The organism is Streptomyces sp. NPDC051738 (assembly GCF_044453205.1).
Lineage (GTDB): Bacteria > Actinomycetota > Actinomycetes > Streptomycetales > Streptomycetaceae > Streptomyces.
The window spans coordinates 1-111,492 of the sequence record NZ_JBITCM010000005.1 but is presented as its reverse complement, the minus strand read 5'-3'; the positions used below and the strand labels follow the sequence as shown (position 1 = coordinate 111,492).

Annotated in this window: 105 protein-coding genes, 3 pseudogenes and 1 riboswitch (1 of these 109 only partly in view); of the genes and pseudogenes, 59 read left to right on the top strand and 49 right to left on the bottom strand. The window is 71.4% G+C overall.

The genetic code is table 11. The features are described from left to right. The 3 genes and pseudogenes from ACIA8X_RS13730 to ACIA8X_RS13720 all read left to right on the top strand — a co-directional run. Positions 1-119, top strand: a pseudogene (locus ACIA8X_RS13730) (serine/threonine-protein kinase) (its annotated part extends 838 nt beyond the left edge of the window); the annotation flags it as partial. Positions 120-869: 750 nt separating this feature from the next. Further along, a complete protein-coding gene (locus tag ACIA8X_RS13725) occupies positions 870-1,610 on the top strand; it encodes a septum formation family protein (protein WP_399458453.1) in 741 nt (246 codons plus the stop codon). Positions 1,611-1,622: 12 nt separating this feature from the next. Continuing rightward, positions 1,623-1,793, top strand: coding sequence for a hypothetical protein (locus tag ACIA8X_RS13720; protein WP_393446207.1), 171 nt, complete (start codon positions 1,623-1,625; stop codon positions 1,791-1,793). Between the two features lie 3 nt (positions 1,794-1,796). Here the strand turns inward: ACIA8X_RS13720 and ACIA8X_RS13715 are convergent, their stop codons facing one another. Genes ACIA8X_RS13715 through ACIA8X_RS13700 form a run of 4 tightly spaced genes read right to left on the bottom strand, consistent with a single transcriptional unit; the run spans position 1,797 to position 5,858 of the window. Then, positions 1,797-3,014: a sensor histidine kinase gene (locus tag ACIA8X_RS13715; protein WP_393446209.1), complete on the bottom strand. Its 1,218-nt coding sequence runs from the start codon at positions 3,012-3,014 to the stop codon at positions 1,797-1,799. Then, a complete protein-coding gene (locus ACIA8X_RS13710; RefSeq protein WP_393446211.1) occupies positions 3,011-4,723 on the bottom strand; it encodes a cation acetate symporter in 1,713 nt (570 codons plus the stop codon). Before ACIA8X_RS13710 ends, ACIA8X_RS13715 begins: the two co-directional genes overlap by 4 nt. 20 nt (positions 4,724-4,743) lie before the next feature. Continuing rightward, on the bottom strand, positions 4,744-5,103 hold the full coding sequence (locus tag ACIA8X_RS13705; protein WP_393446213.1) for a hypothetical protein: 360 nt from the start codon (positions 5,101-5,103) through the stop codon (positions 4,744-4,746). 2 nt (positions 5,104-5,105) lie between these two features. After that, positions 5,106-5,858, bottom strand: a complete 753-nt coding sequence (locus ACIA8X_RS13700) for a LytR/AlgR family response regulator transcription factor (protein WP_393446215.1) — start codon at positions 5,856-5,858, stop codon at positions 5,106-5,108. Positions 5,859-5,936: 78 nt separating this feature from the next. Between ACIA8X_RS13700 and ACIA8X_RS13695 the strand changes: the two genes are divergently transcribed. The 6 genes from ACIA8X_RS13695 to ACIA8X_RS13670 all read left to right on the top strand — a co-directional run bounded on the left by ACIA8X_RS13695 (position 5,937) and on the right by ACIA8X_RS13670 (position 13,695). Next, entirely contained in the window at positions 5,937-6,422 is a 486-nt protein-coding gene (locus ACIA8X_RS13695; RefSeq protein ID WP_393446217.1) for an Lrp/AsnC family transcriptional regulator, read from the top strand. Between the two features lie 155 nt (positions 6,423-6,577). Further along, positions 6,578-7,387 (top strand): dimethylargininase, encoded by an 810-nt coding sequence (ddaH, locus tag ACIA8X_RS13690; protein ID WP_393446219.1) that lies wholly within the window; start codon positions 6,578-6,580, stop codon positions 7,385-7,387. Beyond that, positions 7,387-8,604 carry an ornithine--oxo-acid transaminase gene (gene rocD, locus ACIA8X_RS13685; RefSeq protein ID WP_393446221.1) on the top strand — a complete coding sequence of 406 codons (1,218 nt, stop codon included), beginning with the start codon at positions 7,387-7,389 and terminating at the stop codon, positions 8,602-8,604. The genes ddaH and rocD overlap by 1 nt, the downstream gene beginning before the upstream one ends. Before the next feature lie 220 nt (positions 8,605-8,824). Next, positions 8,825-11,296 (top strand): SpoIIE family protein phosphatase, encoded by a 2,472-nt coding sequence (locus ACIA8X_RS13680; RefSeq protein WP_393446223.1) that lies wholly within the window; start codon positions 8,825-8,827, stop codon positions 11,294-11,296. Positions 11,297-11,384: 88 nt separating this feature from the next. After that, positions 11,385-12,617, top strand: coding sequence for a PP2C family protein-serine/threonine phosphatase (locus ACIA8X_RS13675; RefSeq protein ID WP_393446225.1), 1,233 nt, complete (start codon positions 11,385-11,387; stop codon positions 12,615-12,617). Between the two features lie 337 nt (positions 12,618-12,954). Beyond that, positions 12,955-13,695 carry a lysophospholipid acyltransferase family protein gene (locus ACIA8X_RS13670; protein ID WP_393446227.1) on the top strand — a complete coding sequence of 247 codons (741 nt, stop codon included), beginning with the start codon at positions 12,955-12,957 and terminating at the stop codon, positions 13,693-13,695. Between the two features lie 19 nt (positions 13,696-13,714). On the opposite strand, the gene ACIA8X_RS13665 is transcribed toward ACIA8X_RS13670, so the two are convergent. The 7 genes from ACIA8X_RS13665 to ACIA8X_RS13635 all read right to left on the bottom strand — a co-directional run bounded on the left by ACIA8X_RS13665 (position 13,715) and on the right by ACIA8X_RS13635 (position 19,167). Then, a complete protein-coding gene (locus ACIA8X_RS13665; protein WP_393446229.1) occupies positions 13,715-14,479 on the bottom strand; it encodes an urease accessory protein UreD in 765 nt (254 codons plus the stop codon). Next, positions 14,476-15,153: an urease accessory protein UreG gene (gene ureG / locus ACIA8X_RS13660; protein ID WP_393446231.1), complete on the bottom strand. Its 678-nt coding sequence runs from the start codon at positions 15,151-15,153 to the stop codon at positions 14,476-14,478. The genes ACIA8X_RS13665 and ureG overlap by 4 nt, the downstream gene beginning before the upstream one ends. 202 nt (positions 15,154-15,355) lie before the next feature. Further along, entirely contained in the window at positions 15,356-16,030 is a 675-nt protein-coding gene (locus ACIA8X_RS13655) for an urease accessory protein UreF (RefSeq protein WP_393446233.1), read from the bottom strand. Between the two features lie 33 nt (positions 16,031-16,063). Further along, positions 16,064-17,785: an urease subunit alpha gene (locus tag ACIA8X_RS13650; protein ID WP_393446235.1), complete on the bottom strand. Its 1,722-nt coding sequence runs from the start codon at positions 17,783-17,785 to the stop codon at positions 16,064-16,066. Next, on the bottom strand, positions 17,778-18,089 hold the full coding sequence (locus tag ACIA8X_RS13645) for an urease subunit beta (protein WP_393446237.1): 312 nt from the start codon (positions 18,087-18,089) through the stop codon (positions 17,778-17,780). Before ACIA8X_RS13645 ends, ACIA8X_RS13650 begins: the two co-directional genes overlap by 8 nt. Positions 18,090-18,100: 11 nt before the next feature. Then, positions 18,101-18,403, bottom strand: coding sequence for an urease subunit gamma (locus tag ACIA8X_RS13640; protein ID WP_010988499.1), 303 nt, complete (start codon positions 18,401-18,403; stop codon positions 18,101-18,103). 134 nt (positions 18,404-18,537) lie between these two features. Next, complete coding sequence (locus ACIA8X_RS13635; RefSeq protein WP_399458341.1) at positions 18,538-19,167, bottom strand: TetR/AcrR family transcriptional regulator; 630 nt, start codon at positions 19,165-19,167, stop codon at positions 18,538-18,540. A gap of 125 nt (positions 19,168-19,292) precedes the next feature. On the opposite strand from ACIA8X_RS13635, the gene ACIA8X_RS13630 reads away from it, so the two are divergent. After that, positions 19,293-20,309: an ABC transporter permease gene (locus ACIA8X_RS13630; RefSeq protein ID WP_399458340.1), complete on the top strand. Its 1,017-nt coding sequence runs from the start codon at positions 19,293-19,295 to the stop codon at positions 20,307-20,309. A 103-nt stretch (positions 20,310-20,412) separates the two neighbouring features. Here the strand turns inward: ACIA8X_RS13630 and ACIA8X_RS13625 are convergent, their stop codons facing one another. Beyond that, on the bottom strand, positions 20,413-20,691 hold the full coding sequence (locus ACIA8X_RS13625; RefSeq protein WP_393446243.1) for a type II toxin-antitoxin system Phd/YefM family antitoxin: 279 nt from the start codon (positions 20,689-20,691) through the stop codon (positions 20,413-20,415). 68 nt (positions 20,692-20,759) lie between these two features. On the opposite strand from ACIA8X_RS13625, the gene ACIA8X_RS13620 reads away from it, so the two are divergent. The 3 genes from ACIA8X_RS13620 to ACIA8X_RS13610 all read left to right on the top strand — a co-directional run bounded on the left by ACIA8X_RS13620 (position 20,760) and on the right by ACIA8X_RS13610 (position 22,740). Next, positions 20,760-21,395: an ATP-dependent Clp protease proteolytic subunit gene (locus ACIA8X_RS13620; protein ID WP_393446245.1), complete on the top strand. Its 636-nt coding sequence runs from the start codon at positions 20,760-20,762 to the stop codon at positions 21,393-21,395. A 7-nt stretch (positions 21,396-21,402) separates the two neighbouring features. Further along, positions 21,403-21,711, top strand: a complete 309-nt coding sequence (locus ACIA8X_RS13615; RefSeq protein ID WP_093904016.1) for a hypothetical protein — start codon at positions 21,403-21,405, stop codon at positions 21,709-21,711. A 342-nt stretch (positions 21,712-22,053) separates the two neighbouring features. Beyond that, a riboswitch (cyclic di-AMP (ydaO/yuaA leader) is annotated at positions 22,054-22,263 on the top strand. 3 nt (positions 22,264-22,266) lie between these two features. Further along, positions 22,267-22,740, top strand: a complete 474-nt coding sequence (locus tag ACIA8X_RS13610; RefSeq protein WP_393446247.1) for a C40 family peptidase — start codon at positions 22,267-22,269, stop codon at positions 22,738-22,740. A gap of 62 nt (positions 22,741-22,802) precedes the next feature. Here the strand turns inward: ACIA8X_RS13610 and ACIA8X_RS13605 are convergent, their stop codons facing one another. Further along, positions 22,803-23,417: a LysE family translocator gene (locus ACIA8X_RS13605; RefSeq protein ID WP_399458339.1), complete on the bottom strand. Its 615-nt coding sequence runs from the start codon at positions 23,415-23,417 to the stop codon at positions 22,803-22,805. A gap of 130 nt (positions 23,418-23,547) precedes the next feature. Between ACIA8X_RS13605 and ACIA8X_RS13600 the strand changes: the two genes are divergently transcribed. Next, the gene (locus tag ACIA8X_RS13600; protein WP_399458338.1) at positions 23,548-24,462 is read left to right on the top strand and encodes a LysR family transcriptional regulator; all 915 of its coding nucleotides are present in this window, start codon (positions 23,548-23,550) and stop codon (positions 24,460-24,462) included. A gap of 19 nt (positions 24,463-24,481) precedes the next feature. Here the strand turns inward: ACIA8X_RS13600 and ACIA8X_RS13595 are convergent, their stop codons facing one another. Then, a complete protein-coding gene (locus ACIA8X_RS13595; protein WP_393446253.1) occupies positions 24,482-24,934 on the bottom strand; it encodes an ATP-binding protein in 453 nt (150 codons plus the stop codon). Positions 24,935-25,146: 212 nt separating this feature from the next. On the opposite strand from ACIA8X_RS13595, the gene ACIA8X_RS13590 reads away from it, so the two are divergent. Further along, positions 25,147-26,025 carry a helix-turn-helix domain-containing protein gene (locus ACIA8X_RS13590; RefSeq protein ID WP_399458337.1) on the top strand — a complete coding sequence of 293 codons (879 nt, stop codon included), beginning with the start codon at positions 25,147-25,149 and terminating at the stop codon, positions 26,023-26,025. Positions 26,026-26,034: 9 nt separating this feature from the next. Then, positions 26,035-26,262 carry a DUF397 domain-containing protein gene (locus ACIA8X_RS13585; RefSeq protein ID WP_393446257.1) on the top strand — a complete coding sequence of 76 codons (228 nt, stop codon included), beginning with the start codon at positions 26,035-26,037 and terminating at the stop codon, positions 26,260-26,262. Positions 26,263-26,404: 142 nt separating this feature from the next. Here the strand turns inward: ACIA8X_RS13585 and ACIA8X_RS13580 are convergent, their stop codons facing one another. After that, positions 26,405-27,532: an 8-amino-7-oxononanoate synthase gene (locus ACIA8X_RS13580; RefSeq protein ID WP_393446259.1), complete on the bottom strand. Its 1,128-nt coding sequence runs from the start codon at positions 27,530-27,532 to the stop codon at positions 26,405-26,407. A gap of 146 nt (positions 27,533-27,678) precedes the next feature. Between ACIA8X_RS13580 and bioB the strand changes: the two genes are divergently transcribed. From bioB to bioD, 3 genes are read left to right on the top strand one after another with little or no spacing between them, the layout of a single operon-like run. Beyond that, positions 27,679-28,899 carry a biotin synthase BioB gene (bioB, locus tag ACIA8X_RS13575; RefSeq protein WP_393446261.1) on the top strand — a complete coding sequence of 407 codons (1,221 nt, stop codon included), beginning with the start codon at positions 27,679-27,681 and terminating at the stop codon, positions 28,897-28,899. Then, positions 28,892-30,190 carry an adenosylmethionine--8-amino-7-oxononanoate transaminase gene (locus ACIA8X_RS13570; protein ID WP_393446263.1) on the top strand — a complete coding sequence of 433 codons (1,299 nt, stop codon included), beginning with the start codon at positions 28,892-28,894 and terminating at the stop codon, positions 30,188-30,190. The genes bioB and ACIA8X_RS13570 overlap by 8 nt, the downstream gene beginning before the upstream one ends. 1 nt (position 30,191) lies before the next feature. After that, positions 30,192-30,908 carry a dethiobiotin synthase gene (gene bioD / locus ACIA8X_RS13565; protein ID WP_393446265.1) on the top strand — a complete coding sequence of 239 codons (717 nt, stop codon included), beginning with the start codon at positions 30,192-30,194 and terminating at the stop codon, positions 30,906-30,908. A 142-nt stretch (positions 30,909-31,050) separates the two neighbouring features. Here bioD and ACIA8X_RS13560 read toward each other — a convergent pair whose 3' ends face one another. Continuing rightward, positions 31,051-33,510 (bottom strand): LuxR C-terminal-related transcriptional regulator, encoded by a 2,460-nt coding sequence (locus ACIA8X_RS13560; protein WP_393446431.1) that lies wholly within the window; start codon positions 33,508-33,510, stop codon positions 31,051-31,053. Positions 33,511-33,628: 118 nt separating this feature from the next. Between ACIA8X_RS13560 and ACIA8X_RS13555 the strand changes: the two genes are divergently transcribed. Together ACIA8X_RS13555 and ACIA8X_RS13550 are read left to right on the top strand one after the other, a co-directional pair. Further along, positions 33,629-34,315: an esterase/lipase family protein gene (locus ACIA8X_RS13555; protein WP_393446267.1), complete on the top strand. Its 687-nt coding sequence runs from the start codon at positions 33,629-33,631 to the stop codon at positions 34,313-34,315. Between the two features lie 93 nt (positions 34,316-34,408). Then, positions 34,409-35,110, top strand: coding sequence for a class I SAM-dependent methyltransferase (locus ACIA8X_RS13550; RefSeq protein ID WP_393446269.1), 702 nt, complete (start codon positions 34,409-34,411; stop codon positions 35,108-35,110). On the opposite strand, the gene ACIA8X_RS13545 is transcribed toward ACIA8X_RS13550, so the two are convergent. Both ACIA8X_RS13545 and ACIA8X_RS13540 read right to left on the bottom strand, forming a co-directional pair. Further along, positions 35,111-35,485 (bottom strand): fic family toxin-antitoxin system, toxin component, encoded by a 375-nt coding sequence (locus ACIA8X_RS13545; protein WP_393446271.1) that lies wholly within the window; start codon positions 35,483-35,485, stop codon positions 35,111-35,113. It abuts the gene before it with no gap. A gap of 4 nt (positions 35,486-35,489) precedes the next feature. Then, positions 35,490-35,717, bottom strand: coding sequence for an antitoxin (locus tag ACIA8X_RS13540; protein WP_393446273.1), 228 nt, complete (start codon positions 35,715-35,717; stop codon positions 35,490-35,492). A 194-nt stretch (positions 35,718-35,911) separates the two neighbouring features. On the opposite strand from ACIA8X_RS13540, the gene ACIA8X_RS13535 reads away from it, so the two are divergent. The 7 genes from ACIA8X_RS13535 to ACIA8X_RS13505 all read left to right on the top strand — a co-directional run bounded on the left by ACIA8X_RS13535 (position 35,912) and on the right by ACIA8X_RS13505 (position 44,093). Next, positions 35,912-36,736: an ABC transporter ATP-binding protein gene (locus ACIA8X_RS13535; protein WP_393446275.1), complete on the top strand. Its 825-nt coding sequence runs from the start codon at positions 35,912-35,914 to the stop codon at positions 36,734-36,736. Positions 36,737-36,740: 4 nt separating this feature from the next. Further along, positions 36,741-39,308 carry an ABC transporter permease gene (locus ACIA8X_RS13530; RefSeq protein ID WP_393446277.1) on the top strand — a complete coding sequence of 856 codons (2,568 nt, stop codon included), beginning with the start codon at positions 36,741-36,743 and terminating at the stop codon, positions 39,306-39,308. Positions 39,309-39,354: 46 nt separating this feature from the next. Then, on the top strand, positions 39,355-40,260 hold the full coding sequence (locus ACIA8X_RS13525; protein WP_393446279.1) for an LLM class F420-dependent oxidoreductase: 906 nt from the start codon (positions 39,355-39,357) through the stop codon (positions 40,258-40,260). A 56-nt stretch (positions 40,261-40,316) separates the two neighbouring features. After that, entirely contained in the window at positions 40,317-40,742 is a 426-nt protein-coding gene (locus tag ACIA8X_RS13520) for a GNAT family N-acetyltransferase (protein WP_393446281.1), read from the top strand. Between the two features lie 144 nt (positions 40,743-40,886). Then, positions 40,887-42,230: a hemolysin family protein gene (locus ACIA8X_RS13515; protein WP_393446283.1), complete on the top strand. Its 1,344-nt coding sequence runs from the start codon at positions 40,887-40,889 to the stop codon at positions 42,228-42,230. After that, on the top strand, positions 42,227-43,240 hold the full coding sequence (locus ACIA8X_RS13510) for a hemolysin family protein (protein ID WP_393446285.1): 1,014 nt from the start codon (positions 42,227-42,229) through the stop codon (positions 43,238-43,240). The genes ACIA8X_RS13515 and ACIA8X_RS13510 overlap by 4 nt, the downstream gene beginning before the upstream one ends. Positions 43,241-43,310: 70 nt before the next feature. Continuing rightward, positions 43,311-44,093 (top strand): SGNH/GDSL hydrolase family protein, encoded by a 783-nt coding sequence (locus tag ACIA8X_RS13505; protein ID WP_393446287.1) that lies wholly within the window; start codon positions 43,311-43,313, stop codon positions 44,091-44,093. 75 nt (positions 44,094-44,168) lie between these two features. Here the strand turns inward: ACIA8X_RS13505 and ACIA8X_RS13500 are convergent, their stop codons facing one another. Continuing rightward, positions 44,169-44,849, bottom strand: a complete 681-nt coding sequence (locus tag ACIA8X_RS13500) for an LPXTG cell wall anchor domain-containing protein (RefSeq protein ID WP_393446289.1) — start codon at positions 44,847-44,849, stop codon at positions 44,169-44,171. Positions 44,850-45,349: 500 nt separating this feature from the next. Here ACIA8X_RS13500 and purB point away from each other — a divergent pair, with 500 nt between their 5' ends. Then, positions 45,350-46,792, top strand: coding sequence for an adenylosuccinate lyase (gene purB / locus ACIA8X_RS13495; protein ID WP_393446291.1), 1,443 nt, complete (start codon positions 45,350-45,352; stop codon positions 46,790-46,792). A 13-nt stretch (positions 46,793-46,805) separates the two neighbouring features. Further along, positions 46,806-47,375, top strand: a complete 570-nt coding sequence (gene mug, locus ACIA8X_RS13490) for a G/U mismatch-specific DNA glycosylase (RefSeq protein WP_393446293.1) — start codon at positions 46,806-46,808, stop codon at positions 47,373-47,375. Positions 47,376-47,449: 74 nt separating this feature from the next. On the opposite strand, the gene ACIA8X_RS13485 is transcribed toward mug, so the two are convergent. Further along, entirely contained in the window at positions 47,450-48,175 is a 726-nt protein-coding gene (locus tag ACIA8X_RS13485) for an ABC transporter permease (RefSeq protein ID WP_393446295.1), read from the bottom strand. An 11-nt stretch (positions 48,176-48,186) separates the two neighbouring features. Beyond that, the gene (locus tag ACIA8X_RS13480; protein WP_393446297.1) at positions 48,187-49,116 is read right to left on the bottom strand and encodes an ABC transporter ATP-binding protein; all 930 of its coding nucleotides are present in this window, start codon (positions 49,114-49,116) and stop codon (positions 48,187-48,189) included. A gap of 108 nt (positions 49,117-49,224) precedes the next feature. Here ACIA8X_RS13480 and ACIA8X_RS13475 point away from each other — a divergent pair, with 108 nt between their 5' ends. From ACIA8X_RS13475 to ACIA8X_RS13465, 3 genes are all read left to right on the top strand, one after another. Beyond that, positions 49,225-50,394: a sensor histidine kinase gene (locus ACIA8X_RS13475; RefSeq protein ID WP_393446299.1), complete on the top strand. Its 1,170-nt coding sequence runs from the start codon at positions 49,225-49,227 to the stop codon at positions 50,392-50,394. A gap of 14 nt (positions 50,395-50,408) precedes the next feature. Continuing rightward, positions 50,409-51,071: a response regulator gene (locus ACIA8X_RS13470; RefSeq protein WP_393446301.1), complete on the top strand. Its 663-nt coding sequence runs from the start codon at positions 50,409-50,411 to the stop codon at positions 51,069-51,071. Between the two features lie 121 nt (positions 51,072-51,192). Beyond that, positions 51,193-52,350: an ROK family transcriptional regulator gene (locus tag ACIA8X_RS13465; RefSeq protein ID WP_393446303.1), complete on the top strand. Its 1,158-nt coding sequence runs from the start codon at positions 51,193-51,195 to the stop codon at positions 52,348-52,350. Positions 52,351-52,453: 103 nt separating this feature from the next. Here the strand turns inward: ACIA8X_RS13465 and ACIA8X_RS13460 are convergent, their stop codons facing one another. Both ACIA8X_RS13460 and sigJ read right to left on the bottom strand, forming a co-directional pair. Then, the gene (locus ACIA8X_RS13460) at positions 52,454-53,215 is read right to left on the bottom strand and encodes a GntR family transcriptional regulator (protein WP_393446305.1); all 762 of its coding nucleotides are present in this window, start codon (positions 53,213-53,215) and stop codon (positions 52,454-52,456) included. A gap of 261 nt (positions 53,216-53,476) precedes the next feature. Then, on the bottom strand, positions 53,477-54,364 hold the full coding sequence (sigJ, locus tag ACIA8X_RS13455; RefSeq protein ID WP_393446306.1) for an RNA polymerase sigma factor SigJ: 888 nt from the start codon (positions 54,362-54,364) through the stop codon (positions 53,477-53,479). Between the two features lie 203 nt (positions 54,365-54,567). Between sigJ and ACIA8X_RS13450 the strand changes: the two genes are divergently transcribed. Then, positions 54,568-55,398, top strand: a complete 831-nt coding sequence (locus ACIA8X_RS13450; RefSeq protein WP_393446308.1) for an alpha/beta fold hydrolase — start codon at positions 54,568-54,570, stop codon at positions 55,396-55,398. 63 nt (positions 55,399-55,461) lie between these two features. Here ACIA8X_RS13450 and ACIA8X_RS13445 read toward each other — a convergent pair. Continuing rightward, a pseudogene (locus ACIA8X_RS13445) lies at positions 55,462-56,298 on the bottom strand (DMT family transporter); the annotation flags it as partial. A gap of 47 nt (positions 56,299-56,345) precedes the next feature. Here ACIA8X_RS13445 and ACIA8X_RS13440 point away from each other — a divergent pair. The 5 genes from ACIA8X_RS13440 (at position 56,346) to ACIA8X_RS13420 (ending at position 65,428) form a co-directional block, all read left to right on the top strand. Next, positions 56,346-57,842 (top strand): PLP-dependent aminotransferase family protein, encoded by a 1,497-nt coding sequence (locus tag ACIA8X_RS13440; protein ID WP_399458336.1) that lies wholly within the window; start codon positions 56,346-56,348, stop codon positions 57,840-57,842. 199 nt (positions 57,843-58,041) lie between these two features. Further along, positions 58,042-59,616: an alkaline phosphatase D family protein gene (locus ACIA8X_RS13435; RefSeq protein WP_399458335.1), complete on the top strand. Its 1,575-nt coding sequence runs from the start codon at positions 58,042-58,044 to the stop codon at positions 59,614-59,616. A gap of 157 nt (positions 59,617-59,773) precedes the next feature. Then, positions 59,774-61,195 carry an SWIM zinc finger family protein gene (locus tag ACIA8X_RS13430; RefSeq protein ID WP_399458334.1) on the top strand — a complete coding sequence of 474 codons (1,422 nt, stop codon included), beginning with the start codon at positions 59,774-59,776 and terminating at the stop codon, positions 61,193-61,195. After that, a complete protein-coding gene (locus ACIA8X_RS13425; protein ID WP_399458333.1) occupies positions 61,192-63,840 on the top strand; it encodes a DUF6493 family protein in 2,649 nt (882 codons plus the stop codon). Before ACIA8X_RS13430 ends, ACIA8X_RS13425 begins: the two co-directional genes overlap by 4 nt. 154 nt (positions 63,841-63,994) lie before the next feature. After that, entirely contained in the window at positions 63,995-65,428 is a 1,434-nt protein-coding gene (locus ACIA8X_RS13420) for a GNAT family N-acetyltransferase (RefSeq protein ID WP_393446318.1), read from the top strand. A gap of 12 nt (positions 65,429-65,440) precedes the next feature. Here the strand turns inward: ACIA8X_RS13420 and ACIA8X_RS13415 are convergent, their stop codons facing one another. Then, entirely contained in the window at positions 65,441-66,649 is a 1,209-nt protein-coding gene (locus tag ACIA8X_RS13415) for a trans-sulfuration enzyme family protein (RefSeq protein WP_393446433.1), read from the bottom strand. Positions 66,650-66,742: 93 nt separating this feature from the next. Between ACIA8X_RS13415 and ACIA8X_RS13410 the strand changes: the two genes are divergently transcribed. Next, positions 66,743-67,249 carry an Lrp/AsnC family transcriptional regulator gene (locus ACIA8X_RS13410; RefSeq protein ID WP_393446320.1) on the top strand — a complete coding sequence of 169 codons (507 nt, stop codon included), beginning with the start codon at positions 66,743-66,745 and terminating at the stop codon, positions 67,247-67,249. Between the two features lie 63 nt (positions 67,250-67,312). Further along, positions 67,313-69,001 carry a DUF885 domain-containing protein gene (locus ACIA8X_RS13405; protein ID WP_393446322.1) on the top strand — a complete coding sequence of 563 codons (1,689 nt, stop codon included), beginning with the start codon at positions 67,313-67,315 and terminating at the stop codon, positions 68,999-69,001. Positions 69,002-69,040: 39 nt separating this feature from the next. On the opposite strand, the gene ACIA8X_RS13400 is transcribed toward ACIA8X_RS13405, so the two are convergent. The 3 genes from ACIA8X_RS13400 to ACIA8X_RS13390 all read right to left on the bottom strand — a co-directional run bounded on the left by ACIA8X_RS13400 (position 69,041) and on the right by ACIA8X_RS13390 (position 71,006). Then, on the bottom strand, positions 69,041-69,874 hold the full coding sequence (locus ACIA8X_RS13400; RefSeq protein WP_393446324.1) for an SDR family oxidoreductase: 834 nt from the start codon (positions 69,872-69,874) through the stop codon (positions 69,041-69,043). Positions 69,875-69,947: 73 nt separating this feature from the next. Further along, the gene (locus ACIA8X_RS13395) at positions 69,948-70,463 is read right to left on the bottom strand and encodes an immunity 21 family protein (RefSeq protein WP_393446326.1); all 516 of its coding nucleotides are present in this window, start codon (positions 70,461-70,463) and stop codon (positions 69,948-69,950) included. Positions 70,464-70,520: 57 nt separating this feature from the next. Continuing rightward, positions 70,521-71,006: a rhodanese-like domain-containing protein gene (locus ACIA8X_RS13390; RefSeq protein ID WP_399458332.1), complete on the bottom strand. Its 486-nt coding sequence runs from the start codon at positions 71,004-71,006 to the stop codon at positions 70,521-70,523. 94 nt (positions 71,007-71,100) lie between these two features. On the opposite strand from ACIA8X_RS13390, the gene ACIA8X_RS13385 reads away from it, so the two are divergent. After that, complete coding sequence (locus tag ACIA8X_RS13385; protein ID WP_093904056.1) at positions 71,101-71,547, top strand: Lrp/AsnC family transcriptional regulator; 447 nt, start codon at positions 71,101-71,103, stop codon at positions 71,545-71,547. Between the two features lie 7 nt (positions 71,548-71,554). Here the strand turns inward: ACIA8X_RS13385 and ACIA8X_RS13380 are convergent, their stop codons facing one another. The 5 genes from ACIA8X_RS13380 to ACIA8X_RS13360 form a co-directional block, all read right to left on the bottom strand. After that, the gene (locus ACIA8X_RS13380) at positions 71,555-74,704 is read right to left on the bottom strand and encodes an AAA family ATPase (RefSeq protein WP_399458331.1); all 3,150 of its coding nucleotides are present in this window, start codon (positions 74,702-74,704) and stop codon (positions 71,555-71,557) included. Then, complete coding sequence (locus ACIA8X_RS13375; protein ID WP_399458330.1) at positions 74,701-75,864, bottom strand: exonuclease SbcCD subunit D; 1,164 nt, start codon at positions 75,862-75,864, stop codon at positions 74,701-74,703. The genes ACIA8X_RS13380 and ACIA8X_RS13375 overlap by 4 nt, the downstream gene beginning before the upstream one ends. Positions 75,865-75,999: 135 nt before the next feature. Beyond that, positions 76,000-76,626: a YigZ family protein gene (locus tag ACIA8X_RS13370; RefSeq protein ID WP_393446334.1), complete on the bottom strand. Its 627-nt coding sequence runs from the start codon at positions 76,624-76,626 to the stop codon at positions 76,000-76,002. Between the two features lie 47 nt (positions 76,627-76,673). Then, positions 76,674-77,216, bottom strand: coding sequence for a SixA phosphatase family protein (locus ACIA8X_RS13365; RefSeq protein WP_393446336.1), 543 nt, complete (start codon positions 77,214-77,216; stop codon positions 76,674-76,676). Beyond that, entirely contained in the window at positions 77,213-77,971 is a 759-nt protein-coding gene (locus ACIA8X_RS13360; protein ID WP_393446338.1) for a hypothetical protein, read from the bottom strand. Before ACIA8X_RS13360 ends, ACIA8X_RS13365 begins: the two co-directional genes overlap by 4 nt. Positions 77,972-78,185: 214 nt before the next feature. Between ACIA8X_RS13360 and ACIA8X_RS13355 the strand changes: the two genes are divergently transcribed. From ACIA8X_RS13355 to ACIA8X_RS13345, 3 genes are all read left to right on the top strand, one after another. Then, on the top strand, positions 78,186-78,593 hold the full coding sequence (locus ACIA8X_RS13355) for a CoA-binding protein (RefSeq protein ID WP_393446340.1): 408 nt from the start codon (positions 78,186-78,188) through the stop codon (positions 78,591-78,593). 49 nt (positions 78,594-78,642) lie between these two features. Continuing rightward, positions 78,643-79,866: a 4-hydroxybenzoate 3-monooxygenase gene (locus ACIA8X_RS13350; RefSeq protein ID WP_399458329.1), complete on the top strand. Its 1,224-nt coding sequence runs from the start codon at positions 78,643-78,645 to the stop codon at positions 79,864-79,866. A gap of 113 nt (positions 79,867-79,979) precedes the next feature. Beyond that, positions 79,980-81,080 carry a cation diffusion facilitator family transporter gene (locus ACIA8X_RS13345; RefSeq protein ID WP_399458328.1) on the top strand — a complete coding sequence of 367 codons (1,101 nt, stop codon included), beginning with the start codon at positions 79,980-79,982 and terminating at the stop codon, positions 81,078-81,080. Between the two features lie 10 nt (positions 81,081-81,090). Here ACIA8X_RS13345 and ACIA8X_RS13340 read toward each other — a convergent pair whose 3' ends face one another. Continuing rightward, positions 81,091-81,648 carry a YbaK/EbsC family protein gene (locus tag ACIA8X_RS13340; protein WP_393446346.1) on the bottom strand — a complete coding sequence of 186 codons (558 nt, stop codon included), beginning with the start codon at positions 81,646-81,648 and terminating at the stop codon, positions 81,091-81,093. A gap of 43 nt (positions 81,649-81,691) precedes the next feature. Continuing rightward, positions 81,692-82,264, bottom strand: a complete 573-nt coding sequence (locus ACIA8X_RS13335) for a helix-turn-helix domain-containing protein (protein WP_393446348.1) — start codon at positions 82,262-82,264, stop codon at positions 81,692-81,694. Positions 82,265-82,410: 146 nt separating this feature from the next. On the opposite strand from ACIA8X_RS13335, the gene ACIA8X_RS13330 reads away from it, so the two are divergent. Then, a complete protein-coding gene (locus tag ACIA8X_RS13330) occupies positions 82,411-83,268 on the top strand; it encodes an EamA family transporter (RefSeq protein WP_393446350.1) in 858 nt (285 codons plus the stop codon). Positions 83,269-83,431: 163 nt separating this feature from the next. On the opposite strand, the gene ACIA8X_RS13325 is transcribed toward ACIA8X_RS13330, so the two are convergent. Then, on the bottom strand, positions 83,432-84,229 hold the full coding sequence (locus tag ACIA8X_RS13325) for an acyltransferase (protein ID WP_393446352.1): 798 nt from the start codon (positions 84,227-84,229) through the stop codon (positions 83,432-83,434). A 109-nt stretch (positions 84,230-84,338) separates the two neighbouring features. Here ACIA8X_RS13325 and ACIA8X_RS13320 point away from each other — a divergent pair, with 109 nt between their 5' ends. After that, positions 84,339-84,869, top strand: coding sequence for a gamma carbonic anhydrase family protein (locus ACIA8X_RS13320; RefSeq protein WP_393446354.1), 531 nt, complete (start codon positions 84,339-84,341; stop codon positions 84,867-84,869). Positions 84,870-84,961: 92 nt separating this feature from the next. On the opposite strand, the gene ACIA8X_RS13315 is transcribed toward ACIA8X_RS13320, so the two are convergent. From ACIA8X_RS13315 to ACIA8X_RS13305, 3 genes are all read right to left on the bottom strand, one after another. Next, positions 84,962-85,606 carry a DedA family protein gene (locus tag ACIA8X_RS13315; RefSeq protein WP_393446355.1) on the bottom strand — a complete coding sequence of 215 codons (645 nt, stop codon included), beginning with the start codon at positions 85,604-85,606 and terminating at the stop codon, positions 84,962-84,964. Positions 85,607-85,679: 73 nt separating this feature from the next. Next, a complete protein-coding gene (locus ACIA8X_RS13310; protein WP_393446357.1) occupies positions 85,680-87,254 on the bottom strand; it encodes a carboxylesterase/lipase family protein in 1,575 nt (524 codons plus the stop codon). Between the two features lie 140 nt (positions 87,255-87,394). Further along, positions 87,395-89,089: a ricin-type beta-trefoil lectin domain protein gene (locus tag ACIA8X_RS13305; protein WP_393446435.1), complete on the bottom strand. Its 1,695-nt coding sequence runs from the start codon at positions 89,087-89,089 to the stop codon at positions 87,395-87,397. Positions 89,090-89,592: 503 nt separating this feature from the next. Between ACIA8X_RS13305 and galU the strand changes: the two genes are divergently transcribed. After that, positions 89,593-90,606 (top strand): UTP--glucose-1-phosphate uridylyltransferase GalU, encoded by a 1,014-nt coding sequence (galU, locus tag ACIA8X_RS13300; protein WP_393446359.1) that lies wholly within the window; start codon positions 89,593-89,595, stop codon positions 90,604-90,606. Positions 90,607-90,694: 88 nt separating this feature from the next. On the opposite strand, the gene ACIA8X_RS13295 is transcribed toward galU, so the two are convergent. After that, complete coding sequence (locus ACIA8X_RS13295; RefSeq protein WP_393446361.1) at positions 90,695-91,147, bottom strand: DUF4442 domain-containing protein; 453 nt, start codon at positions 91,145-91,147, stop codon at positions 90,695-90,697. Between the two features lie 173 nt (positions 91,148-91,320). On the opposite strand from ACIA8X_RS13295, the gene ACIA8X_RS13290 reads away from it, so the two are divergent. After that, positions 91,321-92,634, top strand: a complete 1,314-nt coding sequence (locus tag ACIA8X_RS13290) for an MFS transporter (protein ID WP_393446363.1) — start codon at positions 91,321-91,323, stop codon at positions 92,632-92,634. Here the strand turns inward: ACIA8X_RS13290 and ACIA8X_RS13285 are convergent. The 3 genes from ACIA8X_RS13285 to ACIA8X_RS13275 form a co-directional block, all read right to left on the bottom strand. Further along, complete coding sequence (locus tag ACIA8X_RS13285) at positions 92,596-93,441, bottom strand: spermidine synthase (protein WP_393446365.1); 846 nt, start codon at positions 93,439-93,441, stop codon at positions 92,596-92,598. The two genes, ACIA8X_RS13290 and ACIA8X_RS13285, sit on opposite strands and share 39 nt — an antisense overlap. A 120-nt stretch (positions 93,442-93,561) precedes the next feature. After that, complete coding sequence (gene tuf, locus ACIA8X_RS13280; RefSeq protein WP_393446367.1) at positions 93,562-94,731, bottom strand: elongation factor Tu; 1,170 nt, start codon at positions 94,729-94,731, stop codon at positions 93,562-93,564. A 283-nt stretch (positions 94,732-95,014) separates the two neighbouring features. Then, complete coding sequence (locus ACIA8X_RS13275) at positions 95,015-95,737, bottom strand: DNA alkylation repair protein (protein WP_399458327.1); 723 nt, start codon at positions 95,735-95,737, stop codon at positions 95,015-95,017. Between the two features lie 49 nt (positions 95,738-95,786). Between ACIA8X_RS13275 and ACIA8X_RS13270 the strand changes: the two genes are divergently transcribed. Continuing rightward, a complete protein-coding gene (locus ACIA8X_RS13270; RefSeq protein WP_393446371.1) occupies positions 95,787-96,548 on the top strand; it encodes a TVP38/TMEM64 family protein in 762 nt (253 codons plus the stop codon). A gap of 67 nt (positions 96,549-96,615) precedes the next feature. Here the strand turns inward: ACIA8X_RS13270 and ACIA8X_RS13265 are convergent, their stop codons facing one another. Continuing rightward, a complete protein-coding gene (locus ACIA8X_RS13265) occupies positions 96,616-97,785 on the bottom strand; it encodes a thiolase family protein (protein WP_393446373.1) in 1,170 nt (389 codons plus the stop codon). Between the two features lie 93 nt (positions 97,786-97,878). Here ACIA8X_RS13265 and ACIA8X_RS13260 point away from each other — a divergent pair, with 93 nt between their 5' ends. Continuing rightward, a complete protein-coding gene (locus ACIA8X_RS13260) occupies positions 97,879-98,349 on the top strand; it encodes a winged helix-turn-helix transcriptional regulator (protein ID WP_393446375.1) in 471 nt (156 codons plus the stop codon). A 69-nt stretch (positions 98,350-98,418) separates the two neighbouring features. On the opposite strand, the gene ACIA8X_RS13255 is transcribed toward ACIA8X_RS13260, so the two are convergent. Then, entirely contained in the window at positions 98,419-99,345 is a 927-nt protein-coding gene (locus ACIA8X_RS13255) for a PmoA family protein (protein ID WP_393446376.1), read from the bottom strand. Next, the gene (locus tag ACIA8X_RS13250) at positions 99,342-100,514 is read right to left on the bottom strand and encodes a Gfo/Idh/MocA family protein (RefSeq protein ID WP_393446378.1); all 1,173 of its coding nucleotides are present in this window, start codon (positions 100,512-100,514) and stop codon (positions 99,342-99,344) included. Before ACIA8X_RS13250 ends, ACIA8X_RS13255 begins: the two co-directional genes overlap by 4 nt. A 263-nt stretch (positions 100,515-100,777) precedes the next feature. Between ACIA8X_RS13250 and ACIA8X_RS13245 the strand changes: the two genes are divergently transcribed. Both ACIA8X_RS13245 and ACIA8X_RS13240 read left to right on the top strand, forming a co-directional pair. Beyond that, on the top strand, positions 100,778-101,653 hold the full coding sequence (locus ACIA8X_RS13245) for an undecaprenyl-diphosphate phosphatase (RefSeq protein WP_393446380.1): 876 nt from the start codon (positions 100,778-100,780) through the stop codon (positions 101,651-101,653). A 459-nt stretch (positions 101,654-102,112) separates the two neighbouring features. Beyond that, the gene (locus ACIA8X_RS13240; protein ID WP_393446381.1) at positions 102,113-102,409 is read left to right on the top strand and encodes a hypothetical protein; all 297 of its coding nucleotides are present in this window, start codon (positions 102,113-102,115) and stop codon (positions 102,407-102,409) included. A 193-nt stretch (positions 102,410-102,602) separates the two neighbouring features. Here ACIA8X_RS13240 and ACIA8X_RS13235 read toward each other — a convergent pair whose 3' ends face one another. Further along, complete coding sequence (locus tag ACIA8X_RS13235; protein WP_393446383.1) at positions 102,603-103,700, bottom strand: integrase core domain-containing protein; 1,098 nt, start codon at positions 103,698-103,700, stop codon at positions 102,603-102,605. A gap of 423 nt (positions 103,701-104,123) precedes the next feature. Further along, a complete protein-coding gene (locus ACIA8X_RS13230) occupies positions 104,124-105,335 on the bottom strand; it encodes a hypothetical protein (RefSeq protein WP_393446385.1) in 1,212 nt (403 codons plus the stop codon). 559 nt (positions 105,336-105,894) lie between these two features. On the opposite strand from ACIA8X_RS13230, the gene ACIA8X_RS13225 reads away from it, so the two are divergent. The 5 genes and pseudogenes from ACIA8X_RS13225 (at position 105,895) to ACIA8X_RS13205 (ending at position 109,153) form a co-directional block, all read left to right on the top strand. Further along, entirely contained in the window at positions 105,895-106,380 is a 486-nt protein-coding gene (locus tag ACIA8X_RS13225) for a bacterial transcriptional activator domain-containing protein (RefSeq protein ID WP_393446387.1), read from the top strand. 186 nt (positions 106,381-106,566) lie between these two features. Beyond that, positions 106,567-106,866, top strand: a pseudogene (locus tag ACIA8X_RS13220) (HAD family hydrolase); the annotation flags it as partial. A gap of 57 nt (positions 106,867-106,923) precedes the next feature. Further along, positions 106,924-107,448, top strand: a complete 525-nt coding sequence (locus ACIA8X_RS13215) for a hypothetical protein (RefSeq protein ID WP_301994554.1) — start codon at positions 106,924-106,926, stop codon at positions 107,446-107,448. Beyond that, positions 107,448-107,906, top strand: a complete 459-nt coding sequence (locus ACIA8X_RS13210) for a hypothetical protein (protein WP_217206513.1) — start codon at positions 107,448-107,450, stop codon at positions 107,904-107,906. The genes ACIA8X_RS13215 and ACIA8X_RS13210 overlap by 1 nt, the downstream gene beginning before the upstream one ends. A 455-nt stretch (positions 107,907-108,361) precedes the next feature. Then, positions 108,362-109,153 carry an IS5 family transposase gene (locus ACIA8X_RS13205; protein WP_393446389.1) on the top strand — a complete coding sequence of 264 codons (792 nt, stop codon included), beginning with the start codon at positions 108,362-108,364 and terminating at the stop codon, positions 109,151-109,153. Here the strand turns inward: ACIA8X_RS13205 and ACIA8X_RS13200 are convergent. Next, positions 109,110-109,661 carry a hypothetical protein gene (locus ACIA8X_RS13200; RefSeq protein ID WP_393446391.1) on the bottom strand — a complete coding sequence of 184 codons (552 nt, stop codon included), beginning with the start codon at positions 109,659-109,661 and terminating at the stop codon, positions 109,110-109,112. The genes ACIA8X_RS13205 and ACIA8X_RS13200 overlap by 44 nt on opposite strands. Positions 109,662-109,814: 153 nt before the next feature. Between ACIA8X_RS13200 and ACIA8X_RS13195 the strand changes: the two genes are divergently transcribed. Further along, a complete protein-coding gene (locus ACIA8X_RS13195) occupies positions 109,815-111,173 on the top strand; it encodes a hypothetical protein (protein ID WP_393446393.1) in 1,359 nt (452 codons plus the stop codon). Positions 111,174-111,492: the final 319 nt, after the last annotated feature.

Here is a 111,492-nt window from a genome sequence, read left to right as displayed (position 1 = left end):
CGGCGCTGTCGCGGATCATCACGCCGGACGTCGACGCGTACGCCCGCACTCAGACCGACCTCGGTTCCCAGCCGCACTGGGGTGGCGCACCGCCACCGGGACCCACGCCCGAGGCGGCGGGGTTCGGCACGCCGCCGAGGGAGGACCGGGGCGATGCCGCAGGGTTCGGCTCCCCATCGAGGGACGACCGGCACGACGCCGCGGGGTTCGGCTCCCCGCCGAGGGACGACCGGCACGACGCCGCGGGGCTCGGCTCCCCGCCGAGGGACGACCGGCACGACGCCGCGGGGCTCGGCTCCCCGCCGAGGGACGACCGGCACGACGCCGCAGGGCTCGGCTCCCCGCCGAGGGACGACCGGCACGACGCCGCAGGGCTCGGCTCCCCGCCGAGGGACGACCGGCGCGACGCCGCGGGCTTCGGCCCCGATCCCACAACCGATCGGCCCGAGGCCGCGGGCTACGGCCCCCACCCAGCGCCCCACCATCCCGATGCCGCAGGTCACGGCCTCCATTCAGCACCCCACCATTCCGACGCCGCAAGCTACGCCCCCCATCCCGGGGCCGACCGGCGCGGCGCCGCACAGGGCTTCAGCCCTCCGTCCGGGCCGCCCGGCCCAGGCCCAGGCCCAGGCTCGGGCTCAGGCTCAAGCCCCGTGGCAGGGCACCCCGGCCTCTCGCCGGGCTTCAGCCCCCCACCCGACCAGCCCGGCCCATCTCACGGCCCAGACTCCCCACCCGACCAACGCGACGGACCGCAGATCTTCGCCCCCGGCCCCGGCGGGCGGCGCCGTACCCGCCCCCGCGTCCTCCACGCGGTCCTCGCCGGGCTTCTCGGGCTGGCGCTCGCGGGGGCCGGCGTCTGGTACGCCATGGCACAGGAGCCGGACACCAAGGGGACGCAGCGGCCGTACGGCGACACCGTGGGACTCGGCGATCCGCTGAAGGGCGGGGACTGCGTGCTCGCCGACTGGCCCGGCGCGAAGGTCTTCCAGGGCACGCCCCGGCTGAGTCTGGATCCCAGTTGCGCGGAGCAGGCGCCCGACGGTCAGGTGATGGCCTTCGTCACGGCCGCGTCCGCCGCCGAGGCCCGTGAGGAGGGGCCGGCGGCGTGCGAGGAGCGGACCGAGGGGATCCGCGAAAGGCTCGCGGACGTCCGCAGCTTCGCCGTCGTACCGACCGAGGCCGGGTTCGAGGCGGCCGGGCGGCGCACCGCCTGTCTGGTGCTGGGCGCGCACGGGCCGGTGTTCGGGCCGTTGGGCGAGCACCGCAAGACCGGGGCGGCCTTCGCCGACACCGCGACCATGCAGCGGCGGGACTGTCTGGACGTCCGCTCCCAGCGGGACGCCCGCCTGGCGTCCTGCGACGAGCCGCACGACGAGCAGGTGCTCGGGTTCACCCGGTTGGGCGCCGACGTCACGCTGACCGAGGCGCGCACCGAGTCGGACACGGCGTGCGCCCGGGAGGTGCCGCCACGCGACTATGGCTTCGATCCCTCCGTCTACACGGCGGGCTCCTGGACGAGCGACGGGTCCTGGAAGAACGGCACCCATTTCGTCGTCTGCACTGTTCGGAAGCAGAACGGGGGCACCATGGAGGGGGACGAATCCTAGGAGGGTGTTGCGATGCCCGGTTCTGCGGACGGTTCTACGAAGGCGATGGGGGTGATCACCGTCGGTGGGCTCGTCGTGGTGACGGCCTACACGGTGGCGCTCGGGAGCAATGGCTGGCTGTGGTTCGGGTGGGTGGTGCTGGGGCTGATCACGCTGGGGATGGTCGTCAGCCGCGGCAGCTGAGCCTCACCCCCGGGTGAGCCGCCCGGCGGAGTGCACGCCCGGCTGGTACTTCGGCAGCCGGGCGGTGATCTTCATGCCCGCTCCCACGGCGGTCTCGATGACGAGGCCGTAGTCGTCGCCGTACACCTGACGGAGCCGGTCGTCGACGTTGGACAGCCCGATGCCGCCCGAGGGGCTGACCTCACCGGCGAGGATGCGGCGCAGCACGGCGGGGTCCATTCCGGCGCCGTCGTCCTCGATGACGACGAGGGCCTCGGCGCCGGCGTCCTGTGCGGTGATGCTGATGTGGCTCTTGCCCGTGGCGGACCCCGCCTTGCCCTCCAGGCCGTGCTTGACGGCGTTCTCGACGAGCGGCTGGAGGCAGAGGAAGGGCAGGGCGACGGGCAGGACTTCGGGGGCGATCTGCAGGGTTACGGAGAGGCGGTCGCCGAAGCGTGCCCGTACCAGGGCCAAGTAGTGGTCGATGGCGTGGAGTTCGTCGGCGAGGGTGGTGAAGTCGCCGTGTCTGCGGAAGGAGTAGCGGGTGAAGTCGGCGAATTCCAGGAGGAGTTCGCGGGCTCGCTCGGGGTCGGTGCGCACGAACGACGCGATCACGGCCAACGAGTTGAAGATGAAGTGCGGGGAGATCTGGGCGCGCAGTGCCTTGATCTCGGCCTCGATGAGGCGGGTGCGGGACTGGTCGAGGTCGGCCAGTTCCAGCTGCACGGAGACCCAGCGGGCCACCTCGCCCGCGGCCCGGACGAGTACCGCCGACTCTCGGGGCGCGCAGGCGACGAGCGCCCCGTGGACCCGGTCGTCGACGGTGAGCGGGGCGACCACCGCCCAGCGCACGGGGCAGTCGGGGGTGTCGCAGGTGAGCGGGAAGGCCTCACCGCGGCCCGACTCCAGGGGGCCGGCGAGGAGTTCCATGATCTCCGTACGGTGATGGCCGCCCACCCCGTCCCAGACCAGGACGTCCTTCTCGTCGGTCAGGCACAGCGCGTCCGTGCCGAGCAGTGAGCGGAGCCTGCGGGCCGACTTGCGGGCGGTCTCCTCGGTGAGTCCGGCCCGCAGCGGGGGTGCGGCGAGGGAGGCGGTGTGCAGGGTCTCGAAGGTGGCGTGCTCGACCGGTGTGCCGAGGCCGCCGAGGTTCTGGGAGCGGACCGTGCGCCGGCCGAGCCAGAAGCCGGCGGCGAGCAGCGGGAGGATCGCCACGCACAGGCCCGCGATGAAGCCGCTCATGCCTTCGCCTCCGCCCGCAGCTCCTCCGGCAGATGGAACCGAGCCAGGATCGCCGCCGTCCCGGCCGGTACCCGGCCCGGGGTGGCCAGCGACACCAGGATCATGGTGAGGAAGCCCAGCGGCACCGACCAGAGCGCGGGCCAGGCGAGCAGCGCGTGCAGGGCGCCGGAGCCCGGGAAGCCCGCCATCGTCGCGGCGACGGCGAGCAGTGCCGAGCCGCCGCCCACCAGCATCCCGGCCGCCGCGCCGGGCGGGGTCAGCCGCCGCCACCAGATGCCGAGGACGAGCAGCGGGCAGAAGGAGGACGCCGACACGGCGAAGGCGAGGCCCACCGCGTCGGCCACCGGGAGCCCGCCGACCAGGACGCTCGCGGCGAGCGGGACGGCCATGGCGAGGACCGTGCCGAGCCGGAAGTGCCGTACGCCGCGTGACGGGAGCACGTCCTGGGTGAGGACGCCAGCGACGGCCATGGTCAGCCCCGACGCCGTGGACAGGAACGCGGCGAAGGCGCCCCCGGCGATCAGCGCGCCGAGCAGGTCGCCGCCGAGACCGCCGATCATGCGGTCGGGCAGGAGGAGCGCGGCCGCGTCCGCGTCGCCGGTGAGGGTGAGTTCGGGGGCGTAGAGGCGGCCGAGGGCGCCGTAGACCGGGGGCAACAGGTAGAAGGCGCCGATCAGGCCGAGCACGGCGACGGTGGTGCGGCGGGCGGCGACGCCGTGCGGGCTGGTGTAGAAGCGGACGACGACGTGCGGCAGGCCCATGGTGCCGAGGAAGGTGGCGAGGATCAGTCCGTACGTGGCGTACAGCGGGCGTTCGCCGCGGCTCTCGGCCTGCGAGGGCGACAGGCCGCCGCCCGCTCGGTGGTCGGGTTCGGGGACCTCGGCGCCCTGGGGGAAGGTCAGGCGGGTGCCGCCCTCGATGCGGTGCGTGCCGGTGGGGAGCCGGAGCTGCTTGTCGTCGTGGGCGCGGCCGTCGACGGTGCCGCTGACCGTGACCGTCAGGGGGCGGTCCAGCTTCAGGTCGATGGTGTCGTCGACGCGGACGACGCTCTGTTCGCGGAAGGTGGCCGGTTCGTCGAAGGCGCGGCGGGGGGCGCCGTCGCCCTGCCAGGCGAGGATGAGGAAGAGGGCGGGGACGAGCAGGGCGGTGAGTTTGAGCCAGTACTGGAAGGCCTGCACGAAGGTGATGCTGCGCATGCCGCCCGCGGCGACGATGGCGACCACGACGACGGCGACGATCAGCCCGCCGAGCGAGTCGGGCGCCCCGGTCAGCACCGTCAACGTCAGCCCGGCGCCCTGGAGTTGGGGCAGCAGGTACAGCCAGCCGGTGCCGACGACGAAGGCGCCCGCGAGCCGCCGTACCGCCTGTGAGGAGAGGCGTGCCTCGGCGAAGTCGGGGAGGGTGTAGGCGCCGGAGCGGCGCAGCGGGGCGGCGACGAAGAGCAGCAGGACGAGGTATCCGGCGGTGTAGCCGACCGGGTACCAGAGCATGTCCGGGCCCTGGACGAGGACCAGGCCGGCGATGCCCAGGAAGGAGGCGGCGGAGAGGTACTCGCCGCTGATCGCGGCCGCGTTGAGGCGGGGGCCGACGGTGCGGGAGGCGACGTAGAAGTCGGAGGTGGTGCGGGAGATGCGCAGGCCGAAGGCGCCGACGAGGATGGTCGCCAGGACGACGAGGGCGACGGCGGGGACGGCGTAGCTGGAGTTCACGGCGGCGTCGTTCCTCGGGCTCAGCGGTCTTCGACGAGGCGCACGAAGTCCCGCTCGTTGCGTTCGGCGCGCCGGACGTACCAGCGGGCCAGCAGGACCATCGGGGCGTAGAGGCCGAAGCCGAGGACCAGCCATTCCAGGCCAGGGGCGTCCGGCATGGCCGCGAACAGCAGGGGCAGGGGGCCGATGAGCAGGCCGAGGACCGCGAACACGGCGAGTCCGGCGCGGAGTTGGCTGCGCATCAGGGAGCGGACGTAGGTGTGGCCGAGGGTGGTCTGCTCGTCGATCTCGGTGCGGGGGCGGTAGTAGCCGGAGACGCGGCGGGTTCGCCGGGGCGGGCCGGTGACGACGACACGGCGGTCGGCGGGGCTCTGGGGCATCGTCACGGCCTCCTCATGAGCAGGTCCCGCAGCTCGCGTGCGTGCCGGCGGCTGACCTGGAGTTCCTCGGCGCCGACCACGACGCTCACGGTGCCCGCGTCCAGGCGGAGTTCGCCGACGTGGCGCAGGGCGACGAGATGGCGACGGTGGATGCGGACGAAGCCGCGGGAGCGCCAGCGCTCCTCCAGGGTCGACAGGGGGATGCGGATGAGGTGGCTGCCCTTGTCGGTGTGCAGGCGGGCGTAGTCGCCCTGGGCCTCGACGTGGGTGATGTCGTCCACGGAGACGAAGCGGGTCACGCCGCCGAGCTCGACGGGTATGTGGTCCGGGTCGGGTTCGCTCACGGGTATGCGAGGGGCGGCGGTGTCCCTGAGTTCGGCGGCCCGGCGGACGGCTTCCGCCAGGCGCTCCTTGCGCACGGGCTTGAGGACGTAGTCGACGGCCTTGAGGTCGAAGGCCTGGACGGCGAAGTCCTCGTGGGCGGTGACGAACACGACGAGCGGCGGGTTGGCGAAGCCGGTGAGCAGCCGGGCCAGGTCCAGGCCGTCCAGGCCGGGCATGTGGATGTCGAGGAAGACGACGTCGATCGCCTCGGGCCCGCCCGGCCCCGACTCCAGGGCGCGGTTGATCCGGCGCAGCGCCTCGGTCGCGTCGCCGGCGCCCTCCGCGGTGCCGATGCGGGGATCGGCGTTCAGGAGGTAGAGGAGCTCCTCCAGCGAGGGGCGTTCGTCGTCGACAGCCAGGGCGCGCAGCATGAATCCGGAGTGTAGGAGCAATTCGTACGCCTGCACACGTGCCGACGTCTGTGCGTTCCCGCTGGATACAGTGCCGCCATGGAGAGCAGGACCCCGCCGTTCGACGAGCTCGACCGGAAGATCATCACCGCGTTGATGGCGAACGCCAGGACGAGCTTCGCCGAGATCGGTACGGCTGTCGGGCTGTCCTCGACGGCGGTCAAGCGGCGCGTGGACCGGCTGCGGGACACGGGCGTGATCACCGGGTTCACGGCCACGGTCAAGCCGTCGGCGCTGGGCTGGCGTACGGAGGCGTATGTCGAGGTGTACTGCGAGGGCGCGGCGCCGCCGCGGCGGCTGGCGGAGGTGGTCCGCAACCATCCGGAGATCACCGCGGCGATGACGGTGACCGGGGGCGCGGACGCGCTGCTGCATGTGCGGGCGCGGGACGTGAATCACTTCGAGGAGGTGCTGGAGCGGATCCGCGTCGAGCCGTTCATCCGCAAGACGATCAGTGTGATGGTACTGTCCCATCTGCTCCCGGAGAGCCCCGAGGCGGGCGCGAGCCAGCCCGCACCGGAGTAAACCTCGGGGCGCGCAGCAAAGCTGCGTCCACCCGGGAAAATTCGCAGCATTCCTGCGTCGACGCGCAATATTATTTCCTTGTCGGCCGTATTCGCCGCTTCCTACCTTTGTGTCAACCCTCAGTCGACACTCGCAGGAAGCGGAGGAACCCCTCTGTGTCCGACACCCGTGTGCCGCGCCGGCGGCGGTATCTCGTCTGTGAACCCAGACACTTCGCCGTGCAGTACGCGATCAACCCCTGGATGCGTCCCGACGCACCCGTCGACGTCGACCTGGCCCAGACGCAGTGGCAGGCGCTGATCAGCGCCTACCGGGCCCACGGTCACACCGTCGACATCGTGCCGCCCGCCCCCGGGCTGCCCGACATGGTCTTCGCCGCGAACTCGGCCGTCGTCGTGGACGGCCGTGTCTTCGGCTCCCTCTTCCACGCGCCGGAGCGGCGCCCCGAGTCCACGCACTACGACACCTGGTTCAAGACGGCGGGCTACGACGTGTACCGCCCCGAGTCCGTGTGCGAGGGCGAGGGCGATCTGGTCTGGACGGGCCGCTACGTCCTGGCCGGCACCGGGTTCCGTACGACCCGCGAGGCGCATCGCGAGGTGCAGGAGTTCTTCGGCCACCCGGTGATCAGCCTGACGCTGGTCGACCCGCGCTTCTACCACCTGGACACGGCGCTGTTCGTCCTCGACGACGACAACATCTCGTACTACCCGGAGGCGTTCTCGCCGGGCAGCCGTGAGGTGCTCGCCCGGCTGTACCCGGACGCGGTGCTCGCGACCCGCGAGGACGCGCTGGCGTTCGGGCTCAACTCCGTGTCCGACGGAAGCAACGTCTTCATCGCGCCCCAGGCCGAGGCCCTGACCTCCGCCCTCGCCGACCGCGGCTATGTCCCCGTCCCCGTCGACCTGTCGGAATTCCGCAAGGCCGGCGGCGGCATCAAGTGCTGCACCCAGGAGATCCGCTGATGACCGCTCCCGTCACCACCCGCTCGTCCGCCGACCTGATCCGCGCCGAGGAACCGGTCGTCGCGCACAACTACCACCCGCTGCCCGTGGTCGTCGCCCGCGCCGAGGGCACGTGGGTGGAGGACGTGGAGGGCCGCCGCTACCTGGACCTGTTGGCCGGGTACTCGGCCCTGAACTTCGGCCACCGCCACCCGGCGCTGATCGAGGCGGCGCACCGCCAGCTGGACCGCCTCACCCTGACCTCCCGCGCGTTCCACAACGACCGCCTCGCGGAGTTCGCCGAGCGGCTGGCGGCGTTGACGGGCCTCGACATGGTGCTGCCGATGAACACGGGCGCCGAGGCCGTGGAGAGCGGCATCAAGGTGGCCCGCAAGTGGGCGTACGAGGTGAAGGGCGTCCCGGCGGACCGGGCGACGATCGTGGTCGCCGCGGAGAACTTCCACGGCCGTACGACGACGATCGTCAGCTTCTCGACGGACGAGACCGCTCGGCAGGGCTTCGGTCCCTTCACGCCTGGGTTCCGGATCGTGCCGTACAACGACCTGGCTGCCCTGGAGGCGGCGGTCGACGAGACGACGGCCGCGGTGCTGCTGGAGCCGATCCAGGGCGAGGCCGGGGTCGTCATCCCCGACGACGGCTACCTGGCCGGGGTCCGCGAACTGACCCGCCGCAAGGGCTGCCTTTTCATCGCGGACGAGATCCAGTCGGGGCTCGGCCGCACGGGCCGTACGCTCGCCGTCGAGCACGAGGGGGTCGTCCCGGACGTCCTGCTCCTCGGCAAGGCGCTGGGCGGCGGCATCGTCCCGGTGTCGGCGGTGGTGGCCCGCCGCGACGTCCTCGGCGTCCTGCGGCCGGGCGAGCACGGATCGACCTTCGGCGGAAACCCGCTGTCCGCCGCGGTCGGCACGGCGGTGGTCGAGCTTCTGGAGACCGGCGAGTTCCAGCGCCGCGCCGCCGAGCTGGGCGTGGCCTTGCGGGGCGGCCTGTCGGCCCTGCTCGGCAAGGGCGTCGTCGGCTTCCGCGCGCGGGGCCTGTGGGCGGGCGTCGACATCGACCCGCAGGTCGGCACGGGCCGGGAGATCAGCCAACGCCTGCTGGGCGAGGGAGTCCTCGTCAAGGACACCCACGGCTCCACGATCCGGCTGGCCCCACCGCTGACGATCACGTCGGAGGAGCTGGAGGGGGCGCTCGGGGCACTGGCGAGGGTCCTGACGTAAGGGCTCCGGGTCGAGCGACCCGGAGGCGCAGACCCCGAACCCCCGAGCAACCCGACAGCCCGGCTCCCGCGCCATCGGAGCCGGGCTGCCGGCGTTTCCCCGCCCCCGCGCCGCCGCTACGCCGCCCCCACCCGGCCCCCGCGAAGAGGCGGCGTTGACCGGAAGGGTGAAGATGGGGACAAGAGGTGGTAGACCGCTCTCAGCGACAGAGAGGTCGGCCGTGGGCACACACGAGGAGCAGGGCGTTGCCAGGCAGGGGTTCGACGTGGCGGACGCCGCGCCTCTGCTGCTCGACGCGCAGGGTCTGGTGACGGGGTGGACCAGGGACGCGCAGCGGCTGCTGGCGTACGCGGCCTCCGAGGCGGTGGGAAAGCACGTCGGCGAGCTGTTCGACGCCGAGGACGCCGAGCGGATCCCGGAGGTGATCGATCGGTGCCGCGACGAGGGCGGCTGGGCGGGGCTGCTCACCGCGGTGCACAGGGACGGGGCGCCCGTCAGGCTGATGGTGCGGATCACGTCGGCCCTCGATGCCCAGGGCCCCTCGCGCTGGCTCGTGCTCCTGTCCGCGCTCGGGGACGCGCACGGCTGGGACATGAGCCGGGACACCCTGGTGCAGATGGTCGCCCGCTCCCCCGTCGGCATAGCGATCGTCGACACGGAACTGCGCTATGTCTGGTCGAACGCGGCCCTCGCCCAGTTCGGCGGCGGCCCGCCACCCCACCGGCTCGGTATGCGGCTCGCGGACATCCAGCCCGGCCTGGACTCCCAGTCCATCGAGGCACAGATGCGCCAGGTCCTGACGACCGGCGACCCGATCGTCGGCTACGAGCACGTCGGCCACGCCCGCTCCGCGCCGCTGCGCGAGACCGCGCACATGATGTCGTTCACCCGGCTCGACGACGGCCACGGCCACCCCACCGGCGTGTACTACACGGTGGAGGACATCTCCGAGCGGCACCGTACCCGGCAGCGTCTTGCCCTGCTCGACCGGGCCGGCGAGCGGATCGGCCGCACCCTCGACATCACGCGCACCGCCCAGGAACTGGCGGACGTGGCCGTACCGGGACTCGCCGACATCGTCACCGTGGACCTGCTGGAGTCGGTGCTGCGGGGCGGCGAGCCCGCGCCCGGGCCGCTGAGCGACACGGAACCGGTGCCGCTGCGCCGGGCGGGGCACCAGGCGGTCAACGGGAGCGTGCCGGTGACCGTCGTCGGCATCGGGGAGGTGGCCGCCTATCCCGCGGATTCGCCGCCGATCCGCTCTCTGCGGACGGGCAAGTCCTGGCGCCAGGAGAAACTCGATCCGCTCGGCGAGGCATGGGCCCAGCACGCGCGCGGCGGCCCGGCCGCCATCTTCCTCGAACTGGGCCTGCACAGCGTGATGATCGTGCCGATCCGCGCACGCGGCGTCACCCTGGGCGTGACCACCTTCTTCCGGCGCCACCGCCAGGAGTCCTTCGAGGAGGACGACCTGAACCTGGCGGAGGACCTCGTCTCCCGCGCCGCCGTCTGTGTCGACAACGCCCGCCGCTACACCCGCGAGCGGGACGCCGCCCTGGTCCTGCAGCGCAGTCTGCTGCCGCACCGGCTGCCCGAGCAGGACGCGGTGGAGGTGGCCGCCTGCTACCGGCCGGCCGACGAGCTGACCGGCCTCGGCGGGGACTGGTACGACGTCATCCCGCTGTCCGGCGCCCGCGTCGCCCTGGTGGTGGGCGAGGTGCCCGGGCACGGCATCGACGCCGCCGCGGCGATGGGGCGGCTGCGGACCGCCGTACGGACGCTCGCCGCGCTGGAGCTGCCGCCCGACGAGGTGCTGGCGCATCTCGACGACCTGGTCGCGCGGTCGGCCCGCGAGGAGGGCGTCGAGCCGGGCCGGGAGCCGCGCGGGGAGGAAGCCGACAGCACACAGTCCGTGGGGGCCGGGTGCGTGTACGTCGTCTACGACCCGGTCGACGGGACGTCCACCATGGCGGCCGCGGGCCATCCGGCGCCCGCCGTGGTCATGCCCGACGGCACCGTCTCCTTCGTGGACCTGCCGCAGGGTCCGCCGCTCGGCGTCGGCGGTCCCCCCTTCGAGTCGGTGGAGCTGGCCCTGGCGGCGGGCAGCACGCTCGCCCTGCACACCGACGGGCTGCTGGCCGGCGGGGACACCTGGGCCGTGGACGCCGACCGGACCCGGCTGCGGGGGGCGCTGGAGCGGGGCGCGGCCTCGCTCGACGAGCAGTGCCGCACCGTGGTCGACGCGCTGGTCCCGGACCGGCCGTACGACGACGTGGCCCTGCTGATGGCTCGCACCCGGCTCCTGGGCACCGAACAGGTCGCCGACTGGGACCTGCCCGCGGACCCGGCCGCCGTCGCCGACGCCCGCAAGACGGCCGCCCGGCAGCTGGCGGAGTGGGGTCTTGAGGAGCTGGTGTTCACGACGGAACTGGTCGTCAGCGAGCTGGTCACCAACGCCATCCGGTATGCCGCAGGACCCATCCGGCTGCGGCTGATCAGGGAGCGCGCGCTGTTCTGCGAGGTGTACGACGGCGGTGCCACCGCTCCCCATCTGCGCCATCCGCGCACCACGGACGAGGGTGGACGCGGACTGCTGCTGGTCTCCCAGTTCACCCAGCAGTGGGGTACGCGCTTCGTCCCCGAGGGGAAGATCATCTGGGCCGAGCAGTCCCTGACGGATCCGCCGCCCTGACCTGCTGAATCCCCCCAGACGTAGCACATCGGCATATACGCTGCACGGCGTGGGAAACTGGTCAGATCCCGGTGGTGAGGCGGGAGCCATGGATGAGACGGCGATCGACTACGAGATGGTGTTCCAGTCCCTGCCCGGAATGGTGGCGCTGCTGACCCCGGAGCTGGTCTACGCCGACGCCAACGAGGACTTCCAGCGTCTGTCCGGGCGCACCCGGGAGCAGTTGGTGGGCCGGTACATCTTCGATGTCTTCCCCGAGAACCCCAACGACCCGGCCGCGACCGGCATGCGCGATGTCCGGGCGTCGATGCTGCGTGTGGTGGCCACCGGCGAGCGCGACACGATGGCGTTGCAGCGCTACGACGTCGAGGACCCCCTGCACCCCGGCCACTGGGAGGAGCGCTACTGGAGCCCGATCAACGCGCCCGTCCTCGGCCCCGACGGCAAGGTGCTTTTCGTCCTGCACCGGGTGGAGGAGGTCACCGAACTCATCCACTTGCGCGGCGGCGCGGGCGGTGACACCCGGGCGCGGGTGCTGGAGGCGGAGCTGTACACGCGCGCCCGCGAGCTGCAGGAGCTCAACGACCGGCTGCGGCAGGCCCACGCCCGCGAACGCGAGGTGGCGCTGGCCCTGCAGGAGGCGATGCTGCCCGCTCGGCGGCAGGTGCACAACCACCGGGCAGCGGTGCGCTACCGGCCCGCGGTCGGCGCGCTGAACGTGTGCGGCGACTGGTACGACCTGATCGACCTGGTGGGCGGCAACCGTATCGGCGTGTCCGTGGGTGACGTGGTCGGCCACGGCCTCGCGGCGGCCGGCGTCATGGGCCAGCTGCGGAGCGCGCTCAGCGCCTCCTCCCGCGTGGCCGACGGCCCGGCCCACGCGCTCGACGTCCTGGGGCGGTACGCCCATGTGGTCGACGGCGCGGAATCGGCCACCGCGGTCACGACGTTCATCGACTTCGACGCCCGCACCGTCACCTACAGCAGCGCGGGCCATCCGCCGCCGGTGCTCGTCCACGCCGACGGCCGGGTGGAGTTCCTCGACAAGGCCACCGACACGCCCCTGGACGCCCGCCCCGAGCCGATCTCAAGACCCCAGGCCACCACGACGTACGACGACGGAGCCACCCTCGTGCTGTACACGGACGGCCTGATCGAGCGCCGCCGCGAGGACATCGACACCGGGCTGACCCGGCTCTCGGACGCCCTCGTCCGCCATCGCACGGCAGACCCCGAGAGACTCGCCGACGCCGTCCTGCTGGAGCTGCTGCCGCCCGGCGGCGCCACCGACGACACGGCGCTGATCATCGTGCGGCTGTGATGCGTGCGGCCGTGGTGGACGAGCAGGCACGACGCCCCCCCGCAAGGACCTGCCGCCTGCCACCCGGTGGCCGTGATCACGCCAAACCGGGCCCATCCGGTTGCCGCGCGCCGACCCGTGCCACCAGGCTGGTCCGGCGGTCCTCCCCATCCGCAAGCGCCGCCACCCGGCCACTTCCTGACATCCGGTCAGGATTCGCCATTGGTCGGCATCCGTCCGACCCGACACTGTTCCGGCCCGTCAACCCTGCGCCTACACTGGCAGCCCCACGGCACGCTGGTTGACCTGCCAGAACGCGGCGGCCCGAGCTGATCCCCCCGAGTGAGGAGCGCCCCCTTTGTTCTACTACGTACTGAAATACGTGCTGCTGGGACCCCTCCTGAGACTGTTCTTCCGGCCTCGCATAGAGGGTCTTGAGCACGTACCGGCCACGGGCGCGGCCATCGTCGCCGGCAACCACCTGTCGTTCTCCGACCACTTCCTGATGCCGGCGATGCTCAAGCGGCGCATCACCTTCCTCGCGAAGAAGGAGTACTTCACGGGCCCCGGCGTCAAGGGACGCCTGACCGCGGCCTTCTTCCGCAGCGCCGGCCAGATCCCGGTCGACCGCACCGGCAAGGAGGCGGGCCAGGCCGCGATCCGCGAGGGCCTCGGCGTCCTGAGCAAGGACGAGCTCCTCGGCATCTACCCGGAGGGCACCCGCTCGCACGACGGCCGCCTCTACAAGGGCAAGGTCGGCGTCGCGGTGATGGCCCTCAAGGCCCGGGTCCCGGTCATCCCGTGCGCGATGATCGGCACGTTCGAGGCACAGCCGCCCGGCAAGGTCATCCCCAACATCCACCCGGTGACGATCCGCTTCGGCAAGCCCCTCGACTTCTCCCGCTACGACGGGATGGAGAACGAGAAGGCGATCCTGCGCGCGGTGACCGACGAGATCATGTACGCGATCCTGTCCCTGTCCGAGCAGGAGTACGTCGACCAGTACGCGGCCGTGGCCAAGGCCGAACAGGAAGCCGCCGCCAAGGCAAAGGCCAAGGCGGACAAGGAGCGCAAGTTCCCGAGGCTGCCCATAAGCTGACCCGCCCTGGTGGAGGACCTCAGCCGAGCGCGTCGAGCGCCTCGTCGAGCAGCCCGCGCAGCCGCCGCGCGTCCGCCGCCACGGCACTCACCAGGGCGGCGGGCCCGGCGAGGGGCATGACGGCGGCGTTGTCCCCGAGCAGCCGGGCCGCCACCGGAGCATCCGCGAACTCGGGCCGTACGACGACGAGTTGCCCCACGGCGCGATACCCGCCGAGCCCGGCGGGGCCGTCCCAGCCACCCGGCGCACCGGGCCCACAGGCAAGCTCCTGATCCAGAACCACCCGCCCCGCGACACCCACCCGGATCCGACTGCTCAGCCGCCCGGACTCCTCCCCCACCCGCCCGAGCACCTGCTCCTCACGCAGCACGAGCCGCCCGGTCGCACCGACGTCGACGCGGGTGGTGACGTGCAGATCGCTGCCCCGGGCGGAGATCAACTGCTCGGGCAGCCAGCGCAGTTCACCCCCGTCGGCGACCGAGAGCCGTACGTCGTAACGGGCCCCGCCCTTGCTCTGCCCCGGCAGCGCGATGGTGGCGGCAGCCGAACCGACATGCAGCCGGGCACCCGCCTCCACGTCGGCCTCGACGGTGAAGTGGTCGCCACCGAGGGGCCCGCTCATCGCGCCGACGAGCACGACCCGCGCCTGCGCACCGCTCCCCCGGGTCCGCCTGAGCGCCAGCGGCCCCTCGCCGTCGAGCACGGGCAGGGAGGTGCCACCCCGCCCGTCGTCCCGGGCGACGATCCGCGCGACGGCCCGTACCCCACCGGCCACCGTCGTCATGCCGCCCACGCGGCGAGCTGCGCCCGCACCCAGTCGGCGACGTCCTGCACACCGGGCTCGCTCCTGAGCGACTGGAACACCACCGGCAGCTCGGCCCGCTGCGCCTTGGCGTCCGCCGCCATCCCCGCCAGGTCGGAGCCGACGTACGGCGCGAGGTCGGTCTTGTTGACGACGAGCAGATCGGCGGTCGTCACACCCGGACCACCCTTGCGCGGAATGTCGTCCCCACCGGCGACATCGATCACGAAGATCTGCGCATCGACGAGCCCCTTGGAGAAGGTGGCGGTCAGATTGTCCCCGCCGGACTCGACAAGAATGAGATCGAGGGGCCCGACCTCGTCCTCCAGATCCTCGACGGCTTCGAGGTTCGCGGAGATGTCGTCCCGAATCGCGGTGTGCGGACAGGCCCCCGTCTCCACGGCCGTGATCCGCTCGGGCGGCAGCACGGCCTCCCGCAACAGGAACTCGGCGTCCTCGCGCGTGTAGATGTCGTTCGTGACGACGGCAAGGGACAGCTCCTCCCGCAACGCACGGCAGAGCGCGGCAACGGTGGCGGTCTTACCGGACCCGACGGGCCCACCGAGCCCGATACGCAGGGCGCGGCGCGAGCCGTCGGGACGGCGGGCATCGGCACTGACGGCGGCGGGACCGTCGTGGGAGTGGTCGAGGTGCATGGGCGGCTCCTTCTCATAGGTGCACCGGCGATGTGAGGGCCTGGCTTGGTGACGCCGGCCCGCTCATTTCAGCCCGTCCGGCGTTTGAGGACGAGGCCCTTTCGGGGCCGAAGCGGGGGTCTGGGGGCGGCAGCCCCCAGCGGGGTCGAAGGGGCAGAGCCCCTGGGGATGGGACGGGTAGGGGCGGCGGGGGCGAAAACACTCAGGACGCGAACAGCCGCACAGCCCAAGCCGCATGCACCTCCGCCCCGATCTCCAGCAACGGCGCAGACGCCGCAGGCAACGCGTCGACCCCGTCGTCGACAACCCGCCGAGCCGCCTCCACCGCCCGATCCGCAACCCGGTCCATCTCCGGCGCCAACCGCGCCAGCACAGCCGTAGCGTCAAAGGGATCGAGACTCAGCAACCGCACCGTCGCACTCGCCGCCCCACTCACACTCTCGTACGCCGCACAGTAGGCGGCATCAACCGCCCCCAGCCCCGCCGCCCGAGCCGCCAGCCCGAGCACGACCGGCTGGTGCGCCCCCTTGGGAAACTCCCGCGCCACGGCGTCGAGCTCCCCGCAGGGCCAGGTCGCCCGAGCCGCCCTCATCAGCTGACGCCCGAGCTTGCGCGCGGCCACACGCAACGCGGGCGACGGCGTACGGGCATCGGCGGCCCCGTCCAGGGCCACCACATCGACCCCGAGCGCGGCCGCCCCGGCGAGGGAGGCCGCGACCAGCCCCGCCGTGTGCAACCGCCCCCGGCAGAAGTCCTCCAGGCTCGCGGCCCCGGTGATCCGCCCGGCCTTGACGGCCGCCTCCGCACCCCCGGAGTGCGCATGGCCCCCGGCGGGGAAGCGGCCGTCGGCGAGGACGAGAAGTGCAGCCCGCGACATCAGACACCAGCCATCAGAATCAGAGCCCCGCCATCAGAACAGGAAGTACCGCTGGGCCATGGGCAGTTCGGCCGCGGGCGTGGCCTCCACCAGCTCCCCGTCGATGTGCACGGCGAAGCTGTCGGGGTCGATCCGCACGTCGGGCCGTACGTCGTTCTCCCGCATGTCGGCCTTGGTGACCGCGCGCGTCGACTCGATGGCCACGAACCGCTTCCCGAGCTGGAGCCGCTCCGGCAGCCCGTCCTCGATGGCGAGCGGTGCCACGAAGTTGACGGAGTTCGAGGCCGGCGCCCGCCCGATCGCACCGAACATCGGCCGGGGCAGGATCGGCTGCGGGGTCGGGATGGACGCGTTGGCGTCGCCCATCTGCGCGTACGCGATCTGCCCGCCCTTGATGACGAGGTGCGGCTTGACGCCGAAGAACGCCGGCTCCCACAGCACCAGGTCGGCGAGCTTGCCGCTCTCCACGGAGCCGATCTCGCGGCCGAGGCCCTGCGCGAGGGCGGGGTTGATCGTGTACTTGGACACGTACCGCCGCACCCGCAGGTTGTCGGCCCGCCCGTCCCCGGGCAGCGCACCGCGCCGCCCCTTCATCACATGGGCGGTCTGCCAGGTCCGCATGATGACCTCGCCGACCCGGCCCATGGCCTGCGCGTCGGACGAGATGATCGAGATCGCGCCCAGGTCGTGCAGTATGTCCTCGGCTCCGATGGTCGACGGCCGGATCCGTGACTCGGCGAAGGCCAGGTCCTCGGGCACGGCCGCGTTGAGGTGGTGGCACACCATCAGCATGTCGAGGTGTTCCTCGGCGGTGTTGACGGTGAACGGCCGGGTCGGGTTGGTCGAGCTGGGCAGCACGTGCGGCTCGGAGACGACGCTCATGATGTCCGGCGCGTGCCCGCCGCCCGCGCCCTCGGTGTGGTACGCGTGGATGCCCCGGCCGGCGATGGCGGCCAGCGTGTCACCGACGAAACCGGCCTCGTTCAGCGTGTCCGTGTGGATGGCGATCTGGATGCCGGTCTGGTCGGCGACGGTCAGCGAGGCGTCGATGACGGCCGGGGTGGAGCCCCAGTCCTCGTGCAGCTTGAGGCCGAGCGCTCCGCCGCGGATCTGGGACAGCATCGCCTCGTGGGAGACGGTGTTGCCCTTGCCCAGCAGACCGAAGTTGATGGGGTACTCCTCCATCGCCTCCAGCATCCGGGCCAGGTGCCAGGGGCCGGGCGTGACGGTGGTCGCCTTCGAGCCCTCGGCGGGTCCGGTGCCGCCGCCGATGAGGGTGGTGACGCCCGAGGCGAGCGCCTCGTCGGCGATCTGCGGGCAGATGAAGTGGACGTGCGCGTCGATGGCGCCGGCCGTGAGGATCCGCCCGTTGCCGGCGATGATCTCGGTCTCGGGGCCGATGACGAGGTCCGGGTGGACCCCGTCCATCGTGTCGGGGTTGCCCGCCTTGCCGATGCCGGTGATCCGGCCGTCGCGGATGCCGACGTCGGCCTTGACGATGCCCCAGTGGTCGATGATCACCACGCCGGTGATCACCGTGTCGGGGGTGCCTTCCGCACGCGTGGCGCGCGACTGGCCCATGGACTCGCGGATGACCTTGCCGCCGCCGAACACGGCCTCGTCGCCGGCGAGCCCGGGTCCGCCGGAACGATCCTCCTCGATCTCGACCAGCAGATCGGTGTCGGCGAGCCGGATGCGGTCACCGGTGGTCGGGCCGAACAGGTCGGCGTACGCGGCGCGGGAGATCTCAGGCATCGAGGGCACCTCCGGTCTCGCCGCGCAGGCCGGGCACCACACGGGCGCCGGTGAGCGGGACGAGTTCGACGTCGACGGGGATCCCGGGCTCGAAGCGCACGGCGGTGCCGGCGGCGATGTTGAGCCGCTTGCCGCGCGCGGCGGCGCGGTCGAAGTCCAGACCGGGGTTGGCCTCGGCGAAGTGGTAGTGGGAGCCGACCTGGACGGGCCGGTCGGCGGCGTTGAGGACGGTCAGCCGGGTGACCTCACGGCCCTCGTTGTAGACGATCGGGCCTGAAGCGAACAGGATCTCTCCGGGAATCACGGCAGCCCCCGTCAGACGATCGGGTCGTGGACGGTGACGAGCTTGGTGCCGTCCGGGAAGGTCGCCTCGACCTGGACGTCGTGGATCATCTCGGGGATGCCCTCCATGACGTCGTCCCGGGTGAGCAGCTTGCGCCCGGAGGACATGAGCTCGGCGACCGTACGGCCGTCCCGGGCGCCCTCAAGGATGTGCGACGTGATGAGGGCGACAGCCTCGGGGTGGTTGAGCTTCAGCCCGCGGGCCCGGCGCTTCTCGGCGACGTCGGCCGCCACATGGATGAGCAACCGCTCTTGCTCGTGCGGGGTCAGTTGCACGTCCCACCTCACATCCTCGCTCCGGACCGTGCGGGGTCCGGTTGCCGCAGTCGCCACCGGGCAAAGTGCCAGGTGGCGTGGATCGGCAGGCTAGTTGGACGGAGTTTCGGGCACGTTAACCGAGCTGTGATCCTCTAGGCGTCCGGCTGCGGGGCCCGCATGCCTGTCAAGGCCCGCAGACCGTCCTGCAGCACCTCGACCGGCGCCCCTCCGAACAGGGCCTGCTGGGCGATGAACCCCTGGACCGTGGCGATCATGGTGCGCGCCACATGGTCCGCCGGGATGTCCGACGGCATCATCCCTGCGTCCTGGTACGCCTCGACGGCCCGCCCCCAGGCCTCCCGCAACGTCGTGTACACCTCCGTCAGAACGGCCGCCAGCTCCTTGTTGCGCACGGTCTCCGCCCAGACCTGCATGATCAGCAACGGGAAGACCGACTCCCCTTCGTCACTGAGGGACGAGTAGACGCGCAGGGTCCGGCTCAGGACCGCTCCCACCAAGAGGTCCGGCGGCGGGGGCGGGCTCTGCCGGACGACATCCTCGAACGAGGCGCGGATCTCGCCGAGCACATCTTTGACGATCGCGGCGATCAGCTCGTCCTTGCCGCTGAAGTAGCGGTACACCGCCCCGGCCGAGAGGTCGACCTCCTTCAGCACGTCCTGCATCGACGTGGCGTGGAAGCCGTTGCGTGCGAAGAGGCGCGCGGCGCCGTCGAGGATCTGCCGGCGGCGGGCGTCGAGGTGTTCCTGGGATACGCGGGCCATGGTTCACAAAGTAAAACGAACATTCCTTCTTGACAAGGACCGACATCGGCAGGACGGTGGGAGCAGAAGTAAAACGAACGATCCTTCTTTTTACGCTAACCCCGAGACCCCCAGAGGGAGACCCCATGTCCACGCCCTCCGCTACACCGCCCAGGAGCGCCGCACCCCGGCGCCTCATCGCGGTCGTCGTCCTCGTCCCCGTGCTCGCCGCGCTCGCCCTGTGGGCCTTCGCCTGGCCGGCCGCCCGCACCGCTCCGCGCGATCTGCCGCTCGGCGTGGCCGGGCCGACCGCCGCCACGGCCCAGGTGGAGCGGCAGCTCGCCCGGCAGGACGGCGCGTTCGAGATCCACCGCTACGCCGACGAGGCCGCCGCCCGGGAGGCCATCGAGGACCGGACCGTATACGGCGCCGTCGTCGTCACACCCCAGGGGCCCGAACTGCTGACCGCCTCGGCCGCGAGCCCGACGGTCGCCCAGCTGCTCCAGCAGGCGGTGGCCCGCCAGGCCGCCGCCGAGGGCACCGAGGTCAGGTCGGTCGATGTGGTGCCCGCACCCGAGACGGACCCGCGCGGCGCGGCCTTCAGCGCGAGCGTCCTGCCACTCGCCCTCGCCGGCATGGCGGCCGGCGCGGCGGTGACCCTGCTCGGCCTGCGCGGCATCCGCGCCGTGAGCGCCCTGGTCGGCGCCGCCGCCCTGATCGGCGTGACCGCGGCCGCCCTCGCGCACAGCTGGCTGGAGGTCCTCACCGGCGACTGGTGGGCGGAGGCGGGGGTGCTCGCCCTGTCGACGCTGGCCGTCAGCGCAGCCGTCGCGGGACTCGCCGCACTGATCGGCGCCGCGGGCATCGGCATCGTGTCGTTCGTGGTGATGTTCCTCGGCAACCCGTTCTCCGGGGCGTCCTCGGCCCCGCAGATGCTGCCCGAGCCGGTCGGCACGATCGGTCAGTGGCTGCCGCCGGGCGCGGGCGCGAGCCTGCTGCGCTCGGTGTCGTTCTTCGACGGCGCCGCGGCGACCGGCCCCGCCCTGACGCTGACCTGGTGGGCGGCGCTGGGCCTGGGCGCCGTGCTGCTGGGGAGCGCCATGAAGTCCCGGATGTCGGGCACCGAGCCCGCGATCGAGAGGGAACTCACCCCCGTCGGTTGACCGGCGCCCGGCCGCACCGAACCGACCGTGCACCCCCGCTGTAGCGGACGGGGGTGCACGGTCCTGTCGTTTCGGCCTGTTCCTACGGACCCGGGAGCCGGGTCTACGACGGGGTCGACCCCCGATGCTCGGCCGCGATGCCGAACCGCTGCCGTTCGCGGGGAGCGGAAGCGACCCCGCGGACGCTGGAGACCGCGCTGATCACCTGTTCCTCGGCGGGTGCGTCGAGGGCGTCGAGTCGCTCCAGGTCAGCTGCGGAGACAAGGGCGACAAGGGGCTTTCCGTGGCGCGTCACGACGACGCGCTCACCGCCGTACACCACTCGGTTGATGAGGTCGGCGAGCTCAGCCCTGGCTTGCGTCACCGGAATCTCGTAGGCCATGCTCCCCACATTACTGGACGTACGTCCTGTACATTTTTTACAGGCGCCCCGGCCAAGGGAGGCGAGCCATGACCCGACCAACCGCCCGCTATGTGCTGCCCGAGTTCACCGAGCGCACGAGTTACGGCACCAAGACGCAGGACCCGTACTCGAAGCTGCTGGAGGAGCGGATCGTCTTTCTCGGCACGCCGATCGACGACACCTCCGCGAACGACGTGATGGCCCAGTTCATGTACCTGGAGCACAGGGACCCCGACCGGGACATCTCGCTGTACGTCAATTCGCCCGGCGGCTCGTTCAGCGCCATGTCGGCGGTCTACGACACGATGCAGTACGTCACCTGTGACGTGGAGACGATCTGCCTGGGCCAGGCCGGCTCGGCCGCCGCGGTGCTGCTCGCGTCGGGCACCCCGGGCAAGCGGTTCGCGCTGCCGGGGGCCCGGGTGGTGATCCATCAGCCGTCGCTGCCCGAGCCGGTCGAGGGCCAGGCGAGTGATCTGGCCATCCAGGCCGACGAACTGACGCGTATTCGGACCCGTCTGGAGGAGCTGCTCGCCCGGCACACCGGGCGCAGCCGTGAGCAGGTGAGCCGGGACATCGAGCGGGACAAGATCCTGGGCGCCCAGGAGGCGCTGGAGTACGGGCTGGTGGACCGGATCATCCCCAGCCGCAAGGCCACCCTCGCCCCGCCCACGGGGAGGTGATCGGCCGGTGCTCCCACCCGAGTTGCCGCCGCTGCCCGCGCTGACCCGCGCGGAGGGTGAGTTGATCGACCGTTATCTCGACGTGGTCGACCTGCTCGGCCGGATCAACCCGGCCCAGTACGGCGACACCTACCGCGGACTGCGCGCCGCCCAGGCGCTGGTCAGCAAGGCGGCCGAGCTCCGGGACGCGCTGGCGCTGATGCATCAGCGGGGCGAGACGGAGCTGCACGCTCCCACGCTGGCGCGTGCGCTGCGCGTGCTGGACGGAGAGCGCCGCACGGCTCGTGTCACGGTGCCACCGCGCTCCGACAGTTGACGACCCGGTGCAGACCGATTCCGGACGCCTCGACGCTTCGACGAGGCGTCCGGATCGGCGGTGAAACGGACCAAACGGCGTACCCCCGTTCGGCGTAGCCGCGTCTCCTTTTGCGCACCCGTCGAGGTTGCGCAAGAGGCATCGACGCAAGGCGGAATTGGGTGTTACGCCGCTGGTCCGGGGCTCCTTGGGTATCTGGACACCTGCCCGGACACGAGGGCGTCCACCCGAACGGGTGAGTGGTGAGTAACCCCACAAATCCCCGATTCCGTTGGGTATTTCGCTCATCCGTGCGTCAAGATCCCTGACTGACGACAAGCCCCCGCCGCAGCGGTGGGGCGGTCCGGGCGGACGCCGAGTCCTGCCGCCGCCCGGATGACCGGTCGACAGGAGTGGATCGGCAGGAGTGGAGGACCCGAGCAAGACGGGTCGCCGGAGCGGACGTTCGTTCGAGCCGAGCAACCCTTGGGGTGAAGCCGTGCAACGCGGCCGGGCAACTTCGCCAGCCCGAATCCGACAGGTCATCCTTCACAGGCGGCTGACGAAGGGTTGCGCATGACTGCGCTCAATCGTGTCCCGTCGCTCATGGTCCGGGCCGGTACGGCCTCGGCCCTCACCCTTGCCGCAGTGGGCGGCACGGTCGTAGCCCCCGGCTTCGCCTCCGAGGCAGAAGCCGCGACGCCGGCGACGAAGGCACTTCAGATCGCGGCCTCGAAGAAGGGCTCCCCGTACAAGTGGGGCGCCGCCGGGCCGCACCGGTTCGACTGCTCCGGGCTCACGCTGTACTCGTTCAAGAAGGCGGGCAAGAAGCTGCCTCGTACGGCGGCCCAGCAGTACAACAAGACCCGCCACATCTCCGCCACGAACCGCAAGGCCGGAGACCTGGTGTTCTTCCACTCGGGGTCGAACGTCTACCACGTCGGCATCTACGCCGGGAAGGGAAAGATCTGGCACTCCCCCAAAAGCGGGGACGTCGTGCGGCTGCAGAAGATCTGGACCAGGAGCGTCTGGTACGGCCGGGTCAAGTGACCCTCCCGGGGGCGGCGACGGCGTCCTGACACGTCGTCACCGCCCCCGGGGCCACAGCCCCCTCAGAGGGCCGACAGCGGCCCGGCGAGGAGCGCCACACCGAAGGCCGTCAGCGCGGCGCCGGTGACGAGCGTGACCGCCCGGGCGGCCCGCGGCCTGCGCAGCCACCTGCCGAGCCGGTCCACCAGCAGGGCGACGACCTGGAACCACACCATCGCGATCGCCAGGACGATCAGGGCGAGCAGCAGCGTCCGGGGCAGCGCCGGAGCGCCCGCGGGAACGAACTGCGGCAGCACGCTGAGGAAGGTGAGGGACGCCTTCGGGTTGAGGGCGTTGGTCACGAAGCCCTGCCGCAGCGGTCGCGCGGTGGAGTCCTCGGGTGGGTCGGCCACGTCGGTGTGCCGCTGCCGCAGCGTCTGGACGCCCAGGTACAGCACATAGACGCCGCCCACCACCTGGAGCGCCCGGAACAGCGCCGGCACCGCGGCCAGCACCGCGGCGACGCCCACCACCGCCAGCGTCACATGGACCAGCAGCCCGGCGCCGATGCCGAGCGCGCAGGCGATGCCCGCCCGGCGGGAGACGAGGGCGTTGCGTACGACGACGGTGAAATCCGCCCCGGGCATGGCGACCAGGCCGGCCGAGACCCCGGTGAAGGCGATGAGCTGAGCGTCCATGCCGCCAGCGTGCCCTGCGGAAGCCTTCAGCAGGTATTTCGAATATGCTGGAGAACCCTAAAGCATTGCTTAAGCCAGTACTGGTCAAGGCAGTACAGGTCAGGGCAGGCAAGGGCAGACAGGAGCCGGCATGTACGACCCGACCCGCCTCGCCGCCCTGGTGGCGGTAGCGGAGGCGGGTTCGATCACCCGGGCCGCCGAGCGACTCGGCTACACCACGCCCGCGCTCTCCCAGCAGCTCGCCAAGCTGGAGCGCGAGGCGGGCACCGCGCTGCTGGTACGGCACCACCGAGGGGCCCGGCTGACAGGTGCGGGCGAGCTGCTGGTGGCCCGGGCGCGGCGGGTGCTCGACGAGCTGGAGCAGGCCCGGCACGAACTGGCCCGGCTCACCGGCCTGTCGGGCGGGACCCTCCGGCTTGGCACCTTCCAGACCGCCGGCATCCATCTGCTGCCGCCGGCCCTCAGCGCCTTCCGCCGGGCGCATCCGGAGGTGGAACTGACCGTCGCCGACTACGAACCGTCGGCCGGTGTCACCGCCGTAGCGGCCGGCGAGGTCGACCTGGCGCTGACCCACGCCTATGAGCCCGGCGCCCCGATCCCGATCCCGTCCTCGGTCACCATCGAGCCGATCCTCGTCGAGGAGCTGGTCCTGGTGTCCGCTCCGGGCCACGCCCTCACCAGCGGGACCGCACGACTGCCGCTGGCCGAGCTCGCCGGTCAGCCCCTGATCAGCATGGCGCCGGACTCTCCGGCCCGGCGAGACGTCGAGGCACTGCTGACCCGGGCCGGGGCCACGCCCTCGGTACGCGTCCCGACGCCCGGGTACCTCCTGGTGTGCGCGCTGGCGAGCGCGGGACTCGGGGTCGCGGTCGTACCGGAAATGGTGGCCCGCACGTCGGTCACCCCGGTCGGGGTCCGCGCACTGGAGGGCGGAGCCCTGCACCGCACCATCTCGGTCGCCTACCGCACCGAGGAGACGACTCCCGCGGCGGACGCCTTCCGAGCACTGTTGCGCGGCACCTTCGGCCGGGCAAGCCAGCCTTGAGCGGCCTTGGCGAAGAGCGCTACGACTGGCCCGCAGCCGTCACCGACTCCGCCGGAACCGTCCACGGCAGCTCGATGGAGACGGTCTTGCCACCCTCCCGCGTGGGCCGCACTCTCAGCTTGCCGCCGCACTCCGCGGTCAGCCAGCGGATGATGACCAGACCGCGTCCGTTGTCCTGCTGGACGGCGGCCGGCAGTCGCTTGGGGAACCTCGGATGGCTGTCGGTCACCCCGATGCGCAGGTGTTCGTCACGGTCGAGCTCGATGTCCACCCGGAAGGTGGGTGACTGGCCCAGGGTGTGCTGTACGGCGTTGGTGGTGAGTTCGGAGACGATCAGCCGGATGGTCTCGGCCGCTTCGGTCTCCGGTGGCAGTCCCCACTCCGCGAGGGTGGAGACCACGTAGCCCCGGGCCGCGGAGACCGAGGCGGGATCGCTCGGCAGAGTGACGGATGCTTCCAGGTGATCTGCCATGGCGACGTCGTCCCTTTCCCAACGGGACCGCAGTCCGCACGGAGCGGATGGTTCGAGTACGGTCCCGGATTGGTGCTTCGCCGCCAGACTGCCATTACCAGGGCCGTCAGGGTGCCGATCCACCAAGATATGCATATATCTGTCGCTCGAAGCGGTGAACTCTGCGACGGCAGAGCGTATTTGGGCGGCTCGGTTGGAGTAAGGAGTTGCCCATGCAGCACGGTCCCGCGGTGCGCCGCCGGAAACTGGGCGCGGAACTGCGTGCGTTGCGCACCGGGGCCGGGCTCACCAGTGGTGAGGCGGCCCGGCTCGTGGGCTGGCACCAGTCCAAGGTGAGCCGGATCGAAACCGGCGCCAGCGGGGTGAAACCGGCCGATGTGCGGATACTGCTCGACGTCTACGGCGTCCGGGACACCCAACTACGTGAGTTGTTGCTGGCGTTGGCGGGCTCCGACGAGACAGGCGGCCGGCATCACTGGTGGCACGCGTACCGCGGAGTGCTGCCGCCGACGTACCGGGACTTCATCAGCCTGGAGTCCCAGGCGAGCGCGATGCGCACACTGGAGACCTCCGTGGTGCCCGGGCTGCTGCAGACGCCCGAGTACGCCCGCGCGGTGACCCGGGCCGCGGTGAGCGGGCTCGCCGACGAACCCGGCGCCGCCGACGAACGGCTCGACGCGCTGGTCGCGGTCCGTCTGGCCAGGCAGGACGTGCTGCATGGCGATCCGCCGCTGCAGCTGAGCGCGGTGCTCGACGAGGCGGTGCTGCGCCGGGAGATCGGCGGGCCCGAGGTGATGTCGGGGCAGCTGAGGCGGCTGATGGAGGCGGGGCGACTGCCCCAAGTCAGGTTGCAGGTCCTGCCGTTCAACGCCGGTGAACATATCGGCATCACCGGGCCTTTCGTTATCTTCTCATTTTCGAACACTTCTGATCTGGATGTGGTTGTTCTCGACCACTTGACGAGTAGCCTCTACCTCGAACGGAAAGAAGACCTCCAGGCCTACACGGAGGCCTTCAACACCCTTCGGATCCACGCCCTTTCGCCCGAGGAATCGCTGGATTACATCGCCGCGCTAGCCGGCGGCGCGTAAGGAGGCACCATGACCGCAATGCCTCGGAACGTACTCTCAAGTGCCGATCTGCTCGGTGTGCGATGGCTGCGCAGCAGCTACAGCACGGGAGCGAACAACTGCGTCGAGACGGCACGGACGCACTCCGGTCCATGGATCGGACTGCTCGCCGTGCGCGACTCCAAGGACCCGGCCGGACCCGCGCTGCTCTTCTCCCCCGAGAGCTGGGCGGACTTCACGGCCACGTTCCAGTCCTGACAGCTCTGACAGTCCGGATAGCCCGGATGGTCCGGACACTCGTGGACTGTCCTGACAGCACCGACAGGCCCGAGTTCTGATCAGTCCCGACCGGATCTGATCGGCTTCGCCTGATGCGACGGCACGGCCGTGCCACGCCGACTCATGGTCGTGCCTCGCGGATCACCCGTACAGCGCGTTCGATCTGCCCTTCGGTGAGGTCCGCGCGGGCGGTCAGCCTCAGCCGTGAGATGCCGTCGGGGACGGAAGGAGGACGGAAGCAGCCCACGGCGAGGCCCGCCGCCCGGCAGTCGGCCGCCCAGCGCACGGCCCCCTCCGGGGACGGCGCGCGCACGGAGACGACCGCGGCGTCCGGACGTACCGCTTCCAGGCCCGCGGCCGTCAGGCGTGCGTGGAGTTCGCGTGCCACCGCGCGCGCCCGCGCCGCCCGCTCCGGCTCACGGCGCAGCAGTGTCAGTGCCGCGAGCGCCGCGCCCGTCGCCGCGGGGGCCAGGCCCGTGTCGAAGATGAACGTGCGGGCCGCGTTGACCAGATGCTCGATCACCCGGGCGGGGCCGAGGACGGCGCCGCCCTGGCTGCCCAGCGACTTGGACAGCGTGACCGTCACGACGACGTCGTCGGCGCCCGCGAGGCCCGCCGCGTGCGGGGCGCCGCGACCGCCGTCGCCCAGCACGCCGAGTCCATGCGCGTCGTCGACGACCAGCCCGGCCCCGTGTTCCCGGCACGCCTGTGCCAACCCGGCCAGCGGGGCGGCGTCGCCGTCGACCGAGAAGACGGTGTCGGACACGACGACGGCGGGACCATCGTGCGTCTGGAGCGCCTTGCGGACGGCGTCCGGTTCGGCGTGCGCGACGACCTGGGTCGTGCCACGGGCCAGTCGGCAGCCGTCGATCAGCGAGGCGTGGTTGCCCGCGTCCGACACGATCAGCGAGCCGTGCGGTGCCAGCGCGGTGACCGCAGCGAGGTTGGCCGCGTAGCCGGAGGAGAAGACCAGCGCCGCCTCGAAGCCGCAGAAGTCGGCCAGCTCGCGCTCCAGCTCGGCGTGCAGCTCAGTGGTGCCGGTGACGAGCCGCGAGCCGGTCGCGCCGCCGCCCCAGGTCCCCGCCGCCCGCGCCGCGCCCCCGGTGACCTCGGGATGGCGGGCAAGGCCCAGGTAGTCGTTGCTCGCGAGGTCGAGGAGCGGCGAGTCGGCGGGGCGGGGGCGCAGGGTCCGTACGAGTCCGGCGCTGCGGCGCAGCTCCGCCTGCTCGTCGATCCAGCCGAACGCCATGGCTCCTCCGGGCTTTTGTAGGCAGTGCACAGACACTAGTCGTACGTTCCGCCACCCACGGTGTGGCAATACCCACACATCGAAGTGACAGGGTTGTGCGAACTCTCCTTGGCTCGGAGCCGCCTCGTACGTCAGGATCAGCTCCCATGGACCTGCTGAACACGCTGGTGGACAAGGGGCTTCGGCGCGAGCTGCCGACCCGCGAGGAAGCCTTGGCCGTCCTCGCCACTTCCGACGACGACCTGCTCGATGTGGTGGCCGCGGCCGGCAAGGTGCGCCGTCACTGGTTCGGCCGACGGGTGAAACTCAACTATCTGGTCAACCTGAAGTCGGGCCTGTGCCCTGAGGACTGCTCCTACTGCTCGCAGCGGCTCGGCTCCAAGACCGGCATCCTGAAGTACACCTGGCTCAAGCCCGACGAGGCCTCCCAGGCCGCGGCCGCCGGTTTGGCGGGTGGCGCCAAGCGGGTCTGTCTGGTGGCGTCCGGGCGTGGCCCGACCGACCGTGACGTGGACCGGGTCTCCGACACCATCAAGGCGATCAAGGACCAGAACGAGGGCGTCGAGGTGTGCGCCTGTCTCGGTCTGCTCTCCGACGGTCAGGCGGAGCGGCTGCGCGAGGCCGGCGCGGACGCGTACAACCACAACCTCAACACGTCCGAGGGGACGTACGGGGACATCACGACCACGCACACCTACGCCGACCGCGTCGACACCGTACAGAAGGCGCACGGGGCCGGGCTGTCCGCGTGCTCCGGCCTCATCGCGGGCATGGGCGAGAGCGACGAGGACCTGGTCGACGTCGTCTACTCGCTGCGCGAGCTGGACCCGGACTCGGTGCCGGTCAACTTCCTGATCCCGGTCGAGGGCACCCCCCTGGCCAAGGAGTGGAACCTCACCCCGCAGCGGTGCCTCAGGATCCTGGCGATGGTGCGGTTCGTCTGTCCGGACGTGGAGGTGCGGATCGCCGGTGGCCGGGAGGTCCATCTGCGCACCATGCAGCCTCTCGCCCTGAACCTGGCCAACTCGATCTTCCTCGGCGACTACCTCACGACCGAGGGCCAGGCGGGCAAGGCCGACCTGGAGATGATCGCGGACGCCGGGTTCGAGGTGGAGGGCACGGGCCAGGTGACGCTGCCGGAGCACCGGGCGACGGCCGGGGGCGGCTGCGGCTCGCACGAGAGCGCGGGCTGCGGCTCGCACGAGGGCGGCGGTTGCGGTTCGCACGAGGAGAGCGCCGGCTGCGGGTCGCACGCGGGTGGCGGTGTGTGCGGTACGGCCGCCGCCGCGCCGGCCAACGAGGCGCGCACCGACCTGGTCGCCGTACGCCGTCGAGGCGCCGGAACGGACCTCGCGCCCAATGCCTGACGTGCCCGGTCCGACCGATCTGACCGTGCCGGAGTTGCTGGAGCTCGACCGGCGGCACGTCTGGCATCCGTACGGCCCCATGCCCGGACGTGTCGAACCGCTCGTCGTGGAGTCGGCGAGCGGGGTGCGGCTGAAGATGGCGGACGGCTCGGGCGAACTGGTCGACGGGATGTCGTCCTGGTGGTCGGCGATCCACGGCTACAACCACCCGGTGCTCAACGAGGCCGCGCACGAGCAGCTGTCGCGCATGAGCCATGTGATGTTCGGCGGGCTCACCCACGAGCCCGCCGTACGCCTGACGAAGCTCCTTGTCGACATGTCGCCCGACGGTCTTGAGCATGTCTTCCTCGCCGACTCCGGGTCGGTGTCGGTCGAGGTCGCGGTCAAGATGTGCCTGCAGTACTGGCGTTCGCTGGGCCGCCCCGGCAAGCAGCGGCTGCTGACCTGGCGCGGCGGCTACCACGGTGACACCTGGCAGCCGATGTCGGTGTGCGACCCCGAGGGCGGGATGCACGAGCTGTGGACCGGGGTGCTCCAGCGCCAGGTGTTCGCGGACCCGCCACCCGCCGAGTACGAGGAGTCGTACGCCGACCGGCTGCGGTCGCTGATCGAGCGGCACGCACACGAACTCGCGGCGGTGATCGTCGAGCCGGTCGTGCAGGGCGCGGGCGGGATGCGGTTCCACTCCCCCGCGTATCTGCGGGTGCTGCGGGAGGCGTGCGACGCGCACGACGTGCTGCTGGTGTTCGACGAGATCGCGACCGGGTTCGGGCGCACGGGCGCGCTGTTCGCGGCCGATCACGCGGCGGTGACGCCGGACGTGATGTGCGTGGGCAAGGCGCTGACCGGCGGCTATATGACGATGGCGGCGACGCTGTGCACGTCCCGCGTGGCCGACGGGATCTCGCGGGGCGAGGTGCCGGTGCTCGCTCACGGCCCGACCTTCATGGGCAATCCGCTGGCGGCCGCGGTCGCCTGCGCCTCGATCGAGCTGCTGCTCGGCCAGGACTGGCAGGCCGAGGTCAAGCGGATCGAGGCGGGGTTGTGGGAGGGGCTGGGGCCTGCGATGGACATTCCAGGTGTGCAGGACGTACGCGTCCTGGGCGCCATCGGGGTCGTCCAACTCGACCACGCCGTGGACATGCGGGCGGCGACGGAGGCCGCCGTGCGCGAGGGCGTGTGGCTGCGGCCGTTCCGCGACCTCGTCTACACGATGCCGCCGTACGTCACGGGTGACGCGGACGTGGCACGGATCGCCCGCGCGGTGTGCGCGGCTGCGAGGGAGGGCTGACATGCCGGTACTGGTGATCACGGGCACGGGCACGGAGGTCGGCAAGACGGTCACGACCGCCGCGGTCGCCGCGGCGGCGGTGGGCGCCGGCCGCTCGGTGGCGGTGCTGAAGGCCGCGCAGACGGGCGTACGGCCGGACGAGCGCGGGGACGCGGACGAGGTGGCGCGGCTCGCGGGCGCGGTGACCACGGCCGAACTCGCCCGCTATCCCGACCCGTTGGCCCCGGCGACGGCCGCGCGCCGGGCCGGACGCACTCCGGTCCGGACGCACGAGATCGCCGAGGCCGCCGCCAAGCTGGCCACCGACCACGACCTGGTGCTGGTGGAGGGAGCGGGCGGGCTGCTCGTCCGCTTCGACGAGTCGGGCGGCACGCTGGCGGACGCGGCGGAACTGATGGCGGCGCCGGTGCTGGTGGTGGCGTCGGCGGGTCTGGGCACGCTGAACACCACGGAGCTGACGGCGCGTGAACTGCGCGCTCGGCGGCTGGACTTGCTGGGCGTGGTGATCGGCAGCTGGCCCGAGGCCCCGGATCTGGCGTCGCGCTGCAATGTCGCCGATCTACCGGACGTGGCGGGGGCGCCGCTGCTGGGTGCGGTGCCGGCGGGGACCGGGGCGCTGGCACCCGCCGACTTCCGTGCCGCGGCGCCGGGTTGGCTGGCGCCGCGGCTGTTCGGGACGTGGGACGCGGAGGGGTTCCGGGGGCGGGAGGCGCCCTGACGGGGCCTGGATGTCTGACCCTCATGTCAGTCTCTGATCATTCGGAAAACTGGGACGAGACGGACAGCTGGTTCGCGGGTCGGATGACGCGGGAGATCTGGGCCTGCCCGCGGAAGCTTGCAGGGTTCGCGCGCGACTTCTCCTAGGGCCGGACGGCTTCGTTCCCGTCGCTTTCGGCGATGAGCCGCACCAGTTCGATGCGGGAGCGGATGCCCAGGCGGGTGAAGACGCCTCGCAGGTGATGGTCGATGGTGCGCGGGCTGAGGGCGAGTCGGGCGGCGATCTCGCGGTTCGTGGCTCCGTCGGCCGCCATCCGGGCGACCAGGAGCTGCTGGGCCGTGAGGCGGGTGGTGAGGGTGTCGGGGCCGGGCTGTGCGGGGACGGCCGGGGTGCCCAGTGCGCGGAGTTCGGTGCGGGCCTGGTCCGCGCAGTGCGGGGCGCCGAAGGAGTCGAAGGCCTCCAGGGCGCTGTGCAGACGGTCGCGTGCCTCCGTGCGGTGGCGCAGTCGGCGCAGGGCACTGCCGAACAGCAGCTCCGTGCGGGCGCGTTCGAAATCGCGGGTGCCGTGGGAGTGCAGGTCGAGTGCCGTGCGGTAGTGCTCGACGGCTTCCTCCCCGGGGGCGAGCAGGGCGCGGCAGCGGGCGCTGAGGGCCAGGTCGTCGGGGCTGCGGACCGTGCTCGCCCAGCGGTGGTAGTCGGCGTGCGCGACTCGGGCGACCCGCGTGTCCCCCGTGCGGACGGCGGCCTCCACGTAGTGCGGGGTGGCCAGGTGACGGATGGCCCGATGGCCGTGGCCGGGGCCGAAACCGGCGAGAGCGCGCAGTCGCGCTGCCGCGGCGGCGAATCGGCCGCTGCTCAGGTCGAGGTAGGCGAGCGCCCACTGGGCGAGGGCGGCGGGCAGGCCAAGGCCGTGGGTGAGGGCGTACGACCGTGCGGTCGCGGCGCGTTCGCGGCAGACGTCGGCGTCTGCGGTGAGCGCCGCGAACATGGCGAGGGCGGCCTGCAGATGACAGGCGCCGTTGTCCTGCCCGGTGGCGTGGGCCTGCCACAGCGCGTCGGCCGCGGCGGCCTCGCCGGCCCGGGGGCGCCCGGTCCAGAAATCGGCGTACGCGCGGAACTCCATGGCCTGTGGCACGGTCACCGGCGTGCCGAGCGCCCTGGCGGAGGCAGCCGCGCGGACGGTCGCGGTGGCCGCGCGCGTGTGGTCGCCGAGGAGCAGCGCGGCGATTCCGGCGTGGATCAGGACGGTGGGGTCACCACCGGGCCCACATCGCCCGGCCGCCGCCTTCAGCAGGTCGCGCGCATCCTCGTACCGCCCGTCGAAGGCGGCCACGAGCCCGGTCAACGTGCCGGGCGCCACCAGCCCGAGCCGATCGGCGACCCGGACGGCCTCGCGCAGACGGCGCACGTCTCCGGTGTATATGGCGGCTTCGGTGGCCCGGGCGAGGAGGTGGACGGCCGGGGTGGGGCCGGTGCCCACGACGGTGGCTGCCGCGGCGGAAGCGGGGGAGGCCCCGCCGGCAGAACCCACCGACCACCCACCACCCTCGCCACCGACAACCGCCGAGCCGACGACATCGGCAGCATCGGAGATCGGAGCGGCTGCCCCCGAGGGCGCCACCAAGCCGCCCGCCTGCGCCGCGGCCTCCGCCGCACCCGCCCGCGCCACGAGCCCCGCCCCACCCACCGGCGCCACGGCCTCCACCCCACCCCTCGGCGCCAAGGCGTCGGCCCCCGCCCGCGCCACCCCCATCAGCAACGCGTCGAACGCCTCCGTCGCGTTCCCCGCCCGGAGGGCCAGCACCCCGGTCAACGCGTCGTCGGAGGTGGCCGCCGCCAGTCTGCGTGCCCGGTCGCCGTCGCCCGACCGCCAGGCGTACGCGGCGGCCCGGGTCAGCAGGCGGGACTGCTCGGACGGGTCGGGGCACAGCGCGGCGGCACGCTCGGCCAGCGCCCGTGCCACCGATACTCGCCCCGCCTTCCCCGCCCGGCCCGCGGCGGCGCCCAGTTCCGCTGCCAGGCGTGCGCTGGGGCCGAGCGCTCCCGCGCCCCGGTGCCAGGAACGCCACGGTGTCTCGCCCGCGCCGCCCAGCACGCGGGCCAGCAGGCGGTGGACGTCACGGCGGTCGGCCGGGGAGCCGGTCTCGTACACGGCGATCCGGGTCCACGCGTCGCGGAACACCACCCCGCCCGCTCCCGCATGCGCGATCCCGGCCGCCTCGGCGGCGTCCAGGAGCCGGGTGTCGAGGCGGGCGGCCATGACGGCGCGCAGGAAGGCGTCGGTGGGGACGGGGTACTGGTCGGCCGCGGCGAGGAGCAGGAGGAGCCGGGTGTCGTCCGGCAACGCCCTGATCTCCGCCCGGTGTTCACGCAGCAGGGACGGGGCCAGCTCGGCCGGTGCCGTGGGGAGTGGGTCGATGCCCGTCGCCTGGCGGTCGGTCAGGCGCGGGACCAGTTCGGCGGCGGCGCGCGGATCGCCGTACACGGCACGCAGCACGCGTACGCGGACGCCCTCGGGCAGTGCCGAGGCCGGCTGTCGCCACGCGTCCGCGTGCGGCGGTGGCGAAGTGCGGTCGAGAGGTGGGGGGTTCACCGGAGTCACCACACAAGTGACGTTACTGGCGAGTTAATTGAATCGTAAAGACCGGCGATTTCGCCGATGCGGCGCGCGTAGACCCGGCTCGACACTCCTGACAACCCCACACGTTTCAGGAGGCATCATGCAGCGCACCACGCGTCGCATCGCCACGGCAGTCTCGGCCCTGGCGACCTCGCTCCTTCTGTCACTGTCCCTCTCCCCCACACCCGCGCACGCCGCGACCCACGACCCCGTGGTGTTCGTGCACGGCCTCAGCAGCTCGGCGAGCAGCTGGGACGACTGGGTCGGCTACTTCGAGGCCGACGGCTACAGCGCCTCCGAGCTGGACGCCTTCTCGTACGACTGGGCCCAGTCGAACGCCACCACCGCCCAGCAGCTCGCGACCGAGATCAGAAACGTGCTCGCCAGGACCGGCGCCTCGAAGGTCGACGTCGTCGTCCACTCCATGGGCGCGCTCAGCTCCCGCTACTACCTCAAGAACCTCGGCGGGACGTCGTACGTCGACGACTTCGTCTCCACGGCCGGCGTGAACCACGGCACGTCCACCGCCTCGTGGTGCGCGTGGCTGTACGCCTCCTGCGCGGAGATGAACACCGGCAGCTCGTTCCTGAGCTCCCTGAACTCCGGCGACGAGACCCCGGGCAGCGTGTCGTACGCCAGCTACTGGTCGAACTGCGACGACGCGCTCACGCCCGACACCACGGCGATCCTCAGCGGCGCGACGAACGTCGAGGTCGGCTGCGTCTCGCACACCGACATGAACAACGACCAGGGCGTGTACGAGCAGGTGCGGGACTTCATCGGCTGAGGCCGTCACAGCGACAGCGGGGGTGCGCCGGTCCCGTACGGGGGACAATCGGGAGTGAGTCCCGTCCCGTTCCGTTACGTCCGGGAGGTTCCCATGGCCCTACGGTCCCCACGGCCCGCCGGCTCCGGCAAGGTGGCGCGGGATGCCGTGCACCACCCGCTGTTCGCCCGTTTCTACGCCCGGATGAGCGTCAACGCCGAGACCCGGATGGGCATGGGCGGCGTACGCGACCGACTGCTGTCCGGGCTGTCCGGCCGGGTGATCGAGATCGGCGCTGGCAACGGTCTGAACTTCGCCCACTATCCGAGCGCGGTCTCGGAGGTCGTCGCCATCGAACCGGAGCGCCTGCTGCGGAAGTTGGCGGTGGAGTCCGCGCTGCGCGCCGGGGTGCCGGTGGACGTGGTGCCGGGCGCGGCGGAGGCGCTGCCGGTCAAGAGCGAGGCCTTCGACGCGGTCGTGCTCTCGCTGGTGCTGTGCAGCGTGCGGGACGTGCCGCGGGCGCTCGGTGAGGTACGGCGGGTCCTGCGGCCCGGCGGTGTCGTGCGGTTCTTCGAGCACGGCCGCGGTGGCGGGCCCGCGATGCATGTCACGCAGCGCGCGCTGGACCGGACCGTGTGGCCGCTGGTGAGCGGCGGCTGCCATCTCTCCCGCGAGCCGGTCGCCGCGCTTCGGGCGGCCGGGTTCGAACTCGGCCCCTACCGGCGGGTGATGATGCCGGAGCAGGGGCCGGTGCTCCCGTCGTCGTACTGCGTTCTGGGGACGGCGTGGCGGCCGGCCGAGGAGCGGTCTGTCTGATCACAGGCTCCACTGGCGCAGTTCGCGCGCGATGTCCTCGACCGAGGCCTCACCGCTCTTGACCAGGCGGGCCAGGTCGCGCACCTGCTCGGGTGAGGTGACGACCTTGAGGCCGCTGGCGACCAGGTAGGCGTAGGCCACGGCGGAGGCGAACAGCGCGTTGGAGCGCTCCAACGCCGGGACGTGGATGAGGAGTTGGAGCAGGGCCGCGGCGCGGGCCTGCGGACTGTCGTAGACGGGGATGTCGAATATCTGGGCCTCGTGGCGGGCGACGGCGGCGACGAGAGCGCCCCAGTCGGTGACCTGGGGATCCCCCGGCGTCCGCTTCTCGGCCAGCATCAGCAGCCAGGCAAGGTCGATGGTCAGATTGCTCAACGGATCAGCGGCGACCTTCGCGCTCCGCGCCGAATTCCTCGGCGAAGACGGACTCGTACTGCTTCATGAAGTCGGCGGCGGCGTCCACGAAGGTGTGGCCGACCTCCCCGGTGTCCTTTCTGACCAGCTCCTCGATGTAGCGGTTGACGCTCATGCCACAGGCCAGGGCGCGCTCGCGAGCGGCGCGGGCCGTGCCCTCGTCGACTCTCACGTTCAGCTGGGTCTTCGCCATACCTAGAAGCTAGCGCTCGGGTGCTAGCAACGGCAAGAGGTCGCCCCAGGGGCGGAGGGTGCCCCTTACACCGATATCAGGGGCCCGACCTGGGGTGGAGACAGACCGGGACCTCGGGGGGATACCGACTGTGGGGTGGATCACATTACGCTCGGCGGGGACGAGGAGTCCGTTACGTCCGTGAGGAGGCGGTCTTGTCCACAGCAGCTGCGGAGCACGCCCCGAACCCCGCGTCGGCCGACGGGATCGCGGCCCGCGCCCGCGCTCTGACCAAGGCGTACGGCTCGGGCGAGACCACGGTGCTCGCCCTCGACTCGGTCGACGTCGACATCGCGCGCGGCCGTTTCACGGCGGTCATGGGACCGTCGGGTTCCGGCAAGTCCACGCTGATGCACTGTCTCGCGGGCCTCGACAACGTCTCCGCGGGGCAGGTGTGGCTCGGCGACACCGAGATCACCGGGCTGCGGGACCGCGAGCTGACCCGGCTGCGGCGCGACCGGATCGGGTTCATGTTCCAGTCGTTCAACCTCATCCCGACCCTGAACGCGGCCGAGAACATCACCCTGCCCATGGACATCGCGGGCAAGAGTCCCGACGAGAAGTGGCTGGACCAGGTCATCGACACGCTGGGGCTGCGGGACCGGCTCAAGCACCGGCCGTCCCAGCTCTCCGGCGGCCAGCAGCAACGCGTCGCCTGTGCCCGTGCGCTCGCCTCCCGGCCGGAGCTGATCTTCGCCGACGAGCCGACCGGCAACCTCGACTCGCGGGCCGGCCTCGAGGTGCTCGGCTTCCTGCGGGAGGCCGTCGACCAGCTGGGGCAGACCGTCGTCATGGTCACCCACGACCCGGGCGCCGCCGCCCACTCCGACCTGGTGCTCTTCCTCGGGGACGGGCGGATCGTCGACGAGATGGAGCGGCCCACGGCAGAGGCCGTACTGGAACGGATGCGTCTCTTCGCCGGCGGGAATCCCGGGGCGAGCCCCGAGACCGCGCCCTCCGAGCCCCCAGAGAAGGGCTGACCCCGTGCTCAGGGCGACGCTCAGGAGCTTCCTCGCCCACAAGGGCCGGCTGCTCCTGTCCGCCCTGGCGGTGATCCTGTCCGTGGCGTTCGTCGCGGGCAGCCTGATCTTCTCGGACACCGTCAGCCGCACCTTCGACCGGCTCTTCGCCTCGACCGCCGCCGACGTCACCGTCACCCCGAGGGAGACCCTCGACGAGACGGTGCCCTCCGGGCAGACCCTGACCCTGCCGGCGTCGCTCGCCGACCGCCTCGCCCGGGTCGACGGCGTCGCGGCGGCCCGCGCGGACGTGGACGTGCAAGGCCTCACTGTCGCCGACGAGAACCGTAAGTCGGTGGGCCCGACCACCGGCGCCCCCACCATCGGCACCGCTTGGAACCCGACCGAGCGCAGCCCCGTGGAACTCACCTCCGGCCATGCCCCACAGGGCGACACGCAGGCAATGATCGACGCGGACACCGCCGACAGCAAGGACGTACGGATCGGCGACCGCCTGACGGTCATCGGGCAGCAGGGCTCCTTCCCGGTCGAGGTCGTCGGCATCGTCACCTTCACGACCACCAACCCGGGTGCCGCACTGGTCTTCTTCGACACCAGGACCGCACAGACGAAGCTGCTGGGCGACCCGCAGGGCGCCACCGGCATCTCGGTGGACGCGGCCGAGGGGGTCGGCGACGCGGAGCTGAAGCAGCGGGTGGCGGCCGCGCTGGACACGGACGCCTACGAGCTGCGCACCGCCGAGGAGCAGGCCCAGTCGGACGTCGAACAGCTGGGCGGCTTCCTCGACATCATCAAGTACGTCATGCTCGGCTTCGCCGGGGTCGCGGTCCTCGTGGGCGTGTTCCTGATCGTCAACACCTTCTCGATGCTGATCGCCCAGCGCACCCGTGAGCTGGGCCTGCTGCGGGCGCTCGGCGCCGACCGACGCCAGGTGCGGCGCTCGGTCCTCACCGAGGCACTGCTGCTCGGGCTGGTCGGCTCGACTCTGGGCCTCGCGGCCGGCATCGGGCTGGCGGTCGGACTCATCCAGCTGATGGGTCTGATGGGCATGAACATCAGGGCCGACGAGATGGCCGTCGGATGGGTGACCCCGGTCACCGCGTACGTCGTCGGCCTCGGCGTCACCTTCGTCGCGGCGTACCTCCCGGCCCGGCGCGCGGCCGGCGTCTCGCCGATGGCGGCCCTCGCGGACGCCGAGATCGCCGATATCGGGCGACCGCTGCGGATGCGCGCGGTGGTGGGCTCGGTGGTCGGGGCGGCCGGTGCGGCGGCGCTCGTGGGCTGTGCCGTGTCGTCGACGACGTCGACGGCGGCGTCCCTGCTCGGTCTCGGGGTCCTGCTGACCCTCATCGCGACCGTGATCGCGGGACCGTTGCTCGTCCGGCCCGTGATCCGGGTGCTCGGCGGGGCCTTCCCCGCGCTGTTCGGCTCGATCGGCCGGATGAGCCAGCGCAACGCCCTGCGCAATCCGCGCCGCACCGGGGCCACGGCGGCCGCCCTGATGGTGGGCCTCGCGCTGGTCGGCGGGATGTCGGTGGCGAGCGCCTCGATGACCAAGTCGTTCGACGAGCAGATCGACAAGACGCTGGGCGCCGACTTCGTGGTGCAGAACAGCAACTTCGTCCCGTTCCCGCGGGAGATCACCAAGAAGATCGACGAGACCGAGGGCGCGGGGCTCGTCGTCCGCTCGCAGTTCGCGACGATCGCGGTGCGCCTGCCCGACGGCGAGCGGGTGAAGACGACCGCCGCGGCGTACGAACCCGAGCTCGACGAGGTCGCCAACATCACCTACGCGCAGGGCGACACCGCGGCCGCGCTCGCGGACGGCCACCTCGCCATGGACAAGGACTTCGCCGAGGACCACGGCGTCAGCGTCGGCGACCCGCTCCCCGTCGAGTTCCAGGGCGGTCGGCGCGCCGAGCTCACGGTGGGCGCCCTGACCGACCAGGAGTCCGCCGACGGGTTCGGCAGCCAGGGCGGGATCTACTTCGGGCTGGCCACGCTCGCCAAGTACGCGCCGGGCGGGCAGGACGCGGCCGTGTACGTCAACGCCGCCTCCGGCACGAGCACGGGCGATCTGCGGGCCGGCCTGGAGAAGACGCTCGACCCGTATCCGCAGGTGCAGGTCCGCGACATCGCCGACTACAAGGAGCTGGTGCACGACCAGATCGCCGTACTGCTCTATCTCGTGTACGCGCTGCTCGGGCTCGCGATCATCATCGCGGTGCTCGGCGTGGTCAACACGCTGGCCCTGTCGGTCGTGGAGCGCACCCGGGAGATCGGGCTGCTGAGGGCCATCGGGCTGGCCCGGCGGCAGCTGCGCCGGATGATCCGGCTGGAGTCGGTGGTGATCGCCGTGTTCGGCGCGGTCCTGGGTCTCGCGCTGGGTCTGGTGTGGGGCGTGTGCACCCAGCAGGTGCTGGCGTTGCAGGGGATGACGGCGCTGGCGATCCCCTGGGGCACGATCGTCGCGGTGGTGATCGGCTCGGCGGTCGTGGGCGTCGTGGCGGCGCTGCTGCCCGCGTTGCGTGCATCGCGCATGAATGTGCTGGCGGCCATCGCGCACGAGTGATGGAATCGCGGCAGGCGCTCAAGTCCCTTGAAAGCGAGGAGAGTTCATGTCGCAACCGGATGGCCTGCGTCCGTTCCGTTTCGGTGTCAACCTGTTGACGCCCGCTCCGGCCGAGGAGTGGCGGACCAAGTGCCGCCGGGCCGAGGAGCTCGGCTACGACGTGATCCTGGTCCCCGACCATCTGGGCATGCCCGCGCCGTTCCCGGCCCTGGTCGCGGCGGCCGAGGCGACCGAGCGGCCACGGCTGGGCACGTTCGTGCTCAACGCGGGCTTCTGGAACCCGGCCCTGCTCGCCCGCGAGGTGGCGACGACCGACGCCCTGACGGGCGGGCGACTCGAACTCGGACTCGGCGCGGGCTATGTACAGGCGGAGCACGACACGGCGGGTCTGCCGTTCGGCACTCCTCGCGAGCGCGTGGACCATCTGCGGCGCACGGTCGAGGAACTTCGGCGACTGCTCGGGTCCGAGTCGCACCAGCCGCAGCCGACGCAGAAGCCGCGCGTGCCGCTGCTGGTCGGCGGCAACGGCGACCGTGTGCTGCGGCTGACCGCAGAGCACGCCGACATCGCGGCGTTCGGGGGCGCGTACCCGGACCCGAAGAGCTCGACCGGGCGTCTGCTCCCCGTGACGGCCGAGCAGCTCGACGAACGGGTGGCCCGCTACCGGAAGTTCGCGGCGGACCGGCCGGAACCGGCCGAGCTGAACCTGCTCCTCCAGATGGTGACCGTCACCGAGGACCGCGAGGCCGTGATCCAGCCCCTCCTCGACCGGGTACCGGAGCTGACCCTGGAGCAGGCCCTGGAGCTGCCCATCGTCCTGACCGGCACACTGGAGCAGATCACCGCGCAGGTGCTGGCCCAGCGCGAGCGGTACGGATTCTCGTACCTGACCGTCCTGGAGCCGTACATGGAGGCGTTCGCGCCGGTGATCGAGCGGCTGCGCGGCAAGTAGCCGTCCGGATGCTGGAATTCCGCGCCCTGTCCCACCACCCGTGATGGGATCACGGCATGACTGATCTGCGGATACGGGCCGCCACGGCCGACGACCTCGACAGCGTGCTGGCCTTCTGGAAGACGGCCGCCGAGGGCACGAGCATCAGCGACGACCGGGACGGCGTGGAGCGGCTGGTCGCCCGGGACCCAGAGGCGCTGATCGTGGCGGAGCTGGACGGCGAGCTGGTCGGCACGGTGATCGCGGGCTTCGACGGCTGGCGCTGTCATCTGTACCGGCTGGCGGTGCACCCGGAGCGCCGCCGCCGGGGCATCGGGTCGGCGCTGCTGGCCGCCGCGGAGGAGAGGTTCGTACGGCTCGGCGGGCGCCGGGGCGACGCGATGGTGCTGCAGCGCAACGAAACCGCGCAGCATGCCTGGGGCGCGGCCGGGTACGCGCCCGAGGAGCAGTGGCGGCGGTGGGTGAAGCACCTCACAGCCTGACTCACTTTGCCCGTACTTTACTATTGGGGGACCACTTCGGTCTTCCAATGAAAGGTGTGAGCGTCCGCCCATGGGCGAGCCTCCCAGTAGACGACATCGCGCGATCCTCCCCACCCTGTCCGACGATGGGACGGAGGTGACCCGATGACCGAAGTGCTCCTCCTTCTGGTCGCGATCCTGCTGTCGCTCGCCTGTGGCGCCTTCGTCGCGGCCGAGTTCTCGTTGACCACGGTCGAGCGCAGCGAGCTGGAGCGGGCCGCGGAGCGCGGCGAGCGGGGCGCTTCCGGCGCCCTGAAGGCCGTACGGAATCTGACGTTCCAGCTCTCCGGCGCGCAGCTCGGCATCACCGTCACCAACCTGGTCGTCGGCATGCTCGCCGAGCCGTCGATCGCCGCGCTCATCGCGGGCCCGCTGGAGTCGCTCGGCATCTCCCGCTCCACGGCGAGCACCATCGCGCTGGTGATCGGCACCGCCCTGTCGACCGTCGTCCTCATGGTCGTCGGCGAGCTGGTGCCCAAGAACTGGGCCATCTCCTCGCCCCTGGCCGTGGCCAAGACGGTCGGGAACGCACAGCGCTGGTTCAGCGCCGTCTTCCGCCCCTTCATCACCCACCTCAACAACACGGCGAACCGCATCGTGCGCCTCTTCGGCGTGGAACCCACCGAGGAGCTGGCCGCCGCGCGCGGCCCCCAGGAGCTGGCCGCCCTCGCCCGGCACTCCGCCCGGGAGGGCGCCCTGGAGGCGGACACCGCCGAGCTCTTCGTGCGGACCCTGAACCTGGCCGACCTGACCGCGGAGAACGTGATGACCCCGCGCGTCCAGGTCGTCGCCCTCGACGCCCAGGCGACCTGCGAGGACGTGGCGAACGCGACCCGGGCGACCGGACTGTCCCGGTTCCCCGTCTACCGCGGCAACCTCGACTCGGTCGTGGGCACCGCACACATCAAGGACATCCTGGCGGTGCCCGCCGAGAGCCGTCCGCGCGTCTCCGTCGCCGAGCTGATGCGCGAGCCGCTCCTCGTCCCCGAGACGCTCACCGTCGACCGGCTCCTCGACCGGCTGTCCGGCAAACGCACCATGGCCGTGGTCATCGACGAGTACGGCGGCACGGCGGGCGTGGCCACGCTGGAGGACATCGTCGAGGAGGTCGTCGGCGAGGTGCGGGACGAGCACGACCCGCACGAGACGCCCGACCTGGCCGCCGCGGGCCGCGACGACGAGGGCCGGGCGCTGTTCTCGGCCGACGGTTCGGCGCGGGTCGACCACCTCGCGCGCGTGGGGCTGCGGGCGCCCGAGGGGCCGTACGAGACGCTGGCCGGTCTGGTCGCCACCGAGCTCGGCCGTATCCCCGCCGTCGGTGACCGCGTCGAGGTCGCCGGCTGGCGGCTCGACGTGGTGGACGCCACGGGCCGCAGGGCCGCGCGGGTGCTGCTGCACGCGCCGCTGGACGACGTGGCCGAGCAGGACGAGAAGGAGGGTGGGCGATGACCGCCGTACAGCTGCTCATCGGTTTCGCGACGCTGGTCGTCAACGCCTTCTTCGTGGGCGCCGAGTTCGCGCTGATCTCGGTGCGCCGCTCACAGATCGAGCCGTACGCCGAACAGGGCGACCGGCGCGCCAAGAGCGTGCTGTGGGGTCTGCAGCACGTGTCCGCGCTGATGGCTGCGGCCCAGCTCGGCATCACGCTGTGCACCCTGGTGCTCGGCGTGGTCGCGGAACCCGCCATCGAGCATCTGCTGGAGCCGGTGTTCCACGCGGTGGGCGTGCCGGAGAGCGCCGGGCACGTGGTGTCCTTCGTGATCGCCCTGGCGCTGGCCACCTATCTGCACATGCTGCTCGGCGAGATGGTGCCGAAGAACATCGCGCTGGCCGAGCCGGTGCGCAGCGCCCTGGTGCTCGGTCCGCCGCTGGTCACGCTCTCCCGGGCGCTGCGGCCGGTGATCTTCACGATCAACGCCTTCGCCAACGCACTGCTGAAGCTGCTGCGCGTCGAGACCAAGGACGAGGTCACGGCGACCTTCTCGGACGCCGAGCTGGCCCGGCTGGTGCGCGATTCCGGCGAGGCCGGCCTCATCGACGAGCGGGCGCGGGAGCGGCTGCACGACGCCCTGGAGCTGGGCCGTCGCCCGGTGCGTGACGTGGTGCTTCCGCTGGAACGCGTCGTCTACGCGCGCGTGGGCGTCACGCCGGAGGAGCTGGAGCGGCTCTCGGCCGAGACCGGCTTCTCCCGTTTCCCGGTCGTCGACGAGGGCCGCCGCATCGTCGGCTACCTGCATGTGAAGGACGCGCTGGACGCCTCCGGGCGGGAGGTGCCGTTCCAGGTGCGGGACATGCGGCCCATCGCGCGCGTGCGGGAGAGCACGCCGCTGGACGACGTGCTCACGGCGATGCGGGGCAGCCGTACGCATCTGGCCGCCGTGCTCGGCAGCGACGGCCGGATGGCGGGGCTGGTGACGATGGAGGACGTGCTGCGGGAGCTGTTCGGACAGCGGGCCTGAGGGCCGGTAGCAGCGGGAACCCGGGCCGACCGACCGGCGGGTATGTGCCCGGGATACCATCTCTGTCGCTATGCAGACGAACCCCACTCACACCAGCCTGGTCGCCGTCGGCGACTCCTTCACCGAGGGCATGTCGGACCTGCTCCCGAACGGCTCCTACCGGGGCTGGGCCGACCTCCTCGCCGGACGGATGGCCGCCCGCGCACCCGGCTTCCGGTACGCCAATCTGGCGGTGCGCGGGAAGCTGATCGGGCAGATCGTCGAGGAGCAGGTCGATGTGGCGGCCGCGATGGGCGCCGATGTGATCACGCTCGTCGGCGGGCTCAACGACACGCTGCGTCCCAAATGCGACATGGGGCGGGTGCGCGGGCTCCTGGAAGAGGCCGTGGAGACGCTCGCGCCGTCCTGCAAGCAGCTCGTCCTGATGCGCAGCCCCGGCCGCCAGGGCCCGGTCCTGGAACGGTTCCGGCCGCGCATGGAGGAGTTGTTCGTCTGCATCGACGAACTGGCCGAACGGCACGGCGCGCTCGTCGTCGACCTGTACGGCGCCCCGTCGCTCTCCGACCCCCGCATGTGGGACGTGGACCGGCTGCATCTGACGGCCGAGGGGCATCGTCGGGTCGCCGAGGCGGTGTGGCAGGCGCTCGGTCACGATCCCGAGGACACCGAGTGGCGCACGCCGATGCCGGCCACGCTGCCGCCGGGGTGGGTCACGCGACGGGTCACGGACGTGCGGTTCGCGCGCCGGCATCTGCTGCCCTGGATCGGACGGCGGCTGACGGGCCGGTCGTCCGGCGACGGAATGCCGCCGAAGCGGCCGGAACTGCTGCCGTACGAGGGGCCGACGGCGTAGGCCCGGACGGCCCTGGCTGCACCGGGCCGGGGCGGTCAGGGCCGAAAGCCCCTGACCGCCCCGGCGCCTGGTGCGCTACTGGCGGGACGTGGCCCGGCTTCGCCGGTACAGGAGGGTTCCGGCGATCAGCAGCGCTCCACTGCCGGCCACGCCTGCGATGACGCTCTCAGTGCCGGTCTCGGGCATCTGGGGGTGATCCGGCTTCGCGGGCGGCGCCTCGGCCGGGGGCTCCGGGGGCTCGTGGTGAGGCGGCGTCTGGCTGGGCGTCGGTTCGGGTGTGTGCGGTTCCTCGTCGCCGTAGCCGTAGCCGTAGCCGTGGTCAGTCGGCTTCTCGGAGCCGTAGCCCTCGTCGCTGGGCTCCTCGCCGTAGCCGTAGCCCTTGTCGCTCGGCTCCTCGCCGTAGCCGTAGCCCTTGTCGCTCGGCTTCTCGGAGCCGTAGCCATGGTCCTTCGGCTTCTCGGAGCCATATCCGTCGTCGCTCGGCTTGTCCGAGCCGTAGCCGTGGTCCTTCGGCTTCTCCGAGCCGTAGCCATGCTCCTTCGGCTTCTCGGACCCGTAGCCGCCGTCACTCGGCTTCTCGGACGCGTAGCCGCCGTCACTCGGCTTGTCGGACCCGTAGCCGCCGTTGCTCGGCTTCTCCGCGCCGTAGCCATTGCTGCTCGGCTTCTCGGACCCGTAACCGGAGTTCCCATTGCCGAAGGTGTCGTTTTCGGAAGTGCGCTCCAGCGGATGCAGGTCGCTGAGTTTGTCATGCATCTCATAGAATTTATCGCGCATCTCGCCGAATTGTTCTTCCAGCGCCTCCGTATCCCATGGGTCCGTACGACCCGGCAGTGCGGCGGCGGAATTCACCACGGCACCCTGCACGCGGGGGGCAGCGAACGCGCAAGTGCCGTACAGAGACAGGGCGCTTGTCGCGGCGGCGGCCACGATCAATCCCTTGGTCAGGGTCTGTCGCATTCTCGTTGTCTTTCTCTCAGGCGGAAGGGGGAAGCCGACGCCGGTCGTTGACTCGAACCTGTCGATTGCCGGGATTCACAAGGTCATCGAGGGAATCGTGATGCCGCACGTTCAGTCTCGCCACTACCAGCAGACTATGAACGAAATATGGAGGCCCCGGGAAACCAAGACGCGTTGATCGCCAGGGAATTCACCCGATCGCCCGTGGGCATCCAGGTCGGCACCCCCTGACCTGGAGTGCTCTGGACTGTATGGACGATCGAGGGCCCTCTGGACGCCGGGTAAACTCCGTACACGTGACTTCTGCGCCCGCCAAGCCCCGCATCCCGAACGTCCTCGCCGGACGCTACGCCTCCACCGAGCTCGCCACGCTCTGGTCCCCCGAGCAGAAGGTGAAGCTCGAGCGGCAGCTCTGGCTCGCCGTGCTGCGGGCCCAGAAGGACCTCGGCATCGAGGTGCCGGACGACGCGATCGCCGACTACGAGCGTGTCCTCGACACCGTCGACCTGGCCTCCATCGCCGAGCGCGAGAAGGTCACGCGACACGACGTGAAGGCGCGGATCGAGGAGTTCAACGACCTCGCCGGGCATGAGCAGGTACACAAGGGCATGACGTCCCGTGACCTCACGGAGAACGTCGAGCAGCTCCAGATCCGGCTCTCCCTGGAGCTGGTGCGCGACCGCACGGTGGCCGTGCTGGCCCGCCTGGGCAAGCTGGCCGGTGAGTACGGCGAGCTGGTCATGGCCGGCCGCTCGCACAACGTCGCCGCCCAGGCCACGACGCTGGGCAAGCGCTTCGCGACCGCCGCCGACGAGCTGCTCGTGGCGTACGGCCGGGTCGAGGAGCTGCTGGGCCGCTACCCGCTGCGCGGCATCAAGGGCCCGGTCGGCACGGCGCAGGACATGCTGGACCTGCTCGGCGGGGACGCGACGAAGCTGGCGGAGCTGGAAGACCGGATCGCCGGGCACCTGGGCTTCTCGCAGGCCTTCACCTCGGTCGGCCAGGTCTACCCGCGCTCGCTGGACTACGAGGTGGTGACCGCGCTGGTGCAGCTGGCGGCGGCGCCGTCCTCGCTGGCCAAGACGATCCGGCTGATGGCCGGACACGAGCTGGTGACCGAGGGCTTCAAGCCGGGCCAGGTCGGCTCCTCCGCGATGCCGCACAAGATGAACACGCGGTCGTGCGAGCGCGTCAACGGCCTGATGGTCATCCTGCGCGGCTACGCCTCGATGACCGGCGAGCTGGCGGGCGACCAGTGGAACGAGGGCGACGTGTCCTGCTCGGTGGTGCGCCGAGTCGCGCTGCCGGACGCGTTCTTCGCGCTGGACGGTCTGCTGGAGACGTTCCTGACGGTCCTCGACGAGTTCGGCGCCTTCCCGGCTGTCGTGGCCCGTGAGCTGGACCGTTACCTGCCGTTCCTCGCCACCACCAAGGTGCTGATGGGCGCGGTGCGCGCGGGCGTCGGCCGTGAGATCGCGCACGAGGCGATCAAGGAGAACGCCGTCGCCTCCGCGCTGGCGATGCGTGAGCAGGGAGCCGAGCGCAACGAGCTGCTCGACAAGCTGGCCGCCGACGAGCGCATCCCGCTCGACCGCGCGGGGCTGGACGCGCTGATGGCCGACAAGCTGTCCTTCACGGGGGCGGCGGCCGACCAGGTGGGCGTCGTCGTGGGCCGTATCGAGGAGATCGTGAAGCAGCGCCCGGAGGCCGCGGGATACACGCCCGGCGCCATCCTCTGACGGACCGCACACCATGGCGCGCTTCACCGCCGAGCAGTTGGAGGCCGCCCGCGACCGTCTGGTACCGGACGTCGTCGCGGACGGCCTCCATGTGCTGTTCTGCGGCATCAACCCCGGTCTGATGACGGCCGCGACCGGCCATCACTTCGCCCGCCCCGGCAACCGTTTCTGGCCGGTCCTGCACCTGTCCGGCTTCACACCGAGGCTCATGAAGCCGTCGGAACAGGGTGAGTTGCCGGCCCACGGCCTCGGCATCACGAACGTCGTCGCGCGGGCGACCGCACGGGCCGACGAGTTGAGTGCCGAGGAGTACCGCGAGGGCGGGCGGCTGCTGGCCACGAAGGTGGCGCGGCTGCGGCCGCGTTGGCTGGCCGTCGTCGGGGTCACCGCGTATCGGGCGGCGTTCGACGAGCGCAAGGCCCAGGTGGGTCCGCAGGAGCGGATGATCGACGGCACGCGCGTGTGGGTGCTGCCGAATCCGAGCGGGCTCAACGCGCACTGGACGGCGGCGACGATGGCGGAGGAGTTCGCCCGGTTGCGGGTGGCAGCGGAGGCCGGGGCTCAGGAGAGCACGGAGGGTTGACCTGCCTCGACTCGCGGGGTCGGTCGGTCTTCCCTTCGGCTCGCGGGGTCAGGCGTCCCCTCGACTCGCCGGGGTCACGCATCCCGTCGCCGTACGCTCCAAGCCCCCGCGAGCAACGCGGCCGCCGTCCACAGGGCGGTCACCGCGAGTCCCGACCATGGCCCGAGAGTGCCGTCGTACGTCTGGTGAAGGACGATCTGGCCGGCCTTGTCGGGCAGGAAGTCCGCGATGGTGCCCGCGGCGTCACCGATGACGAACGACACCACGAGGATGAACGGGATCAGGATGGAGAGCGTGGCCACTCCGCTGCGCAGCACTGCGGTGAGTCCCGCCGCGAACAGGGCGATCAGCATGAGATAGATCGCGCAGCCCAGGACTCCGCGCAGTTGCTCGGCCACGGTGAGGGCATCCGCCGCGGAGCCGAGTCCCGCGCGTGCCACGGCGAGCGCGGCGACAGCGGTGACCAGGCCGACCAGCAGGGCCGGTACGGCGATGGCCGCCACCTTGGCCGCGAACCAGCGTCCGCGGTGCGGGACCGCGGCGAGCGTCAGCCGGAGCGCACCCCCGTGGTACTCCGACGAGACGGCCATCGCGCCGAACGAGATGGCCGCGATCTGGCCGGGCAGGATCCCGGACAGGGCCGAGAACAGCGGGTCGAACTCCGGGTCGGAGCTCCCGTCGAGGCCGGCCACCGCCGAGAACGCCGTGGTCACGGCGAACAGCGCCAGCAGCGCTCCCGGCAGCGAGCGCAGGGTGCGGATCTTGAGCCACTCCGCGTGGAGCACGGGTGCGATTGTCATGGTCAGGCCTCCTAAGGCTGGGTCTGGGGCTGGGGCTGGGTGGTGAACTCGGCCTCGGTCGCGGTGAGATCGAAGTAGGCCTGCTCCAACGTGCCCTCTTCGGCCGCGAGTTCGAGGAGCGGAACGCTCGCTTCCGAGGCGATGCGGCCGATGTCGTCCACGCGCGCGTGGTGCACGGTCCAGTACCCGTCGTCGTGGGGGACGGCGTCATGGCCGTGCCGGGCGAGTGCGGTCCTGAGCGCGGTGGCGTCCGTCGTGCGGATCCGCACCCTCGGCCGCACGCGCGCGTGGATGAACTCCCGCATCGGGGTGTCGGCCAGCAATCGTCCTCGGCCGAGGACCACGAGGTGGTCGGCGAAGGACGCGGTCTCGTTCATGAGGTGGCTGGAGACGAGCACCGTCCGGCCCTCCCCCGCCAGGCGCCGCGTCAGTTCCCTGATCCAGACGATGCCTTCCGGGTCGAGCCCGTTGGACGGCTCGTCGAGCATGACCACCTCGGGGTCGCCCAGGAGTGCGGCGGCGATGCCGAGCCGCTGGCGCATGCCCAGCGAGTACGTCTTCACCCGGCGCCGCGCCACCGACGCCAGGCCCGTCTCCTTCAGTACCTCGTCGACGCGTGCGCTCGGGATGCGGTTGCTCGCCGCCAGGACGCGCAGATGATCGTGGGCGGTGCGGGAGCCGTGCGCGGCCTGGGCGTCGAGCAACGCGCCGACGTGGCGCAGCGGTTCGCGCAGGGTCGGATACGGGCGGCCGCCGATCGTGGCGGTGCCGGAGGTCGGCCGGTCGAGGCCGAGCACGAGCCGCATGGTGGTGGACTTTCCGGCGCCGTTGGGGCCGAGGAAGCCGGTGACGCGGCCGGAGAGAACGGTGAAGGTGAGGTCGTCCACGGCTCGCCGGGTGCCGAACTCCTTGGTGAGGGCCTGCACTTCGATGTTGGTCATGGCAGCAGCCTGACCGTTGGGGCGGGGGTTGTTCCTCCCCCACGCGTGGAGATCGTCTCCCCCGTGCGGGGGAGGTCCGTTGTCGGTGGCGGCTGGCACGATGACGGAATGGCCCGCATGCTGCGCCCGTTCGCCCGGGCGGTGACGTACACACGACTGCTGCATCTGTTCATCGCCGTCGTGTGGCCGAGCATGTTGCTGTTCATCCAGGAAGCGTGGTGGACCTGGGTGGCGGCGGGCGTGGCGCTCGCCCCCGCCGGGCTGGTTCCCGCGATGCGGACGGTAGAGGGGATGCAGGCCAGGCTGCTGCTGACCGGCCACCGGCCTGACAGCGGGAGCACCGACATCGTCGTCGCACCGTCCGCCTCCTGGAGCGACCGGGGGCGGCTCGTCGTATGGCTGGAGGCGCGGCTGCTGCTCGGCTGCGCGACCTCGCTCTTCGCGGTCCAACTGCTCCTCTCCTCGGTGGACTTGGTGTCGGCGGCGTTCGGCGGTGACATCGACTCGGGCGAGCTGCTGCTCCTCGACGGCCACGCCTGGTGGCACGTCCTGCTCGCGCCCGTGGCGCTGGTCACCCTGGCGGTGACCGTGGTCGCCTCGGGCCAGCTCATCACCGCACTCGCCCTCCGGCTTCTGGGCCCCTCCCCCGCCGAGCGCCTCGCCGCCCTGGAGGAGCGCACCGAGCAACTCCTGGAGCGCACCCGCATCGCGCGCGAACTCCACGACTCCATCGGGCACGCCCTGACTGTGGCCGTGGTGCAGGCGGGTGCCGCGCGAGCGGCCGGCGACCCCGCCTTCACCGACCGGGCCCTGGACGCCATCGAGGAGACCGGCCGGGCCGCCCTGGAGGACCTGGAGCGTGTCCTCGGCATCCTGCGCGAGTCGGAGCGGCCGGTGAGCAGCAGGCCGACGCTGACGGGCGCCGACCGTCTGCTGGAGTCCGCGCGTGCCTCCGGTGCGAAGGTCGACGTCGACCTGACCGGGCCCGTGGACACGGTGCCCGGGCCGGTCTCCCGGGAGGGCTACCGCATCCTCCAGGAGTCGCTGACGAATGTGCTGCGGCACGCCGGGTCCGTTCCGGTCCGGGTCCGCATCGCCGTGGCGGACGGCACGCTCACGCTTGAGATCCGCAATCCACTCAGCGCCGACATACCCGGGCCCGGCAGAGGCAGCGGCCTGCGTGGCATACGCGAGCGCGCCGCCCTGCTGGGCGGACACGCGCGGACCGGTCCCGACCAAGGTGACTGGCAGGTGCATGTAGAGCTGCCGCTCGGTTGATCTACGCTGGCCGGATGCCGGTCACCGTTCTCCTCGTCGACGACGAGCCCCTCGTTCGCGCCGGACTGCGGGCCGTGCTGGAGGCGCAGTCCGACATCGAGGTCGTCGGGGAGGCGGCCGATGGGGCGGCGGTGATTCCGCTGGTGCGGCAGCTGCGGCCCGACGTGGTCGCCATGGACGTACGGATGCCGCTGCTGGACGGGATCGAGGCCACGCGCGCGGTGCTGCGGACCGTCGACGAGCCGCCGAAGATCATCGTCATCACGACCTTCGAGAACGACGAGTACGTGTACGAGGCGCTGCGCGCCGGTGCCGACGGATTCCTGTTGAAGCGGGCCAGGCCGGCCGAGATCGTGCACGCGGTGCGGCTGGTCGCCGAGGGCGAGTCGCTGCTGTTCCCTGCCTCCGTGAGACAGCTCGCCGCGCAGTACGGCGAGGACGGCGGGAACCGGGCGGCCCGTGCCGTGCTGGAGCGGGCCCGGCTGACCGAGCGGGAGGCCGAGGTGCTGCGGCTGATGGCGCGCGGCCTGTCGAACGCGGAGATCGCCGCCCGACTGGTGGTCGGGACGGAGACGGTGAAGTCGCATGTGAGTGCCGTCCTGGCGAAGCTGGGGGCGCGCGATCGCACACAGGCGGTGATCACGGCCTACGAGTCCGGGTTCGTGGCGTCGGGATGATCCGGGCAACGGGTGGCCGACGGAGCCCGGAGGGAGGCGCCGGCATGTGCCTGCCACTCGCCCGGGTCCGCATCGGCGAGTACCATCCGGCCAACATGCGCACGAGCTGGGAGGACGGACGTTGGCGCGGCTGACCGGCGGGGATCCCTCGCTGCTGCGAAGGATCAACTCCGCGGTGGTGCTGCACGCGCTGCGTGCCACGGACGCCGCGACCCTGACGGAGGTCACGCGGGTGACCGGGCTGTCCCGGCCGACCGTCGAGGGCGTGGTCGAGGGGCTCATCGAGGCGGGTTACGTCGTCGAGAAGCCGGCCGACGAGAGTGTCGTACGGCGTCAGGGGCGGCCCGCACGGCGGTTCCGGTTCCGGGCCGAGGCGGGTCATCTGCTGGGCCTGGACATCGGGGCGCATCGGGTCGCCGCGCTCCTCGCCGACCTGGACGGCCGGGTGCTCGGCGCGATCGTCAAGGACGTCGACGAGACGGCTCCGGCCGACGAGCGGCTCGAACGGGTGCGTGCGGCGGTGGCCGAGCTGCTGCGCCGGGCCGGTGTCGCGCGCAGCTCGCTGCGGGGCGTGGGGGTGGCGACGCCGGGCATCGTCGAGGCGGACGGCACCGTGCGGCTGGGCGCCGCGCTGCCCGAGTGGACGGGGCTGCGGCTTGGCGAGCGGCTGAGCCGGTCCTTCAAGTGCCCGGTCCTGGTGGAGAACGACGCCAACGCGGCGGCGGTGGCCGAGCACTGGAAGGGTGCGGCCACCGAGTCGGACGACGTCGTGTTCGTGCTGGCCGGGCTGAGCCCGGGCGCCGGTTCACTGATCGGCGGGCAGTTGCACCGGGGCTTCGGCGGTGCGGCCGGCGAGATCGGCGCGCTGCACATGCTGGGCCGCGAGGTGACTCCGGAGACCCTGCTGTCCACCACCGACGAGCCGCTGCGCCCCCTCGACGAGCACGCCGTCGCCAAGGTCTTCGCGCAGGCCCGTGAGGGCGACGAGCGGGCCCGCGCAGCCGTCGACCGCTTCATCCAGCGCCTCGTCCACGACGTGGCCGCCCTCGTCCTCGCCCTCGACCCCGAGCTGGTCGTCATCGGTGGCTGGGCGTCCGGCCTGGACGGCGTACTGGAGCCGCTGCGTGGCGAGCTGGCCCGCTACTGTCTGCGCCCGCCGAAGGTCGCCCTCTCCCTGCTCGGCGAAGCGGCGGTGGCGACGGGCGCCCTGCGGCTCGCGCTCGACCACGTGGAGGAGCAGCTGTTCGCGGTGGAGGGGACGGTGACGGGGCGGCGCTGAGCCGGTCCCGGGTCGCCCATCGGCGGTGCGACAGCGTCTGTGCCCGGATATGCCTCGCGCCCCGGAGTGCATCCGGGGCGCGAGGCATATGTGGGTACGGCGGTCAGGACGCCCGGCGCTCCGGGTCCTGGTGGATCTCCACTCCGCCTGAGTCACCGAAGGTCAGCCGGCAGGTGTCCGCGCGGTAGGTGGCGACGGAGAGCGCGGCCGTGCGGCCCTCTGCGAGGTAGCGGGTGGTCACCACGAGGACGGGCGCCCCGGGGAGCCGGTCCAGTTCCTTGGCGTCGTCCGCGCGGGCCGACCCCAGCTCGACGGCGCTCTCCTGGCCCTCCAGTTCCAGGTGCTGCAGTTCGCGCAGCACGGCACGCGCGCGTGCCGCTCCGGACGGGGTGTCGATCGCGGAGAGGTCGGGCACCGACGACTGCGGGATGTAGAGCAGCTCGGCGGCCACGGGCTGGCCGTGCGTCACGCGGGAGCGGCGCACGGTGTGCACGGGCTCGTCGCGGTCGCTCTCCAGGGCGTCGGCGACGGACGCGGGCGGCACCGCCTGCGTGCAGTCGGCGGGCTGCCAGACCTCGTCGGTCGCACCCGGCCAGGCGTGCTGCTCGGTGCCGACGGCCACGCCCACGCGCGGCGGCGCGACGGTCGTACCGACACCGCGGCGGCGCTGCAGCCTGCCCTCCAGTTCGAGCTGCTCCAAGGCCTGGCGGAGCGTGGCCCGGGCGACGCCGAAGCGGGCGGCCAGGTCGCGCTCGTTGGGCAGGATCTCGCCCACGGTGAATTCGGAGTCCAGTGCCTCACTGAGCACGGTCCTCAGGTGCCAGTACTTCGGTTCCGGCACCGATTCCAGCTGCGTGGTCCCCACCCTGTCCTCCGCAATCGCCGTGGCCCATCGGCGTTTTAGCGCCCTTGTTTATTAAAGGTTGTTGCACTTCTCTGCGACCATAGGACGGCCCTCGACCTTGGTCAATACCAATCCTCCATCCCTTGTGGACGGCACACGCATGTGGCTCGGGAACGTTCACGGCGTGTTCGTACAAGGCCACCTCTGTGACATGCCGGCAAAGCCCCCGTTGCACCGACGGAGACGGGACCGGAGGGGGCGCCAGCGATACGGCGATGCGGTCTACCCGGCGGCCAGGGACCCCAGCTTGTCGGGGTTGCGGATGATGTAAACGGCCTGGACACGCCCGTCCACGACGTCGAGCTGGAAGATCGAGTCGGGCCTGCCCCCGGACAGGACCAGCACCGCGGGCCCGCCGTTGATCTCCAGGAAGCGCCAGGAGAGGTCGGGAGCACCGCCCTTCTGGGCGACGCCGACGAGGAAGCGGCCCACCTTGTCGGCCGTCTCCAGGACCCGCACCGGCGCCTTGGCCTTTCCGCCGCTGTCGCCGACGAGGCGGACGTCCGGGGCGAGCAGCGACATGAGCCCCTCAAGGTCGCCCTCCGTGGCCGCGGCCAGGAACCGCTCGGTGAGGTCGCGTCGCTGGGTGGGGTCGACGTCGTAGCGCGGACGCCGCTCGTCCACGTGCTTACGGGCCCGCCCGGCGAGCTGGCGCACGGCCGCCTCGCCGCGGTCGAGCATGGCGGCGATGTCCGCGTACGGGTAGCCGAAGGCCTCCCTCAGGACGAACACCGCGCGCTCCAGGGGCGACAGCGACTCCAGGACGACGAGGACGGCGAGGGAGACGGAGTCGGCGAGGACGGCCCGCTCGGCGGTGTCCGGGACGGCGTCCCCGAAGTCGGTGACATACGGCTCCGGCAGCCAGGGGCCGATGTAGGTCTCACCCCGCGCCTTGACCTGGCGCAGCCGGTCGATGGCGAGGCGGGTGGTGATGCGCACCAGGTAGGCGCGCGGTTCGCGCACCTCGGACCGGTCGGCTCCGGACCAGCGCAGCCAGGCGTCCTGCACCACGTCCTCCGCGTCGGCTACGCGGCCGAGCATGCGGTAGGCGACCCCCAGGAGGACGGGGCGGTGCTCTTCGAAGACGTCGGTCTCGGTTTCGGTGGTCACTTCCCCATCCCAGCCGACGCGTCCGGCCGTGTCCAGGCGAAATCGGCGCACCTGGCCGGTTCCGTTCAACCCCGGTGCGCGCGGGGCGCGTTGGGGGCCACGCCTCCACCATGGCGGGCCGCATTCAGGGTCTACCCGTCGGTAGCAATTGCTGACAAGCTGTCTACGGCCGTCCGTCAGCGTGTCCCAGACGAGGAGCACCCATGTCCGCCACCGTCTCCTTCGAGGTCCCCTCTCTGCGCGGCCCGCAGAGCGTGACCGTCGACTACGCGCGCGTGGGGAGCGGTGAACCGCTGCTCCTGCTGCACGGCATCGGTCACCACCGGCAGGTCTGGGACCCGGTGGTGGACATCCTCGCGACCGAGCGCGAGGTGATCTCCGTCGATCTGCCCGGGTTCGGGGCCTCACCGGGCCTGCCGGACGACCTCTCCTACGACCTGGCCACGACGACGGCCGTGTTCGGCGCCTTCTGCGAGGCCATGGAACTCGATCGCCCGCATGTGGCCGGCAACTCGCTGGGCGGTCTCATCGCGCTGGAGCTGGGCCGCGAGAAGCTCGTGCGGTCCGTCACCGCCCTCTCCCCCGCCGGGTTCTGGTCCGAGGCCGAGCGGCGATACGCCTTCGGCGTGCTGCTGGCGATGCGGCACATCTCCCGGCGGCTGCCGCTGCCGCTGGTGGAGCGGCTGTCCAGGTCGGCGGCCGGCCGTACGGCCCTGACCAGCACGATCTACGCCCGCCCGGGCCGGCGGTCACCCGAGGCCGTGGTCGCCGAGACGCTCGCGCTGGCGCGGGCCACGGGATTCGACCAGACCCTCCGGGCCGGTGGGGCCGTCCAGTTCACCGACGACGTTCCCGGGATCCCGGTCACCGTGGCGTGGGGCACCAGGGACCGGTTGCTCGTACGCCGCCAAGGGGTGCGCGCCAAGCAGATCATCCCCCGGGCGCGCCTCGTCCGGCTGCCCGGCTGCGGCCACTGCCCGATGAACGACGACCCGGCCCTGGTCGCGCGCGTCCTCCTCGACGGCAGCCGCTGACCGAACGGCAGCCGCTGACCGACGCGGGGCACGCGTCAACGCGCCGGAGCCCAGGGCGACTCCGGCGCCGACCAGCGCGCTGCCCAGGGCCTGGACGGCGCCGTAGGAGCCGGTTCCGACGAGCGGCGCGGTGCAGGCGGCGGCGACCGGGATGAGGCCGGAGAAGAGCGTGGCGCGCTCGGCGCCGATCCGCTGCATGCCCATGTACCAGCACACGAAGCCGACGACGGTCACGATCACCGCCTGCCACATGAGTGCCGCGGTCTCGGTGAGGTCCGGCCGCCGCAGCCATGCGGTGCCGTCCATGAGCAATCCGGCCGCCGCGGACTCGACGGCGGCGATCCCGCACACCGTGGCGGACAGCAGCCGCGGGCCCAGCGGGCGCAGCACGGGCACGGCGAGGACCGCGAAACCGACCTCGCCGACCAGCGCGCACACGGAGAAGGCGATACCGGCGGTGTCCGTACGGCCCCAGCCCTGGACCGTGAACGCGCCCACGGCCACGAGCGACGCCCCGTATATGACGGCACGCTGAGGCCGGCGCCCGTCCAGCAGGGGGACGACGACGGCCACGACCACGGGCGCGCAGCCGACGAAGACACCGGGAACCGCCGGTTCGGCGGTGCGCTCGGCCGCGATGACGGCCAGGTTGAAGCCGACCATACCCACGGCCGCCAGCACGGCGAGGCGGACCCACTGATGGGCGGCGAGGGCCCGCAGCCGGGCCGGGGCGTCCCGCCCGGCCAGGGGGACGAGCAGGAGACAGGCAAGGCCGTAGCGCAGGAACTGGCCGCCTGCGTACGGGTACGCGCCGAGCAGGCTGTTGGCGGTGAAGGATCCTCCGACGAGTACGCAGGCGAGCGCGGCGAGGAGGGCACCGCGCGTGGTGGTGGCGTTCATGGCAGTGACGCTAGGAACCGACGCGGCCCGGTTTAAGGTCCATTTCCATGACGTCATCGGAGACCAATCCTGCCGGGAGGACGGCGAAGCCTCCTACGACGCCGACCGGGGCCGGGCCGGAGAAGTATCTGGGCACCCCCGCCTGGGAGTTGCTTCTGCCGGCCGCTTCCGCGCCCGCACGCGCGCGTGGGCGTTCGTTGCAGGCGGCGCTGCGTGAGGCGGTGCGGTCGGGGCGACTCGCGACGGGTACCCGGCTGCCGTCGAGCCGGGATCTCGCCGCCGACCTCGGTGTGTCGCGAGGGCTGATCACCGAGGCGTACGAGCAGCTGACGGCGGAGGGCTATCTGCGCAGTGGCCGGGGTGCCGGGACCTGGGTGGGCGGCGCCGTACGGGCCGCCCGGCCATGCGCGCATGACCTGGCTCCACGCTCCACCGACGCCCGGGCCGACTTCGTACCCGGCACGCCGGACGTGTCGCTGTTCCCGCGTGCCGCGTGGGCGGCCGCACAGCGCGGTGTGCTGGCCGAGCTGCCGCACCACGAACTCGGCTATCCCGACCCGCGCGGGCTGGCCCGGCTGCGTACGGCGCTCGCCGAACTGCTCGCCCGCCGCCGGGGCGTGGTCGCGGACCCCGCGCGCATCGTGGTCGTCTCCGGGGTGTCGCAGGCGACGGCGGTGCTCGGCTTCGTGCTGCACGCGCGCGGGATGCGCGAAGTCGGCGTCGAGGACCCCGGAAGCCCGCAGCACGATTCCCTCTACGCCGCCGCGGGCGTCTCCACCGTGCCGCTGCCCATGGACGACGAGGGTCTCCTCATCGGGCCGCTGCGGGAGTCGGGCGTACGGTCCGTCGTCACGACACCGGCCCACCAGTTCCCCACCGGCATCGCCTACTCCGCCCGTCGCCGTACCGAACTGCTCGACTGGGCGCGGTCCGTGGACGGGTTCGTCCTGGAGGACGACTACGACGGCGACTTCCGGTACGACCGCGCCCCCGTGGGCGCCCTGCAAGGGCTCGACCCGGAGCGTGTCGCCTATGCGGGGTCGGTCAGCAAGTCCCTCGCCCCGGGGCTGCGGCTCGGCTGGCTGCTCGTACCGGAGCCCCTGGCCGAGGAGGTCGTCGAGCGCAAGCGGACCATGGACCTCGGGCATCCGACCCTGGATCAGGCACTGTTCGCCCGGTTCCTGGAGCGCGGCGACTACGACCGTCAGCTGCGCCGCTGCCAGCGCGCGTACCGGGAGCGTCGCGACGCCCTGGTCGGCGCTCTGGAGGAGGACTTTCCGGGGTCGGAGGTGACCGGCATCGCCGCGGGACTGCACGTCATCGCCGCGCTGCCGCAACGGTACGGGCCCCAGGAGCGGTTCCTCGCGCGCGTGGCCGCGGCCGGGGTGGCGGTTCGCCCCCTGACGGACTACACGCACGCGCGTGCCGGTGACAGCGGGCGGCCGGGTGTGCGGCTGGTCCTGGGATACGCGCATCTGTCGCCCACGCGGATCCGGGCGGGCGTACGGCTGATGGCGGAGGCGGTCGCCGGGCGCCCGGGCTGAGGGGGCTGTCCGGGACAGCCGCGTCGCTCGCCGTGTCCACCGGGAGGTGACGGGAACCGTACGCCTGTCTGTCTCCCGTGTGACGCACCAGTTCCCCTGCGGATGCGGTCAGTTGTTCACTTGTGGTTTCCGTGTGCGCTGCGGCGCCCCAGTAGTTGTGGCACTGCACACTGGCCGGATCCCGCCCCTGGAGGCCTCCATGTCCCACCGTCCGTTTCCGGGCCGTCGCAGCGTCCTGCGCGGCTCGCTCGCCGCGTCGGCGGCCCTGACCCTGCCCACCGCTCTCGGCTCGGCACCCGCCTTCGCCCTGTCGGGGCGTCCCAAGGCGGGCTGGGGCGTGCAGACGGGAGACGTGACCTGCGACTCGGGGCTGGTGTGGGTGCGGTCGGACCGTCCGGCCCGGATGATCGTCGAGACGTCCGCGACCGAGTCGTTCCGGGGCGCGCGCAGATGGCACGGCCCGCTGCTCGGCGCTGACACGGACTTCACCGGCACGACCCGGCTGCGCGGCCTGCCGTCCGGCGAGCAGATCCACTACCGCGTGCTGCTCGCCGACCCGGACGACCCGCGCCGCACCGGTGAGCCGGTCACCGGCACGTTCCGTACGGCCTCCGCGCGGCGGCGCGACGGCGTGCGCTTCGTGTGGTCGGGCGACCTCGCCGGTCAGGGCTGGGGCATCAACCCGGACTTCGGCGGCTACCGGATCTACAACGCGATGGCCGCGCTGGACCCGGACTTCTTCATCTGCAGCGGCGACAACATCTACGCCGACGGCCCGATCTCGGCATCGGTCACCCTGCCCGACGGCAGCACCTGGCGGAACATCACCACCGAGGAGAAGTCCAAGGTCGCCGAGACCCTGGCCGAGTTCCGCGGCAACTTCCGCTACAACCTGCTGGACGACAACCTCAAGCGGTTCAACGCCCAGGTCCCCTCGATCATCCAGTGGGACGACCACGAGGTGACCAACAACTGGTACCCCGGCGAGATCCTCGGCGACACCCGCTACACCGAGAAGAACGTCGACGTCCTGGCCGCACGCGCCCGGCAGGCGTTCTCGGAGTACTACCCGATCTCGACCCTGCGCCGCCCCGACGGCCGGGTCTACCGGGTCGTCAACCACGGTCCGCTGCTGGACGTGTTCGTGCTGGACATGCGCACCTACCGCAACGCCAACTCCACGGACGACCAGCCCACCGACGCCCAGGGCATCCTCGGCGCCGAGCAGCTGAAGTGGCTCAAGCGCGAGCTGTCCCGCTCCCGGGCGGTGTGGAAGGTGATCGCCTCCGACATGCCACTCGGCCTGGTGGTGCCGGACACGGGCGACGGCAAGCCGAACGTCGAGGCCGTCGCGCAGGGCGACCCCGGGGCACCGCGGGGTCGGGAGCTGCAGATCGCCGAACTGCTGCGGTTCATCAAGCACCGCAGGATCACCGGCACGGTGTGGCTGACCGCCGACGTGCACTACACCTCGGCCCAGCACTACCAGCCGTCGCGGGCGGCCTTCACCGACTTCGAGCCGTTCTGGGAGTTCGTCTCCGGCCCGCTCAACGCGGGCGCGTTCCCCGCGAACACCCTGGACAACACCTTCGGCCCGGAACGGGTGTTCATCAAGGCGCCGACGACGGCCAACGTCTCGCCCGCCGGCGGCTACCAGTTCTTCGGCGAGGTCGACATCGACGGCGACAGCGGCGAGCTGACGGTGCGACTGCGCGAGTCGGACGGCACCGTGCTGTTCACGCAGGTCCTGCAGCCGGGCCGGGTCGGTCAGTAACTCCCGTGCCCGGGAGGCCGTAGCCTGGAATCCGTGCCGCGCACCGGTGTCATCCCCCGGGGCGCGGCACGGTCGTACCGGCCTCGCGAACACCCTCTGCCGGACGGTGTTCTGGCAGGTCAGGGCGATTGTCAGTGGTCGCGTCTACGGTTTTTCCATGACGCGATCTCTACAAGCCGTGGCCTATTGCCGACCCTCCGTGCTGGAGTCCGCAGCGGATGGACAGCGCCTGGGACTCGAGACCTCCCGGGGTGCGACGCCCTCGGGTGTCGAGGACCATCCGCGGTTCTTCGCGGGCTTCCTGACGGCTCCTCAGGTGGCGTCCGCCGGGCTGCTCGCGGTGGCGGACGTGGCGGCCGCTCGCTACTTCCAGCGGCAGCTGCGCGCCTCCCTGGACCCGGTGGTCACGGGCAACGGCGACCGGCTGCGGTTCGAGTCCTTCTCCGGCTGCGGCGGGGTGTACGCCCGCCTGGACGTGCTGGAGTCCGGCCTCGACGGTGGCGAGGTGGGGCACGGCACGACGAACGTCGACGTCAACAACCCTCTGCGCGAGGCTCTGTCCAGGATCGGCGCGGGCGATCCGCTCCATCTGCGGGTGGGCCCGGAGGAGTTGGCGGTGACCACGCTGGACGGCCCGGTCGTGGAGAAGAAGGTGCCGCTCCCGGACCGCTGGCTGCGGGGCTTCGCGGAGGCGCAGGTGATAGCGGCCGGCTTCGATCTGCGGGCCGAACTGCCGGCTGCGGACGCGGTTCGGTTCCTGCGGGCCCTGCCGCGCGGTGGGGGGCGCGGTGCCTCGGCCGGTCCGCGGTGGGTGGTGCCCTCTTCGGCCGGGACGGGCGGCGGGCTGCGGCCGACGACGCGCGCGGTGCCCGGCGCGGTGTGCCTGCCCGGCCCGGAGCGGCTGATCGCGCTGCAGCGGGTGCTGCGGTATGCCACGGCCCTGCGGGTTTACGGCCCCGCGGTCACCGGCGGTGCGGCCGCCACGGCGAGTGCCTGGGAGGCGGTCCTGCCGGGCATGCGGCTGACGCTCACGCTGTCACCGGACGCTTCGCGCGGCTTCTCCGGCGAGGGTGGCGTCCTTGACGCGCTCGCGACCGATGACGCCGCCGAGGACGCCGAGTTGATCGCGGTGCTCCTCGCCTGGGAGCCCCGCATCGACGTCGCCGACCTGGCCGCCGCCTCGGGCCTCACACCCGACCGGGTCCGTGCGGCCCTGATCCGCCTGGGCACATCGGGGCGGGTCGGGTACGACACGGCGGAGGCGGCGTACTTCCACCGGGAGCTGCCGTACGACGCCGAGCGTGTGGAGCGCCACAATCCGCGGTTGCGCTCGGCCCGGGCGCTGGTGGCGGCCGGCGCGGTCGTGCTGGACGGCCACATGGGGACGGTGACGGCCGAGGACGGCCATGTGCACCGGGTGCGTGACGAGGCGGGGGTGCTCAGTTGCAGTTGTCTGTGGTGGGCGAAGTACCGGGGCGGGCGCGGGCCGTGCAAGCACGCGCTGGCGGTGCGGATGGTGCGGCGGGGCGTCGTGGCGGCGGAGCGGGACATGGCACGGGTCGACGGGGGTGCGCGATGACTTCACTGATGGAAGCGGTACGAGCGGGGCGAACGGCCGAGGTGGTGAGCCTGCTGGACGGGATGACGGACGCCGAACGGCGTGCGTTCTTCCCCGAGTTGAGGGCACTGCGCAAGGAACTGAGGGCGGATCAGTGGACGTCTCAGTCCCGCCGCGCCTATCCCACCCTGCATGCGGCGGGCGCCGCGTGCCAGACCGGCGCGGCCGGTGTGGCGGGTTGGCTGGCGGCCGCCGACATGCGCTGGTGGCCCGCGTCACCGGGAGTGCTGATCGACGTCCTGGGCGACCGGGCTCCCGGCTGGCTCGCCGATGTGGCACACCGGATCGCCGAGCGGCCGGTCAGCGCGCGGGTGCCCTATGAGCTGATGGCGGGTCTGGTGCGACTCTCCGGCTGCCCGGTGCCGACGACGGAGGCCTATGTGCACGGGTGGGTGGAGCACATCGGTCACGTCTGGCAGCGCGGCGACACGGTCCTGGACCGACTGCGCAAGGACCCGCATCTCGCCCAGCTCACGGCAGCGCTGTTCGAGACGGACGACATCGGCAGCCGTCTGGCCTGGTCCGCTGCCGAAGGTCCGGACAGTTGGACCGACGCGCTCGCCCAGCTCACCGCCGAGGGCATCCTGGACCGGAAGGCCACGGTCGGCGCATGCCTGGCCCGGCTGCTGCGGGGCGGCCCGGCGGCCGACCACCGGGTGTTCCTGCGCATGCTGCAGGCGTTCAGCCTCACCCGGGACGAGCAGCGGGAGCACACGGCCGACTGGCTGGCACTCGCCTCCGACGCCGCGTCCGTCGTCGCCGGGCACGCCCAGTCGGTGCTCGCGTCGCTCGCCCTGGACGGTGAACTGACCACGCGTCAGCTGGTCGAGATGTCGGGGGCCGTCCTCTTCCGCACCGAGAAGAAGCTCGTGCGCGCTCAGTTGGTCCTGCTGGGCAAGGTGGTCACCGGCGAGCCGTCCACCGCCGAGGAGCTGCTGCCCGCCGCGGCCCAGGCGTTCGGGCACGGGGACTCGGACGTACAGGAGCGGGCGCTCAAGCTGGTGGAGCGCCACCTCGGCAAGGTCCGGAGCGCCCAGGCGCGGGACGAACTCGCGTCGGCCGCCGAGCAGTTGATCCCTGTCCTGCGCGCGCGGGCGGTCCGTAGCCTCGGGGCGGCCCCGGCGACCCCTGAGCAGCTGACGTATGAAGAGGTTCTGCCGCCCGCACCCGAGCCGGTCCGGCTGGCGCCCGCTCCGGAGTCGGTGGCCGAGCTCACCGAAGAGGTCGGGGCGTTGCTGGCGTCCGACGCGGACGTGGCGACGTTCGAGCGCACGCTGGACGGATTGGTGCGCCATGCCCATCAGGACAGGGACGCGCTGGTGGAGGCACTCGCCCCGGTGGTCGCACGCCGCTGGTGGGCCGACACCGAGTCCTCGCAGGTCCGGCTGAAAGACCACTTCGCCTACTTCACCAACCAGCCGCAGCGCCTGGAACTCCTCCTCGCGACCTTGCTCGACCAGGTGCCCACCGCCACTCTCCACGCGGCGATCGAGCACGGGCCGTCGGGTTCCGAGTGCGTGCACAGCGCTCTGGCCCGTGCCTTCAACGCCCGGATGCAGGAGGTGGCGTACAGGATCCGTACGGAACCGCTGCCGTTCCTGCTGTCCACCCCCACCTGGAGCACCGGTCTCCTGGAGCCGGACGAGCTCGTGACCCGCCTCGACGAGTACCGGCGCCTTGGCGCCCGAGTCTCGGCGGCCGACTTCGCGCAGGCACTGCTGCGGGTGCGCCGCGAGGACCGTACGGCGGCCGAGGCGGCTGCGGTCCGGGCAGCCGCCCTCGGCACCGCGGAAGGAGCACGCCTCGCGAAGTGGCTCACCGCGGACGGCCCGGCGCTGCCCGCCGAGAGGCGGCGCACCGCCGGCCCGCGCATCCTGCTGGAGCACGGTGAACTCCTGGAGCTGCAGGAGGACTTCCCGCGGGAGTTCCGGCCCCTGGGCCGACCGGTGAGCGTCTACGGTGAGCGCCGGTACTGCTATCACTGGGACGACGACATACGCCCGCAGTGGCTCGCCGTCCTTCCCGAGCGGCGTGAACTCGTCGCGGTCAGGCTGCTGCACGACCTGTCCACGGTCGCCGTGGACGACGTCCGGGGTGCCGCCGCGATCCTGCCGCTCCTCGCCGAATCCGAGGGCGAGGCCGGTGAGGCCGTCCACCTCTGCGTGGCGTACGGGCTCGGTGCACGGCATCCGGAGGACCGGCTCGCCGCCGTGGACGCCCTGCTGGTGCTGGCGGCGCGCGGGCAGTTGGATGCGGCCCGGCTGGGCGCGGATCTCGGGCAGTTGGCGCGGCGCGGCGCCGTGAAGCCGTCACGGCTCGTGGAGTCGGTGCGAACGGCGGCGGCCACGGGGGCGAACGCCACCGTCTGGGAGATGCTCCGGCACACCCTGCCCATTCTGCTCGCCGACCTCGCGACCAGTGGGGCGGCGGCACCGACGCGGAGACTGGCGGATCTGCTGGCCGTCGCCGCGGAGTGCGCCGAGCGGACAGGGGCGCGCGAGGAACTGCCGCACCTGGCACGGACGGCGGACCGCCGCGGATCGTCCCGGCTCGTGACCCAGGCACGGCGACTGCGCAGTGCGCTGGCGGAGGAGGTGGCCGCCTGACGGGCTACCTGACCCGGCTTACCTGACGGGGCTCCTGACCGGGCTACCTGACGAGAGGATCGCAAACCAGACATAGTGGCTCTTTACCGCCCGGTCACAAAGCGTTCGTGATCACGCAACACCCTTCCTTCACAGTGGGTGCATGAGTCGAGACATGTCTGATGTGACACGCGCGAAGCATGGCCGTCCTGTACACCACTGGCGCCGCGACGTGATCGAGCTCGCCGCGCTCTTCACGGCGGTGGCGGTGGCCGACGCCGTGGCGAACCTGGTCGGGCACGGGCCCGACGGACCGACGCTGCTGGTGGTCTCGGCGGCCGTGCTGGTCGCCACGGCGGGGTTCCACACATGGTGGGCACGCCGCCACGGTCACGCACCGCCGACGGGCGATACCGGCGCCCGGCCGCGCTCCGAGGAGCAGGCCGGGCCGTCGGACCAGTCGCAGGACGAGGCCGCGACGGTGTCCGAGGAGAGTGCGCTGTGGCGGATGCGGACGACGGTGAAGGACGAACCGGGGTCACTGGCCGCGCTGTGCGCAGCGCTGGCCGAGCTGCGGGTGGACATCCTGAGCCTGCAGACCCATCCGCTGGCCGAGGGCACGGTGGACGAGTTCCTGCTGCGGGCGCCCGGCGGGCTCGCGGCGGCCGAGATCACCCGAACGGTGTCGGTGGCCGGCGGTGCGGGCACTTGGATCGAGCGGGCCGACGCCCATGACCTGGTGGACGCGCCGACCCGGGTGCTCGGCCTGGCCACCCGCACCGCCCTGGACGCGGCGGAACTGCCGCTGGCCCTGCGGCAGTTGCTGGGCCGGTGCACCATCCGGTCGCTGCCCGCCGTACCGGCCGTGGGCGGTCGGGGGCCGGAGCCGGTGCCGATGGAAGGGGCTCTGGAGGACACCGTGATGCGGCTGCGTGCGCCGGAAGGTGGAGTGATCACTGTGGAGCGGCCGTATCTGCCGTTCACGCCGACCGAGTTCGCGCGGGCGCGAGCGCTGGTGGAGCTGGACGCCCGGCTCGGCCCGCGCGTGCCGCGCAGCCAGGACGTGCTGACGCTGCCCGAGGGCAACGACATCACCGTGCGCCGGGCGGACACCGGTGACCTCTCGGCCGCGAAGGACATGCACGAGCGGTGCTCTTCGCGGACGCTCGGGATGCGGTATCACGGTCCGGTCGGCGACGCGGCCCGCTACCTCAGGCACCTGCTCAGCCCCCGGTTCGGCCGCACGCTCGCCGTGCAGACGGCGTCGGGGCGCATCGTCGGTCTCGGGCACCTGCTGTGGGACGGCGACGAGACGGAGGTCGCGCTGCTGATCGAGGATGCCTGGCAGCGGCGGGGCATCGGCAGCGAGTTGCTCCGCAGGTTGGTGGGGATGGCGGTTGAGGCGGGGTGCGAGAGTGTGTACGCCGTGACGCAGTCGTCCAACACCGGGATGGTTGCCGCGATGCGGGCTTTGGGGCTCCCCCTCGACTATCAGATCGAGGAGGGGACCCTTGTCATCACGGCGCGGCTGGCTCCGCCGGTTGAGCCGGGGAGCGCCGTGGGGGTTGCTGGGCGGCTGTCGAGTGCGGGTGAGTCGGGGAAGGCCTGAGCGCCGTAGGGGCTACTGCGCGCCGGCGACTGCGGGTGCGTTGCGGCTGGTCGCGCAGTTCCCCGCGCCCCTGACGGGGCGCCCCAGCGCACCGTCCAGATCCGCCCACAGGTCGTCCACGTCCTCCAGCCCAACCGACATCCGCAGCAACCGGTCGCTCACCCCGGCGTCCCGTCGGTCCCCCTCGTCCACGATGCGGTGGCTGATGGACGCCGGGTGCTGGATGAGGGTGTCGACGCTGCCGAGGCTGACGGCGGGGGTGATGAGGCCGACGCCGGCGATGACCTCGTGCGGGTCGCCGTGGACCTCGAAGGCGACCATCGCGCCACCGATGCGCGGGTAGTGGACGCGGGCGATGCGCGGGTCGGCGGCCAGGCGGCGGACGAGTTCGGCGGCGGTCTCGGAGGCGGCACGGACCCGCACCGGGAGCGTGGACAGGCCGCGCAACAGCAGGTACCCGGCGAGAGGGTGCAGGACCCCACCTGTGGCGAAACGTATCTGCCGCAGCCGTCCCGCGAACTCCTCGTCGCAGGCCACCACGCCCGCCATCACGTCCCCGTGCCCGCCGAGGTACTTGGTCGCGCTGTGCAGCACCAGCCGCGCCCCCTGTTCGGCGGGGCGCTGGAGCACCGGCGTGGCGAAGGTGTTGTCCGCGAGCAGCGGGACGGAGCCGCAGGCATGGGCCACCGCCCGCAGGTCCACCTCGGCGAGCGTGGGGTTGGCCGGGGACTCGACCATCACCAGGCCGGTGTCGGGACGCAGGGCCTCCGCGATGCCGGCCGGATCGGTCCAGGTCACCTCCGAGCCAAGCAGTCCGGCGGTCAGCAGGTGGTCGCTGCAGCCGTACAGGGGGCGAACGGCGACGACGTGGCGCAGGCCCATCGAGGCCCGTACCAGGAGAACCGCGCTCAGCGCGGCCATTCCGCTGGCGAAGGCGACCGCCGCCTCGGTGCCCTCCAGACGGGCCAGGGCCGTCTCGAAGCGGGCGACGGTCGGGTTGCCTAGGCGCCCGTACACGGGCGGGCCGTCCGGTTCCGCGCCGGTCGTGGCGAACGCGTCGATGCGGGCGGCCTCGCCGCGGCTGTCGTAGGAGGGGTAGGTGGTGGACAGGTCTATCGGCGGGGCGTGCAGTCCCTGCCGGGCCAGGTCGTCGCGGCCGGCGTGCACGGCCTCGGTGGCGAGTGCTCTGGATGCGGTGCGTGCGTCGTCGTACCTGGGCATGCCGTCGTATGCCTCCCTGCTCGCGGTGTCCATGGCCGGAAGAGTGAACATCGGGCGGGGTCCGGCGGGCAGAGACCGTGTTACGTTCGGCCAATGGCCGAATCTGTCGTACTGGATCCGGTCGATCTGCATCTGCTGCGGCTGCTGCAGAACGACGCCCGGGCCACTTACCGCGACCTCGCAGCGCAGGTCGGGGTCGCACCGTCGACGTGTCTGGACCGGGTGACCCGGCTGCGCCGCTCCGGCGTGATCCTCGGCCATCAGCTCCGGCTGGATCCGGCCAAGCTGGGCCGAGGGCTTCAGGCGCTGCTGTCCGTGCAGGTCAGGCCGCATCGGCGGGAGCTGGTGGGGCCGTTCGTGGAGCGGATCCGGGCGTTGCCGGAGTCGCTGACCGTCTTCCATCTCACCGGCCCTGACGACTATCTCGTGCATGTCGCGGTCGCGGACATGTCGGATCTGCAGCGTCTGGTGCTGGACGAGTTCACCGCCCACCGCGAAGTGGCCCGGGTGGAGACACGGTTGATCTTCCAGCAGTGGGACTGCGGGCCGCTGCTGCCGCCCGACGCGCAGGGACACACGCCCTCAGCGAAATCGAGCTGACTTGGACAAGGGCCGGTCAAACCGGGCTGACGCGGCAGCGGTCGCCGTATGAGGATGGATCGCATGTCTGAGACCAAGACCCCGCTGCCCCGCGAGATCGCCGACGCGTATGTCGACGAGCTCATCGCCCTCGACCCGGTCACCGGTACGTACCTCGGCGTGAAGGAGAGCTCGAGCAGGCTCCCGGACCTCTCGCCCGCGGGCCAGGAGGCGCTCGCGCAGCTCCAGCGGACCACGCTCGCACGGCTCGACGAGGCCGAACGCCTGCCCGGCGCAGACAGTGACATCGAGCGCCGGTGCGCGCGCCTGCTGCGCGAGCGGCTGACCGCTGAGCTGGCCGTGCACGAGGCCGACGAGGGCCTGCGCACGGTCGGCAACATCGCCACGCCCGCGCACTCGGTGCGCGAGATCTTCACCGTCACGCCGAACCAGACCGACGAGGACTGGGCCGCGATCGCCCAGCGGCTGCGCGCGGTGCCGGCCGCGTACGCGGGTTACCGCGAGGGGCTCACGCTGGGTCTGGAGCGCAAGCTGTACGCGGCGCCGCGCCCGACCGCCACCTTCATCGAGCAGCTCACCGAGTGGGCGGACACCGGTGAGGGTCGCGGCTGGTTCGAGGACTTCGCCTCGGCCGGCCCCGAGGCGCTGCGCGCGGAGCTGGACGAGGCCGCCCGCGAGGCCACGGCAGCCGTGGTGGAGCTGCGGGACTGGCTGCGCGACGTGTACGCGCCCGCGATCGAGGGCGCGCCGAACACGGTGGGCCGCGAGCGCTACGCCCGCTGGGCGCGCTACTTCAACGGCACGGACCTCGACCTCGACGAGGCGTACGCGTACGGCTGGTCCGAGTACCACCGGCTGCTCGGCGAGATGAAGAAGGAGGCCGAGAAGATCCTTCCCGGCGCCGCGACCCCGTGGGTGGCGCTGGCGCACCTCGACGAGCACGGCAAGCACATCGAGGGCGTCGACGAGGTCCGCGAGTGGCTCCAGGGCCTGATGGACGAGGCGATCGAGAAGCTGGACGGCACGCACTTCGAACTCGCCGAGCCGGTGCGGAAGGTGGAGTCGCGCATCGCGCCGCCCGGCGGTGCGGCGGCGCCGTACTACACCTCCCCGTCGGAGGACTTCTCACGTCCGGGCCGCACCTGGCTGCCGACGATGGGCCAGACCCGCTTCCCGGTCTACGACCTCGTCTCGACCTGGTACCACGAGGGCGTACCGGGCCATCACCTCCAGCTCGCGCAGTGGACGTACGTCGCCGGGAACCTCTCCCGCTACCAGGCCTCGATCGGCATGGTCAGCGCCAACGCCGAGGGCTGGGCGCTGTACGCGGAGCGCCTCATGGACGAGCTCGGCTTCCTCACCGACCCGGAGCACCGGCTCGGCTACCTCGACGCGCAGATGATGCGGGCGGCCCGCGTCATCGTCGACATCGGCATGCACCTGGAGCTGGAGATCCCGGCCGACTCCCCGTTCCACCCGGGCGAGCGCTGGACTCCGGAGCTGGCCCAGGAGTTCTTCGGCGCGCACAGCAGCCGTCCGGCGGACTTCGTGGAGAGCGAGCTGACCCGTTATCTGACGATTCCGGGCCAGGCGATCGGCTACAAGCTGGGCGAGCGGGCCTGGCTGCTGGGCCGCGAGAAGGCGAGCGAGCGGCACGGCGACGCCTTCGACCTCAAGGCCTGGCACATGGCCGCCCTGTCCCAGGGTTCGCTGGGCCTGGACGACCTGGTCGACGAGCTGGCCCGGCTCTGACGCGGCAGCGTCGTCGAGCACCTGGTCGAACGCCTCACCTCAACGCCGGAATCCGCCCTCGGAGTTGATGACCTCACCGGTGATCCAGCCCGCCTCGTCCGTCGCCAGCCAGGCGATGAGGCGGGCCGGGTCGTCCGGCATGCCCCACCGGCCGGCGGGGAAGCGGGCCGCCACGGCCTCGTACGCCTCGCCGGTCAGGTAGTCCGTGTCGACGGGGCCGGGGTTGACGGTGTTCACCGTGATCCCCTGCTCGGCGAGCGTGGTCGACAGGGAGCGGGTGATCGAGGCCAGGGCGCCCTTCTGGAGGGCGTAGGCGATCTCGCCGGGCATGCCTCCCGCGATGTCCTGGCCGGAGGTCATCATCACCACACGGCCGCCGGGCCCGGCCGGCCTCAGCCGGGCATGTGCCTGGACGAGCAGCAGGACCGAGCGGGTGTCGACCGCCCAGTGCGTGTCGAGCATGGTGGCGTCGATCTCGTCGAGGGTGCCGTCGGAGCCGCTGACCGCGTGGTTGGCGATCAGGATGTCGAGCCGTCCGCCCAGTGCCGCGGCGGCCGTGGCGATCAGCTCGGCGGGTGCGGCCGGGTCGGAGAGGTCGCCGGGCCCCGCGAGGACCTGGGCATCGGGGTCGCCGAGCGCCTCCCGCACGGAGGCGGCGACGTCCTCGGGGCGGTCGGCTCCCCAGGGCATGGCGGCGTCGTGCGGCACATGGTGGTGCAGATAGACGCTCGCCCCGTACGCCGCCAGCCGCCGGGCCACGGCATGACCGATCCCGGCGCGTCTGCTGGCCCCGGTGACCAGGGCGGTCCGCCCGCGCAGGGGCAGGGGGTCACGGAGCAGGTCTTCGGGGGCGGGGTGCGGGAGACGGGGCATGGGAGTTCATGATGGGGAACGACCGCACGCCGTGCACCCGGTTATTGACGAAGGCCCTTCGGGCGCTGAACCGTCAGTGCGGCAGTCGTCGGAGCTCGACGAGCCCCAGCCAGGTCTCCGGTCCGGGCTGCACCTGGGCGGCGCGGACCGCGTACGCCCCCGGCTCCAGTTCCACCCGCAGATGCTCGGTCCGCTCCGTTTCCCGTCCCGGCCAGGCCGAGTCGAAGAGGACCACCGTGCCCGGCACCTTCCAGTGCACCTCGTGCCCCCAGTCCGCCGTGGCGAGGGCCGCCGGGACCCGCGCCAGCAGGTCCTCCTCGGAGTCGCCCGCGCACCACCGTACGAAGATGCCGTGGTCGGGAAGGTACGAGGTGGACGCGGGCTCGTCACCGAACACCAGCGCCGCACTGTCCCCCACCGGCAGGAGTCCGACGAACCCGTCGATCTCGCAGGCCCGGTCGTAGTCGGACGCCGTCTCGTCGCCGTCGGCGCCCGCCCAGAACGGCAGCACCGTCTCCGGCACCGCTATCAGCGGGCCACCTCCCGACTCCACCCACTCCAGCGTGCCCGGTTCCGCGTATCGCACCATGGCAGCAGAACCTACACGCACCGGGACCTCACCAGATCACCGTGGTCAACTCCAGCCTCAGCAGCCACAGTTGTCACCCGACACCGGCGCGGTCAGCGGGTCGACGGGGATGTTCTTGCGGCGCTGCCAGGTCTCGTACTCGAAGCCCTCGCGTGCCCAGTACTCGAAGCCGCCGAGCATCTCCTTGACCTGGTAGCCGAGTTCGGCGAGGGCGAGTGCGGCACGGGTCGCGCCGTTGCAGCCGGGGCCCCAGCAGTACGTGACGACGGGCACGGACCTGTCGAGGAGCTGCTCGGCCTGCTCGGGGATGAGGGCGGTGGGGAGATGGATCGCACCCGGGATGTGGCCCTGGTCCCAGGACTCGGTGGAGCGGGAGTCCACGACGACGAACCCGGGGTCACCGCCGGAGGCGAGGGCGGCGGCGACGTCGGAGACGTCCGCGTGGAAGGCGAGGCTCGCCCGGAAGTAGGCGGCGGCTTCGCCCGGGGCGGCGGGGGCGACACGGAGGACGGGGCTGGCGGGGGCGGCTGCGGTAGTCGTCATGACCAGAAATCTACGGCCGGTGATCCCCTCCCTGAAGGGGAGATCCCCGGCCCTCCTCTTGATCCACCGGGTATTTCCCTGCTATTCCTCGCCCATGACCGCGTTTTCCCCGGACGCCACCGACTGGCGCATCCTCGACGTCCTCCAGCGCGAGGGCCGCGCCAGCTTCGCCGAGCTGGCCCGTGCCGTGTCCATGTCCGCGAGCGCGGTCACGGAGCGGGTGAGGCGGCTGGAGGAGGCGGGCGTCATCCAGGGGTACGCGGCGGTCGTCGACCCCGAGCGGCTGGGGCTGCCGATCCTGGCCTTCGTGCGCCTTCGGTACCCCAACGGCAACTACAAGCCCTTCCACGACCTCGTCGCCGCCACGCCGGAGATCCTGGAGGCCCATCACGTCACCGGCGACGACTGCTTCGTCATCAAGGTCACGGCCCGCTCGATGCAGCACCTGGAGGAGGTGTCCGGCAAGATCGGCGCGCTGGGATCGGTGACGACGAGCGTCGTCTACTCGTCACCGCTGCCCCGCCGACCGCTGGGCAACTGAACCGAGGTCACCCGACGCCCCGCTGCCGCAGCACCGACCCCGATCTGCCCTTCACCACCTCCAACTGCGCGTGTATCCGCCGCCGCAGATCGGCGACATGGCTGACGATCCCGACGCTGCGATCGCGCTCACGCAGTGAGTCCAGGACGTCGAGCACCTCGTCGAGGGTCTGGTCGTCGAGGCTGCCGAAGCCCTCGTCGATGAAGAGCGTGTCGAGCCGGACGCCGCCCGCCTCGTCGGTGACCACGTCCGCGAGCCCGAGAGCGAGGGCCAGCGAGGCGAAGAACGTCTCGCCGCCCGACAGTGTCGCCGTGTCCCGCTCCCGCCCGGTCCAGGAGTCGACCACGTGCAGCCCGAGCCCGCTGCGGCCACGACCGGCCCGGTCATCGGAGTGGACCAGGGTGTAGCGGCCGGACGACATGCGCCGCAGCCGTACGGTCGCGGCGGCGGCGACCTGTTCGAGGCGCGCGGCGAGCACGTACGACTCCAGGCGCATCCTGCGTTCGTTGTCCGCCGAGGTGCCCGCGGTGAGCGCGGCGAGGCGGGCCACCCGGTCGTACTCCGCGCGCAGCGGGGCGAGTTGGCGTACGGCGGTGGCCGCTCGGGCGGACAGCCGGTCGAGTTCTGTGCAGCGCCGGGTGGCCGCGTCGCGCGCGGAGGCGGCGTCGCGGGCACGCTGTGCGGCGGCGGATGCGGTGCGCTCCGCGGATCCCACGTCGGCGGGCGGTCGCTGGGCGGCGGCCGAGGTGTCGGCCTCGGCGAGGACGGCGCGTACGGCGGCCTCCTCGGACTGCCAGGCGTCCAGGCGTCGTTGCAGCTCGCGGTGGGCGGTGTCGTCGAGGAGGGCGGCAGCCGCGGCCTGCGGGGTGTCGAAGCCCGCACGGAAGGCGGCGTCGGCCAGGCGGGCGTCGGCGTCCTTGAGCCGCTGGGCGGTGTCCTCGGCGGCGCGCGCGGTGTCGGCGGCGTCGGTGAGCAGGGCGACCTGCCGCTCCAGCTGTGCGGCCCGCGCGGCCACGCTGTCGGCGGTGCCGCGTGCCTGGGCCAACTCCGCTTCCAGGGCCGCCTTCTCGCGGTCCAACCGCTCACGGTGGCCGACCCGGGCGGCGGCCCGGACCGCCGCCTGCTGGTGGGCGGCCGTGCGCTGCTCGTGCTCCCCCTCGGCCCGGCGCAGTTCCTCGTGCGTGGAGTGCAGCGCGGAGGCGTCCTTGCGGGCCTGCGTGTACAGCTGCTCCAACTGGTCGGCCGCTTCGGCGAGTTGGCGCGTCGGCAGGTCGCCGGCCTCGGCGGTGGCGGCGGCCAGGGCTTCCCTTACGACGCCCAGGCGCCGTTCACTCTCGGCCTGCCGTTCCTCTGCCTGCTGGTACGTGGCGAGCGCCCGCTCCTCCGCCTCCCGGTCGACGTGGCCGGCGTCCTTGCGGGCGGGGGCGGGGTGCTCGGTGGCACCGCAGACGGCACAGGGTGCGCCGTCCTGGAGCTGCGCGGCGAGTTCCGCGGCGATGCCGTTCAGGCGCTGTTCCTTGATGTCCAGCCACCGCGCCTTGGCCGCGAGTGCCTGCTCCTGGGCGCGAGCGGCCTGTTCGGCGGCCGTGTCCGTGTCGCCGGCCAGTTGGTCGCGCATCCGGGCCGCGGCGAGCCGCTGCCGCGCGGGCTCGCGCTGCACGGCCAGTTGGTCGGCGCGGTGCGCGGCCTCCTGCGCGGATTCGATCCGGGTCTGGAGCCCGGCCCGGGTCGCCGCCCACCCGGCGAGCCAGGCCTCGGCATCCAGCCGGACCTCGTCGTCGGCCCGCTCCTGACGATCCAACTGCGCCCGCTCCGCCACCAGTTCGCTGAGCCGCCGCTCACCACGACGGGCCGACTCAAGCCCACCCAACTCCTCGGCGAACCGCCGCGCGGCGGCCGAGAGTCCGGCGGCACCGGAGTCGGCGAAGGTGTCCGCTGGACGGGCAGACACGTGCGCCCCGGAGGTCCCGTCCTGCCCGTCGGCCAGGACGTCCCCCGGCCGGTGAGCCCCAAGTCCGTCCCCTGAAGCGGCGCCGAACCCGATCCCGCGGTCCACCCCCACTCCCGGGCCTTCGCCGCCGAAGGCCTCCCCCAGCACCGCACGCGCGCGTGCCTGCGCCACGGCCGCCTGCCGGTGCTCGGCGTCAGCGGCGTCCCGCAGCTCCAGTGCCGGTGCCACCGCCTCGGCCTTGCGGGCCCGCTCCATGCGTGTCTGTGCCTCGCGGTGGGCGTCGGCCCGCTCCTCCAGCAGCCGGGCCCGCCCCTGCGCCTCGGCGAACCGCCGCTGCAACCGGGCCACTTCGTGTACGTCCGCCAGGGCACGGTCGGCCGCGGCCTGGGCCGATTCTGCGGCCAGGAGGCGGCAGTGGGCGACGGTCAGCTGTTCGCGGGCCGTGCTGCGGGCGACGGCGGCGGCACCCAGGATGGCCTCGGCCAGGCCGGGCTCGCCCGGTGCGAGGTCGGGCAACGGCATGGCGTCGCCCGCCGCCTGCTGCATCCGGTGCGCGTCGGCCAGCAGCGCGGCGTCGCCGTCCCGCACCTGGGCCTCGGCCGCCCGGCGACGCTCGGCGAGGCGCTTCTCGACCTCGGCGAAGCGCTGGGTGTCGAAGAGGCGGCCCAGCAGCTTGCCGCGGGCCTCGGCGTCGGCGCGCAGGAAGCGGGCGAAGTCGCCCTGGGGCAACAGCACGACCTGGCAGAACTGCTCGCGGCTCATGCCGAGCAGCTGGGTGATCTCCTCGCCGATCTCCTGGTGCGAGCGGCTGAGGTCCTTCCAGGTCCCGCCCTGCGCGTCGTACTCGCGCAGCCAGCTCTGCGCCTTGTCGAGCGTCGTACCCGAACCGCGCTTCTTGGGGCGCTCCCAGGGTGGCTGCCGGGTGACCTCCAACCGGCGCCCGGCGACGGTCAGTTCGAGGCGGACCTCCGTGCGCGTGCCGGCCACGGCGTGGTCGCTGCGCAGCGTCATGCCCTGGCCGCTCTGCCGGGCGCCCGGCACGGAGCCGTAGAGCGCGTAGCAGACGGCGTCCAGGACGGAGGTCTTGCCGGCGCCGGTGGGGCCGTGCAGCAGGAAGAGCCCGGCGGTCGACAGCGCGTCGAAGTCGACGGACTGGGAGCCGCCGAACGGCCCGAAGGCCGTCACATCGAGGCGATGGAGCCTCACCGCGCCACCTCCCGCACGGCCTCGTCGGCCCGCACCGCGTCGAACGCGTCCCGCAGCACGCCCTGTTCGCGTTCGTCGGGCCCGGCCCCCCGCACATGCGCCACGAAGTCCTCCGCGATCTCCTGGTCGCTGCGGCCCGCGAGCCGCTGCGCATAGGACACGTCGGGATCGTCCGGCGCCCGCTCGGGGTCGAAGACGAGGCTGAGGGTGTGCGGGAAGCGTTCGGTGAGGCGGGCCATGGGGTCCGCCGGGCGCACCGCGTCCGTGAGCGTCGCCTCGACCCACGCCTCCTCGTGCCGCGCGAGGGCGGGGTCGGCGAGCAGCTCCTCCAGCGTCCCCCGGATCCGGGCCAGCGCGCGCGGCACCGGGCAGTCGACGCGCTCGGCGGTCACCGCGCCGTCGGCGTCCAGGTCGACGAGCCACATGCTCTTGCGGTGGTCGGCCTCCGAGAAGGAGTACGGCAACGGCGAGCCCGAGTAGCGGACGCGCTCGGTGATGGTCTGGCAGCCGTGCAGATGGCCCAATGCCGCGTAGTCGACGCCGTCGAAGACCCCGGCGGGCACCGCGGCCACCCCGCCGACGGTGATGTCCCGCTCGCTGTCGCTGGCCTCGCCCCCGGTGACGAAGGCGTGCGCGAGGACGACCGACCGCGTGCCACGCGCGCGTGTGGCGAGGTCGGCGCGCACCCGGTCCATGGCGGCGGCGAGCACGGCCTCGTGCCCGGGCTTGTCCACGCCGAACTCGTCCTTCACCAGGGCGGGTTCGAGATAGGGCAGCCCGTAGAAGGCCACGTCACCGAAGTCGTCCCGGAGCACGACCGGCGTTCCGCACGCGGACGGCTCGGTGCGCAGATGGATGCCCGCACGGCCGATCAGTCCCGCGCCCACGCCGAGTCGGCGTGCCGAGTCGTGGTTGCCGGAGATCATCACCGTCGGCACACCGAGGTCGGCGAGCCGGTGCAGGGCGTCGTCGAACAGCTCGACCGCGGCGAGCGGCGGGACCGCCCGGTCGTACACGTCTCCCGACACGACCACCGCGTCCACGCCGCGCTCACGCACGGTCGTGACGAGGTGGCCGATGAACTCGGCCTGGGCGCCGAGCATGCCGACCCGGTGGAACGCCCGGCCGAGATGCCAGTCGGAAGTGTGCAGGAGCCTCATGATCCCCGAGACTAACGGCCGGGTCTGACAGCACGGGCGGTTACTCCCGTATCGCCCCGTCATGACGGGCCCGCCATACGTGCGTTACGGACATTTCAGTCACTGGTGTTTCGCCCGAGCAGGCAGCTCGGCTCGTCACGCGTCCCCGTACGCCTCTCCCCCGAGCTCGAACCCTGCCGTGCCCGCCGTCACGTCCGCGAGCCACTCCCGGAACGCCTCCACCTCGGCCTCCGGCAGGCCGATCTCGATGGTGACCGCCTCCGCGTACCGCACGTCCCGCACCTCGCGGCCGGTCGACCTCAGGTCGTTCTCCACCTTGCCGGCGCGCTGGTGGTCGACGGTGACCGTGGCCAGCCGGAAGCGGCGCCGGGTGATCGTGTCGAGGGTGTCCAGCGCCCCGCCGACCGCCCCACCGTAGGCCCGGATCAGTCCGCCCGCGCCGAGCTTCACGCCGCCGTAGTAGCGGGTGACGACGGCGACGACGTAGCGCATGTCACGGCGCAGCAGCATCTGGAGCATGGGGACGCCGGCCGTGCCTCCCGGTTCGCCGTCGTCGCTGGCCTTCTGGATCGCGGCGTCGGCGCCGATGACGTAGGCCCAGCAGTTGTGGGTGGCGTCCGCGTGCTCCTTGCGGACGGCGGCGAGGAACTCCTGGGCCTCCTGCTCGGTGGCGGCCGGGGCGAGCGCACAGATGAAGCGTGAGCGGTTGACCTCGGTCTCGTGCACGCCCGCGTGGGCGACTGTGCGGTACTCGTCCTGCATCGGGCCAGCCTATGCGCCGCGGCCACGCCCGCCCGCGCGGGAGGGGCTCACTTCTTCTTTCCCCGCGCCACCATCACGTCCGTGAGCAGTGCGGTGCCTGGCGCGAGCGCCCGCCAGGCCGGGCCGTGCCAGGCCAGGACGGCGATCGCCGACGTCGGGAACTTCGTGCGGACCTCGTCCAGGGTGTCGTCGAGGCCGTCCCCGGCGAGTTCGAGGACCAGATCCTCCAGGCCCGGGTTGTGCCCGACCAGCAGCAGCGTCTCGACCTCGGGGGGCACCTCTCGCACGACGGCCAGCAGCTCGGGCACGTCGGCCCCGTACAGCCGCTGGTCGTGGCGCACCGGCGGGGGCGTGCCCCACTCGGCGGACGCCAGTTCCCAGGTGGCACGCGCGCGTGCCGCGGTCGAGCACAGCGCGAGGTCCGGCAGACAGTCGGCGTCGGCGAGCATCCGGCCCGCGACCGGGGCGTCCCGGCGGCCGCGTGGGGCGAGCGGGCGTTCGTGGTCGGCGACGCCGTCCGGCCAGGCGGACTTGGCGTGCCGCAGGACGACCAGGCGGCGCAGCGGGCCGGCTCCGATGCGGGAGGTCATGAGGGGTTTCCCAGGTCGCGGGCGAGGTCGAGGCCGAGGAGACGGTCGGCGTAGGCGTACGTCTCGAAGCGGGCGCCGTCCGGCAGGTCCGGCGCGTTCTCCACCCAGCGTAGGACTCCCAGGACTCCGGGCAGGTCCAGGTCGTCCTCCCATGCGGTGCGCAGCTCCGCCCGCACCTCGTTCGGGATGGGCCGCGACGGCCGCTGCGCCCAGGAGGCGACGGCACCGCGCCAGCGTACGAGGGTGTCGTGGGCGTCCACGAGGGCGGCCCTGTCGAGCCGCAGGGGCACGCTTCTGCGCCGGGAGAGCAGCGCGAGGCGCAGGGCCGCGGGGTCGGCCTCCTCCGGGGGTGCCTCCGCGTGCACGGGCGCGACGGCGACCCGCACTCCGTCGGGCTCCGCGCCGCCCTCGCGTACGACATGGAGGACCTGTGCCTCGCCCAGTCCCGACGCCGCGTCCCGGCCGTCCTCGAAGGGCCGGATGCCCAGCGCCGCGGCGCCGGCCCGTAGCTCCGCCTGCTGTCGCTCCTCGTCGAGCAGCGCCCAGACCGGCGTACCGCCGAGTTCCAGAGCGCGGACGAGCAGGTCGGCGACCAGCAGTATCCGCAGGGCGGTGACGTCGAAGCCCTCCGTATGCGCCTCGACGCGGGTCAGGCCCCGGCGGGCGGGGGTGGCGTCGACGGGCTCGCCGGTTCGGGCGTCGATGATGCGCAGCACGGAGCGAGCGTAGGCGGACGGACCGCCCCGCGCAGCCATCCGGCCCGTTTTCCGGTCACCGTGGCGGGCTTCGGGGCTGCCGGGAGTTCGCTGGTCACCCCATGGTTGTACGGCCCATTCACGCACTCGACGCGTATGTCGTACCCGGGCATCGCCAGCCCGGGAATCCTTGTGGGCCGTCGGCCGTTGTGCGTGGAGACGACAGAGGGACGACGGTTGGACGGAAGTCCTACGAGGCGCAGGGAGGCCGGCGGTGTACGGCGACGAGGCAGCGGTCCGCAAGATCCTCACCGAACTGGGCGACACCTGGGCGATCGTGGGCCTGTCGTCCAACGAGCGGCGAGCGGCGTACGGCGTCGCCGAGGTGCTGCAGCGCTACGGCAAGCGCATCGTGCCGGTCCATCCGAAGGCGGAGACGGTCCATGGCGAGCAGGGCTACGCCTCCCTGGCGGACATCCCCTTCGACGTGGACGTGGTCGACGTGTTCGTGAACAGCGACCTCGCCGGGCCGGTCGCCGACGAGGCGGTCGCCAAGGGGGCCGAGGCGGTCTGGTTCCAGCTGGGCGTCATCGACGAGGCGGCGTACGACCGCACCCGCGCGGCGGGGCTGGAGATGGTCATGGACCGCTGCCCGGCCATCGAGATACCGCGCCTGGGCTAGGGGCGCCTTCCCCTCCCCTCCTCGCGTCGGCCGCCCGCATAATGCTCGCGTGACTTCCTCCTCCCCCCACACCAACTCCGGTGCCCCGCAGCGTTTCCCGGTCGTCATCGTGGGTGCCGGACCGGCCGGTCTCACCATCGGCAACATCCTGCGGGCGGCGTCCGTCGACTGTCTGGTCCTGGAGATCGAGACCCGTCAGTTCATCGAGCAGCGGCCGCGGGCCGGGGTCATCGAGGAGTGGGTCGTACGCGGTCTCCAGCAGCGGGGGCTCGCGGACACCCTGCTGGAGCGGGCGCAGCGGCACACGGAGTGCGAGTTCCGGTTCGCCGGGGAGCGCTATCGGTTCGAGTACGCCGAACTGACGGGGCAGCACCACTGGGTCTATCCGCAGCCGTTGCTGGTGACGGACCTGGTGCGCGAGTACGCGGACGTGCGCGGCGGGGCCATACGCTTCGGCGTTCAGGACGTGGAGCTGCACGACGTCGACACCGACCACGCCTCGGTGTCGTACACCTGCCCGGAGACGGGCCGACGCGAGGTCGTGCACTGCGACTTCGTCGCGGGCTGCGACGGGGCGCGCGGGGTGACGCGGGCCGCGGTGCCCGCCGACCGTGCGCACATCTCCCGCAGCGACTACGGCATCGGCTGGCTGGCGCTGCTCGCCGAGGCGCCGCCGTCCTCCGACTGCGTGCTGTTCGGCATACATCCGAACGGGTTCGCCGGGCACATGCCGCGCAGCGCCGACGTGACCCGCTACTACCTCGAATGCCCGCCCGGCGACGACCCGGAGAACTGGTCGCACGATCGGGTCTGGACGGAGCTCCAGCAGCGCCTCGGGGTGAACGGCGCGCCGCCGCTCACGGAGGGGCGGCTGATCGAGAAGCGCGTCCTCGACATGCACAACTACGTGGTCGAACCCATGGTGTTCGGCCGCCTCTTCCTGGCCGGCGACGCCGCCCACCTGACCGCCCCGATCGCCGCCAAGGGCATGAACCTCGCCCTGCACGACGCCTTCCTGCTCGGTGACGCGCTCATCGCGTACCTCACCAAGGGCGACGGCACCGGCCTGGCCGGCTACTCGGCGGCCTGCCTGGGCCGGGTGTGGGACTACCAGGAGTTCTCCCACTGGCTCTCCGAGGTCTACCACGGCACGTCCTCGGGCGACCCCTACCGCGCGGGCACCACCCTCGCCCGCCTCCGCCGCCTCTTCGGCTCCCCGACGGCGGCGATGGCCTTCGCCGAGCAGTACCTGGGCACGCACGCCGACTACTGAGTCGGTGCGGGTGCGCATCCTGCGCAGGTGATAGGTGCATGCGTGCGCTCATACGCACATAATGGCGTTGTGGGTGGCCACCAGCCCACTCCCTCGTACCGGAAGGGGCCGCCGTGAGTGACGGGCACGCGCACGAGCACCAGGGCCATCACGGCCACGCGCACAACCACGACCAGCATCACAACCACGACCACCATGGGCACTCCCACACCCACGCCCGCACAACGGCCCGCCTCCGCCACCGCCTGCCCCACCTCCTCAAGCCCCACTCCCACGAAACCGCCGACAAGCTCGACTCCGCCCTGGAGTCCTCGGCCCGCGGCATGCGCGCGCTCTGGGTCTCGCTGGCCGTGCTCGGCGTGACCGCGCTCGCCCAGGCGGTCGTCGTCGTCGCCTCCGGGTCCGTGGCGCTGCTCGGCGACACCGTGCACAACACCGCGGACGCGCTGACCGCCGTACCGCTCGGAATCGCCTTCGTGCTGGGCCGGCGCGCGGCGACCCGCCGCTTCACCTACGGCTACGGGCGGGCCGAGGACCTCGCGGGCATCGTCATCGTGCTGACGATCGCCGCGTCCGCGGCATTCGCGGCGTGGACGGCGGTCGACCGCCTCCTCGATCCGCGGCCTGTGCAGCAGATCCCGGCCGTGGCCGTGGCGGCGCTCGTCGGGTTCGCGGGCAACGAGTGGGTGGCCCGGTACCGGATCCGGGTCGGGCGGGCGATCGGCTCGGCCGCGCTGGTCGCGGACGGACTGCACGCCCGTACGGACGGATTCACCTCACTGGCGGTCCTGTTGAGCGCTGGAGGCGCCGCACTCGGGTGGCAACTCGCGGACCCGATCGTGGGGTTGGCGATCACGGCCGCCATCACGCTGGTGCTGCGGGACGCGGCACGCGAGGTGTTCCGGCGGGTGATGGACGCCGTGGACCCGGCGCTGGTGGACCGGGCCGAGCGGGCGCTGCGGGAGGTCGCCGGCGTGCGCGAGGTGGGCGAGTTGCGGCTGCGCTGGATCGGGCACCGCCTGCGCGCGGAGGTGGCGGTGGTCGTGGACGGCGAGGTGACGGTACGTCAGGCGCACGCCATCGCCGTCGACGCCGAACACGCGCTGCTGCACGCCGTGCCCCGGCTCACCGCGGCCCTGGTCCACGCCGACCCGGCACCGGTGCCGGGCGAGGCGGATCCACACCTGGCCCTCGCCCACCACGCCACGGCCTGAGCCCGCGCGCTCAGGCGACGCCGAGCCCCTCCAGCACGACCGCCCCCGGCAGCTCCGCGAACGCCTTCCCCGGCACCAGCAGTTTGCCCCGCCGGCGCCCGCTGCCGACCAGGACGTACGGCAGGTCGACGACGGCGGAGTCCACCAGCACCGGCCAGCCGTCGGGCAGACCGATCGGGGTGATGCCGCCGTACTCCATGCCGGTCTCGCCGGTCGCCGTGTCCATCGAGGCGAACGACGCCTTGCGCGCGCCGAGTTGACGGCGTACGACGCCGTTCACGTCGACCCGGGTGGCGGAGAGCACGACGCACGCGGCCAGCGTGGTCTCGCCGCCGCGCTTGCCCGCGACGACCACGCAGTTCGCGGACTGCCCCAGCAGTTCCGGCCCGTAGTGCTCCAGGAAGACGGCGGTGTCGGCCCACCGCGGATCGGTCTCGACGTAGACGATCTGGTCGGCGGGGACGCTGCCGTGCCAGTGACGTACGGCGTCGGCGACGGGGCGGGTGAGCTCGTCGAGGCAGTCGGGGGCGGGGGTGGCGTTGTCGAAGTGTCCGATGGGCGCGTCCATGAGCGCACGCTAACAGGACCGCCGACGCCCTCGGAGCAAGGTCTCAGCGGGCGGGCGGGACCGACACGGCCAGCATCCACTCCGTGGGGACGTCGCCCTGATTGCCGTAGGAGTGCGGGGCGTCGGCCTCGAAGGTGGCGCTCGCGCCGGCGGGGACGCGGTACTCCGTGTCGTCGACGGTGAGGGTCAGTTCGCCCACCGTGACGTGGACGATCTCAACGGTGCCGACGGGGTGCGGGTCCGAGACGCTGCTCTCGCCGGGCATCATCCGCCAGTGCCACATCTCAAGCGGCCCGGGCGCCTCCGTGCCGGCGAGAAGCCGGCTGGCGCTGCCCGCGTCCGTGTGCCACAGCCGCACGACCTGGTCGGCGGGGACGACCCGCACCTTCGGCCCCTGCTCGTAGTCGAGCAGGGTGGTGATGCTGATCCCGAGCGCGTCACCGATCTTGATCACTGTGCCGAGGCTCGGGTTGGTGCGCGCCTGCTCGATCTGGATGAGCATGCCGCGGCTGACGCCTGCCCGGGCGGCGAGCACATCCAGCGTGAAGCCGCGCGCCGCGCGCCAGTGCTTGACGTTGCGCGCCAGGGACTGGGTCAACAGGTCGAGGTCCGACACATTCCGTCCAATTCAATCCAATTCCGGCAAATTGCACCCAACTCCCCCCGCGCTCCGGAGTGCAATATTCTGGATGACAGGGTCCAGCGTGCTGCACTACGGTGGGGTGCACCCGATCGTGCACCGAACTGTACTGCGAGGCACCCGTGACAGCACTCTTCGCCCTGGCCACCAGCCTGCTGTGGGGGCTGGCCGACTTCGGCGGCGGACTGCTGACCCGGCGCACCCCGGCGCTCACGGTGGTCGTCGTCTCGCAGGCGATCGCGGCGACCGTGCTCGGCGTGATCGTGGTCGCCACCGGCGGCTGGAGCGAGGCCGGTTCCCAGCTGTGGTTCGCGGTCGCCGCCGGCTTGGTGGGGCCGGTCGCCCTGCTCTGCTTCTACAAGGCGCTCGCGCTGGGCCCCATGGGCGTGGTCTCCCCGCTCGGCACCGTGGGCGTGGCGGTCCCGGTCGGTGTGGGTCTCTTCCTCGGCGAGCGGCCCGGGCTGATGCAGGTCGCGGGGATCGCGGTCGCCGTGCTCGGCGTCCTGCTCGCGGGCGGACCGCAGCTGCGGGGCGCTCCCGTGCAGCGGCAGGCGATCCTGCTCACGCTGATCGCGGCGTTCGGCTTCGGCGCCGTCTTCGCGCTGATCGCGGAGGCGTCGACGACGATCACCGGCCTGTTCCTCGCACTCTTCGTGCAGCGGGTGGTCAACGTGGCGGCGGGCGGCCTCGCGTTGTACGTCTCCGTACGGCGGGGCGCAGCGGCTCTCCCGGAGGACGGTTTCCCCTGGCGCTCGCTGCCGGCGCTCGCCTTCGTCGGCCTCGCCGACGTCGCGGCGAACGGCACCTACGTGGTCGCCGCCCACCACGGCCCGGTCACCGTGGCCGCCGTACTGGCCTCGCTCTACCCGGTGGTGACCGCGCTGGCCGCACGCGGGATTCTCCGGGAGCGGCTGCGGGCGGTGCAGGCGGCGGGCGCGGGGCTGGCGCTGGTGGGAACGCTGCTGCTGGCCTCCGGCTGACTCGGAGGCCGTGTTGGCGTGCGTGCCGGCGTCGCACGCCCGGCCGGGGGCCATGACTCGGGCCGGCGGGCATGGCAGGCATCGCGCGCCCCGCCGGAGACATGACACGGGCTGACGTGCGTGCCAAGCGTCGCGCGCCCGGCCGGGGACACGACTGGAGCTCTCAGGACTCCGCAGCCGGCTCGACGAGTTCGACGGACGCCTGCTCGTCCAGCTCCGCCAACTTCGCCGCCGTCTCCTCGTCCAGCTCGGCCAGCGCCTGGAGCTGCTCGGGTGTGATCCCGTCGGGTATCGGCACCGGAGCCGGGGTCCGCAGCGGCGGCTGCCAGCCGTCGCCGGGCGTCCAGCGCCGTACGACACGGGCGGGCGCCCCCGCCACGACGGCATGGTCGGGCACCGTCCCCCGGACCACGGCACCGGCCGCGACCACGACGTTCCGCCCGATCCGCGCGCCCGGCAGGATGACGGCACCGGTGCCGATCCAGCATCCCGACCCGATCTCGACCGGCTCCATACGCGGCCACTGCTTGCCGATGGGCTCGTCCGGATCGTCGTACGAGTGATTGGTGGAGGTGACGTAGACGTACGGCCCGAAGTAGCAGTCGCTGCCGATCGTGACCGTCGTGTCGGCGATGACATGGCTGCCGCGGCCCAGCACGACGCCGTCCCCTATGCGCAGGATCGGCTCCGGGCCGAGGTCGAGGTCGGGCATCAGACCGGCGGTGAGCGTCACCTGCTCGCCGACGATGCAGTGGGAGCCGAGGTGGATCCAGGGTTCGCCGAAGACCGTGCCGAGCGGGAAGGCCAGTCGGGTGGCTTCGCCGATCGAGCCGAAGTGGAGGCGGCCGGGGTTCTCGGCGGTCACCGAACCCGTGCGCTGCACCCAGGCCCAGGCCGCGTGGACGGCGCGCTGCGTGAGGCTGCGCCGCCAGGACGAGAACGTGTTCTTGCGCTTGGGCACGCGTTCACCGTACTGAGCGTTCGGCGCCCTTATGAGGTCGAGGGGCTGTGATCTTCGCCCTACCGGGTGGCGTAGCGTTCCGGAGTACCGAGGACGACAGGAGACGGTGATGACGCACAAGGCGCTGATCAAGGGCATCGGCGGCAGAGAGCCGAAGATCGACGGAGAGGTGTTCGTGGCGCCGACGGCCTCGGTGATCGGGGACGTGACGCTGGAAGCGGGAGCGAGTGTCTGGTACGGCGCGGTGCTGCGCGGCGACGTCGAGAAGATCTCCGTCGGTGCGAGCAGCAATGTGCAGGACAACTGCACGCTTCATGCCGATCCCGGGTTCCCGGTGACCGTCGGCGAGCGGGTGTCCATCGGGCACAACGCCGTCGTGCACGGGGCGACTGTCGAGGACGACTGCTTGATCGGGATGGGGGCGACCGTGCTCAACGGTGCGGTGATCGGGGCGGGCTCCTTGGTCGCAGCGCAGGCTCTTGTGCCGCAGGGGATGCGGGTGCCGGCTGGGTCGCTGGTCGCGGGGGTGCCGGCGAAGGTGAAGCGGGAGCTGACGGAGGAGGAGCGTCAGGGCGTCACGCTCAACGGGACCATGTATGCGGAGTTGGCGAAGGCTCACCGGGAAGAGCACGGGGCGTGAGGTCGTGCGCGGTCTGCGGGTTCGTTGTGGCTGGTCGCGCCCACGCGGCGGAGCCGCAAATTGATACAGCCCCGCGCCCCTGAAGGGGCGTATTAGTCCCCGGCGGCTACCGGTTCTGGCTCTCGCTGTGTCGTCTGGGCCTTCTTTGCCTTGTGCTTGATGATCAGCATCGATGTGAGGCCGATCAGTACCGCCGCCACCAGGCCCAGCCAGGAGAAGCGCTTCAGCCAGGACTCGGCGACCACGCCCACGTAGTAGATGACCGCGGTCGTGCCGCCCGCCCAGAGGATGCCGCCGAAGACGTTGGCGATCAGGAACTTCCAGTACGGCATGTGCAGGACGCCCGCGAGGGGGCCCGCGAAGATCCGCAGGAGGGCGACGAAGCGGCCGAAGAAGACGGCCCACATGCCCCACTTCTGGAAGGAGCGCTCGGCGGTGGCGATGTGGCCCTCGCTGAAGTGCTTGGGGAACTTCGTGCCCAGCCAGGCCAGGAGTGGTCGGCCGCCCTTGCGGCCGATGGCGTAGCCGATGGAGTCGCCGATGATCGCGCCCGCGGTCGCGCAGGCGCCGAGCACGAACGGGTCGATCTCACCGTGCTGTGAGGCGAGCAGCGCCGAGGAGACCAGGATGATCTCGCCGGGCAGCGGGATGCCGAGGCTCTCCAGTCCGATGACCACGCCGACCAGCAGATAGATCGCCAGTGGGGGCACCGTTTCGAGCCATTCCTGGACGTGCAACGCCGCTTCCTCTCGTCACCTGGACCGTGTGTTTCCCGGCGCACGCTCGGCTGTGAGCGTGCGCCGGGGCAGCCTACCCGCTCTGAGTGACGGTCTCGGTGTCCCACAGGTTGCACTGGTGCTCACCGTGCACAGTGGTGCTCGTCTCATTCCCGCCGGCGGACGTGGTGCGCAGGGCCAGCACCCTTCCCGGCCGGGACGGCATAGCGGGCTCACCTGCCGCCCGCGGCACCCCGTCCCGGACGAAGGAGCCCCAGTACTGGACCATCTGCCGCGCCAGCCTCCGCTGCTCGGCGTTCAGCGGTGACTCAAGGCCGAAGTGCTTGAAGAGGTACTGCACCTCGTTGACGTGGGTCGCGCCGAAGTCGAAGTCGGTGCCGAGGTCGCGCAGGGAGGCGAAGGGCGGGGAGGTGCGGTCGGCGAACTCGTACGCGTAGACCTTGCCGCGTCCGGCGAGGGTGCCGTCGAGGCGGAGGGCCGAGCAGGCGAAGAGCTGGTCGCCCTGGGCTGTGGCGTACGCGATGGTCGGTGAGGGGTGGGAGGAGAGGGGGTAGCGCGTGAGTGCCTCTTCGCCGAAGTCCGTCCGCATCACCGTCGGGTACTGGTCGGCGGTGAGCGGGGTACCGCTCAGGTCGAAGCGGGCGAAGGCGAAGAGGCGGCCCTCGTCCTGGTTCGCGCCGTTCATGACCGGTACGCCGGCCGCGGCCCCCTGCGCGAACGCCTCCTTCGGCTGCCTCGGCAGGAACGCGCCACCGGTCACCGGCGCCCAGTCGAACCCGCTCTGGGCGGCCAGGATCTCGGCGGGCGGCTTGGCGCGCAGACACGCGATGTCGGTGCAGCCCAGCTTCTGCGCGAAGGCGGCGCCCTGCGCCACGGCCGTCTCGTGCGGGCGCGCACCGCAGTCGCCGTACGCCCCGCTCTGGATGATCCCGGCCCGGAACAGCCCCTTGCCCGTCGGCGAGGCCAGCTGGGTGCAGACCGACCGGCCGCCCGCCGACTCGCCCGCGATGGTCACGCGGCCCGGGTCGCCGCCGAAGCGGCCGATGTTGGCGCGCACCCAGCGCAGCGCGGCCTGCTGGTCGAGCATGCCGAAGTTGCCGGAGACCCCGTCGCCCGCCTCGCCGTCGAGGCCCGCCGTGGCGAGGAAGCCCATCGCCCCGAGGCGGTAGTTGACGGTCACGACGACCGTGCCGGTCTGCCGGGCGAAGGTGTCGGGGACGACGTCCTGGCCGGCCCCGGCGGTGAGGCCTCCGCCGTGGAACCAGACCATGACAGCCCGGCGGGCGGCGCCTTCGGGGACGTACGCATTGTCGGGGACGTACACATTGAGGTCGAGGCAGTCCTCGGTGTGGCTCGGCTGCTCATAGCCGGGATCCCAACTCGATGCCTGCACACACTTGTTGCCGAAGTCCCGTGCCGTACGCACGCCCTGCCAGGGCCGGACCGGCCGCGGCTCCCGCCAGCGGAGTCCCGCGACGGGCGGCTCGGCGTAGGGGATGCCGAGGAACTGCCGTCCCTCTGCGGTGGTTTCACCCCGGATCAGGCCCGCGTCGGTGCGGACCACGGGGTCGTCGGTGGCCTGCGCGGGCACGGGAATGATGAGCGCCGCCGCGAGGGCCAGCAGCGCGACGGACAGACGACGTAACACCGGTCCACCTCCACATTCGTCCGCAGTTGAAGGCACTACGTTGTGAGGCGCCGGTGACGCGTGTCAACGACGTGGACGAGAAACGGCTGAATGAAGGCAGCAAGAGAAGAAGAGGCCACCCCGGCGGGGTGGCCCCTCGACTAGCGGACGGCGGTGTCGAGCGCCGTCGTGGCGGTGCCCACGACGGTGGACGCCGTGGCCGGCACCTCGGCCGGGAGGGCCACGACGGCATCGACGGGGGCGGCGGGCTCGGCCGCGTCGCCGGAGTCCTCCTGGACGTACCGCGTCTCGTACTGCGGCTCCGGATGGTCCGACGGCCGGTCCGGCTCGTCCTTCGGGGACTCGGCCTCGGGCGGCCCGGGGACTGCGGCACGCGGCTCCTCGGACTCGGGCGCCGTGGGCGCGTCACCCTCCCCTTTCCCGGCCGGCTTCCCCTCCTCCTTCCGCTGCGGCGTCGCCTCGCTCACGTCGGCGAGCCCGCCGTCGAGCAACCAGCGCTGCCCCTCGGACCCGTCCCGTTCGGCGAGCACCACGCTCTCGCCCTCGCCGGACGCGACCGCCAGCCCGCCGGACCGGCGCGGCAGCAGCTCCCCGTGGACGGTGAGGTCGTAGCGCACCTCGCCGGCGTGCGCGAGGCAGTTGGCCAGGACGACCGTGCCCTTGTCGGAGTCGGAGTCGAGGCAGAGGGTGGGGTCGGCGGCGCTGCGCAGCAGACCGCTGTCCTGGTACGACCACTGCTGGGACGCGGCCGACGAGCACTCCGCCAGTTCGGCCCGGGCACCCGTGCGGATCTCGCCCTCGTGGAGGTCAAGGCACAGGCCACGGTCGACGTTGCGGAGCCTGCCCTGGCCGATCTCGACGGGGTCCTCGGCCGAGGCGGCCGACGGTGAACCGCCCGTCGAGGGTCCCGTTCTCGCGCCCGGGTTGACGGACTGGCCGCTCGGCGCGCCCCAGGTCGCCTGGGCGTCGGGAACGCCGCTCTCCTCGGACCAGCCCTTGGCGGTGAGCACCGTGACGAGCAGGGCGAGGGAGGTCAGACCGATGCCCACGGCGAGCGCCTTCGTACGTCCGCGCTCCATGGCGAGCTGGTCCGGGCGGTGCCGTCCGCCGCGCCGGGGGCGGGTGAACGACGCCGATCCGTCGGCGCCTCGCCCCGGTCGGGAGTCGAGATAGCGCCGGGCGCCCCAGCCGAGCACGGTTTCGGCCAGCAGTACTTCGAGTCCGCCCTCGAAATGGCTGAGCTGCTCGGCGGCGTGCCGGCAGTAACGGCACTCCATCAGATGCTGTTGCACATCGGGCAACAGAGCCCCGCCCCGGCGAATGGGGACGTCGAGGAGGCGGTTGTAGTAACGGCATTCCCGGCTGGGCGCGAGTTCGCGGTGGGCGCGGACGCAACCCGCCCGGAATTGCTCACGCACTCCCTCCATCGCGGCCGACGCGGTGCCCGCGTCCACCCCCAGCAGACCAGCGGGTATGGTTATCGGTTCCGCCTCGACCTCGGTGTGCCAGAGGAGGCATTGCGAGGCCCCCGGGAGAGCCCGGAATGCGCGTTCGGCGATTTGACGCCTTTCGGGCGTCACGGACCGTGCCGCGCGCAGCCCACGCCCTCCGGTGGGTTTGCCGAGTTCCGGCAGCAGGGCGGAAATTGCGCCGTCCGCCGCCCACTCCTTCACCAGCTCCCGTACGGCGGTGAGGAGTTGGGGGCGCAGCGCGCCGCCGGCCGGTCGGCCGAGCACGCGATGGAACGCCGCGGCGGCCACCATGGAGGCCGAACTCTCGGTGGACACGAGGCAGATGGCCGCGTAGTCGTAGGCGGCTCGCCAGTGCCGCGTCATCAGTAGCGCGACGGCTCGGCCGTCCGCTCCGGCCTTGCCCAGGTTCGCGAGGAGATCGCGATCGGACCGTCCGGGGCTCACTCCGGGCCGCGGCGGGTACGGCGGTCGTGGGGGGTAAGGGGATTGCACTGAACCAATTCCTTCCCAGCCGCAGGACGCCAAGGGGAATGCGCGTCCGTTGGAAAGCAGGTGCGTGATTGGTGCGTACCTAGGCCGCGTCACCTGTGGACCGGCTATCGGGCCGCTCACTTTCGCACAAGCGATGCACAGGAAACAAGAAGTTCGAGTGACCAACGTTCAAAAGGCAGAGAATTCAGAAAAGTTACCGGCGGTATCCGCACCCGCATTCGACGGTGCCGTCGGACCGGACGTCAAGTTGTGTGCAGGCAAAGACCGTTAGTCCACGGAATCTTCTCTTCCGCATAGCTCATACCTCATACCCCACAGCAAGCTCCGAGCTTTCTCTCGGCGTGCTCTCATCCCCGTACTCCAGCATGGGCCGCATGATCGTCCCCCACACGACACCCACCACCCCCGATCAGGCGCGGAAGGTCCGCAAGGCGGTCGTCCCGGCAGCGGGCCTCGGCACCCGGTTCCTGCCCGCGACGAAGGCGACCCCGAAGGAGATGCTGCCGGTCGTCGACAAGCCGGCCATCCAGTACGTCGTCGAGGAGGCCGCGGCGGCCGGTCTCGACGACGTACTGATGATCACCGGCCGGCACAAGCGCGCCATCGAGGACCACTTCGACAACGCCTTCGAGCTGGAGCAGGCTCTGACCGCGAAGGGCGACACCGTACGGCTGGACGCGGTGCGCGACCCGGCCCGGCTCGCCGACATCCACCACATCCGCCAGGGCGACCCGCTCGGCCTCGGCCACGCGGTGCTGTGCGCCCGCCATCACGTCGGCGACCAGCCGTTCGCCGTCCTCCTGGGCGACGACCTCATCGATCCCCGCGAGACCCTGCTGAGCCGGATGCTGGAGGTCCGCGACCGCTACGAGGGCAGCGTGGTCGCCCTCATGGAGGTCCCGCCGGAGCAGATCCACCTCTACGGCTGCGCGGCCGTCGAACCGTCCGGCGAGGATGGCGTGGTCCGCGTCACGGGCCTGGTCGAGAAGCCGTCACGCGAGGACGCGCCGAGCCACTACGCGGTCATCGGCCGCTACGTCCTCGACCCGGCCGTCTTCGGCATCCTGGAGCGCACCCCGCCCGGCCGCGGCGGCGAGATCCAACTGACCGACGCGCTGCAGGACATGGCGGCGGGTGGGACGGTCCACGGGGTCGTCTTCGACGGGCTGCGCTACGACACCGGCGACAAGGCGGACTACCTGCGCACGGTGGTACGGCTGGCGTGCGGCCGGACGGACCTGGGGCCCGAGTTCACGGCCTGGCTGAAGGAGTTCGTGGCGGGTCTGGAGGATGCCGGGGCTGGCCGGGCGAATACCGAGGCCGACCTGGCGGAAGCCGACGCTGACCGCGCGGATGCCGGGGCGGGCCGGAACCGGCTCGCGGCCTGAGCACTCACGGCCTGCACGCTCACACCCCCGGACAGCGCACAGGGGCCCCACTCGGGGCCCCTGCCTGCTGCCGTGCGGTCGGCTCGGTTCAGCTGTTCGGCCGCAGCGTCCATACGACGGTCATCTCGCTGGTGACGGCCCCGTCCCCGCGCCGGATCTCGATGGCCACGGGGAACTCGGGCCGCTCCCCGGCGTCGAGCTCCGCGACGACCTCGGCGGCCGGACGGCCCAGGGTCGCGGTGGCTGTGACGGCGCCCATGGCGAGCTTCTTGTAGGCGATCTCGGCGCGCACGGCGAGCGGCACGGCACGCGAGAGCTGCTCGCCGAACGCGGCCAGCACGATGGCCCCGCTGGCGGACTCCCCGAGCGTGAACATCGCGCCGGCGTGCGGCCCGCCCACGTGGTTGTGGAAGTCGCTCTGGTCCGGCAGAGCCACCACGGCCTTGTCCGGCGTGGTCTCAAGGAACTCGAGGTTCAGGGTCCGGGCCATGGGCACGGTGGCGGCGAGCATCTCGCCTATGGACATCTGGTCTGCGCTCATGGCGGTCATGTTACCCATGAGTAGGATCCAGGGAACAGGTCGAACCCGATGTGACGAGCGTCGTATCCACGCACGCCCGGGCACCGCCCGTCCATGCCCGGCGGGCGGCCCCATCCGGCCCGTGACCTGCAATCCGCTTGGCAAATCGGAGCCCGGGCGGCGATAGTCGGCCGGTGAACTCCCCCGCCGACCTCCGCCGCTCTCCCCGCCGCCCCTCCCGTCGCCCCGCATGGGCGAGCCGCAATTACAGCCTGCTGACCGCCGCCGCGTTCGTCACGAACCTCGGCAGTCACGGCGCGCTGGTCGCCGCCGCCTTCGCGGTGCTGGAGTCGGGCGGTGACGGCGGTGACGTGGGTCTGGTGGCCGCTTCCCGCACCCTGCCCCTGGTGCTCTTCCTGCTGATCGGCGGTGCCGTCGCGGACCGGCTGCCCCGGCACCGGGTGATGGTCGCGGCCAACGCCCTCAACTGTGTCTCACAGGCCGCCTTCGCCGTACTGGTCCTCTCCGGGGAGGCGCAGCTGTGGCAGATGATGCTGCTGACCGCGCTCGGCGGTACCGGCCACGCGTTCTTCAGCCCCGCGGCCGAGGGCATGCTGCTGTCATCGGTCCAGGGGGAGCAGGCGAGCCGGGCGTTCGCCGTGTTCCGGATGGCGATGCAGGGGGCGGCGGTGGGCGGCGCCGCGCTCGGCGGTGCCATGGTGGCCGCGCTCGGGCCCGGCTGGGTGCTGGCGGCGGACGCGGCGGCCTTCGCCATCGCCGGTTCCATGCGGGCGTTCCTCGATGTGCGTCACGTTCCTGAGCGCACGCCGGGCGGCGGCATGCTCGCCGATCTGCGGGAGGGCTGGCGGGAGTTCGCCGGGCGGCCGTGGCTGTGGGCGATCGTCGTCCAGTTCTCCATCGCCAACGCGGTCGTCGCCGCCGCCGACGCGGTCTACGGCCCGCTCGTCGCCCGGGACCACCTCGGCGGCGCGGGCCCATGGGGCCTGGCCCTGGGCTTCTTCGGGGCCGGCACGGTCGCCGGTGCCCTGCTCATGACCCGCTGGAAACCCCGCCGCCTGCTCCTCGCCGGCACCCTGTGCGTCTTCCCGCTCGCGCTCCCCTCCGCCGCGCTGGCCGTTCCGGCGCCGATCACGGTGCTGTGCGCGGTGATGTTCCTCACCGGCCTGTCGGTGGAGGTGTTCGGCGTCTCCTGGATGACCGCGCTCCATCAGGAGATACCGGAGGACAAGCTGTCCCGGGTCGCCGCGTACGACTGGTTCGGCTCGGTCGGCCTGGTCCCGCTGGCGACGGCACTGGCCGGCCCCGCGGAGTCCGCGTTCGGGCGCACGTCGGCACTGTGGGGCTGCGCCACGCTGATCGTGGTCGTCACGGCGGCGGTCCTGTGCGTACCGGACGTACGGAACCTAAGGCGTCGTACGAAACAAGTGGCCGCGGCCGACCAGCCCGAATCAGCCGATGCTGAAAGCTCCGTCCGGGGGCTCGGGTGACGGTACGGCGTCCTCGTCCCGCACGGGTCGCGCGCCGCCGATGAAATCGCGCAGGGCGGGCCCGTGTTCGACCCGCGCCGGAAAGGCGTCGGAGGCGGTGAGCCGGGCCAGGGCGGCCGTGTCGAGGGGCTGGTGCGCGGCGACGAGTACCGCGTTGCCGAACCGCCGCCCGCGCAGCACACCCGGTTCGGCGATCAGCACGAGCTCCTCGAACAGCGTTGCGTAGGTGGCGAGTTGGGAGCGCACGAAGGCGAAGGGCGCGGCGTCGGCGAGGTTCGCCAGATAGACGCCGCTCCCCCGCAGCACCCGCTCGGCGTGCCGGGCGTACCCCACCGACGTCAGATGAGCCGGCACCCGTGACCCCCCGAAGACGTCGGCGACCAGCACGTCGACGGAATCGTCCGGCGCCGCCTCCAGCCACTCCCGGGCGTCCCCGGCGTGCAGCCGGACGCCGTCCCCGTCCGCGACCGGCAGCTGCTCGACGACCAGCTCCATCAGCCCCCGATCGGCCTCGACGACATCCTGCCGCGAGCCGGGCCGGGTGGCCGCCAGATACCGGGGCAGGGTGAGCGCCCCACCCCCGAGATGCAGCACATCCAGAGCCCGCCCCGCCTCGGCGACGGTGTCCAGCACATGCCCGAGCCGCCGCGCGTACTCGAACTCCAGATGCGTCGGCTCGTCGAGATCGACGTAGGACTGGGGCGCCCCGTCGACGGTCAGCAACCAGGCGCGCTTCCGATCGACGTCGGGCATCAGCTTGGCGGTGCCGTAGTCGACGGGGCGGGTGACGGGTATGGCGTCGTTCACCTTCCCATTGTGCCGGGGAAGTCTGTTACAGGGGGCGCGGGGAGCGCCCCGTCAGGGGCGCGGGGAACTGCGCGACCAGCCACAGCCGGACCCGCAGTCCCCGACGAACCGCAACAACCCTCATTCAACGGCTGTGACGGTTCCCGCCCCAACAGTCCGCCCACCCTCACGGATGGCGAAGCCGAGCCCCGCCTCCAGCGGAACGTCACGCCCCAGCTCGACGGTCACGGCAACCGTCTCCCCGGGCCGCGCGACCCCCACCTCACCGAGGTCGATGTCCCCGACCACGTCCGCCGTACGGATGTAGAACTGCGGCCGATACCCCGTGACGACCGGCGTCGTACGCCCACCCTCACGAGCCGACAGCACATACACCTGCGCCGAGAACCGACGGCGAGGCACCACACTCCCCGGCGCGGCCACGACATGCCCCCGCCGGACGGCATCCCGCGCAACCCCTCGCAGCAACAGCGCCACGTTGTCCCCGGCCTGCGCCTCGTCCATCGGCTTGCCGAACGTCTCCAGCCCGGTGACCACGGTCTCGACCTCGGCCCCGAGCACTTCGACCCGGTCACCCACCCGCACGGTGCCCCGCTCGACGGCGCCGGTGACCACCGTCCCCCGGCCGGTGATGGTGAGCACGTTCTCGACGGGCAGCAGGAACGGCGCGTCCACATACCGCTCCGGCATCGGAACGTAGGTGTCCACCGCGTCGAGCAGCGCGTCGATCGACGCCGTCCACTTCGGGTCCCCCTCCAGGGCCTTCAGCCCCGAGACCCGTACGACGGGCGCGGCGTCGCCCCCGTAGCCGTGCTCGGTGAGCAGGTCGCGGACCTCCAGCTCGACGAGGTCGATGAGCTCCTCGTCGCCCGCGTCGGCCTTGTTGAGGGCGACGACGATGTGGTCGACGCCCACCTGCCGGGCGAGCAGTACGTGTTCGGCGGTCTGCGGCATGATCCCGTCGAGTGCGGAGACGACGAGGATCGCCCCGTCGAGCTGCGCGGCGCCGGTGACCATGTTCTTGACGTAGTCGGCGTGGCCCGGCATGTCGACGTGCGCGTAGTGGCGGGTGTCGGTCTCGTACTCGACGTGCGCGATGTTGATGGTGATTCCGCGCGCGGCCTCCTCGGGCGCCCGGTCGATGCGGTCGAACGGCACGAACGTGCCCGATCCGCGCTCGGCGAGGACCTTGGTGATGGCGGCGGTCAACGTGGTCTTGCCGTGGTCGACATGACCCATCGTGCCGATGTTCAGGTGTGGTTTCGTGCGCACGTATGCCGTCTTGGACATGGCTGTACCTCGAAGTCTCTGCGAAGGAGATCTCTACGGAGGAGATGGGGACCCCAAGGACTTGCCGACCCTCCCCCTGCGGGGTCCGCCGGACTTTCCGGAGAGGGTCAGCTTCGGGCGCCGTCGACGGCGGCCAGGAAGACGGGAACGGCAGCCTTCGGGGCATCCGCGACTGCGGATGCTGCGAGGAGGAAGGCGTACCGGAACATGACGTCGATCATTGCCGACGCTTTGCCCGACGTCGAATGGTTTTTCGCGGTACGGGACTTGGCGCTACGGAACTTCAGGCGCCGATGTTCTTCAGCGCCTCCCGCACCGACAGCGGCGCGAACCGCCCCCGCTCCCGGGCCAGGAAGTCCCGTACGGCGTCCGGGTCGATCTTGGCGTACTCGCGCAGGCACCAGCCGATGGCCTTGCGGATGAAGAACTCGGGGTGGCCGGACTGGCGCAGGCAGTAGGCGAAGAGGCGCTCGGTGTCGGTGCGTTCCTTGTAGCGCAACTGGTGGAGCAGGGCGGTGCGGGCGACCCACAGGTCGTCGTCTTCGATCCAGGCGTCCATGTCCGCCGTGAGCCTCGGATCGGCCGCGACGAGCCCGCCGACCACGTGCGCGGCGAGCGCGTCGACGGTGTCCCACCACGAGACGGTGGTGATCAGGTGCCGGGCCACCGGCAGGAAGCCGGAGGAGCAGCGCCCCACGTGGCGGCGGAGATAGTCGACGGCGAAGTAGTGGTACTCGCGCTCGGGCAGCTGCCAGCAGCGCAGGGCCACGGCGGTGCAGTCGGTCTCGTCGGGGCGGGGTGTGTCCTGGACGACGGTGCGGGACAGGGCGCGGCGCTCGGGTGTGGGGATGCCGAGGAACGGGGCCACGTCCTTCATGTACGCCCGGGCGGCGACGGCCCGCTCCGGGTCCGCCGCGGCGGCATACGCGGTGGTGAGCCGCTCCAGGACGGTGTCGGCCAGAGCACTGCGGGGAACTTCCAACGTTCCCTCACCTGTGACGCGCATGAGACGAACCATACGGCGATCACACATCTTCGTCGGTTACTGTCGCCGAATGCTCGATGCCACCACCCGCTCTGGGGGCACCGCAACAGCCTCTCCTCGGACCGCCGCCACGGAGCTCACCGTCCCCGCGCCCACGGGCTTCGCCGCGCGCTGCACGAGAGTGCTGCTCTCACCTTGGTCACGGCTGTCCCTGCTCGTGGTCCTGCTGGCCGCTGCCGCGTCGTCCGTGCTGCTCTTCGAGCCGCACAAGCTCCTCGCGAACGGCTGGCCGCCACAGGTCGGTGGCCCGACCGCGATCGTGCTGTTCGCGGTGGCGTACGGGCTCATCACGGTGGCGTTCGTGCCGCGGCCACTGCTGAACCTCGCGGCGGGCGCGCTTTTCGGCTCCGAGTGGGGTATCGGCGCGGCCCTGGTGGGCACCGTGATCGGTGCCGGGATCGCCTTCGGACTGGGCCGGCTGCTCGGCCAGGAGGCGCTGCGCCCGCTGCTGCGCGGCCGGTGGCTGAAGGCGGCGGACAACCAGTTCAGCAAGCACGGCTTCCGCTCGATGCTGGCGGTGCGGCTGTTCCCCGGCGTGCCGTTCTGGGCCGCGAACTACGCCGCCGCCGTCTCCCGCATGGGCATGCTCCCCTTCCTGCTCGCGACGGCGCTCGGGTCGATCCCCAACGTCGCCGCCTACGTGGTCGCCGGCGCCCGGGCCTCCACGCCGACGTCTCCGGTGTTCCTGATCGCGGTGGCCGCGATCGCGCTGCCGGCGCTCGCGGGCGCGGTGGTGGCCTGGCGCAAGCGCCACCACCTGCGCGGTCGCTGAGCCGGTCGTCGGATCAGATCGACTCGATGGATCAAGCCGACGCTGTGGATCAGACCGATTCGGTGGATCAGACCGACTCGATGATCATCGCGTTGGCGAGTCCGCCCGCCTCGCACATCGTCTGCAGGGCGTAGCGGGCGCCGCGTTCGCGCATCGCGTGGACCAAGGTCGTCGTCAGCCGGGTGCCGCTCGCGCCGAGCGGGTGGCCGAGGGCGATCGCACCGCCGTGCACGTTGACCTTGGCGAGGTCGGCGCCGGTCTCCTGCCGCCAGGCCAGGACGACACTGGAGAAGGCCTCGTTCACCTCGAAGAGGTCGATGTCGTCCAGGCTCAGCCCCGCCCTGCGCAGCACCTTCTCGGTCGCCGGGACGACTCCGGTGAGCATCAGGAGGGGGTCGGAGCCGGTGACCGCGAAGCTGTGCAGGCGGGCGAGGGGGCGCAGGCCGAGTCGGGCCGCTGTCTCGCCGGAGGTGATGAGCAGGGCGGAGGCGCCGTCGTTGACGGGGCTGGCGTTGCCCGCGGTGACGTTCCACTCGATCTGCGGGAAGCGCTCGGCGAAGGCCGGGTCGTAGTAGGCGGGCTTCAGGCCGGCGAGGATCTCGGGAGTGCTGCCCGGTCGTACGCACTCGTCGCGCGAGACGCCCTCCAGGGGCGCGACCTCGGCGTCGAAGAGGCCGTTGTCCCAGGCCTCGGCCGCCTTGCGGTGCGAGGAGACGGCGAACGCGTCCATCTGCTCGCGCGTGATCGACCACTTGGCGGCGATCAGCTCGGCGCTGATCCCCTGCGGGACCAGGCCCTCGGGGTAGCGCTCGGCGATGCCCGGGCCGAAGGGGTCCTTGCCGGGCGGCACGTTCGACCACATCGGCACCCGGCTCATCGACTCGACGCCACAGGCGACGACCAGGTCGTACGCGCCCGAGATGACGCCCTGCGCGGCGAAGTGCACGGCCTGCTGGGAGGAGCCGCACTGGCGGTCCACGGTGGTCGCCGGGACCGTCTCCGGGAAGCCCGCCGACAGGGCGGCGTACCGGGTGGTGTTCATGGCCTGCTCGCCGACCTGGTCGACGGTGCCGCCGATGACGTCGTCGATCAGCGCCGGGTCGACGCCGGAGCGCTCGACGAGGGTGCGCAGGGTGTGGGCGAGGAGCTGGACGGGGTGGACGTGTGCCAGGGCGCCGTTCGGCTTGCCCTTGCCTATTGGGGTGCGTACGGCTTCGACGATGACTGCGTCACGCATGGTGCGGCCTCCACAGCTACCAGTCAGTAGGAAATCCAAACTCACCATAGCCCTGCGGGTTGGAAAATCAAACCCTCCCCTAGGATTGGCTCCATGGCCGCCACCAAAGACCCGCGCCCCTGTTCCATCGCCGACACCCTGGCGCTCGTCGGCGAGAAGTACTCCCTGCTCGTCCTGCGCGAGGTGTGCCTCGGCAACGGCCGTTTCGACCAGCTCGTACGCAACATCGGCGCCCCGCGCGACATCCTGGCCACCCGGCTGCGCCGCCTTGTCGATGCGGGCATCCTGACCAAGCGCACCTACAGCGAGCGCCCTCAGCGGTTCGAGTACCGGCCCACACAGGCGGGGCTCGAACTGGAGCCGGTCCTGATGACCCTGATGGCGTGGGGCGACCGCCATCTCCGCAAGGACGACGACCGCCCCATGGTGATCGAGCACACCTGCGGCAACGAACTGGTCCCGGTCGTCACCTGCCGGGCCTGCGGCGGCGCGGTGCACCACGAGGACCTCACGGCCCACCCCCAGGTGCCGGGATGGACGGTGGCGGGGCCGACGGCGGCGTGAGTCATCCCAGGGGGACCTTGAACTCCCTGAAGTCCAACTCCCCAAAGTCCACCGGGGATACGTCGATCTTCACCAAGGGTGCGTCTGCAGATACTCGGCGATCTCCTCCCGCTCCCACGCCCCGTCGGCCACGACGACCCGGTAGCGGCGGGTGAGGGTCTCGCCGGGCGCCAGCTCCAGCTCATCGTGGAACGCCCAGGACGGGGCCACGCCCGCGAAGGGCTCGTTGCGTACGAACCAGTGGGCGGGGTGGGTGCCACGGTCGCCGGCGTGGTCGTTCTCCGGGGCGTGCGCGAAGACGAGGGTCGCGTGACCGTCGGTGCCGTCGTGCTCGCCGGAGTAGGCCAGCCAGGGCGCCTGTGCGGCCATCAGGCCGGGGCCCTCGGCGTCGGGGGCGATGATCCGGCCGCCCTGGAAGGCGCGCGGGCCACGCCAGAACAGGCCGGTGTATCCCGCCATCTCACGTCCGGCGGTGGTGGGGCTGCCGAACCGCAGCGGCTCGTCACGCCGGTTCGTCACGGCGCTCGACCAGGTCAGGGCCCAGGACCCCGACTCCGGCTCGACATCGTGCACCTCGACCCGGCGCAGCTCGTCGGCCCACAGCTCACCGCTGTACGGATGCCAGGTCAGCCGCTCGGCGATGACGACACGGTCGCCGTCCGAGGAGACCTCGTCGAAGCCGACGTGCGCCATCGACCCGACGCGCTCGGGGAGTTCGAGATACCCCTGGCCGTGGACGTACGAATTGCCGCCCCACAGATTCGCCCCCGACAGGTGCGAGGCCGTGAGCGACAGTCCCTTGTGCCAGCGGTGGTCGTTGGGCCGGTAGTCGGTGACGATGTCGCCGGCGAGGGTCCGCAGCGGGTGGACGTACGGCTTCGGGGCCTCCCAGGCGGCCTCCGGCCGGTAGACGTAGGCGAGCAGTTCGACGCCACCGACCGGCTCGGTCACGGTGATGCGATCACCGTACGTGTGGACGATGTGCAGCCCGGTCACGCGACGGCCCCCTCGCGAGTGCCGGCCTGCGCACCCACGCCGGGCGCCCACCCGGGCGCACCTCCGTGCATCGCCGAGTAGAACGGGTCGCCGGGACCGATCTCCCCCGCCCGCACCGTCACATCCGTGAACGCCGACTTGTACAGCGCGGCGATCAGCTCCAGGCTCGTCCGCCCGTCGGTGCCACTGCTGCGCGGCCGCTCCCCCGCGCGCATGCTCGCGACCAGTTCCCGCAGTTGCTCCAGATGCGAACTGGGCAGGTCCGCTCCGAAGTCCTGCCAGGTCGCGGACTCGGCGGCGGGCACGTCACGGGCCGGGGTGATGCGCCAGTCGTCATTGCGGTGGCCGTAGAGATGGGTGAGTTCGACAGTGGCGCGCTCGCAGTCGATGCGGATGCGGCTGACCTCGTCGGGGCTGAGCACGCTGTTCACAACGGTCGCCATCGCACCGTTCTCGAAACGCACCAGGGCGGTCGAGACGTCCTCCGTCTCCACGTCGTGCACCAGCCGGCCGGCCATGGCGCGCACCTCGCTCCACGGTCCGAGCAGGTCGAGCAGCAGGTCCATCTGGTGGATGCCGTGCCCCATCGCGGGGCCGCCGCCCTCGGTCTGCCAGCGACCGCGCCAGGGCACGGCGTAGTAGGCGGTGTCGCGGTACCAGGTGGTCTGGCAGTGCGCGACGAGCGGCCGGCCCATGGCCCGCTCGGCCAGCAGCCGCCGTACATGCCGGGTGCCCGAGCCGAAGCGGTGCTGGAAGACGATCGAGGCGTACGGCCCGCCGTCCTTGCCCTCTTCCGCCTCGACGGCGTCGAAGTCGGCGAGGCTCGGCACGGGCGGCTTCTCGCACCACACCCAGGCACCGGCGCGCAGTGCGGCGACGGTCTGGTCGCGGTGCAGCGTGGGCGGGGTGCAGATGGTGACCAGGTCGGGGCTCTCCTCCCGGAGCATCCGGTCGAGATCGGTGTAGGGGCGGGGCGCACCGCCGGCGACAGCGCAGAAGGACTCCACCGACCCCGGGTCGACGTCGACGGCGGCGACGAGCTCCGTCTCACCCCCCTCGGCGAGCCTGGCCAGCGCGGGCAGGTGGGAGTCGCGCGCGATGGCACCGGTGCCGATCACGGCGACCCGGATACGGCGGCCGGTGAGCGGGGCGGACTCGGATGCGGCCATGGACGTGATCAGACTCCTACGGGGGCACGGGCGAGAGCAAAGGGAAAGAGACAGCAAGCGCTTTCCGTCCGCAGCAACGTAAGCGGCGGCCCCGCCGCAGGTCAACACCGGTATTGCGGGATGGGGCGAACGCGCGCCCAACCCCCTGTGCCGGAGCCGTCGTCGCGGGACGCTACGCTGCCCCTCGACACTCGCGATCACTGCGCCGCCGACGCGGTGTCCCCGCCACCCTCGCCACGATCAGCACTGGACTCCGTAACTTCATGTCTTGGTTTGAATCGCTCATCCTCGGACTCGTCCAGGGCCTGACCGAGTTCCTGCCCGTGTCCTCCAGCGCGCATCTGCGGCTGACCGCGGCGTTCTCGGGCTGGGAGGACCCGGGTGCGGCCTTCACGGCGATCACGCAGATCGGCACGGAGGCCGCGGTACTGATCTACTTCCGCAAGGACATCGGGCGCATCATCGTGGCGTGGCTGAAGTCGCTGACGAACAAGGAGATGCGGCGCGACCACGACGCCCAGATGGGCTGGCTGGTGATCGTCGGCTCGATCCCGATCGGCGTCCTGGGCCTGACCCTCAAGGACCAGATCGAGGGCCCCTTCCGTGATCTGCGCATCACGGCGACCATGCTCATCGTCGTCGGCGTCATCATCGGCATCGCCGACCGGCTGGCGGCCCGCGACGAGTCGGGCGGCCGGCACCGCGCGGCCAAGCAGCGCAAGGGCCTTGAGGAACTGAACGTGAAGGACGGCCTGATCTTCGGCCTGTGCCAGTCCGCGGCCCTCATCCCCGGCGTCTCCCGCTCCGGCGCCACCATCAGCGGCGGCCTCTTCATGGGCTACCAGCGCGAGGCCGCGGCCCGCTACTCCTTCCTCCTCGCGATCCCGGCCGTACTCGCCTCCGGCCTCTTCGAGCTCAAGGACGCGATGGAGAGCGACCACGTCTCCTGGGGCCCGACGATCTTCGCCACGGTGATCGCCTTCGTCACCGGTTACGCGGTCATCGCGTGGTTCATGAAGTACATCTCCACTAAGAGCTTCATGCCGTTCGTCTGGTACCGCATCGCGCTCGGCATCGTCATCATCGTGCTGGTCAGCGTGGGTGTGCTGAGTCCTCATGCGGCCGAATCCGGCGGCTGAACCAGGGCCGCACAGGTAGCGCCATCTAGCATTTCCTAGCGCCTGATTGCAGCACCACGCCATGATCATCTCCCACTCGTCTCCCACCTGGGAGGCGGGACGCACTCCCCCTAGGGCGTGTGCGTCCGCAAAGTAAGGGATGACACGGAAGGGGCCCGCACGGCTTGCCGTGCGGGCCCCTTCCGCACAGAGGGTAGAGCGGGTCAGCTGAGGTTCATGTCCGGCCCAGGCCGCGACCCTCGCCACGCGGAAACGCAGCCGCTCATCCACCGTGTCCCAGGTAGCACCGGTGAGGTCGTCCAGCGCGGCGGCCGTGACGATGAGCCGGTCGAGGCGCGCTTCCATGTCCTCCCACGTGCGCGTCACCTCGACTGCCTCACCGTGCGGACCCGTGCCCCGTACACCGCGATGGCACCTTTCCCCATGTCCCCGTTGATCGCGAGGACCTGGAGGAGCCGGATGTCCCCAGCCGCCGGTGATCTCATCCGGCGCGCGGCCCTGGAGTTGGTGCTCCACCACCGCCGCGCCGTGAAGGGCCTCCGCGGCCTCGCCCAGCTCCTGACTGATCTTGAGCACCCGCACCGGCTCCGCCGCACGCCGCCCATCCTCGAAAGGCCCCTCCACCAGACCGACTCACGGACGCTCCTCGCCCGCCGTTCGGCCCATGAGATCTGCACCGTCCCGCGCTACCGCGCACAACGCCGTGGGCCGAGCCACACCCGATGGTGGCCCGAGGGCCGGCACACCGGGATCTGACTGGACGGCGAGGACATCGTCTGCGCTGAGGCCTGGCCGACCCTGCACGACTCGCGGTGTACAGGGTCGCCCACAACGCCATCAATACTGCGAGGCGATCTTTGAAGCTGATCGCACAGCTCGCGGCGAGTCAGATATGGTGCCGAAATCGCAGCGGCGTCTCTGTGCGTGCCGAGAATCACGTCCGTGCAGGTCAAGCGGCGTGTTGGTACTCGTGGATCACTCCGCCGAGGCGGTCGTGTCGACGTATGTCGAGGCGAGCGATCTCCCTGGGGTCGGTGATGGTTTCGGGGAGTGCGCGCAGCGGCGCGGCTGCCTTCATGGAGCGGTGGGTGCGGTGCTCGTTGTAGAACCGCTCGTACTCGCTCAGGGCATGGCGCAGGTGGTGAGCGTTCCAGATGAGGGTGCGGTCGAGGAGCTCGTGGCGGAGGCTGAGCACCCATCTCTCCATAATCGAGTTCATCCTTGGCATGCGGACGCCGGTGAACACGCTCTGGATGCCGACGTCGGCGAGGATCTCGTCGATCAGGGCAGGGTACTTCGCGTCGCGGTCGCGGATCAGGTAGGCGGCGTGCGCACCCACGTCCTCAAGGTCCATGACGAGGTTCTTGACCGCCTGGGTCACCCAGCCCGCGGTGGGGTGCGCGGTGGTGCCCAGGACGCGGATGCGGCGGGTTGCGTGCTCGATGACGGCCAGGATGTACTGCCGCTGCCCGGTCAGGGTGATGGTTTCGATGAAGTCCATGGCCAGCAGGGCGTCGGCCTGGTAACGCAGGAAGCCGGCCCAGGTGGTGGCGGTCCGTTCCGGCGCCGGGTCGACGCCCTCGGCCTTGAGGATCTCCCAGACAGTGGACGGGGCGACCGTGATGCCGAGCACGGCCAGTTCCCCGTGGATACGGCGGTAGCCCCAGCCGCTGTTCTCGCGGGCCAGGCGCAGGACCAGCGCCCGGATCGAGCGGACGGTGCGCGGCCGTCCGGGCCGCTTGGGGCGGCAGATGCGGGCGTGCCGCTGCTTCACCAGGTTGTGGTGCCACCGCAGCACCGTGTCCGGACGTACCAGAAGCCGGAGACGACGCAGCACCTGGCGCGGCAGCGGTGTCAGGAGCGCGGCGAGGAAGGCCCGATCCTCGGAGGCAAACTTCACCCTTTTCGGGCCGAGTTGGCGCTCAAGGACCGTGATCTGGTGGCGTAGGGCCAGGATCTCGGCGTCCTTGGCGCGGTCGCTCATCGGGAGCAGCCAGAGCGCGGCGAAGGCATTCGACACGGTCAGATAGGCGAGACGCAGGAGCACGAGTGGTCATCATGCCGTGGCAACTGGCAGCGGCCGCAAGCGGGATGACCTGCGCGGACGAGATTCTCGGCACGCACAGGGTCTCGTCCTTGGGGTCGACCACGATGTGGCAGTGTTCCGTCAGCACCTCGCGCGTCCACCGCGCTGATCAACCAACTGCCGTTGCCGCCGCCGGCCGGAGCGAGCGCCGCACGATCCGCACCGCACCCGCAGACACCACCCTGTTCCCCAACGCCCACCAGGTCTTCCAGCCACGCTGCGACGTCGGTCTCGACAGGGCTGGCTCACATGGGTTCGTCTGCAGCTTTATGTCCACTGACCTCGCAGGCCCCGCAGGCTCTCAACTACATTGACGCCTTCGCCGTCTACAGCATCTGGCCAACCGCGGCTGAAGCGGACACTAAGGAACCACGCCGAGGCTACCTACGGGTTGCGATAGAGCACTTCGTACAGCGGCCCGAGCGTGGCCGCTGAAGAAAGGCCGTCAAGAACATTACTCAGAAACATGGTACGGGGACGCGCGACCCTGATCCGGCGGGTCAATTTCGTGGCCAGCTTCTTGATCCCTCCGCTAGCATCGACCGAAACGATGCCGCCGATCGATATTGTCATGTTGGGGGGTTGGACGTCGTCGAGTCCGAGCTGACGGCGAAGTTGGTTAGTGAGGCGGTTGATTTCCTTGGTCAGCGGCAATGCCGCCTTCATGTTGCCCTCATCGATGCGCTGCTCAAGTTCTGAGACGTGGGAACGCAGGTGTCGCGCTCCCCTGCTGTCCCTGATGTCGTAGGCTGCGCTGAGTACGTTCTCTCGTCTTCCCGCCTTGTGAACCACATATGGCAACAATGACGAGCACTGGAGCGGCAGGAAAGCACCATCGAGCACGCTGGAAACCGTCTCCCGTGCCTCCTCGTAAACCGTGTTGATCGCTTCCAGGTAAGCGTGAATGACGGGCGGTCGTTGAGGCCGAGGTTGTGGCAGCTGAGATGGAATTCCTTGGAAACACGAGAAGCCTGCCATTCTTGCACGCAGCGGGTGCGGCATGTATGGGACCCCGATATGCCGACACAACAGGTCGTAACAGCGAGCCCGATAAGTCAGCCACACCAAGTTCCTGCAGAAATCTTCGACTTCATCAGAGCCGTAGTCATTCCAGCCCCCTGCTCGTAGCATCCCCGTTGGCGGGTGCGGCGCTGGCCCTTGCGACTGGATTGCCCGGATCCATTCCATTACAGGCGAGTTGTACCTGTCGCGGACCCCGATCGCTTCCAGGACGAGCAGGTTCGAAGACGAAGTGGCGCCAATGCGGGGTTCGCCGCCAACAAGCTGGATAAGGCTCTCAACGTTTGTTTCCGGCCCGCTATTGATCCACTGCCGGGACTCCTCGGCGATGGTTTCTGCGATATGGCGCTCGATCGCCGGTACATGTACAGCGGGACCGAACAGTCCGCCAGCTGCAGGCACATCCAGCCGGTGTCCCAGGTCGGGCACGAGCACTTCGTTGAACAGCACCAATCCCTCGATGACCTGCCCGAGGGCCGCAATGTCCAGATCCGCGAATCGTCCATTGTCCTCGCGCGGCCCGTCCGGGAAGAGCACGCTGGTGGCTGCCCTGATCGTCGCGACATCCAGAGCCACCCTGGCCATGGTCCCCCTCGTATGCAAACCACGCCGCCACCAGTCGGCGAACACCCTGATCAACTCAACGTCAGACCAACATCTTTCCAGAAGGTCGATCCTCCGCGTACGGAAGCGTATAGGCGCACACGACAGTTTCACCTGGGCAGAGTGACCATCCCTGAGCAAGGTGGCCAGCAAGGGCATGAGGGCGCGACCCCGCACGGCAGTGATCTGCACGCCCGTCTCAAAGGGCAAGTCCGGCTACCACCGCGTCAAGTTAGACGCTGTTGTCGTTCCGATCTTGAGGGGTGTGTGTCGAACAGGAGTCTCGATCGGGTGATCGGCGTCGGCTGTGGGCATGAGAACAGGGCCTCTTGGTAGCTCGGGGTTGCGAAGCCGACCGAGACCCAGGAGACCTGACGAGTCCTACCGCCTACCACCGCAGACCGCGGAGCTTCTGGCCTACCTCGAACTGCGCGAAGGGCGAACCGCTCGCCGCTCCGCGATCATCAGATCCCTGTGGCCTGACAAGGCGGAGCGCCTCGGGCGGCGCAGGCTGAGCCGACTGCTGTGGCGGATGAACCAGGCCGCACCCCGGGAGTTGGTGGTCGCGGAGGGCGAGACCGTACGCATCTCGGAAGTGCTCACGAGCGACTGGCAGCAGGCACACGATGCTCTCGCCCACCCGGACTGGCCGCACACGCCATCCCTCACCAACGATCTCGAACTGCTGCAGCTCCCTCTGTTGGTCGACGTGCATTCGCCATGGATTGAGGAACATCAAAGGACGTGGGATCAGCGCAGGTTCTATGCCCTGCGTGAAGCGGGCGAGATCCTGTTGTCCGGCGAGCGACTGCGGGAAGCCGTCGAGATCGCGGAGCTCCTGGTCACGTGGGAACCGCTTGACGAGCCCAGCCATCTTCTTCTGATACGTGCCCACCTGAAGCTGGGCGCCCCGGGAAGATCCACGGAGTTGTACCAAGAATTCCGGCGCCGCCTGCGGAAGGAGCTCGGAGTCGAGCCCGCGTTCGAGCTCGCCCATGTGACATCTCTGGCCGGATGATCATGGCTTGGCCGGCATGGGCCTGGACGCCTACGTAATGGGCGGACCAGCTGTCATGGATCCGGTCAAGGTCAACTCTGCGCCACGCACATTCTTCTATCGGCCCGCGGCGCCAGCGCCACCCGGCTGACGAAGTGGCTGGCCAACCGAAAGGTCCGCAATCTCGCTGCTCAGGCGCTGAACCGGTGGGGCGCGAGCAAGCCGAACGCGCTGTTCTTCGAGCGCGTCGCCGAGGTCACTCCGTTCTGCAATGACGAGATCCTCTACGTTGGCGACGGCGTCGACAACGACCTTCGCCCGGCCGTCGCCCCGGGCATGCACGCCGCGCTGGTCCACCGTGGCCCTTGGGCGACGATCCAGTGGCGAAGCGAGGAAGCCGAGAAGCTCCCCACCTTCCGAGTGGAGAGCCCTGTGTGTACCGGGTTTTGTGCTGAAAGCCTCAGATTTCACTCAACTGCGCTTACGTCGAACAGAGTTGCCACCTAGGGTCGGTGATCGACGGCATGTTCGGTCGTTTTCACCGAGGAAATCAGGGGGAATCACGTGCGCCTCGCGCCCAGGATCATCACAGCCGGCTGCGCCACCGTCGTACTCACCGGCATAGGCATCGCACCCGCGTCGGCGGACACACGCGAGGAGGTCGGTCCCCTGGTGTGTCCGTCGGACCGGGGATACGACTTCTCCGGCAGCCGCAACTACTACAGGGACATGGAACCCCGATCCGGAGGTGATAGCGGTACGACAATCAGCATCACCTTCCACAAGGGAAAGACGACGACGTCCACCGTGGGCGGAGCAATCTCGGGCGAAGCGAAGGTGGTCTTCGCCAAGGCGGAGGCGCAGTTCGACTACCATTTCGCGTGGCAGTGGACGAACAGCTCGACCTACACGTGGTCGTGGAAGGTGCCGGACACGATGAGGCATGGTTACCTGCACGCGGGTGTGAAGGTCAAGTACACGAAGTGGAACTACAACGAGACGCAGCCCAACTGCACCACCAAGGTGATACGCAGCGGAGAAGCGCGGCTGGTCTACGAGGGTCGCGAAACCTGGCACGGAACGAACTGATGCGCAGAACACGTCTGGCCGTACTGCCGGTCATCGTCGTCCTGGCCGCCGGGTGCAGCGAGAACGCCGCACCCCGCCCGGCCCCCACCTCCACCGAGTCGGCCGTCCCACGGGTGTCCGATCCGGACCACCCCGACGGCGGTGAAAAGAAACCTGGCCGCCTCGGACCCGGTACGGTCAAACTGCCTGTATCTGCCGACCGGATTGCCGAACTCGGCGTGCGCTACACCTGCCTCGGACCCGCAGGGGGTCTCGTGGTCCGTAACGGGACGGCGCTGAATGCCGACGTCGGCGACTGCCACGACGACGCCACGTACGGCGCCAGCATCAAGGCGAAGGATCTGAACGGCCGAAAGTTCGGCAGTGAGATCACCGTCACGGTCGACAAGCGGACGAGGTGGCGTATGTCCGTGGACATCACCGACAAGGACGGTGTGAGACAGACCGTCCACAGCTGACGCCTTGGCGAAGCCCCCGTGAGCATCCACCCAACGCGGGGCAGGCCGGAGCCTCCATCAGACCCGGGGTGGCTCTGTATCTGTCAACCGGCTTGATACAGCCTGCGGTTGCGCTGTTCATCGGTGAGCATGACGCGCCAGACGTGGTCGGCCAGGCGACGCTTGAGACAACGCTCGGCTTCCTTAGTAGCTGTTGTCGTTCCGATCTTGAGCGGTGTCCGTCGAACGGGAGTCTCGATTGGGTGGTCGCGAGGTGTTCGGCGCATACGAGCAGGGCCTCCTGAACAGCTCGTTGGTGTCGAATCACCGAGCAACATCAGGAGGCCCTGGTGCCGCAGTGTTCCGTGTCGATGGGCGCGCAGTCCAGTTCAGTCACGCTGGAGTGTGACTGTCTGGCTCACCGGTTCGGAAACGCCGCCGACAACGGGTTTCGGCAGTCGCGTTATCCGACGGACATGACGGACGCGGAGTGGGCCGCGGTACGGCCGTTGCTGCCGGTGCCTGGCTGGATGCGCGGCCGGGGAGGGCAGCCGGAGGCGTACTGCCACCGGGCGATACTCGATGCGATCCGCTACCTGGTCGACAATGGCATCAAGTGGCGGGCGATGCCCGCCGAATTCCCGCCGTGGGACCGGGTATATGCGTTCTTTCGCCGCTGGCGTGACCACGGCCTGGTCAAGGAGTTCCACGACCGGTTGCGCGCGAGGATCCGCGAGAGGCTGGGGCGGGATGCGGAGCCGTCGGCCGGGGTGATCGACTCGCAGTCGGTCAAGGCAGACGCCGTCTTCGGGTCGGACAGCCGCGGCTTCGACGGCGGCAAGCTGATCAACGGGCGCAAGCGGCACGTCGTGGTCGATACCCTCGGCCTGCTGCTGGGCGTGATGGTCACCGCCGCGGACGTCGGCGACCGCACCGCCGCCCAGGTGCTGTTGCAGCAAGTCACCGACACGCACCACCAGTTGGAGCTGGTCTGGGCCGACGGCGGCTACACCGGCAGCCTCGTCGGGTACTGCCTGGCCGCGCTCGCCCTGGTCCTGGCGATTGTCAAACGCAGCGACGACATGCGCGGCTTCGTGGTGTTGCCCAAGCGGTGGATCGTCGAGCGCCTCTTCGCCCACCTGATGCGCACCCTCCGCCTGGCACGCGACTACGAGCGTCGCACCACCAGCGCCGAGGCGATGGCCTACTGGTCGATGACCCTGCTCATGACCCGCCGCCTGGCCCGGCCACGCCCGCAGCCAGCGTGAACCGGCCTGGCTGCTGCTCGGCCAGCCAGCCGCGCGCGACCAGGCGCTTCGCCTTCGACCGCAGCGCCTCCACCCGCGTCGGCACCACGTCCATACCGAACCCTGCGGCCATCTCCTGGCAGGTCAGCGGCCCTTGATGGAGCCGGGCCCGGTCCGCGAGCGCCCTAAGGATGCGCTGGTAGTCCACCGACAGCACCGACCAGGCCAGCCCCTCACGCCACATCGGAACCTGCGACTTCGTCTTCGCTGCCTCCGGCACCTGCGGCGTCCTTCCGATCTGCTCCTCGGCGGCCGGCGCGGTCCCCTCGGCCCGGGCGGGGTCCTGCCCGCTCTCGTCCACGGGGGCCAGCACCTCGCCGACCCGCGAGCAGGCGATGGCCCACTCCTTCCATTCCTGCTCGGCCACGGCCAACTCGGCCTGGACACGGTCGGCTTCCTCCCGCAGCTCGTCCACACGACGGTGAGCACCCAGCTCACGCTGTTCCAACAGCCCAACCACCGACGGCATCCACGACCTCCCGGGCAGCGACAGCACGACATGCCACAACTCCCACGGGATCGCCGACCCTATGCCCGACCAGCGGAAACGCAGTCCTCAAGTCCGGAAAGACAACAGCTTCTAAGGGCTCGCTGCGATCCACCGGGGAACAGGGGGGAACAAGTGTCGAAGTCGGCTGAAGAGGCGCTAGAGGATCTCGCACGGTATGCGAATGTCGCTGTCCACTCCACCTCGACACTCGCCGGGGAGGTTGGTGCAGCAGCCGCCGGAGACGACGAGGAGCGCAAAGAGAAAGACCTCGAAGTACTCCGGCGCAAGCCGGGCCTGCGTCCGTTACCTGCCGCAGATCTCGGCGGCTCGGTCCGCATGACGCCGTGGGACGTTCTGCACGCCCTCGCACGAGCCATCTCGTTGGCACGCCGAGGAGCCGCCCGCGGCCTGGCCGAGCACTGGGGCAGTCTGAAGTACAGCTTGGCACTCAACGGCAGCCCCACTTCATACATGGGACTGTCGGCCGAGGGACGGGACACGGCCGACTACTACAAGGCTCTCCAGTCGGGAGAACTCGGCGTCGGATTCGCGCTGGCCCTCGCCGAGCGGATTATCAGTCGGCGGTACCCGGACCACGCGGTATCGATCGTCCCGGCGGACACGGTCCTCCGCGCTGGTTGGGCCCTGAACAGCAGAGACAAGGGCACCACGGTGGGCTACCGGTACCGTCCGCAGCACTTCGCCGAGGTCTGGAAACCCGGAGAACCGTCGCGCATCTTCCCTGTCGTCTCCCGCGGCAACCACGGCAAGGCGAAGGACTCCCACGGCCAGCTCGCGGACGCTTCGGTCTACATAGACGGTGTCCACATCGGCATCCACAACGAGACACCCGGCCTGATCTTCAGCACACAACTGCCCCTCGATGAGTCGCTCACTGTGCACACATTGAATGCCGACGGCGCAGACGGATGGCTGTCCGGCACGGACACCTTCCCCCTCGGAAACCTAGACGAACGGCTCCGCGACGAGGCATGGCCCCCAGGCATCCACCCGCTGGCCGACGACGGCAAAGGGACGCCCGTGGAACCCGGTGTTCACGTCTCCCCTGAACTCTCCGGATGGTTCCAACAAGTCCTCGCGCGAACCTCCGCCGCAGGGCTCACCGCCTTCGCCGGCGACGGAAACTCCACCGCCCCGTACCTCACCACCCGCCAGGGAAGTCGACGCTTCTCCGCCGGAATCGCCCATGCGGCCACCGACAGCGTCCAGGACGCCGCGTACACACTGCTCGGCATCCCGTTCGTCGGCACCGACCACGTCTTCCGACTCAACGGAACACGCGTGGAGGCATTCTCCGGAGTCCAAGCCGACCTCTTCGGCCACCTGAGCCGCGGCCGCCTGCAGCAGTACCGCAGCGATGTCCACGCTCTGCGCATCAAGTGGCCTGCGGACACCTGGGACGAGGAGTGGAACGGTCCCGTGTCGATACACCAGGATGGCTCGGTCCTGGCCATGCACCTGTTGCCCTGACCACTCTTCGTGGGTGGCGTCCCGTCATGTGGTGTAGCAGATCAAGGCACCGGAATCCGCAGGTCATCGCAGCCTCGGCGCGGTTCGGGACCGCGCATGGCGCTGACGGCAGGTCAGCCGCTGCGCCACCCGGGAGCCGTGTCCCATGGGGTGGCCGACGCGCGGCTTACCGGAACCCGTCGAACAAGGTCGCTTACACCACGAAGCGGGACACGACCTCTTCGGGTCACGTCCGCTGGAGTGGTGTATCGACGGCCACTCGGTGATCTCGTTTTGAGGCTATGCGGTGAGTTCGGTCGGGAGGACGGTCTCGTCGGTT

Excerpts from the sequence above, each read along its gene's own strand:
- ACIA8X_RS13650 (WP_393446235.1), bottom strand. The coding sequence starts at position 17,785 with ATGCCTGAGATCTCCCGCGCCGCGTACGCCGACCTGTTCGGCCCGACC.
- ACIA8X_RS13600 (WP_399458338.1), top strand. The coding sequence starts at position 23,548 with ATGTACGACCCGACCCGCCTCGCCGCCCTGGTGGCGGTAGCGGAGGCG.
- ureG (WP_393446231.1), bottom strand. The coding sequence starts at position 15,153 with ATGCACCTCGACCACTCCCACGACGGTCCCGCCGCCGTCAGTGCCGAT.
- ACIA8X_RS13210 (WP_217206513.1), top strand. The coding sequence starts at position 107,448 with ATGCGCAGAACACGTCTGGCCGTACTGCCGGTCATCGTCGTCCTGGCC.
- ACIA8X_RS13410 (WP_393446320.1), top strand. The coding sequence starts at position 66,743 with ATGGCCGAATCTGTCGTACTGGATCCGGTCGATCTGCATCTGCTGCGG.
- ACIA8X_RS13320 (WP_393446354.1), top strand. The coding sequence starts at position 84,339 with ATGACGCACAAGGCGCTGATCAAGGGCATCGGCGGCAGAGAGCCGAAG.
- ACIA8X_RS13720 (WP_393446207.1), top strand. The coding sequence starts at position 1,623 with ATGCCCGGTTCTGCGGACGGTTCTACGAAGGCGATGGGGGTGATCACC.
- ACIA8X_RS13400 (WP_393446324.1), bottom strand. The coding sequence starts at position 69,874 with ATGCCCCGTCTCCCGCACCCCGCCCCCGAAGACCTGCTCCGTGACCCC.
- ACIA8X_RS13405 (WP_393446322.1), top strand. The coding sequence starts at position 67,313 with ATGTCTGAGACCAAGACCCCGCTGCCCCGCGAGATCGCCGACGCGTAT.
- ACIA8X_RS13705 (WP_393446213.1), bottom strand. The coding sequence starts at position 5,103 with ATGCCCCAGAGCCCCGCCGACCGCCGTGTCGTCGTCACCGGCCCGCCC.
- ACIA8X_RS13540 (WP_393446273.1), bottom strand. The coding sequence starts at position 35,717 with ATGGCGAAGACCCAGCTGAACGTGAGAGTCGACGAGGGCACGGCCCGC.
- ACIA8X_RS13275 (WP_399458327.1), bottom strand. The coding sequence starts at position 95,737 with ATGCGCGTCACAGGTGAGGGAACGTTGGAAGTTCCCCGCAGTGCTCTG.
- ACIA8X_RS13305 (WP_393446435.1), bottom strand. The coding sequence starts at position 89,089 with ATGACGCGGCACTGGCGAGCCGCCTACGACTACGCGGCCATCTGCCTC.
- ACIA8X_RS13365 (WP_393446336.1), bottom strand. The coding sequence starts at position 77,216 with ATGACCTCCCGCATCGGAGCCGGCCCGCTGCGCCGCCTGGTCGTCCTG.
- ACIA8X_RS13505 (WP_393446287.1), top strand. The coding sequence starts at position 43,311 with ATGCAGACGAACCCCACTCACACCAGCCTGGTCGCCGTCGGCGACTCC.
- bioB (WP_393446261.1), top strand. The coding sequence starts at position 27,679 with ATGGACCTGCTGAACACGCTGGTGGACAAGGGGCTTCGGCGCGAGCTG.
- ACIA8X_RS13265 (WP_393446373.1), bottom strand. The coding sequence starts at position 97,785 with ATGCGTGACGCAGTCATCGTCGAAGCCGTACGCACCCCAATAGGCAAG.
- ACIA8X_RS13725 (WP_399458453.1), top strand. The coding sequence starts at position 870 with ATGGCACAGGAGCCGGACACCAAGGGGACGCAGCGGCCGTACGGCGAC.
- ACIA8X_RS13700 (WP_393446215.1), bottom strand. The coding sequence starts at position 5,858 with ATGCTGCGCGCCCTGGCTGTCGACGACGAACGCCCCTCGCTGGAGGAG.
- ACIA8X_RS13425 (WP_399458333.1), top strand. The coding sequence starts at position 61,192 with ATGACTTCACTGATGGAAGCGGTACGAGCGGGGCGAACGGCCGAGGTG.
- ACIA8X_RS13570 (WP_393446263.1), top strand. The coding sequence starts at position 28,892 with ATGCCTGACGTGCCCGGTCCGACCGATCTGACCGTGCCGGAGTTGCTG.
- ACIA8X_RS13595 (WP_393446253.1), bottom strand. The coding sequence starts at position 24,934 with ATGGCAGATCACCTGGAAGCATCCGTCACTCTGCCGAGCGATCCCGCC.
- ACIA8X_RS13655 (WP_393446233.1), bottom strand. The coding sequence starts at position 16,030 with ATGTCGCGGGCTGCACTTCTCGTCCTCGCCGACGGCCGCTTCCCCGCC.
- ACIA8X_RS13550 (WP_393446269.1), top strand. The coding sequence starts at position 34,409 with ATGGCCCTACGGTCCCCACGGCCCGCCGGCTCCGGCAAGGTGGCGCGG.
- ACIA8X_RS13590 (WP_399458337.1), top strand. The coding sequence starts at position 25,147 with ATGCAGCACGGTCCCGCGGTGCGCCGCCGGAAACTGGGCGCGGAACTG.
- ACIA8X_RS13415 (WP_393446433.1), bottom strand. The coding sequence starts at position 66,649 with ATGCCCAGGTACGACGACGCACGCACCGCATCCAGAGCACTCGCCACC.
- ACIA8X_RS13610 (WP_393446247.1), top strand. The coding sequence starts at position 22,267 with ATGACTGCGCTCAATCGTGTCCCGTCGCTCATGGTCCGGGCCGGTACG.
- ACIA8X_RS13695 (WP_393446217.1), top strand. The coding sequence starts at position 5,937 with ATGGAGAGCAGGACCCCGCCGTTCGACGAGCTCGACCGGAAGATCATC.
- ACIA8X_RS13555 (WP_393446267.1), top strand. The coding sequence starts at position 33,629 with ATGCAGCGCACCACGCGTCGCATCGCCACGGCAGTCTCGGCCCTGGCG.
- ACIA8X_RS13250 (WP_393446378.1), bottom strand. The coding sequence starts at position 100,514 with ATGGCCGCATCCGAGTCCGCCCCGCTCACCGGCCGCCGTATCCGGGTC.
- ACIA8X_RS13360 (WP_393446338.1), bottom strand. The coding sequence starts at position 77,971 with ATGGCTGCGCGGGGCGGTCCGTCCGCCTACGCTCGCTCCGTGCTGCGC.
- ACIA8X_RS13430 (WP_399458334.1), top strand. The coding sequence starts at position 59,774 with ATGACGCGATCTCTACAAGCCGTGGCCTATTGCCGACCCTCCGTGCTG.
- ACIA8X_RS13395 (WP_393446326.1), bottom strand. The coding sequence starts at position 70,463 with ATGGTGCGATACGCGGAACCGGGCACGCTGGAGTGGGTGGAGTCGGGA.
- ACIA8X_RS13450 (WP_393446308.1), top strand. The coding sequence starts at position 54,568 with ATGTCCGCCACCGTCTCCTTCGAGGTCCCCTCTCTGCGCGGCCCGCAG.
- ACIA8X_RS13440 (WP_399458336.1), top strand. The coding sequence starts at position 56,346 with ATGACGTCATCGGAGACCAATCCTGCCGGGAGGACGGCGAAGCCTCCT.
- ACIA8X_RS13390 (WP_399458332.1), bottom strand. The coding sequence starts at position 71,006 with ATGACGACTACCGCAGCCGCCCCCGCCAGCCCCGTCCTCCGTGTCGCC.
- tuf (WP_393446367.1), bottom strand. The coding sequence starts at position 94,731 with ATGTCCAAGACGGCATACGTGCGCACGAAACCACACCTGAACATCGGC.
- ACIA8X_RS13245 (WP_393446380.1), top strand. The coding sequence starts at position 100,778 with ATGTCTTGGTTTGAATCGCTCATCCTCGGACTCGTCCAGGGCCTGACC.
- galU (WP_393446359.1), top strand. The coding sequence starts at position 89,593 with ATGATCGTCCCCCACACGACACCCACCACCCCCGATCAGGCGCGGAAG.
- ACIA8X_RS13420 (WP_393446318.1), top strand. The coding sequence starts at position 63,995 with ATGTCTGATGTGACACGCGCGAAGCATGGCCGTCCTGTACACCACTGG.
- ACIA8X_RS13205 (WP_393446389.1), top strand. The coding sequence starts at position 108,362 with ATGACGGACGCGGAGTGGGCCGCGGTACGGCCGTTGCTGCCGGTGCCT.
- ACIA8X_RS13620 (WP_393446245.1), top strand. The coding sequence starts at position 20,760 with ATGACCCGACCAACCGCCCGCTATGTGCTGCCCGAGTTCACCGAGCGC.
- ACIA8X_RS13665 (WP_393446229.1), bottom strand. The coding sequence starts at position 14,479 with ATGACGACGGTGGCCGGTGGGGTACGGGCCGTCGCGCGGATCGTCGCC.
- ACIA8X_RS13225 (WP_393446387.1), top strand. The coding sequence starts at position 105,895 with ATGAACCAGGCCGCACCCCGGGAGTTGGTGGTCGCGGAGGGCGAGACC.
- ACIA8X_RS13375 (WP_399458330.1), bottom strand. The coding sequence starts at position 75,864 with ATGAGGCTCCTGCACACTTCCGACTGGCATCTCGGCCGGGCGTTCCAC.
- ACIA8X_RS13435 (WP_399458335.1), top strand. The coding sequence starts at position 58,042 with ATGTCCCACCGTCCGTTTCCGGGCCGTCGCAGCGTCCTGCGCGGCTCG.
- bioD (WP_393446265.1), top strand. The coding sequence starts at position 30,192 with ATGCCGGTACTGGTGATCACGGGCACGGGCACGGAGGTCGGCAAGACG.
- ACIA8X_RS13240 (WP_393446381.1), top strand. The coding sequence starts at position 102,113 with ATGTCCCCAGCCGCCGGTGATCTCATCCGGCGCGCGGCCCTGGAGTTG.
- ACIA8X_RS13715 (WP_393446209.1), bottom strand. The coding sequence starts at position 3,014 with ATGAGCGGCTTCATCGCGGGCCTGTGCGTGGCGATCCTCCCGCTGCTC.
- ACIA8X_RS13260 (WP_393446375.1), top strand. The coding sequence starts at position 97,879 with ATGGCCGCCACCAAAGACCCGCGCCCCTGTTCCATCGCCGACACCCTG.
- ACIA8X_RS13625 (WP_393446243.1), bottom strand. The coding sequence starts at position 20,691 with ATGGCCTACGAGATTCCGGTGACGCAAGCCAGGGCTGAGCTCGCCGAC.
- ACIA8X_RS13385 (WP_093904056.1), top strand. The coding sequence starts at position 71,101 with ATGACCGCGTTTTCCCCGGACGCCACCGACTGGCGCATCCTCGACGTC.
- ACIA8X_RS13580 (WP_393446259.1), bottom strand. The coding sequence starts at position 27,532 with ATGGCGTTCGGCTGGATCGACGAGCAGGCGGAGCTGCGCCGCAGCGCC.
- ACIA8X_RS13200 (WP_393446391.1), bottom strand. The coding sequence starts at position 109,661 with ATGCCGTCGGTGGTTGGGCTGTTGGAACAGCGTGAGCTGGGTGCTCAC.
- ACIA8X_RS13370 (WP_393446334.1), bottom strand. The coding sequence starts at position 76,626 with ATGCAGGACGAGTACCGCACAGTCGCCCACGCGGGCGTGCACGAGACC.
- ACIA8X_RS13515 (WP_393446283.1), top strand. The coding sequence starts at position 40,887 with ATGACCGAAGTGCTCCTCCTTCTGGTCGCGATCCTGCTGTCGCTCGCC.
- ACIA8X_RS13525 (WP_393446279.1), top strand. The coding sequence starts at position 39,355 with ATGTCGCAACCGGATGGCCTGCGTCCGTTCCGTTTCGGTGTCAACCTG.
- ACIA8X_RS13630 (WP_399458340.1), top strand. The coding sequence starts at position 19,293 with ATGTCCACGCCCTCCGCTACACCGCCCAGGAGCGCCGCACCCCGGCGC.
- mug (WP_393446293.1), top strand. The coding sequence starts at position 46,806 with ATGGCGCGCTTCACCGCCGAGCAGTTGGAGGCCGCCCGCGACCGTCTG.
- ACIA8X_RS13340 (WP_393446346.1), bottom strand. The coding sequence starts at position 81,648 with ATGGACGCGCCCATCGGACACTTCGACAACGCCACCCCCGCCCCCGAC.
- ACIA8X_RS13675 (WP_393446225.1), top strand. The coding sequence starts at position 11,385 with ATGGATGAGACGGCGATCGACTACGAGATGGTGTTCCAGTCCCTGCCC.
- rocD (WP_393446221.1), top strand. The coding sequence starts at position 7,387 with ATGACCGCTCCCGTCACCACCCGCTCGTCCGCCGACCTGATCCGCGCC.
- ACIA8X_RS13475 (WP_393446299.1), top strand. The coding sequence starts at position 49,225 with ATGGCCCGCATGCTGCGCCCGTTCGCCCGGGCGGTGACGTACACACGA.
- ACIA8X_RS13510 (WP_393446285.1), top strand. The coding sequence starts at position 42,227 with ATGACCGCCGTACAGCTGCTCATCGGTTTCGCGACGCTGGTCGTCAAC.
- ACIA8X_RS13635 (WP_399458341.1), bottom strand. The coding sequence starts at position 19,167 with ATGGCCCGCGTATCCCAGGAACACCTCGACGCCCGCCGCCGGCAGATC.
- ACIA8X_RS13270 (WP_393446371.1), top strand. The coding sequence starts at position 95,787 with ATGCTCGATGCCACCACCCGCTCTGGGGGCACCGCAACAGCCTCTCCT.
- ACIA8X_RS13520 (WP_393446281.1), top strand. The coding sequence starts at position 40,317 with ATGACTGATCTGCGGATACGGGCCGCCACGGCCGACGACCTCGACAGC.
- ACIA8X_RS13500 (WP_393446289.1), bottom strand. The coding sequence starts at position 44,849 with ATGCATGACAAACTCAGCGACCTGCATCCGCTGGAGCGCACTTCCGAA.
- ACIA8X_RS13485 (WP_393446295.1), bottom strand. The coding sequence starts at position 48,175 with ATGACAATCGCACCCGTGCTCCACGCGGAGTGGCTCAAGATCCGCACC.
- ACIA8X_RS13585 (WP_393446257.1), top strand. The coding sequence starts at position 26,035 with ATGACCGCAATGCCTCGGAACGTACTCTCAAGTGCCGATCTGCTCGGT.
- ACIA8X_RS13295 (WP_393446361.1), bottom strand. The coding sequence starts at position 91,147 with ATGAGCGCAGACCAGATGTCCATAGGCGAGATGCTCGCCGCCACCGTG.
- ACIA8X_RS13470 (WP_393446301.1), top strand. The coding sequence starts at position 50,409 with ATGCCGGTCACCGTTCTCCTCGTCGACGACGAGCCCCTCGTTCGCGCC.
- ACIA8X_RS13605 (WP_399458339.1), bottom strand. The coding sequence starts at position 23,417 with ATGGACGCTCAGCTCATCGCCTTCACCGGGGTCTCGGCCGGCCTGGTC.
- ACIA8X_RS13480 (WP_393446297.1), bottom strand. The coding sequence starts at position 49,116 with ATGACCAACATCGAAGTGCAGGCCCTCACCAAGGAGTTCGGCACCCGG.